92 protein-coding genes, 1 other RNA gene and 5 pseudogenes (1 of these 98 cut by a window edge) are annotated in these 114,054 nt (G+C 40.5%); 47 read left to right on the forward strand and 51 right to left on the reverse strand.

Annotation, left to right across the window (positions count from 1 at the left end; translation table 11 throughout):
• The 3 genes from V7K41_RS21220 to modA form a co-directional block, all read right to left on the reverse strand.
• A protein-coding gene (locus V7K41_RS21220) for a DUF642 domain-containing protein (protein ID WP_334851365.1) crosses the window boundary here: on the reverse strand, positions 1-407 show its 5' portion. 247 nt of this gene lie to the left of the window's left edge; 407 of the gene's 654 nt are visible here — the first part of the coding sequence; its start codon is at positions 405-407; the stop codon falls past the left edge of the window.
• A 261-nt stretch (positions 408-668) separates the two neighbouring features.
• Entirely contained in the window at positions 669-1,298 is a 630-nt protein-coding gene (locus tag V7K41_RS21225; protein ID WP_334851367.1) for a DUF642 domain-containing protein, read from the reverse strand.
• 66 nt (positions 1,299-1,364) lie between these two features.
• Complete coding sequence (gene modA / locus V7K41_RS21230) at positions 1,365-2,225, reverse strand: molybdate ABC transporter substrate-binding protein (RefSeq protein ID WP_334851368.1); 861 nt, start codon at positions 2,223-2,225, stop codon at positions 1,365-1,367.
• Positions 2,226-2,963: 738 nt separating this feature from the next.
• On the opposite strand from modA, the gene V7K41_RS21235 reads away from it, so the two are divergent.
• The 3 genes and pseudogenes from V7K41_RS21235 to V7K41_RS21245 all read left to right on the forward strand — a co-directional run bounded on the left by V7K41_RS21235 (position 2,964) and on the right by V7K41_RS21245 (position 4,600).
• A complete protein-coding gene (locus tag V7K41_RS21235) occupies positions 2,964-3,365 on the forward strand; it encodes a fasciclin domain-containing protein (protein ID WP_334851370.1) in 402 nt (133 codons plus the stop codon).
• A gap of 354 nt (positions 3,366-3,719) precedes the next feature.
• Positions 3,720-3,861, forward strand: a pseudogene (locus V7K41_RS21240) (biliverdin-producing heme oxygenase); the annotation flags it as partial.
• A 34-nt stretch (positions 3,862-3,895) separates the two neighbouring features.
• On the forward strand, positions 3,896-4,600 hold the full coding sequence (locus V7K41_RS21245) for a gamma-glutamylcyclotransferase (RefSeq protein ID WP_334851372.1): 705 nt from the start codon (positions 3,896-3,898) through the stop codon (positions 4,598-4,600).
• Between the two features lie 53 nt (positions 4,601-4,653).
• Here the strand turns inward: V7K41_RS21245 and V7K41_RS21250 are convergent, their stop codons facing one another.
• The 4 genes from V7K41_RS21250 to V7K41_RS21265 all read right to left on the reverse strand — a co-directional run bounded on the left by V7K41_RS21250 (position 4,654) and on the right by V7K41_RS21265 (position 7,245).
• Complete coding sequence (locus V7K41_RS21250; protein ID WP_334851374.1) at positions 4,654-5,037, reverse strand: DUF120 domain-containing protein; 384 nt, start codon at positions 5,035-5,037, stop codon at positions 4,654-4,656.
• 18 nt (positions 5,038-5,055) lie between these two features.
• Complete coding sequence (locus tag V7K41_RS21255) at positions 5,056-5,664, reverse strand: TetR/AcrR family transcriptional regulator (protein ID WP_334851375.1); 609 nt, start codon at positions 5,662-5,664, stop codon at positions 5,056-5,058.
• Positions 5,665-5,783: 119 nt separating this feature from the next.
• Entirely contained in the window at positions 5,784-6,281 is a 498-nt protein-coding gene (locus tag V7K41_RS21260; RefSeq protein WP_334851377.1) for a GNAT family N-acetyltransferase, read from the reverse strand.
• 250 nt (positions 6,282-6,531) lie between these two features.
• Positions 6,532-7,245 carry a DJ-1/PfpI family protein gene (locus V7K41_RS21265; protein ID WP_334851379.1) on the reverse strand — a complete coding sequence of 238 codons (714 nt, stop codon included), beginning with the start codon at positions 7,243-7,245 and terminating at the stop codon, positions 6,532-6,534.
• 322 nt (positions 7,246-7,567) lie between these two features.
• Here V7K41_RS21265 and V7K41_RS21270 point away from each other — a divergent pair, with 322 nt between their 5' ends.
• Positions 7,568-8,053: a protein tyrosine phosphatase family protein gene (locus V7K41_RS21270; protein ID WP_334851381.1), complete on the forward strand. Its 486-nt coding sequence runs from the start codon at positions 7,568-7,570 to the stop codon at positions 8,051-8,053.
• A 294-nt stretch (positions 8,054-8,347) separates the two neighbouring features.
• Here V7K41_RS21270 and V7K41_RS21275 read toward each other — a convergent pair whose 3' ends face one another.
• The gene (locus tag V7K41_RS21275; RefSeq protein ID WP_180277395.1) at positions 8,348-8,671 is read right to left on the reverse strand and encodes a hypothetical protein; all 324 of its coding nucleotides are present in this window, start codon (positions 8,669-8,671) and stop codon (positions 8,348-8,350) included.
• Positions 8,672-9,407: 736 nt separating this feature from the next.
• Between V7K41_RS21275 and V7K41_RS21280 the strand changes: the two genes are divergently transcribed.
• The 6 genes and pseudogenes from V7K41_RS21280 (at position 9,408) to V7K41_RS21305 (ending at position 14,919) form a co-directional block, all read left to right on the forward strand.
• Positions 9,408-9,932 (forward strand): pentapeptide repeat-containing protein, encoded by a 525-nt coding sequence (locus V7K41_RS21280; protein WP_334851383.1) that lies wholly within the window; start codon positions 9,408-9,410, stop codon positions 9,930-9,932.
• Positions 9,929-11,083 (forward strand): 5-(carboxyamino)imidazole ribonucleotide synthase, encoded by a 1,155-nt coding sequence (locus V7K41_RS21285; protein ID WP_334851520.1) that lies wholly within the window; start codon positions 9,929-9,931, stop codon positions 11,081-11,083. The genes V7K41_RS21280 and V7K41_RS21285 overlap by 4 nt, the downstream gene beginning before the upstream one ends.
• Positions 11,084-11,143: 60 nt before the next feature.
• Positions 11,144-11,327, forward strand: a non-coding RNA gene (gene ssrS / locus V7K41_RS21290) — 6S RNA.
• 135 nt (positions 11,328-11,462) lie between these two features.
• Positions 11,463-12,027 (forward strand): annotated as a pseudogene (locus tag V7K41_RS21295) (AAA family ATPase); the annotation flags it as partial.
• A 253-nt stretch (positions 12,028-12,280) separates the two neighbouring features.
• Positions 12,281-13,546 carry a M16 family metallopeptidase gene (locus V7K41_RS21300; RefSeq protein WP_334851385.1) on the forward strand — a complete coding sequence of 422 codons (1,266 nt, stop codon included), beginning with the start codon at positions 12,281-12,283 and terminating at the stop codon, positions 13,544-13,546.
• Positions 13,547-13,647: 101 nt separating this feature from the next.
• Positions 13,648-14,919, forward strand: a complete 1,272-nt coding sequence (locus V7K41_RS21305) for a M16 family metallopeptidase (protein WP_334851522.1) — start codon at positions 13,648-13,650, stop codon at positions 14,917-14,919.
• Here V7K41_RS21305 and V7K41_RS21310 read toward each other — a convergent pair.
• Positions 14,878-15,132, reverse strand: coding sequence for a hypothetical protein (locus V7K41_RS21310; protein ID WP_334851387.1), 255 nt, complete (start codon positions 15,130-15,132; stop codon positions 14,878-14,880). The two genes, V7K41_RS21305 and V7K41_RS21310, sit on opposite strands and share 42 nt — an antisense overlap.
• Between V7K41_RS21310 and V7K41_RS21315 the strand changes: the two genes are divergently transcribed.
• Both V7K41_RS21315 and V7K41_RS21320 read left to right on the forward strand, forming a co-directional pair.
• Positions 15,030-16,025, forward strand: a complete 996-nt coding sequence (locus tag V7K41_RS21315) for a peptidoglycan-binding domain-containing protein (RefSeq protein ID WP_442943241.1) — start codon at positions 15,030-15,032, stop codon at positions 16,023-16,025. The genes V7K41_RS21310 and V7K41_RS21315 overlap by 103 nt on opposite strands.
• Before the next feature lie 417 nt (positions 16,026-16,442).
• Positions 16,443-16,796 (forward strand): phage holin family protein, encoded by a 354-nt coding sequence (locus V7K41_RS21320; RefSeq protein WP_292869094.1) that lies wholly within the window; start codon positions 16,443-16,445, stop codon positions 16,794-16,796.
• A gap of 5 nt (positions 16,797-16,801) precedes the next feature.
• On the opposite strand, the gene V7K41_RS21325 is transcribed toward V7K41_RS21320, so the two are convergent.
• From V7K41_RS21325 to argS, 3 genes are all read right to left on the reverse strand, one after another.
• Positions 16,802-17,308, reverse strand: a complete 507-nt coding sequence (locus tag V7K41_RS21325) for a cobalamin biosynthesis protein (protein ID WP_334851391.1) — start codon at positions 17,306-17,308, stop codon at positions 16,802-16,804.
• An 8-nt stretch (positions 17,309-17,316) separates the two neighbouring features.
• Complete coding sequence (locus tag V7K41_RS21330) at positions 17,317-17,880, reverse strand: Uma2 family endonuclease (protein WP_334851393.1); 564 nt, start codon at positions 17,878-17,880, stop codon at positions 17,317-17,319.
• Between the two features lie 110 nt (positions 17,881-17,990).
• On the reverse strand, positions 17,991-19,745 hold the full coding sequence (gene argS / locus V7K41_RS21335) for an arginine--tRNA ligase (protein ID WP_334851395.1): 1,755 nt from the start codon (positions 19,743-19,745) through the stop codon (positions 17,991-17,993).
• Positions 19,746-20,471: 726 nt separating this feature from the next.
• Between argS and V7K41_RS21340 the strand changes: the two genes are divergently transcribed.
• The gene (locus V7K41_RS21340; RefSeq protein ID WP_334851397.1) at positions 20,472-21,305 is read left to right on the forward strand and encodes a DUF4114 domain-containing protein; all 834 of its coding nucleotides are present in this window, start codon (positions 20,472-20,474) and stop codon (positions 21,303-21,305) included.
• Between the two features lie 117 nt (positions 21,306-21,422).
• Here the strand turns inward: V7K41_RS21340 and V7K41_RS21345 are convergent, their stop codons facing one another.
• Together V7K41_RS21345 and V7K41_RS21350 are read right to left on the reverse strand one after the other, a co-directional pair.
• The gene (locus V7K41_RS21345; protein WP_334851399.1) at positions 21,423-22,691 is read right to left on the reverse strand and encodes a tetratricopeptide repeat protein; all 1,269 of its coding nucleotides are present in this window, start codon (positions 22,689-22,691) and stop codon (positions 21,423-21,425) included.
• Between the two features lie 548 nt (positions 22,692-23,239).
• Entirely contained in the window at positions 23,240-23,914 is a 675-nt protein-coding gene (locus tag V7K41_RS21350) for a 2OG-Fe dioxygenase family protein (protein WP_334851401.1), read from the reverse strand.
• 240 nt (positions 23,915-24,154) lie between these two features.
• Here V7K41_RS21350 and sfsA point away from each other — a divergent pair, with 240 nt between their 5' ends.
• Complete coding sequence (gene sfsA, locus V7K41_RS21355) at positions 24,155-24,880, forward strand: DNA/RNA nuclease SfsA (protein ID WP_334851403.1); 726 nt, start codon at positions 24,155-24,157, stop codon at positions 24,878-24,880.
• Between the two features lie 436 nt (positions 24,881-25,316).
• Here sfsA and V7K41_RS21360 read toward each other — a convergent pair whose 3' ends face one another.
• The 7 genes from V7K41_RS21360 to V7K41_RS21390 all read right to left on the reverse strand — a co-directional run bounded on the left by V7K41_RS21360 (position 25,317) and on the right by V7K41_RS21390 (position 34,320).
• Positions 25,317-25,796 (reverse strand): tetratricopeptide repeat protein, encoded by a 480-nt coding sequence (locus V7K41_RS21360; protein WP_334851405.1) that lies wholly within the window; start codon positions 25,794-25,796, stop codon positions 25,317-25,319.
• 234 nt (positions 25,797-26,030) lie between these two features.
• Positions 26,031-26,189 carry a hypothetical protein gene (locus tag V7K41_RS21365; protein WP_334851407.1) on the reverse strand — a complete coding sequence of 53 codons (159 nt, stop codon included), beginning with the start codon at positions 26,187-26,189 and terminating at the stop codon, positions 26,031-26,033.
• Positions 26,190-26,192: 3 nt separating this feature from the next.
• Entirely contained in the window at positions 26,193-27,671 is a 1,479-nt protein-coding gene (locus tag V7K41_RS21370; RefSeq protein ID WP_334851409.1) for an amidase, read from the reverse strand.
• 409 nt (positions 27,672-28,080) lie between these two features.
• Positions 28,081-29,061, reverse strand: coding sequence for a magnesium transporter CorA family protein (locus V7K41_RS21375; protein WP_334851411.1), 981 nt, complete (start codon positions 29,059-29,061; stop codon positions 28,081-28,083).
• 259 nt (positions 29,062-29,320) lie between these two features.
• Positions 29,321-31,381, reverse strand: coding sequence for a tetratricopeptide repeat protein (locus V7K41_RS21380; RefSeq protein WP_334851413.1), 2,061 nt, complete (start codon positions 31,379-31,381; stop codon positions 29,321-29,323).
• A gap of 365 nt (positions 31,382-31,746) precedes the next feature.
• Complete coding sequence (locus tag V7K41_RS21385) at positions 31,747-33,630, reverse strand: aspartate kinase (RefSeq protein WP_334851415.1); 1,884 nt, start codon at positions 33,628-33,630, stop codon at positions 31,747-31,749.
• A gap of 120 nt (positions 33,631-33,750) precedes the next feature.
• Positions 33,751-34,320: a Uma2 family endonuclease gene (locus V7K41_RS21390; protein WP_334851416.1), complete on the reverse strand. Its 570-nt coding sequence runs from the start codon at positions 34,318-34,320 to the stop codon at positions 33,751-33,753.
• A gap of 97 nt (positions 34,321-34,417) precedes the next feature.
• Here V7K41_RS21390 and V7K41_RS21395 point away from each other — a divergent pair, with 97 nt between their 5' ends.
• Positions 34,418-34,648: a DUF433 domain-containing protein gene (locus V7K41_RS21395; RefSeq protein WP_334851418.1), complete on the forward strand. Its 231-nt coding sequence runs from the start codon at positions 34,418-34,420 to the stop codon at positions 34,646-34,648.
• Between the two features lie 8 nt (positions 34,649-34,656).
• A complete protein-coding gene (locus V7K41_RS21400) occupies positions 34,657-35,019 on the forward strand; it encodes a DUF5615 family PIN-like protein (protein ID WP_334851420.1) in 363 nt (120 codons plus the stop codon).
• A gap of 143 nt (positions 35,020-35,162) precedes the next feature.
• On the opposite strand, the gene V7K41_RS21405 is transcribed toward V7K41_RS21400, so the two are convergent.
• The 5 genes from V7K41_RS21405 to V7K41_RS21425 all read right to left on the reverse strand — a co-directional run bounded on the left by V7K41_RS21405 (position 35,163) and on the right by V7K41_RS21425 (position 37,628).
• Positions 35,163-35,381: a hypothetical protein gene (locus tag V7K41_RS21405; RefSeq protein ID WP_334851422.1), complete on the reverse strand. Its 219-nt coding sequence runs from the start codon at positions 35,379-35,381 to the stop codon at positions 35,163-35,165.
• Positions 35,371-35,811, reverse strand: a complete 441-nt coding sequence (locus V7K41_RS21410) for a PIN domain-containing protein (RefSeq protein WP_334851424.1) — start codon at positions 35,809-35,811, stop codon at positions 35,371-35,373. The genes V7K41_RS21405 and V7K41_RS21410 overlap by 11 nt, the downstream gene beginning before the upstream one ends.
• Before the next feature lie 247 nt (positions 35,812-36,058).
• Complete coding sequence (locus V7K41_RS21415) at positions 36,059-36,388, reverse strand: hypothetical protein (protein WP_334851425.1); 330 nt, start codon at positions 36,386-36,388, stop codon at positions 36,059-36,061.
• Positions 36,333-36,488 (reverse strand): hypothetical protein, encoded by a 156-nt coding sequence (locus V7K41_RS21420; RefSeq protein ID WP_334851427.1) that lies wholly within the window; start codon positions 36,486-36,488, stop codon positions 36,333-36,335. Before V7K41_RS21420 ends, V7K41_RS21415 begins: the two co-directional genes overlap by 56 nt.
• A gap of 198 nt (positions 36,489-36,686) precedes the next feature.
• Positions 36,687-37,628, reverse strand: a complete 942-nt coding sequence (locus V7K41_RS21425) for a lysylphosphatidylglycerol synthase domain-containing protein (protein WP_334851524.1) — start codon at positions 37,626-37,628, stop codon at positions 36,687-36,689.
• A 155-nt stretch (positions 37,629-37,783) separates the two neighbouring features.
• On the opposite strand from V7K41_RS21425, the gene V7K41_RS21430 reads away from it, so the two are divergent.
• The 4 genes from V7K41_RS21430 (at position 37,784) to V7K41_RS21445 (ending at position 43,649) form a co-directional block, all read left to right on the forward strand.
• A complete protein-coding gene (locus V7K41_RS21430) occupies positions 37,784-38,767 on the forward strand; it encodes an alpha/beta hydrolase (protein ID WP_334851429.1) in 984 nt (327 codons plus the stop codon).
• 126 nt (positions 38,768-38,893) lie between these two features.
• Complete coding sequence (locus V7K41_RS21435) at positions 38,894-39,802, forward strand: alpha/beta hydrolase (RefSeq protein ID WP_334851431.1); 909 nt, start codon at positions 38,894-38,896, stop codon at positions 39,800-39,802.
• Positions 39,803-39,857: 55 nt separating this feature from the next.
• Entirely contained in the window at positions 39,858-41,528 is a 1,671-nt protein-coding gene (locus V7K41_RS21440; RefSeq protein WP_334851433.1) for a phosphatidylglycerol lysyltransferase domain-containing protein, read from the forward strand.
• A gap of 729 nt (positions 41,529-42,257) precedes the next feature.
• Positions 42,258-43,649, forward strand: a complete 1,392-nt coding sequence (locus tag V7K41_RS21445) for a hypothetical protein (protein ID WP_334851435.1) — start codon at positions 42,258-42,260, stop codon at positions 43,647-43,649.
• 345 nt (positions 43,650-43,994) lie between these two features.
• Here the strand turns inward: V7K41_RS21445 and V7K41_RS21450 are convergent, their stop codons facing one another.
• A complete protein-coding gene (locus V7K41_RS21450) occupies positions 43,995-45,626 on the reverse strand; it encodes a PAS domain-containing sensor histidine kinase (protein WP_334851437.1) in 1,632 nt (543 codons plus the stop codon).
• A gap of 381 nt (positions 45,627-46,007) precedes the next feature.
• Complete coding sequence (locus V7K41_RS21455) at positions 46,008-46,616, reverse strand: site-2 protease family protein (RefSeq protein WP_334851439.1); 609 nt, start codon at positions 46,614-46,616, stop codon at positions 46,008-46,010.
• Between the two features lie 530 nt (positions 46,617-47,146).
• Between V7K41_RS21455 and V7K41_RS21460 the strand changes: the two genes are divergently transcribed.
• Positions 47,147-47,422 carry a DUF485 domain-containing protein gene (locus tag V7K41_RS21460; protein ID WP_334851441.1) on the forward strand — a complete coding sequence of 92 codons (276 nt, stop codon included), beginning with the start codon at positions 47,147-47,149 and terminating at the stop codon, positions 47,420-47,422.
• A gap of 53 nt (positions 47,423-47,475) precedes the next feature.
• Positions 47,476-49,044, forward strand: a complete 1,569-nt coding sequence (locus V7K41_RS21465) for a sodium:solute symporter family transporter (protein ID WP_334851442.1) — start codon at positions 47,476-47,478, stop codon at positions 49,042-49,044.
• A gap of 121 nt (positions 49,045-49,165) precedes the next feature.
• Here V7K41_RS21465 and V7K41_RS21470 read toward each other — a convergent pair whose 3' ends face one another.
• Positions 49,166-50,008, reverse strand: a complete 843-nt coding sequence (locus V7K41_RS21470) for a tetratricopeptide repeat protein (protein WP_334851444.1) — start codon at positions 50,006-50,008, stop codon at positions 49,166-49,168.
• A gap of 316 nt (positions 50,009-50,324) precedes the next feature.
• Complete coding sequence (locus V7K41_RS21475) at positions 50,325-51,245, reverse strand: ribonuclease D (RefSeq protein ID WP_334851446.1); 921 nt, start codon at positions 51,243-51,245, stop codon at positions 50,325-50,327.
• A 466-nt stretch (positions 51,246-51,711) separates the two neighbouring features.
• Between V7K41_RS21475 and V7K41_RS21480 the strand changes: the two genes are divergently transcribed.
• On the forward strand, positions 51,712-52,170 hold the full coding sequence (locus V7K41_RS21480; protein WP_334851448.1) for a BON domain-containing protein: 459 nt from the start codon (positions 51,712-51,714) through the stop codon (positions 52,168-52,170).
• A 550-nt stretch (positions 52,171-52,720) separates the two neighbouring features.
• Here the strand turns inward: V7K41_RS21480 and V7K41_RS21485 are convergent.
• Positions 52,721-53,542, reverse strand: a complete 822-nt coding sequence (locus V7K41_RS21485) for a carbonic anhydrase (RefSeq protein WP_334851450.1) — start codon at positions 53,540-53,542, stop codon at positions 52,721-52,723.
• 655 nt (positions 53,543-54,197) lie between these two features.
• On the opposite strand from V7K41_RS21485, the gene smc reads away from it, so the two are divergent.
• Entirely contained in the window at positions 54,198-57,863 is a 3,666-nt protein-coding gene (gene smc / locus V7K41_RS21490) for a chromosome segregation protein SMC (protein ID WP_334851452.1), read from the forward strand.
• A gap of 199 nt (positions 57,864-58,062) precedes the next feature.
• A complete protein-coding gene (locus V7K41_RS21495; RefSeq protein ID WP_334851454.1) occupies positions 58,063-59,058 on the forward strand; it encodes a PRC-barrel domain-containing protein in 996 nt (331 codons plus the stop codon).
• Positions 59,059-59,607: 549 nt separating this feature from the next.
• On the opposite strand, the gene V7K41_RS21500 is transcribed toward V7K41_RS21495, so the two are convergent.
• Positions 59,608-61,575 (reverse strand): putative bifunctional diguanylate cyclase/phosphodiesterase, encoded by a 1,968-nt coding sequence (locus V7K41_RS21500; RefSeq protein WP_334851456.1) that lies wholly within the window; start codon positions 61,573-61,575, stop codon positions 59,608-59,610.
• A gap of 242 nt (positions 61,576-61,817) precedes the next feature.
• Between V7K41_RS21500 and V7K41_RS21505 the strand changes: the two genes are divergently transcribed.
• A complete protein-coding gene (locus tag V7K41_RS21505; protein ID WP_334851458.1) occupies positions 61,818-63,542 on the forward strand; it encodes an ABC transporter ATP-binding protein in 1,725 nt (574 codons plus the stop codon).
• Between the two features lie 201 nt (positions 63,543-63,743).
• On the opposite strand, the gene V7K41_RS21510 is transcribed toward V7K41_RS21505, so the two are convergent.
• From V7K41_RS21510 to rimJ, 3 genes are all read right to left on the reverse strand, one after another.
• Complete coding sequence (locus V7K41_RS21510) at positions 63,744-65,222, reverse strand: protein adenylyltransferase SelO (RefSeq protein WP_334851459.1); 1,479 nt, start codon at positions 65,220-65,222, stop codon at positions 63,744-63,746.
• 486 nt (positions 65,223-65,708) lie between these two features.
• Positions 65,709-66,164, reverse strand: a complete 456-nt coding sequence (locus V7K41_RS21515; protein WP_334851461.1) for a hypothetical protein — start codon at positions 66,162-66,164, stop codon at positions 65,709-65,711.
• Between the two features lie 557 nt (positions 66,165-66,721).
• On the reverse strand, positions 66,722-67,297 hold the full coding sequence (gene rimJ / locus V7K41_RS21520; RefSeq protein ID WP_334851463.1) for a ribosomal protein S5-alanine N-acetyltransferase: 576 nt from the start codon (positions 67,295-67,297) through the stop codon (positions 66,722-66,724).
• Positions 67,298-67,681: 384 nt separating this feature from the next.
• Between rimJ and bioB the strand changes: the two genes are divergently transcribed.
• Entirely contained in the window at positions 67,682-68,689 is a 1,008-nt protein-coding gene (gene bioB, locus V7K41_RS21525; RefSeq protein WP_334851525.1) for a biotin synthase BioB, read from the forward strand.
• Positions 68,690-68,759: 70 nt separating this feature from the next.
• On the opposite strand, the gene V7K41_RS21530 is transcribed toward bioB, so the two are convergent.
• Entirely contained in the window at positions 68,760-69,941 is a 1,182-nt protein-coding gene (locus V7K41_RS21530; protein WP_334851465.1) for a class I SAM-dependent methyltransferase, read from the reverse strand.
• A gap of 132 nt (positions 69,942-70,073) precedes the next feature.
• On the opposite strand from V7K41_RS21530, the gene V7K41_RS21535 reads away from it, so the two are divergent.
• The 5 genes and pseudogenes from V7K41_RS21535 to V7K41_RS21555 all read left to right on the forward strand — a co-directional run.
• Positions 70,074-71,156 carry a restriction endonuclease gene (locus V7K41_RS21535; protein WP_334851466.1) on the forward strand — a complete coding sequence of 361 codons (1,083 nt, stop codon included), beginning with the start codon at positions 70,074-70,076 and terminating at the stop codon, positions 71,154-71,156.
• 52 nt (positions 71,157-71,208) lie between these two features.
• Positions 71,209-72,789, forward strand: a complete 1,581-nt coding sequence (locus V7K41_RS21540) for an LlaJI family restriction endonuclease (protein WP_334851468.1) — start codon at positions 71,209-71,211, stop codon at positions 72,787-72,789.
• A complete protein-coding gene (locus tag V7K41_RS21545) occupies positions 72,786-73,325 on the forward strand; it encodes a hypothetical protein (RefSeq protein ID WP_334851469.1) in 540 nt (179 codons plus the stop codon). The genes V7K41_RS21540 and V7K41_RS21545 overlap by 4 nt, the downstream gene beginning before the upstream one ends.
• Entirely contained in the window at positions 73,322-73,528 is a 207-nt protein-coding gene (locus tag V7K41_RS21550) for a hypothetical protein (RefSeq protein ID WP_334851470.1), read from the forward strand. The genes V7K41_RS21545 and V7K41_RS21550 overlap by 4 nt, the downstream gene beginning before the upstream one ends.
• 57 nt (positions 73,529-73,585) lie before the next feature.
• A pseudogene (locus V7K41_RS21555) lies at positions 73,586-74,056 on the forward strand (2-phosphosulfolactate phosphatase); the annotation flags it as partial.
• Positions 74,057-74,167: 111 nt separating this feature from the next.
• On the opposite strand, the gene V7K41_RS21560 reads toward V7K41_RS21555, so the two are convergent.
• Positions 74,168-74,698 (reverse strand): hypothetical protein, encoded by a 531-nt coding sequence (locus V7K41_RS21560; protein ID WP_334851472.1) that lies wholly within the window; start codon positions 74,696-74,698, stop codon positions 74,168-74,170.
• 545 nt (positions 74,699-75,243) lie between these two features.
• On the opposite strand from V7K41_RS21560, the pseudogene V7K41_RS21565 reads away from it, so the two are divergent.
• The 4 genes and pseudogenes from V7K41_RS21565 to V7K41_RS21580 all read left to right on the forward strand — a co-directional run.
• Positions 75,244-78,543, forward strand: a pseudogene (locus V7K41_RS21565) (phycobilisome rod-core linker polypeptide); the annotation flags it as partial.
• Between the two features lie 397 nt (positions 78,544-78,940).
• Positions 78,941-79,429, forward strand: coding sequence for an allophycocyanin subunit alpha (apcA, locus tag V7K41_RS21570; RefSeq protein ID WP_322698411.1), 489 nt, complete (start codon positions 78,941-78,943; stop codon positions 79,427-79,429).
• A gap of 65 nt (positions 79,430-79,494) precedes the next feature.
• Entirely contained in the window at positions 79,495-79,983 is a 489-nt protein-coding gene (gene apcB, locus V7K41_RS21575) for an allophycocyanin subunit beta (protein WP_104908010.1), read from the forward strand.
• Between the two features lie 222 nt (positions 79,984-80,205).
• Positions 80,206-80,412 (forward strand): phycobilisome linker polypeptide, encoded by a 207-nt coding sequence (locus V7K41_RS21580; RefSeq protein ID WP_292746978.1) that lies wholly within the window; start codon positions 80,206-80,208, stop codon positions 80,410-80,412.
• 232 nt (positions 80,413-80,644) lie between these two features.
• Here V7K41_RS21580 and V7K41_RS21585 read toward each other — a convergent pair whose 3' ends face one another.
• Positions 80,645-81,094, reverse strand: coding sequence for a hypothetical protein (locus V7K41_RS21585; protein WP_334851480.1), 450 nt, complete (start codon positions 81,092-81,094; stop codon positions 80,645-80,647).
• Positions 81,095-81,239: 145 nt separating this feature from the next.
• Positions 81,240-81,593: a hypothetical protein gene (locus tag V7K41_RS21590; protein WP_334851482.1), complete on the reverse strand. Its 354-nt coding sequence runs from the start codon at positions 81,591-81,593 to the stop codon at positions 81,240-81,242.
• A 284-nt stretch (positions 81,594-81,877) separates the two neighbouring features.
• Between V7K41_RS21590 and V7K41_RS21595 the strand changes: the two are divergent.
• The 3 genes and pseudogenes from V7K41_RS21595 to V7K41_RS21605 form a co-directional block, all read left to right on the forward strand.
• Positions 81,878-82,141 (forward strand): annotated as a pseudogene (locus tag V7K41_RS21595) (class I SAM-dependent methyltransferase); the annotation flags it as partial.
• Positions 82,142-82,293: 152 nt separating this feature from the next.
• Positions 82,294-83,496 (forward strand): FtsW/RodA/SpoVE family cell cycle protein, encoded by a 1,203-nt coding sequence (locus V7K41_RS21600; protein WP_334851484.1) that lies wholly within the window; start codon positions 82,294-82,296, stop codon positions 83,494-83,496.
• A 714-nt stretch (positions 83,497-84,210) separates the two neighbouring features.
• Positions 84,211-84,612, forward strand: a complete 402-nt coding sequence (locus V7K41_RS21605; RefSeq protein WP_334851485.1) for a class I SAM-dependent methyltransferase — start codon at positions 84,211-84,213, stop codon at positions 84,610-84,612.
• Between the two features lie 11 nt (positions 84,613-84,623).
• Here the strand turns inward: V7K41_RS21605 and V7K41_RS21610 are convergent, their stop codons facing one another.
• From V7K41_RS21610 to V7K41_RS21620, 3 genes are all read right to left on the reverse strand, one after another.
• Complete coding sequence (locus tag V7K41_RS21610) at positions 84,624-86,924, reverse strand: COG1470 family protein (protein ID WP_334851486.1); 2,301 nt, start codon at positions 86,922-86,924, stop codon at positions 84,624-84,626.
• A 13-nt stretch (positions 86,925-86,937) separates the two neighbouring features.
• Complete coding sequence (locus V7K41_RS21615; RefSeq protein ID WP_334851488.1) at positions 86,938-89,172, reverse strand: hypothetical protein; 2,235 nt, start codon at positions 89,170-89,172, stop codon at positions 86,938-86,940.
• Between the two features lie 432 nt (positions 89,173-89,604).
• Positions 89,605-91,680, reverse strand: coding sequence for an outer membrane protein assembly factor (locus V7K41_RS21620; protein WP_334851490.1), 2,076 nt, complete (start codon positions 91,678-91,680; stop codon positions 89,605-89,607).
• A gap of 139 nt (positions 91,681-91,819) precedes the next feature.
• Here V7K41_RS21620 and V7K41_RS21625 point away from each other — a divergent pair, with 139 nt between their 5' ends.
• Positions 91,820-93,184 (forward strand): lipid-A-disaccharide synthase-related protein, encoded by a 1,365-nt coding sequence (locus V7K41_RS21625; RefSeq protein ID WP_334851491.1) that lies wholly within the window; start codon positions 91,820-91,822, stop codon positions 93,182-93,184.
• Between the two features lie 143 nt (positions 93,185-93,327).
• Here V7K41_RS21625 and V7K41_RS21630 read toward each other — a convergent pair whose 3' ends face one another.
• Complete coding sequence (locus V7K41_RS21630) at positions 93,328-94,050, reverse strand: response regulator transcription factor (RefSeq protein ID WP_104908003.1); 723 nt, start codon at positions 94,048-94,050, stop codon at positions 93,328-93,330.
• A gap of 1,252 nt (positions 94,051-95,302) precedes the next feature.
• Between V7K41_RS21630 and V7K41_RS21635 the strand changes: the two genes are divergently transcribed.
• Both V7K41_RS21635 and V7K41_RS21640 read left to right on the forward strand, forming a co-directional pair.
• Complete coding sequence (locus tag V7K41_RS21635) at positions 95,303-96,652, forward strand: ATP-binding response regulator (RefSeq protein ID WP_334851493.1); 1,350 nt, start codon at positions 95,303-95,305, stop codon at positions 96,650-96,652.
• 16 nt (positions 96,653-96,668) lie between these two features.
• Positions 96,669-97,793, forward strand: a complete 1,125-nt coding sequence (locus V7K41_RS21640) for a hybrid sensor histidine kinase/response regulator (RefSeq protein ID WP_334851495.1) — start codon at positions 96,669-96,671, stop codon at positions 97,791-97,793.
• Positions 97,794-98,343: 550 nt separating this feature from the next.
• On the opposite strand, the gene V7K41_RS21645 is transcribed toward V7K41_RS21640, so the two are convergent.
• Positions 98,344-100,089, reverse strand: a complete 1,746-nt coding sequence (locus V7K41_RS21645; protein ID WP_442943244.1) for a ShlB/FhaC/HecB family hemolysin secretion/activation protein — start codon at positions 100,087-100,089, stop codon at positions 98,344-98,346.
• A 473-nt stretch (positions 100,090-100,562) separates the two neighbouring features.
• A complete protein-coding gene (locus V7K41_RS21650) occupies positions 100,563-102,338 on the reverse strand; it encodes an SWIM zinc finger family protein (RefSeq protein WP_334851527.1) in 1,776 nt (591 codons plus the stop codon).
• A gap of 749 nt (positions 102,339-103,087) precedes the next feature.
• On the opposite strand from V7K41_RS21650, the gene lpdA reads away from it, so the two are divergent.
• The 4 genes from lpdA to V7K41_RS21670 all read left to right on the forward strand — a co-directional run bounded on the left by lpdA (position 103,088) and on the right by V7K41_RS21670 (position 106,778).
• Positions 103,088-104,518 (forward strand): dihydrolipoyl dehydrogenase, encoded by a 1,431-nt coding sequence (gene lpdA, locus V7K41_RS21655; protein WP_334851499.1) that lies wholly within the window; start codon positions 103,088-103,090, stop codon positions 104,516-104,518.
• Positions 104,519-104,615: 97 nt separating this feature from the next.
• On the forward strand, positions 104,616-105,506 hold the full coding sequence (trpC, locus tag V7K41_RS21660; RefSeq protein WP_334851501.1) for an indole-3-glycerol phosphate synthase TrpC: 891 nt from the start codon (positions 104,616-104,618) through the stop codon (positions 105,504-105,506).
• A gap of 240 nt (positions 105,507-105,746) precedes the next feature.
• Complete coding sequence (locus V7K41_RS21665) at positions 105,747-105,998, forward strand: DUF5340 domain-containing protein (RefSeq protein WP_104907996.1); 252 nt, start codon at positions 105,747-105,749, stop codon at positions 105,996-105,998.
• A 117-nt stretch (positions 105,999-106,115) separates the two neighbouring features.
• Positions 106,116-106,778, forward strand: a complete 663-nt coding sequence (locus tag V7K41_RS21670; RefSeq protein WP_334851502.1) for a carbonic anhydrase — start codon at positions 106,116-106,118, stop codon at positions 106,776-106,778.
• A gap of 438 nt (positions 106,779-107,216) precedes the next feature.
• On the opposite strand, the gene V7K41_RS21675 is transcribed toward V7K41_RS21670, so the two are convergent.
• The 4 genes from V7K41_RS21675 to V7K41_RS21690 form a co-directional block, all read right to left on the reverse strand.
• Entirely contained in the window at positions 107,217-107,375 is a 159-nt protein-coding gene (locus V7K41_RS21675; RefSeq protein WP_334851504.1) for a YqaE/Pmp3 family membrane protein, read from the reverse strand.
• A gap of 141 nt (positions 107,376-107,516) precedes the next feature.
• Positions 107,517-107,864, reverse strand: coding sequence for a translation initiation factor (locus V7K41_RS21680; RefSeq protein ID WP_334851505.1), 348 nt, complete (start codon positions 107,862-107,864; stop codon positions 107,517-107,519).
• 427 nt (positions 107,865-108,291) lie between these two features.
• Positions 108,292-108,786 carry an ureidoglycolate lyase gene (locus V7K41_RS21685; RefSeq protein WP_334851507.1) on the reverse strand — a complete coding sequence of 165 codons (495 nt, stop codon included), beginning with the start codon at positions 108,784-108,786 and terminating at the stop codon, positions 108,292-108,294.
• Between the two features lie 114 nt (positions 108,787-108,900).
• Positions 108,901-109,920 (reverse strand): RNA polymerase sigma factor, RpoD/SigA family, encoded by a 1,020-nt coding sequence (locus V7K41_RS21690; protein ID WP_334851509.1) that lies wholly within the window; start codon positions 109,918-109,920, stop codon positions 108,901-108,903.
• A 1,061-nt stretch (positions 109,921-110,981) separates the two neighbouring features.
• Here V7K41_RS21690 and V7K41_RS21695 point away from each other — a divergent pair.
• The gene (locus V7K41_RS21695) at positions 110,982-111,245 is read left to right on the forward strand and encodes a hypothetical protein (RefSeq protein ID WP_334851511.1); all 264 of its coding nucleotides are present in this window, start codon (positions 110,982-110,984) and stop codon (positions 111,243-111,245) included.
• A gap of 1,291 nt (positions 111,246-112,536) precedes the next feature.
• On the opposite strand, the gene V7K41_RS21700 is transcribed toward V7K41_RS21695, so the two are convergent.
• Together V7K41_RS21700 and V7K41_RS21705 are read right to left on the reverse strand one after the other, a co-directional pair.
• Positions 112,537-112,854: a hypothetical protein gene (locus V7K41_RS21700; protein ID WP_334851513.1), complete on the reverse strand. Its 318-nt coding sequence runs from the start codon at positions 112,852-112,854 to the stop codon at positions 112,537-112,539.
• Between the two features lie 527 nt (positions 112,855-113,381).
• Entirely contained in the window at positions 113,382-113,996 is a 615-nt protein-coding gene (locus V7K41_RS21705; RefSeq protein WP_334851515.1) for a CAAD domain-containing protein, read from the reverse strand.
• Between the last annotated feature and the right edge of the window lie 58 nt (positions 113,997-114,054).

The raw sequence follows: 114,054 nt of genomic DNA on the forward strand, positions 1-114,054 counted from the left end.
AATGTCTGAAATTGATTATCAAGGTCAGGGGCCTCATCTATAGATGCTAAATAGTAACTAAGTTCGTATTGCTGACCAGGTTGTGTAGAAAGTGTCTGTGATATGTAGCTGAGGTCTATAAATCCACTAAGGGATAAGCCCTGATTACCACTATTATGCTGAGGAAAATTGCTTATTCTTATCCCTGATATATCCATCGGATCGCCAGACTTAGTCCAGTCTGTAATATTCGGATTTGTAACGTTGGGATTGTTAGGATCTATGAGGGGATCGAGTTCAAAGCTTCCGTTTTTAACAAGTTCTGCCGCTTGTGCTGTTGCATTATAAATATTAGTAATCACAGCAGTGCTAATTAAGATAGTAGTAAAACTAAAAACAATCATTGAGAGTTTTTTAGTTAAATTCATGAAACTTGACTCCAAATAATTTTAAATTTCGACAATGAAAACAAATTCATAGTTACATCCATGCTGGCTGGCTTTCAGTAGTGTCAAAAAAAATGAACACTTTCTTCTGGTTTATAAGAGTTAGTTATAGATGTAGATAATTATTCATACACCAAGGCAATTTTTCTCAATAAACCCATAATGGAGTTTTTAAATCAGATGAATTTTAGTGGCATTCTTGACACTATTGAGCCAGACATTGCTTAGGCTTCTACCTGTGGTTTATTCATCCGCATCATCTATCACGGGATCATCCCCATAGTTTTTCCCTTGATGTTCAGATGTAGCTTTGACACTCACATCATCCAAATATAAAAACGCATACTTGGCTTGGTAGCCAAACTTTATTTCGGTGGATCTTCCTTTTGCTCTAAAATTTAACGTGTATTGCGTGTAGGATTGGTAAGGAGTATCTTTTTGAACATAAACCTTTTTACCACCTACAAAAACCTTAAATTTGTTCTTCAGATCGGGTGCCTCTTCTGTCGATGCAAGATAGTAAGTAAGTTTATAGCATTGGCCAGGAAATGTAGGGATAGTCTGCGAGATGTAGCTAATGGCTGAAAATCCACCAAGCGATAATCCTTGCTTACCAGTATTAGAAAAATTGTCAATTTTAGTACCTGATGTATCTATCGAATTACCAGATTTAACCCATCCTGTAACATTAGGATTTGTAGTTTCGGGATTAGTTGGATCTATAAGAGAGTCGTATTCAAATCCCCCGTTGATAATCAGTTCTTGTCTTTCAGCTTGTGCTGCTGACTTATAAGTATTAGTAATCACAGCAGTATGAAGGAAAGCAGTAGTCAAACTACAAACAATAATTGAGAGTTTTTTAGTGAACTTCACAAGACATAGCTCCAAATAGTTCAAAATTCACGACAACGAGTACTTGATTGATTTACTTTTTGGTGATTAAGGCAGGATAAACCCGTAAGTATTTTTGAAGATATTCTGAGCAGTACTACTACTTAAGTAGTTAGAAAAACTCTGTGCCGTCGTTAAAACTTTAGTTTTGGTGAGTATACCCAGTGGATAAACAATCGAATCACTCTCTGTTGTGAGGGCAGTTTGTACGACTCTTACCTTGTTAGAAATGGCCGCATCAGTTTTGTAAACAGCACCTGCACTGATAGTTTTAGTTACACCTCCAACTACAAGAGTTTTATTTTCAACAGCAGTTAAAACGGCACGCACATTGGCAGCACGGTATAATTTAGGACTCAGAGTAGTAAAAATACCTCGGCTAGTGAGAACTTGTTTGGCATAATTTCCTGCTGGCACAACTGGAGGAGTACCTGTGTAGTCACCTATGGCAATACCAGTTATGTTGGCATTGGTCAAACCATTGAAGCTAGTGAGAGCAGCACTACCAGCATTAACGGGAGGTGTCGTGGGCGCAATCAAAACTAGACGGTTTTTGACAATGTTTTTACGGCTACCTACAACCAATTTACTTGGGGTTGAATTCTGCAATACATCTATTTGGCTGGTAGCAGCAGAAATGAAAATATCTGCTGGTGCTCCTGCTTGTATTTGGCTCAGTAAAGTACCAGAAGCACCAAACGTATAAACAACGTTGACGCCTGGGTTAGCATTTTGGTACTGAGTCTTAATGGCATTCAGCGCGTTTGTTAAACTGACAGCTGCATACACGTTAAGTGTCGTTACAGAGCTTGCTGGTGATAAATTAACGAACTGCAAGCCTATTACCAGCATCATGCTGCTAGCTGCTGTAGCAATCCAAGCAATAAGTCTTCTTCTGTTTCTGTTCATGAAAGTTATAGTTTGGGGAAAATATTACCTGAAAGTCTCATTGTTGACATACCTGACTTACGCACAGGCAACAGAAATACTAATCATAGATAAATGGGAGTTAGAGAAGGTTTTGGCGTAAATCCTACGCATGATAAATTCTGGAAATAAACGACCAATCACACTAATGCTTTTAGCAATTGTGATTGGCCGTTTGTTATTTCCAAGTGGAATTACACAAACAGCGAGTGAAATGTATTTAGTGATGAAATAATATCAGTTAAATATACTTGCTACCAACTTTTCTGGTTAACAAATCCTGACAAAAAGCTAATGTAAGCATATTTAAGTTCTCTAAAAACCGTGATTTGTCTATATAGCATGAATTTTGCGATAAAATTGTCAGATCGCTCCTAAATATCTAAAGCTTTCTTTATACCAACTAAATACATACTTTTAATCATCCATTTAGCTAACTTTATTGGTATTGTAAGTGCTGCTCTGACAATCTTTGGATGCGTAGTTTACTGCCGCAGGCATCGCCTTTACCACTGTGTAAAAAAATCGTGAGCGCATCCAGCAGTGCTCATAACTCATCCGCCTGAAGATTTACATATAATTATTTATTTGTATAAAAATATATATAAATTTTTATGATACCAATAAAAGAATTGATTTAACATACTCCTAATGATAGATAGATTTTATTAAATGAATAGTTTAGATTTGTAACAAGTTACACAGAACTAGGTAAAATACATGGCCAACATAATTGACACTGCCACTAACAATGGTTCTTTCACGACACTAGTTGCAGCAATCCAAGCAGCTGGTCTGGTAGATACACTTAAAGGTGATGGGCCATTTACCGTTTTTGCACCCACCGATGAAGCATTTAATAAGCTTCCAGCAGGTACAGTAGACGCATTACTTCAAGATATTCCAAAGCTCAAGAAAATCTTGACGTATCATGTTGTCTCAGGCAAGGTACTGGCTGCTGATGTGGTTAAACTGAAGACAGCTAAAACAGTTGAAGGTTCAGATGTCAAAATTGACGCTTCTAATGGCGTCAAGATAAATGATGCAACGGTTGCAACAGCAGATGTTGCTGCTGATAACGGTGTCATCCATGTCATTGACACAGTTTTGATTCCTGCATAACCAAACGTCAGAATAGCAAACGCTATTTCTGGGGTGACGACTACCTATAGTCATTTCTTCATTACAGTCTGGTTGAATGTTTTTTAGTAAACATCAACTATCAACAAATCCATTTAGATAAAATCTAGATGGATTTGTTGTTTTATGCGTGTAGAAACGTTGCAATTGCTAGTCTCTCTTAATTAACTGGGGTTTAGACTAAAAGCGATATGAGAGAACGCAAATCAAATGGAATTAGAGATTAAAAATATTATCTTGTCAGCCTCAAAGCATCCGCGACCTTTAACAATTATGTAGTGTGTATGTTTATAATAAACATTTTGCATGGCTTAGTCTAAACTCCAGAATCTAGCCATCAAACTCCGCTTTGGAACTCAACAAGCCCAGACATCAGCGGAAAATGTGGCATTCATGAAATGTTTTTTGCAAGGAGTTGTGGATAGAGACTGCAACGCCCAAGTTCTTAAGCAACTTGTATTATGTCTACAGCGAATTACTGAAGATTTACAGAAAAAGAAATAATCTGCATTATGTCACTCAATCGTAGCGACCTCGAAGCCGGAAACATACAGACGAGACTATTAGAAGCATCACACTCTGGAATCAAGTTAACTACCCTGAGTGAAGATGAGTTACAGCGATCGCTTGATAAAACACTACAACAACAGCTACCAAATTCTGATATCTGGATATTTGCCTACGGTTCGCTGATTTGGAATCCCCTAATTACATACGTCGAGCGCCGTGCTGGGATCGTTTATGGTTGGCATCGGCGCTTCTGTACATGGATGATCCTCGGTCGCGGTACTCCAGATAATCCGGGATTACTCTTAGGACTCGATCGCGGTGGTAGCTGTCGTGGCGTTATTTATCGGATTGCTGCTGCTGATGTCCCGTCTGAATTACTGCTGATTTGGCGACGAGAGATGTTAGCTGGTGTCTACATTGCTCGTTGGGTGAAGGTATTTGACGGTACGCAGGAATTTCCAGCGATCGCTTTTGTTGCCAATCGCCAACATCCCAGGTACGCTCATCAGATACCATTCACAACTACTGTTAATAGCATTGCCACCGCATCGGGAAAATTGGGTTCCTGCGCTGATTATCTGATGAAAACAGTTGAGGGATTAATCGCAGAAGGCATTAAAGATAGACAATTACTCTTATTACGCAAACAAGTACTGGCAAAACAACAAACGCTTTTAGTTAGTGGCGATCGCTCATCCCCAATATAGAGGGTTCGGTTTCTAAGCAGCGAATCGCTTCTAAAAGGCGATCGTGGTCAGATTTATCTGACATCGTGAATCTCAACTTCAATTAAATCATTATCTTTCAGGTTATATAGCTCTCGAAGTTTAACGTCGCAAGCTATCTCAATAATTGTTTTTGGATGATCTCCACTGTCAGTATTATTTTTGTCTGTTCTTAAGATAAAAGCATCTCTTCCAAATATCTGACAGGGAACAATGCTAACAGAAACAGTTCCTCCATATTCTTCCTTTTCCAGACGCATTAAATTTTTGGGAAGATGGTAAGGTTGATCTAGCTGAATATTTAAAGTTCCAGGAAAGAATTTCATTCCCGTTTTTCTTAAGTAATATTCCTGGAGTTTCTCAATCCAGTAAGAAAAGTTTCCTAAACCACTGACAACCTTACCTTTCAAGATTTTCATCTATCTTTATTTTTGTAATTAAGAGGGAGTGGCACTGATACCACGTACAAAAATATCTACACAGGTTTCGATATAGTCCTCACAGCTATAGCTACCCTGATTGAATTTTGCACTGCGGTATAGCATTCCAGCCAATAGCATTCCTGTAAACATATCGACAACCGGAAATGGATCGAGGTCTGCCCTGACAGTGCCTCGTTTCTGACTCGATTGTAGGTAAGCTACCAGTTTTATTGCTAAGGGCTTGGCAGCTTCTTGAATCACTTGTTTCGCTGCTTCTGGATGACGTTTAGCTTCTCCAATGAAGGTACGAATTAAGTCCTCCTGTGTCTCCAGCATAGTATTGTAAAGATAGGCATACTGTTTTAAATCAATTTTTAAATCCTGTGTCCACGCTTCGGGGTGTGCAAGGGCTTCTGTCTGGAGTGCCAAGGCATTTTTCATTACTGCTCCCAGAAGTTGTTCTTTGCTAGCAAAGTGGCGAAATAAAGTCACCTCATTCACACCAGCAACACGAGCTATTTCACGGGTAGTTGCTCCTTGAACACCTAAACTGGCAAATACCTGTAAGGCGGCTTCTATCAAACGTGTACGGGTGAGAGTTGATGAACGGATGGTTTTATGCATTTATGCTGGCAAGTACTTACTTTCATCATAGATTATGTAGAAAAAGTGGCCGTAATTTGGGGAAAATATTGTTGATGCCAACAATTTGAAAATTATTTAAAAGATTTACCTTCTGAAATTTATTTTGGTGTGGTAGCTAATGTTTTACTCATTTTAGTAACTGGAACAACTATCCCACTTCTTAAATAATGAGGTGCTTTTTGGATGGCAGTAAATCCTAGTCGTAAATAAAAACCTTCAGCATAAAGGCTAGCGGTTGTAATTACCTTATCTATACCTTGCTCAGTTGCTTCATCGCAAAAATGTTGAACTAAAGCACGGCCAATCCCTTTACCTTGATATTTAGGATGGACATACAACCCGATTAGTTCATCAACAATGAAACTAGCAAAACCTATAACAACATCTCCCTCGATCGCAACCCAGAAAGATTCTGCTTTCATACTCTTCAAGATATTTGAACCATTAGGTTTGTCGCGGTAATTGCGCCAAGCTAAAAGTTCTTTTTGGGTGTAGAAAGTTGCAGGCAGAGCTTTGATAGCAGCAATATGAATTGCACTCAGCACCCACGCATCTGTTTCTTGGGCAGGTCGAAGAGATATTTCCTTAGCGCTCATAGTTCAGTGCTGGCATTCAGATTACAAGAGAAGGCAAAGGGCTGATTGCTTTTAGCGTCTCCTCTTGGGAGAAGGCACGAGGAAAGAAGTATGAATGAAAACTTTAGTTCTGGGTCATTGCCCAGTTTAAAAAGAAGAATTGTTCTGTGGGGTATGTTACGGCTTCCGTAACGCACCGAAAATCGGAAATGGTGCGTTATGTGTTTCACGCTAATACAATCTACCCTATCTTCTAATTATTTGCGCCTAGCTATTTATTAGCAGTTTGCAATTGAGTCACAACTCGCTGGACAATTTGCCGTCTGATTTCCTGAACATTGTGACTTGCATCTATAACGCCAGCAAGTACAGCCGCAGGGGCAGTTTGGGGAGAACCACTGTTAAAGGGTGGTTGGGGATTGTATTCAATCCCTAGTTGAATTGCTTGGGCGAGCGCTTCCCCAAATAACTCAGCAGCTAGAGCCAGCCCAAAATCAATCCCAGCTGTCACACCACCGCCTGTAATTCGATTGCGATCGATGACAACTCTTTGGGCAACTGTCTTCACTCCTAACATCTCAAGTAAATCCAACGATAGCCAGTGAGTAGTGGCGCAATAGCCCTGAAGTAAACCCGCCACCGCCAGCAGCAGCGAACCAGTGCAGACAGCCGTAACATAGCGGGCTTGTTTCCCTTGGGTTTTGAGAAAGCCGAGGAACTTTTCATCTTCCATTTTGGCATTGATACCTGGGCCTCCTGGCACAAATAACACATCTAAGGCTGGGGCTTGAGCAAAGGTTGTGTCAGGTAGAAAAGTGAGGCCGCAATCGCTCCGAATTGGTTCGAGTGTTTCCGCCAGCAGATATAATTGCGCCTTTGGCAATTTAGCAAAGACTTCGTAGGGGCCCGTAAAATCTAACTGCGTTACATTTGGGAACAATACTATTCCAATGGATAGAGAAGAAATTTGTTCTGTAACAGTCATTATTGATACCCTTGTTCGCAAAAATTCCGATCAATTGCTCCTGCAACTTGCCCAATAGTATAACTCTTGAGATATAACCTACAGTAATTATATCAACAAAAAGTATAAAAAAATTTAATTATCACTAATTCTATCGACAAACCGTATATTATGGATAAAGCAAAAAAATAACCAACTTAAAAAGAGAAGTTTTGAACAAATCAAGCAATATCTTGTGATATTTGGCTAATTTTATTGTGTTTATTTTGAATATCTTCTCAAAGCTTGCTCCCTTAGAGTATTTACCAAGCTGGCAGACATTAGAAAATCAAAAGGAGTGAATGTGATCAACGCCATACGAATTAACGAAAACTTGACAACAACAGGACAAATCATACCGAAACAGCTTGAGCAAGCTATTCAAGAAGGTTTTAAGTCCGTTCTCAATTTGCGATCGCCTGATGAACTAGGATTTTCCAAAGATGAGCAAAAAGTAGCGGAAGCATTGGGGCTGTATTATCAAAATGTTCCACTCAAGGTGGATCTAAAAAATTTGAATGAAGAGGTGATTACCAAAATCCTCACGATACTTGAGCAAATCCCGAAACCAGCGGTTGTACATTGTGCCGCCGGGATGCGATCGACTGGAATTGCGCTGTTGAGTATCGCTATCCAGGAAGGATTAACACCAGAGGAAACTTTAGCAAAAGCGAGGAATCTCGGCTTTGGATTCTTTGAACACGCTGGCGTTAGTCCCCGATTGAAGCAATTATTTGTGGACTACGTTAACAAACATGCAAAAATAGCTATACCTGCTAGCTGCTCTTAAATGTTAGTGACTTCTAATTGTTATGTCTTAATAGACTAGAAGGCTGCTATACAAATCATTAAAGAACAATTCAGAAGCGAAGCCTGAGACGCTCTGCGGCTTGGAGTCAGAATCAAGACGTTCTCTACGTTCGTGCAGCGCGTAGCTTGTTTCTTTGCAGGGGTAGCGAGTCGCACAGAATTCAATTGAAGAATTCTAGCTCCTGACTCCTGAATTCTTTCTTGTTAAATTAAAAACTGCTCTTGCTGAAAGCAGACAAGAGCAGTTCTGAATAACAAAGCCCAAAATAAAAATTTAGGCATCTTCAAGTTCAAATTGAGCCACCGTAACAGCATTAAAAGCGAAAGCTAAAACTAATGGCATCGGCGACTGGAACCAAAAGGTAAAAAGAACAGCTAGGATTGTGCCAATTACTGCCGACATTGACCACAATCGTTCTTCAAAAGTCAGTCCTTTTTCGGCTTTAATCAATCTGAGAACATGAACTGGAATTGGTTCCGGCATTACCCCACCCGGAGGGAAAGCCCAGAAGTTGTTACGTCGCTCAACAAATAAATCTGTCCAGCCATTTTCTTGGCACCATGCCTCAATCCATTGAAGTGAGTAATGATTCATCATCGGGTTTCGGAGTTCGGTTTGTGGAAGTTGTGTACTTGGTGAATGTAAACTCTGGGAGATTCCTGAAGAACTAACTAATCGCTATAAAATTAACGCTAATTATCGAACTTTTAAGCTTTGTTAAGCAATTGAAACGCATATAATTACGTTCAAACCTTGCTTTCATTAATTAAAAGACTAACAGTTGATCGGGGCTGTTGAATTTAAAAGACAACAAACTTTACTTGCAAAATAGAAAGTCAAGAATTGTAAATAACTCTGTGAGTATTACTGCTCAAAAAAACTTTTTATATTTTAAAAATTTAAATCTACAAATGAAGAATTGTAAATAAGTTAACAACCATAGGCCATAGTAGACATTGCTTTATTCAGCTAAATTATTCTTTTAGAGTTAGGAATTTCAAGTTTTATCTTCATCAACAGCGATCAGATTATGCTCCCCGTCTCTATTTTGCTAAAGCTTGCTTGATGTGAGAAACAATTTATACTCAGTCATTGCGATCGCTATTTAGTAATTATTGTTCTGATATCTAATTTTAGTGCGATCGCTGATTGCCACTCTCTACTTCAAGTAGCAGGGATAATTTTGCTAATTTGCTAAAGTAAGAAGCTTATACTCTTTTTGCGTTACAAAATATTAAGCAACGGAAATACACGTTCTCCAAGTCCAGTAGCAAGGCTGCGAGTCTCAATTAGTACGAGCCAGTCTTGCTAATAATTCAAATGCGGTAATTAAATGCAGAGATTATACACTAAATTGGCTCTCGATATATTTTGGCGGCAAGCATTAGCATTTCTTCTCGGAATTATTATCTGGTGTGTGGCCGATCCAGCAGTGGCAGTAGACTGGACTCATCCACTGTCATTTAGCAATGCAGAGTTATCAAGACGTGATTTTTCTGGACAGAGTTTGCAAGCTGCGGAGTTTTCTAACGCCAATATGGAATTGGCTAACTTTACAAACGCTGACTTACGGGGAGCAGTCATGAGCGCTTCGGTGATGACAAAAGCAAATCTCCACGGAGCGGATTTAACGAATGCAATGGTCGATCAGGTAAACTTGACTAAGGCAGATTTGAGCGATGCAGTTTTCAAAGAAGCTCTTTTGCTCCGTGCCATATTTAATGATGTAAATATAGACGGTGCAGATTTTACAGATGCAATTTTGGATAGAGCGCAAATCAAAGAACTGTGCACCAAAGCCAGTGGTGTGAATTCCAAAACAGGCGTGCAAACTCGTGATTCTCTAGGATGTCAATGAAGCGTGTTGGTGTAATTGGTGGCGGACAACTTGCCTGGATGATGGCGGATGCAGCACAGAAGCTAGGAGTAGAATTAGTAGTACAAACTCCTAGCGAACACGACCCGGCCGTGTCAATCGCCAAAGAAATTGTTTTTGCGCCAGTTGATGATGCAAGTGCTACGGAAATATTAGCTCAAAAATGCGATGTCATTACCTTTGAAAACGAATTTGTGAACCTGCAAGCTTTATCTGGTTTAGCACAGCAAGGCATTTGTTTCCGTCCCAGATTAGAGGCATTAGCTCCTCTTTTAGATAAATATCATCAGCGTTGCTATTTACGCGACTTGGGATTACCAGTTCCTCAATTTTTCGCCCTTGACGAGGTGGAAAATCTTCAATCAAAAATAGAATATCTAGGTTTCCCAGCAGTCCTCAAATCCCGTCGTCACGGTTATGATGGTCAAGGTACTTTCATAATTCAGGATTTTGCTACTTTAGAAAAAAAGCTAAGTGATGAAAGCACAACAAAAACTTTAAATCAATCACTTTTCTTGTTAGAAGAATTTGTCCCATTTGAAAAAGAACTAGCATTAATTGCAGCTCGTTCTGTGGAGGGAGAAATTGTTACTTATCCAGTGGTAGAAACCCAACAAGAACAACAAGTGTGTCGGCGGGTGATTGCGCCAGCCGAAATTACGCCTAATCAAGTAGCAGAAATCCAAGCGATCGCACATACTCTATTAAATAGCCTAGAAGTAGTGGGAATTTTTGGAATTGAGCTATTTCTCAGGGCTGATGGCAAAGTGCTGGTAAATGAAATTGCGCCTCGTACTCACAATTCTGGGCATTTTTCTCTTGATGCTTGTGAAACTTCTCAGTTTGAGCAGCACCTCAGAGCTGTTTGTGGTTTACCTTTAGGGAATCCAGCTTTACAGTGCGCTGGCGCTGTAATGGTGAACCTATTGGGGTATGAAAATTCTCACAGTGACTACCAAAGCCAGCGTCAACAAATAGCAGAAATTCCCCAAACGCAGGTTCACTGGTATGGGAAGACAGAATCACGTCCTGGACGAAAGTTAGGACATATCACTGTTTTGCTAGATAATCAAAATCGAGAGATGGCGATCGCGATCGCCCAGACCATAGAATCTATTTGGTATCCCAGGTAAATAAATCGGAAAATTTCGATGTTGAACACACAACATCTTTTGAAAAGCTATAATGAGTGAGTTGCACTACGACGTTGGTGACTGCCATCAAGTTTTTTGATCTATGCCTTTAATGACAAGGGAGTCAACTGTTCTCGTGGCAGTATACCGGGCATGTACCCGGAAACTTTAAACGAGGAATTTAGGTTCCCACCTGGATAAACCCAGGTCATAAACTTAGGTAAAACGGCGTCGCGGTGAACTTAAAATTATTAGCTCCCAAAGTTCAGTTAGAATTTGGGAGCTTTAATTATTTCAATCAGTTTAAAATAAGCGAACTGACAGTAAAGATTGCCATGATTTAGGGAAATAAATACTGAGGTTTCAAGAATTAAGCCGTATGGTCAGCATTCCCGGATATCACGTTAGCAAAGAACTCTACAACGGTTCTCGAACCTTGGTTTATCGCGCTAATCGAGAAACTGACCAAAAATCTGTGGTGATTAAGCTGATGAAAACCGCTTATCCCAGCTTCAGCGAATTGGTACACTTTCGCAACCAGTTCAGCATTGCCAAAAATTTGAATCTACCTGGAATCATCCAAACTTATAGTCTGGAACCCTATCAGAATGGCTATGTGTTAGTGATAGAAGACTTTGGGGGAATTTCTCTACCAACCCCCCTGAATCCCACGCCAGATGCTTCAAGTCGGCAGAGCCGCCCAACGCACTAGCTCCCTTGATAAGGAGGGATTAAGGGGGGTAGAACTAATGCTGGTGGCTGGTTTTTTTGGTATTGGTAAAACTGCTTTAGTTAACGAGGGTCATAAACCCATTGTCCGGCAAAGGGGTTACTTCATTAAAGGCAAATTTGACCAATTTAATCGGAATATTCCCTTCTTTGCTTTTGTGCAGGCATTTCGAGACTTAATGGGACAATTACTAAGTGAAAGTGATGTCCAATTGTTGAAGAAACCCATGATGGGCGGTTGAGTTGCAACTCTGTGCTTGGCGAAGGAACAGAATTTGTCATTGAGATTCCAGTGTTTTAACTAATTTGCGATTTTCCTCTCAATGCATAACGCTTCCAATTTCTCAGTAGTGCGGAGAACAGCAATAGCACAATTCTACAAAATCTGTATAACTTGATTCTAAATGAGGTATCGTTCAGAGTTAAAATTACACAATTGCGTAAAATTGTGGTTAAAACTACAAAAAATTGTTAAAACAACTAACTAATACCGTATTTCCAGCCTCGGTCTTCCGACTAGAGAGTGGTTTAACTTTTATTCATCAAGAAATTCCCACTACTCCTGTAGTTGTGGCGGATGTTTGGGTGCGTGCTGGAGCCAGCCTAGAGCCAAAACCGTGGTTTGGCATGGCACACTTTTTAGAACACATGATTTTTAAAGGTACGGCGACGCTACCCCCTGGAATGTTCGATTCCAAAGTTGAAAACCGGGGTGGTGTGAGTAATGCGGCGACAAGCTATGATTATGCTCATTATTCACTCACCACAGCTGCCCCTTATTTAAAAGAGACTCTGCCCTACTTGGGAGAACTACTACTCAATGCGGCAATTCCAGAAGATGAATTTAGCCGCGAACGGGATGTAGTGTTAGAGGAAATTCGCTCTTGTCAAGACGATTCCGACTGGATAGGATTTCAAGCTCTAATTCAAAGCATCTATCCGCATCACCCTTACGGACGTTCGGTGCTGGGTACTGAGCAAGAACTGATGCAGCAATCGCCAGAAGCAATGCGCTGTTTTCACCGCACTCACTATCAGCCGGAAAACATGACAGTGGTAATTGCCGGAGGTATAGCCCAGCAACCAGCTTGGGAAATGGTAAATCATTCATTTACTGATTTTGCCGAACCCTCAAATTGTCCGCAGTTTGAGAAAGTGACAAAGCCAGTAATAACAGGAATTCACCGTCAAGAACTGTGTTTACCACGCATAGAGCAAGCGCGATTGTTAATGGCATGGCTAGTACCCGGAGTAGAAGATATTCGTACTGGCTATGGTTTAGATTTTTTGTCAGTGTTATTAGCAGAAGGCCGGACTTCGCGTTTAGTGCATGATTTGCGAGAAGATTTGCAATTGGTACAGGGAATTTGCAGTAGTTTTTCTCTACAACGGGAATCAAGTTTATTTACAATTACTGCCTGGTTAGAACCAGAAAACCTGGAGGAAGTTGAGTCCTTGATTTGTGCTCATTTGGATGATTTGCTGACTAGAAGAATTAGCGAACAAGAACTTGCTCGTATACGCAGACTTCTATGTAACGAGTATGCCTTTTCTACTGAAACACCAAATCAACTGACGGGGCTTTATGGATATTACAATACCATTGCCCAAGCGGAATTAGCTGTGACATATCCCCAGCAGATTCAATCTTTTGATGCCAAAGAACTGCAACAATTAGCTAAACAGTTTCTCTCGCCGGAGAATTACGCGGTTACTGTACTTAAACCCTGTTAGTCATTAGTCATTAGTCATTAGCAAATGACAAAGGACAAATGACAAAGGACAAATGACAAATGACAAAGGACAAAGGACAAATGACAAATGACAAAAGACAAATGACAACCTTGCTGCAAAAATCGCCCATCCATCGCACTGTATTGAACAATGGCCTTGTCGTGCTGGTGGCAGAAAATCCGGCTGCGGACATTATTGCAGCGCGAATCTTTGTGCGTGCTGGTAGTTGTAACGAAAACCGGGAGCAAGCAGGGTTAGCACATTTGTTATCAGCAGTGATGACAAAGGGATGCGATGGACTTTCTAGCTTGGAAATTGCTGAAATTGTCGAGTCTGTAGGGGCGAGTTTGAGTGCGGATGCTGGCACTGATTATTTTTTGCTATCTTTCAAGACGGTAACATCTGATTTTGGGGAAATTTTAACATTGGCAGGGCGGATTTTGCGATCGCCTACTTTTCCCGAAACTCAAGTGGAACTAGAACGGCGTTTAGCACTCCAAGATATTCGTTCTCAAAAAGAGCAACCGTTCAATGTCGCCTTTGAACAAATGCGGCAGGTAATGTACCAAAATCATCCCTACTCTATGTCAGTGCTGGGAGATGAAACTACCATGAGCCGCTTAATTCGTGAGGATTTAGTGGAGTATCACCAAACTTATTTCCGTCCAGACAATGTAGTAATTAGTATTGCGGGTAGAGTCACACCCACAGATGCAACAGCGTTGGTGGAAGAAGTTTTTGCTGATTGGCAAGCGCCAGGCCAGGCACTGCCAATACTAAATTTACCTGAGATTAAGGTAGAACCGCAGGTAAAGCTGAAGCCAGTACAGACACAACAATCAATCGTGATGCTTGGGTATTTGGGAACATCGGTGAGTTCAGTTGACTACGCCGCCTTGAAGTTGCTGTGTACCTACTTGGGAAATGGGCTTTCTAGTCGTTTGTTTGTCGAATTGCGGGAAAAGCGCGGTTTAGCTTACGAAGTATCCGCCTTTTACTCCACAAGGCTATTTCCAGCCTCCTTTATAGTTTATATGGGTACAGCACCAGAAAATACCAGCATTGCCCTAGAAGGACTGCGTACAGAAGTAGATTTGTTATGTACCACCGAAATATCCGAAAGCGCACTCCAAGCTGCTAAAAACAAGATCCTGGGGCAATACGCCTTGGGTAAACAAACGAACGGGCAAATTGCTCAGATATATGGTTGGTATGAAATTTTGGGCTTAGGAATTGATTTTGACACCAAGTTCCAAGAATTGATTGCGGCGGTGAGTGCCAAGGATGCGATCGCTTCAGCTTGTAAATATTTAAAAGAGCCTTACTTGTCTTTAGTTGGTCAAGAAGAAGCAATTAATCAAGCGATCGCGTAACTGAGAATGTGCCGCAGCAACGCCCGTTGGAGATATCGTAAAATCCAGCAGCTGTTTTTTCGACCAAGCGGCTGTACCATTAGCATGAGAATATTCTGGGAGTGAATTCCATGCAAAGCAGCCTGACAGCAAGTATTTTGAGTTATTTAAAATTACTAGACCCAACTGTAAATCGCTGTAAAATGGAAAAACGGCAAAAGGATTGGTGGCCAAAGAGGTCTAAATCTTTATCAGCCATTAAAATACTCTTGTTCTTGGCTACGCCTCTGCTTATTACCTCAACGACTCTAGTATCAATAGCAGCCCCACAAAAAATTGCCCAAGTAAATCCTGGAAATAGTATCAACCGCCCTAGCCTCAAAGTTGGCAGTCAAGGCGAACGTGTGGCTGAACTTCAGGCAGCTCTGAAACTTTTGGGTTTTTATTCTGGTGCAGTAGATGGTATTTATAGTGAGAATACAGCTAGTGCTGTTTCCCGGTTTAAACAAGCAGCTGGCTTGAATCCAGATGGCGTTGTTGATGCCAGCACTTGGCAACGACTTTTTCCCAATCAACCAGTAGCAGCATCAACCGTCCCTTCATCCCAGCCAAGATTTAACTCAGCTACAAATTTTCCTGTTCCAACCCAAGCTAGTAACCTCACCAACGTTGCAAATCCCAATCCCAACCCTCCCAGACAAGCTGTAACCCAAGTTCCGACTAGACCTGAACCAAAACCTACTACCCCAAAAAAAGCTGTAACCCAAGTTACGGGCAACCCTGAGCCAAGACCTGCAACTCCCAGAAAAACTACAACTTCTAGCACAAAGAAAACGCCGAAGCGTACTACATCAACTACTCGAACTCAGTCAAACACAACTACTAAACGAACTCCTGGTATTCAATACACCTCAGAAGGATTGCCAATTTTGCGTATAGGATTACATGGTTCTGAAGTTGTTAAGTTGCAACAACAACTGAAAAAGCTTGGTTTCTTGAAAGGTGATGCCGATGGAGACTTTGGCGAGACAACCGAAGCAGCGGTGAAAGCTGCACAAAAGCGCTATGGTTTAGAAGCTGACGGCGTAGTTGGTGGCTCTACCTGGGAGGTTCTTTTGCGGCGTTAACCGTATCCCTAATCTTCAAGCTTGGTAATGTAGCGTCTCACCCGTCCGTAACCAGAGGTGCAGACAACATTTCGACGTGAGCGCTCAGTCGAATGCTGTCAACCGAACAAAACTAGATACTTTATTTCTTGGAAATCCCTAATGAATGAGGTTTCTCTAAGTCGAGAAACCTTTGTAGGGCTTTTGCACTCCACACTGTTTTTTATGAATTTAATGCGGTACATCCTGCAATACGATAAAGATATACCGATTAGAAGTATCTCTCTTAGCAGCACTGAATAATTACATTGATTTTAGGCTGACGAAAGATGATGGCAACTTTAGGAGTCAAGCACAACAATACCTAATCGTGTTACAGATCACAACTGGCAATAGTGAAATTAATTAAACTGACTGCTAAATCCTCTAAAAAAACTTATGCAACACTTTTTATTAACTTGGCTCGGTACTGCGGTGGCGTTATTTATTACTGCTAATATAGTTCCGGGATTCTTTATCAAGAATTTTCTGACTGCCTTAATTGCTGCCCTTGTTATTGGTCTGGTTAATGCATTTATTAGACCAATTTTGCAGATTTTGACGTTTCCAATTACCTTACTCACCTTTGGTTTATTTACATTGGTGATTAACGCCTTAGCCCTTTGGCTGGCAAGTGTCCTAACTCCTGGTTCTGGTTTTGAGATTCAGGGCTTTTTACCTGCCTTGTTAGGTTCAATTGTGCTAGCAATTGTTTCTAGCATAATTAACTATTTTTTGAGAGTTGTTGACTAGAAAAATTAGAGAACTTTTGTAATACTAATATTTAAAGCTTGGGCAACAGCAAGAGTTACCGCTCCTGATTGCCCTTGTATCTGGAAAATTTGTTTAGGAACTAAGAACTTCACCCGCAATTCTTCTATGTTTGTAAACGGAAAAACAGTCAACGATGTGAGTTGAGAGGCTGCAAGCATAGCAGCTGCCTCCGCTACGCTAGGTGTACCTACTTTATCGTCGGTAATTGTGGCAGGGTTGGGGACACAGACAGAACTAAGGATTTCCGCAGAAAAGGTTTTTAGGGGCAAATTGCGGAGGCGACAAAGTTTGATTAAGCCTACTTCCGAGGCTTTAGTGTCAATGGTAGCAATACCTGCGATCGCACTTGGAAAAAGTTGATTTTCTCGAAAGACTTTCTCAATTGCCCAATCAATCAGCTGCCATGATGTTCCCCGTTTACAACCAATTCCTACCCATAAAACCTGTTGTAATTTGTGTATTTTCTTACTCAGTTCGTCAGAGTATGACATGATTGGGTTTACTCCAACAGCCAACCAAATAAATCTCCCACCGTTAGCCTCAACTCACTTGCAAAATCTGGCACAGGGAGTAAAGCTTCTAGTTCATCCAACATGATTGGTTGTTGATTACGGATGTACACAAATACCGTTTGTTCTTCTGGATCGATCAACCAACCCATTTGTGTTTCATAATTCAAGCAATGTAAAATATTTTTTGTAACTTTTGTTTGTCTTTGGTCAGGCGATAGAATCTCAATAGTCCAATCAGGAGCTGCTTGGAATACGTTGGCAACTTCACCATTTTCATCACGGGGAATTCTTTGCCAAGTAAACACAGAAATATCTGGCACTATTGACCTTCCACCAAAAGTACACCGCAGCTCTGGAAAAGCACGAGCAATTCGCTTGGGCTTGACTGTTAAGTTGACAGTGCTAACCATTTCACCTTGAATTATACTGTGCTTTCCCTGTGGCATAGGTTTTTGAATAATTTGACCATCGATATATTCACTAGCGGGCTTTGTTTCTGGTAACATTAGAAACTCTGCCAAAGTTATGTTTTTTGATGGTGTCCGTACCATAAGCGATCGCCTCCAAATCCAGCAAATTTTCTTAACAACCCGCAAAGGACACAAAGAAAAAATCAACTTTACTTAACTCTTCCTTTGCTTACCTATGCGTTAAAAAAATATTACATCCTCTCCAATACCTGAATTCCCAACAAAGATAATCCCAGTTTCAGAGTTCTAGCAGTCAAATCACATAAAACTAAACGGGATGTGCGCTGCGGTTCCTCCGCTTGTAGTATGGAACAGCGATCGTAGAATTGGTTAAACTTCTGACTTAGTTCAAACAAATACTCACATAAACGATTGGGCAGCAAATCTTGCTCTACACTACTAATAACTTCATCCAGTTGAAGTAAATATTTTGCTAGCGCTAATTCTGTTTCATGCTGCAACAAAACGGCATTATTTCCCAACTCTTTAAAGTTAATATTACCCTTGCGGCTAATCCCATGAATCCGCGCATAAACATATAGCATATAAGGTGCAGTATTCCCTTTAAGATCCAGCATTTTGTCGTAGCTGAAGATGTAGTTACTGGTGCGATTTTGGCTTAAGTCTGCATACTTAACTGCGCTGATTCCAACTACCCTAGCAACTTCATTAATAAATTCTTCAGTTTCTTGACGTTCTTCTTTTTGTAATCTAGTTTTTAGGTCAGCATGGGCACGAGAAACAGCTTCATCTAATAAATCCCGTAACCGCACAGTATCCCCAGAACGAGTTTTGAATTTCTTCCCGTCTTCTCCTAACACTAACCCAAAGGGAACATGGACTAATTCCACATCATCGGGAATCCATCCAGCTTTGCGTGCTACCTGAAAAAATTGAACAAAGTGGTTTGCTTGTCCAGCATCTGTTACATAAATTATCCGTTTTGCTTCATCCTGCTGAATTCGGTAACGGAGAGATGCTAAATCTGTTGTGGCGTAGTTATAGCCGCCATCTGATTTCTGTACAATTAAGGGTAAAGGTTCACCCTCTCTATTTGTAAAGCCTTCCAAGAAAACACATTTTGCCCCTTGGTTTTCTACCAGTAATCCAGATTTTTCTAAATCTTCCACAACTCCTGGTAGTAAAGGATTGTAGAAAGATTCTCCGCGTTCAGTTAACTTGATATCCAGCAACTCATAAATTATTTGAAACTCGGAGCGCGATTGTTCGCACAATAATTTCCAAGCATGAAGTGTATCTTCTGCACCTGCTTGTAATCTGACGACTTCTTGGCGTGCTGTTTCTTGAAAAGCTTCATCTGTATCAAACCGCAATTTGGCTTTGCGATAAAAAGAGACTAAATCACCAATATCTAAAGCATTAGCGGTGGTAAGCGCGTCTGGGTAAACTTCCCGCAGATAGGCGATTAACATTCCAAACTGCGTACCCCAATCACCGACATGATTTAACCGCAGTACATCGTGTCCAAGAAATTCTAAAATCCGGGCGATGGAATCACCAATAATCGTTGAACGCAAGTGTCCGACGTGCATTTCTTTGGCAATATTCGGACTGGAAAAATCCACAATTTCCCGCTTTGGCGTTTTCGCGGCTGGAACTCCCAGTCTAAGATCGGCTTGAATTGCGTTTAGTTGTGCTTCTAAATATGCTGTTTTCAGTTTGAGATTGATAAATCCTGGCCCAGCGATTTCCGGCGGTTCGCAGATTTCGGATACATCTAGTTTCTCAACGATCGCACCTGCGATCGCTCTTGGTTGCTTTCCTAACCTTTTACTCAGGGATAAAGCCACATTCACCTGATAATCGCCAAATTTAGGATTGCTAGCAGGAACCAAAATTGGATCTACTCCAGCGAAGTCAGCGCCAAAAGCCGCGATTAAAGCCTGCTCTACCTGAGCTTTTAGTTTTTCTTGTGTAGCGTTCATATATAGATTTTATCTGTGAAAGGGGGAATGTAGCTCTGGAAAAGCTTGATTATTTTAACCTTAAAAGATATTCATCAAGTCTAAGCAAAGACTGTCATTTTAAGGTACAACCCCCTTAAATTGTCTCCCATCCTTGGCATAACTTCTAGATTCTGACGATACAAAGTCGATTTTGACAGACTACTAGTTAATCAAGCCAATGAAAGCGTAATACGTAGTAAGCACTTGAGTGCTTAAAACAAAGACTAAATTTATTTCCCCAAGTTTCTTTGATTTGATAGATTACTACGTTTCCCAACGTAAGTACGGAGATCAACTCTGTTTGTATAGCAGCGTATTAACTAAGCCTTGGCTCAGTTGATACGGATGACGGCGCACTATTACTTATCTACCTCATTTAAATAAAAGTTTTTATAGATTAAGCTTTTAGCTTTTTTCTAGAAAAATTGCATATCTTATTTTCATAAAAAGTTTAAACTCTTCATTAAGTTTTCATCGTATATCAGGTTAATTACTAAGTGCTAATAACAGGTTAATATCTGCTAAAAAATAATCTTTTTTCAGTAAAAATACTTGAAATGAAGAGCTATTTGAATATATTATTAAAAGTAAATCAACAGATTGACTTCGCAGAAGTGTAGCTGTTAGAAGTAAGAGACGACTGAAGAGAGACAGCTGCTCAAAAAGCATTATCTAAATTGTTTTTCCTACTTAATGGCTCATAAAATGAAACCTAATTTATTCACAGCATTGATTGCCGCTACAGCTACATTAACCGGGTTAGTTTCCAAAGTAGAAACTGCATCTGCTGCTGATTTTAATTGGAATAGCTCTTGGACTCAACCAACTGTATATAATAAATCTCAAACTGGTTTTAACGACACTCCTTTCCAACAATTTGTCCAAGCAGAAAGTGTTGCCCTTCCAAACAGCGGACAATTTAAATTAGACCCTAGTAAATTAAACCTAAAATATGACCACGATGTTTCTGTTTACTTTATTAATGAGGGTGCAGGTTATAGAAACCAGTTAGCCTTTGAAGCTACAGGAACTACTAATAAGTCTGGACTACTTTTTAATGATATTTCTTGTGAAGGAAATGGATGTATTCTTGGCGGGGGTGGTAATGCACTAAAACTAGGTGATGGGGTCAAAGTTGGTAATGTTACCGCAGGTACTCAACTAGACTTATGGTTGAGAGCCGATGGTTTAAACCGTGGCAACTCTGCCAATATCTTTGGTACTGATACTGCCTCTAACGCTGACGGATTACAGCACGCAGTTGCTTATGCTTACAACAATTACATCCTCCTGGCATTCGAGGATTTATACGGAGATTTACACGCTTCAGGGGTAGATTCTGCAACTGGTAAGTGGAACGAAGGTTCCGATCGCGACTTTAATGATGTTGTCGTCGTTCTTGATGTCGGTGAGGCTAATGTTAAAGCTTTAATTGGTGCTACCGTTCCTGAACCATCTGTTACTCTATCAATGTTTGCGGTGGGAGCAGTTAGTATGTTTGGATTGCGCCGCCGCCGTCAAAGTCGCATTTCTCACTAAACTTGGAAACGGTGCTTAATATAGGGTACGTTTAGTTCCATTGAAAAATAACAAGCGATCGCATTTTCACCCGTATAAATGTACGGGTGATTTTACGTTTGTAGTGGCATTTATATTTTATCTATTGCGATCGCGTTCTAAATCATCAATCACTTTTTGCAAATACCACTCGTCTGACATCCCAGGATGGTAATCCCGCTTTTGCTGAATCAATCGTTCGGCAATTTCCCAGTATCCCCCAACCATTCGTAAAAGTCGCTGACGTAGCAGGTGATATTTTTGCTTTTTTGACTCTGGATTAAATTTCTGGATTTTTTCTAGGCTATTTAAGACTTGTTGATAATTTTCCCAGTCTTCTTGTTCGCAAAAGATACTCGCCGCCCGTTGATAATCTTCCACGGCGTTATGTATTTCTTCTAAGCAAGTATAGGCAATGCCGCGATTGTAGTAAGCTTGAGCATCATCAGAATTAATTTGCAGCGCTTGCGTGTAATCTTGAATTGCACCAAGATAATTGCCCATTGTCCGATAGACATTACCTCTGGCAATATAAACTAAGACATCTTCGGGTTGCATCTGGAGTGCTTGGTTAAGATCGGCAATCGCCCCTTGATGATCTCCTAAGATAGAACGTGCTCTACCTCGGTTGCGATAGACAATGGCATCTTGAAAATTTAGTCGTAATGCTTGATTAAAATCTGCGATCGCTTCTCGATAATTCCCGATTTTACAACGCACAACCCCACGACAGCAGTAAGCTTGGGCATCTTGCGGATCGGCTTTTAATACCCAGTTTAAATCGGCGAGTGCCTCTTGGGTATCTCCTTTTTCAGCCTTTTCTAATAATTGCGTGAAATAATCATTGGTGGATAAAATTGGCGCATTGGTGGAACGCAATTCCTGAAGCGCAGGTAATTCTTTAGGTTGTAGCTGTTTAATTCGTTCTAGACAAAGACGACAATTCTCTTTGTCTTGTTGCTCTAGATATAACCCAGCAGCTTTTTTAAAGTTAGCGATCGCATCTTGAATATAACCCTGTTTGCGCCGCACCATTCCCCGCAGATTATAAGCAGCAGGATAATTGAGATTGAGACGAATCGCACGTTCAACATCTTCTAGCGCCCCCGGTAAATTTTTCAGCGCTACCCTAGCCAATCCCCGACAATAATATGCCTCTACACTCTCAGGATTCAGTTTCAATGCTTCGGTATAATCTGAAACAGCTTTCAGAATTGCGCCTGAGTCATAATGTGCTAAACCCCGTTGCAAATAAGCTTCGCTAAAGTAAGGTGTCAGTTGTAAAGCATGGTTAAATTCCTCAATTGCTCCCGCGTAATCTTTTCGCCTAGCCTTTTCCAATCCTCTATTGTAGAATTCGTCATTCATGACATTTGTTTGGTTGATTCAGTTAATTGAATTCCAGCAGGCTTGTTTCATAGCCTAATCTATGCACTCATCTTCATATTTTAAGTATATTTCATAGTTTTTGTGAAATAAAACCAACACACTACCCTAACTTTTGATAAATGAAATATTGTACACATCTAGATTTTGGAGTTCAGTGTAGTGAAAATATCACTAATCAAATTTATTATTACATTCAGCAGTTTTTGGCTATGTATTTTATACAGTTACGATTCCAGTTGATATAACTATAGAAAAATTATAGCTTTATGTAATTGAAATGGAAACTTTAGCCATCAATTTTAATAAACTATTATCAGATTTATTCTGTATAATTATCAATAAAAAATTGGAGAATGATTATATTCCATTCCCCATTTTTCGTAGATTGTCAAATATTTGTGGTTAACTAGAATTCAGAATTTAAGAGTCAGAATATTTCAAGAATCAGCAGGAAATTTTTGGAATCAATATACTAAGTAATACTGGATTTATTCTGACTTCTGCTTTCTGGGTGCTGAATTTTTACACTAACATTCTTCTGAAAGCAAGCTGGGAGAAGTCAGAACAAAAACATCCCAATTTCCTTGAGCCTCAGTTTGTGGTTTTATAGGATTGGCGTAGTGGAAAAACTCATGGTCGTTAATCAATAGGAGTTCTCCCGGATTTAGAACTTTGCTAAACACAGGCTTTTCTTTTTTGGCAGTATACAAATGTGTTTCTCCACCTTGAATATTATCTCTATTTACTGAAAATATGCCAATAAAATCAGTGCCATCTTGATGGATACCTTCAGGTGCTGGATTACCAAAATTCTTTGGAAAACAACTAATTCTAATTTGATGAACTCCGATTTCAGCTTCAGGATGAAGTTTACAAGAATCACTAAATGCCAAAACAAGATTTTTGAAAATATCAAGTTCTATGAGTGCATCATCTAATTCTGCAAACTCTCTTTTTATGTCACCCGCTAATCGATTATACTCTTTACTTTGAAAGAAGACGCCATGAGGTAATTTGATTAACTGATTTCCAGAAACTGTAAACCGAGATAATCTTCTAGAACGATAATTGCCTTTGATATAAGGGTCAAGAGGCATATTATTAAAAAATGGTTTGAAACCTTCTAGACCGATGGAATTTACCTTTCTGAGAGTAAATAGAAAAGCATATTCTAATTCCGTTGCTGTCCACACTTTTTGCATAGGATTTACCTCCTTGCACGTTGAGATTCTCCCGATTTTTTTTATGGGAGGCTTGTAATATTTATTGTATGCTACTTTTTGTTACTATGTTGTCAATTTAACTACAAAAAATGACAATTCATGATATACAAAGTTACTCAAATTCTGTCACAGAACGGAGTCGCTACTGAAAAGATTTGCACATAGGGTTCGGTGGTCAAAGAATCGACGTATATTTACAAAGAGCAACAAGGTTCTATAATGATAGATTGGCTTTACCGTTACCCACCTTTGTATTCGGGTATTTTACTTAAGCGTTACAAGCGGTTTTTTGCTGACGTTCAACTTACTTCTGGCGAAATAGTGACAGCACACTGTCCCAATACAGGGCCAATGACTGGAGTATCGACACCTCTAAGTGCGGTACAGCTTTCCAAAAGCGATAATCTCAACCGCAAATTGGCTTACACTCTAGAACTAATTCAGGTACATGACAATGAGCCGACTTGGGTAGGTATAAATACTTTTTTGCCCAATCGGGTGGTAAAGCTAGCTTTGGCGAAATACCTTTTCCCGGAATTGGGGAACTACAGCCAAATCAAGGGCGAGGTAGTTTATGGGCTAGATAAAAAAAGTCGAGTAGATTTTTTCTTGACGGGGAATGATGAGGAACCCCCGATTTATTTAGAAGTAAAAAATACAACCTTGTCTGAGGGGAGATTAGCCCTATTTCCTGACACGGAGACTACCAGAGGGCAAAAGCACTTGCGAGAACTGATGGCGTTGTTACCTTTAACTCGTGCGGTAATGCTTTATTTTATCAATCGCGGTGATTGTATTGAGTTCTCCCCTGGCGATCGCACAGATCCTGTATATAGTAAATTATTGCGGGATGCGATCGCTCTCGGTTTAGAAGTTTTACCTTGCCGTTTTGACATTTCTCCCGAAGGTATCCGTTATTTGGGTTTAGCAAAACTAAAAATTTGATTGCATTTAATAACTGGAGTTTAGACTAAACTCCAGTAGATTGCTACTCCCTTCGATCTGACGCGCACGATCAATATTGCAGATGTTGCGGATGCGATCGAACACGGTTTTGATGATATGTGAAACCCTGCTTTTTTGCATTAGGGACTTCCAAGAAATAAATTATCCAATTTCACCGAATCAAAACGACTTTCTCTCCCCCTGCTCCCTGCTCCCTGCCCCCTGCCCTAAAGTTTTTAGACCTTCCAAATGTGCTGCATTACAATGTCGAGTTTAATCCCGATCGTATGTATGACGATTTGGGGCATTGGATGTACTGCACAGAGGTGATGCGAGGAATTCTAGAATCCCTTGGTGTGTCCAGCAAAAACCTCTTTTGGTGTCCACCAAAAATACCGAAGGAGTGAGAAAATGGATTTTAGTTCAATCTGATTCACTATTGTGCTTCCTGGAAAGCCTGAATCGCTAGTCCCTGCTGATCTAGGGACAGGTAGTTGATAGATGTCAATAAAGCAGTCTCTAGTAAACTCTCTACATACGTACTTTGATTGATTCCTCCCCATATTGGATTAAAGGTGAACTGCCCCTTGTTGTACGCGTCAATAAAATGCCGATAGCTGGAAACAGCCCCTTGATAATTACCTGTTTCAATATATGTGCTGCTTATGGAAAGAAAAGCTTTTCCATAGTCGGGAAATTTGTGGACAATTTCTTCATATTGCTCGATCGCTTCTTGAAACCTACCGAGCCTCTTAAGCGTGGCAGCACGATTGTTGTAGTACATTGGATTGGCGTCATCAAGAGTGATAGCTTGATCGTAAAGAGACAGAGCATTTTCAAACATGCTCATCTTAGCGCTTACATTACCTTCGTTGTAAAAGAGTTCGGCTTTAACTTGATCTGTGTAGCTTTTCATAGTTCACACTTCCTAGCTTGAGATTTGTGTTTAGCTACCAGATAGTATTCCCAAAAATCTTGTACGGCATAACATTCCTAATCACCCCAGATAAACTGCAACACCCAACAGATAAGCTGTTGTGCTTTGAATTTGCACTTTGAGGTAGCAGAGGGGCTTCAGGTGCAGAGGAGAGGATTTGCAGGTTTTACCTAAAAGATGATAATGCAACTTGTAGGCGCGATAGCTTAACTTTTAGCTAGTTGTGTATTGCGATTTGCTATGCAGACGATTGCGTTGTTTGAGTGGCTGTGAAATGATCTGCCGATTACTTAGGGCTTGTTTTTGTCGCAAATCATCACAAATTGCTTGTAAATCGTAGTTGAAAGCCTTTGCATATTTAATTGCTGCCATTCCTCAATAGCCGAATGGATGGCGGAAATCACCAACCACTTTGTCAAGTTGTTGAGCGATCGCTAGCAACTCCATCTCGCGCCATCGCTTGCCAATAATTTGGATTCCAATCGGTAAGCCATTGTGAGTTTGCCCAATCGGAATCACCACCGCAGGATGACCACTGAGATTAAATGGCATAGTGTAAGATCCGTTTGCCACCGCATGAGGATAGGATTTGCCGTCTATATCAATAGCGCTCCAAGCCGGACAATGGGTAAATGCAGGAGTTGCTGTCACCGGAGTGAGCCATACATCCCACGCTTCTAAAGCTTCATCGATTTGGGCAATGAAGCGATCGCGCTCGGTGAGTGTCTCAAAATATCCTCTTAAGCTGGGATTTAAAAGTTCTGGCAGAAAGCTGCTGAAATTCCCCAATTTTCGCAATTTTTTGTCGCCTTGAGTTGCCGTGCGAAAGAGTAACTCTAAGCTGCGTAGCACATTATAGCGATCCTTGGGTTGGGCGTAATTGTTGATATATGCTTCCATCCGTCCGCAGAGGTTCCACACTGTCGATAAATCAAAATCTTTGGGAAGCCAGCGTTCAACATGAGTACCTGCTTGAGCAAGTTTTTGCACCACTGTCTGTACTGCACCTCGAATTTCCGCAGCAACGGGAACCTCTACCCATTGATCGATCCAAGCAATTTTAAGATCCTGCAAAGACTTGCCTGATGGAGTATCAAGGGGAATCGGTGGCACATCTGGGCGACGCAAATCTGCACCAGCGATCAGCGAGAAACAAAGGCGAATATCTTCGAGCGATCGCGCAAAACAGCCAATAGTCAACATTTGTCGCAAGCATAGCGGCATTCCCGGTACTTCAGGGATACTTCCGGCGGTGGAAATACGGCGATCTGTTGGCTTTAAGCCATATACACCGCAGAAAGTTGCAGGCTGGCGCACGGAACCTGCAATATCGTTACCTATATCTAATGATGAAAGTCCGGCTGCAACAGCAGCAGCACTACCTCCAGAACTGCCACCTGCTGTATAGTCAAGATTCCAGGGATTATTTACCCGTGGAAACAGAGAATTTGTACTTTGAAAATCACCAGCCAGTTCTGCCATGTTGGTTTTTCCAAGGATAACGGCTCCTGCTGTCCGCAGCCTTGCAACAACGGTGGCATCCTGTTGAGGAATGTAGTCTTTGAGAGGAATGTAACCCGCTGTGGTACGGAGTCCTACTGTTTCAAAAATGTCTTTAATCGTGATCGGAACACCGTGCAGAGCGCCCCAGTGTTCTCCTCTAGCTAGGGCTTCATCTGCAAGCTTTGCTCTGGTACGAGCATTGTCTTCGTCTAAGGTGCAAATTGCATTCAGCTTTGAGTTGTGTTTATAAATCTGCGCCAGGTAAGCATCGAACACTTCGACAGCAGAGACTTGGCGATCGCGAATCATCTGAGCAAGTTGATGAGCGGGTAGAAAAACTAAGTCACTCATATCATGTTCGGTAAAAGACTTATCATTAAGAGCGCAGGGGGCAGGGGGCAGGGAGCAGGGGGCAGGGGGCAGGGAGCAGGGGGCAGGGGGCAGGGAGCAGGGGGAAAGAGGGTTTTAAGATTTTTGCATAGATGCCCGGAATAATAACTAATCAAGCGGTCATGATATCATAGGTCGATTTCACGTCATTTGTCAGATTCTAAGCTGTTACGCCAAGAAAATTGCACATTAACTAGTGTTCGCGCAGCGTCTCCTTCAGGAGAGGGTTGTCCTTTGTCCTTAGAAACACTAATGACTAATGACTAATGACTAATGACTAATGACTAATGACTAATGACTAATGACTAATGACTAATGACTAATGACGGTCTATACGGAAAATAGTGCAATATATAGGCGCTTTAGCTTACTACAACCAACGTTGTTTTTTGGCATAGACAATACTGCCAATCACAATTAGTGCCATCATACAGATCACCACAGGGTAAGCCAAAGGTTGTTCTAATTCCGGCATATACTTGAAGTTCATACCATAGAAACCAGACATAAAAGTAATTGGTAAAAATATTGTCGATAGGATAGTCAGGCGATTAATTCGTTCGCCTGTTTTACTAGCAATATTATCACGTTGAATTTCCATTAATTCTGACATCCAGGCTCTTATAGCTTGATATTCTTGCCAGAGTTTATCAACGTGATGAACCAATTCTTGATTGAATAGTTCTTTCACTGGCGGGCCGATCCATTGGAAATCTTCATTATCCATAATAGCCATAAGTAATTTGATGCTTTGAAAATTACGGCGTCCAGAACGAGTAGATTGCCTCATTGTGGCAATTTTTTGGTAAGTTGATTCATCACCAGAATTGTCTAAAACTTCATCTTCTAAATCATCAAGTTTTCTAGAAATATAGGTAAATACAGTTTCGTAATTATTCAAAATATCTTTAAATATGAGATAAAAAAGATAGTCTATGCCTAACTTATGAATATCTAAAGTTCGCTTTTGAAGATGATTAGCTAAAATACTTAAAATTTTTAGCTCAGTGATTTCAAAAGTTATGATAAAATTATTTCCAACCACAATATTGCCACGCACAACCTCAAATTCATTATTTTTTATTTGAGAACTTAGGATTTCATAGCTATCAAATAAACAATCTTCTATGTCTTCATCAATTCCTAGAGGTGAATGGTTAAAAATCATGTTAACACGAGATGGATTGAGTCCAAAGTGCTTGATAATTCTGGCTGTTCCAGTGCGATCGCGGAAGTGAATACAGCGCAACCAAATATTATGAGACCCATCAATTCTTTTCAGTACCGTATCGACATCCCTGTTGGTGAATATTTCCAGGCTATCTGGATAAAAAGTCAGGAGAGTTAGCATATAGCAATCCTAATTGAGTCGTGAAAAAACACGGGGACTCATATTGAGCGATAATTTATTTGACTACAACGACACCTAAAATGTCAAAGTCTATAATTTATAACGCTAAGTAGTAAGCTCTTTAGTGCTTACTACCAACTCTCAAAACTAGTTTGATAAAGTACTAGTCGTAAATTTGTAAAATAAAACACATTTAAATAGCACAATCACTCTCTACGAGTTTTGACCATTGATAGTCAACACTATATTGAGTGGTAGCTCAATTTTTTTCTATTTTCCCAGATTTCGGGCGAGTAGTTGGCGCTGGCGCTGACTTATTTTGCAGAATTGCAATTTCTTGCCGTGCATCTTGATAACTATCTTGTTCCCCTTGCTGTTGGAATAGTTTTGCAGCTTTTTTGAAGTCTGCGATCGCACCCGGTTTATTTTTCTGCTTGGTGCGAATCACACCCCGATTATAATAGGCTAAGGCATTGTTAGGATTAATTGCGATCGCTCGTGAATAATCTTGATTTGCAGCTTTTTTATTTCCCAGTTCAAGATAAGCGTTACCACGGTTGTTATAAGCTACTATATTATTTGTATCTAGTTTCAGCGCTGCGGTATAATCTTCAATAGCGCCTTTATAATCTCCAAAAGAAAAGCGATGAATACCTCTGTGAATATAAGCTGTAATAAATTTAGGATCTATCTGTAAAATAGTGTTGTAATCTTCAGTAGCTTCTACATTATTTCCCAGATCGCTGTAAATATCACCACGATTTAGATAAGCTTCTATATATTTGGGATTGATGTTGATTGCATCTGTGTAATCTTTAATTGCTTCATCTTTTTGTTGATTAATAGATTGAGTTAAACCCTTTTGATAATAAGCTTTGGCATCACTAGGATTAATCTTAATTACTTTATCAAAATCTTGGATTGCTTCAAGTCTTTGTTTGAAGCGGCGGTGGAGAATCCCTCGTTGCAAGTAAGCTTCGGTATACTGAGGTTTGAGAGCGATCGCTTTGCTAAAATCTCCAAGTGCGCCTTTATTATCCTTCAATTGAGCATAAGCTAATCCCCGGCCATAGTAAGCATAAGCATCTTTGGAATTTAACTTTATTGCTTGAGTATAATCTGCGATCGCTTGTTTGTATTTGCCTAATTCCGAAAAAGCAAATCCTCGGTCAAAATAGGCATTAGCATCTTGAGGATTCAGTAAAATAGCTTGGCTAGAATCTGCTTGTGCTTGCTCGTAATCTCCTAATCGATAATAAGCATCACCTCGCCGATTATAAGCTAAAGCGTTTTGCGGATCTAATTCAATAATGTGATTGAAATCTTCAACTGCTCCTTCATAGTTTCCTAACTCATATTTATTTACTCCCTCTTGGTATAATGTCTGTTGGGCATTACTTACAAGTTTTGGCGATCTCAATTGCCACACTGCAACACTAAGGGTAATACAGCCAGCTATCCCCGCTAGAACTAGTAATAATTTTTTCTGATGCTGTTTTTGTCGATCGTCATCAACATTTATTAACTTTTTCAGGTCGTCTAAAACTTCGGTTGCATACTGGTAGCGCTTACGATAGTCAAAACGCACCATTTTATTAATAATTTTTGCTAATTTTCTGTTAACTTTTAGATTTTTATCGCGCCAAAGTATTTCACCTGTCAGCTGATTTTTCTGACTTCGCAAATTAGATATTTCCTTTGTAGGTAAACCTTTTAGTGCTGCGATCGCAACCATACCTAAAGCATATAGATCGCTGTTGTATTTGAGATTGCCGTTAATTTGTTCTATCGGCATATACTCGGAATTGTCAACAGTATTATCGATCGCTTCATTAAAAGTACCCAAATTAACCAAAACTAACTTTTTATCTGATTCCCGGCGAATAATATTTGCTGGTGTAATATTCCGATGAATTACGCCATAGCTATGTACAACGACCAAAGTTTCTAATATCTCTGACAAAAGACTAATTACTTGGTCTTCCTTGAGAAGCTTTCCCTGAATAATTTCGTCAGTTAAAGAATTACCAGGTATGAATTCTTGAACTAGATAAAATTCTTCATTTTCTTCAAAAGAAGCAATAAGCCTTTGAATTTTATCGTGTTCTTGTCCGAGTTTTTTTAAAGTTGCCGCCTTACTGGCAAACAAGCGGCGTAGGATTGTTAAAGCTTGAGGATTGCTATTAGGAAGAGATAACTGCTTTATTATAAATTCTTTACCATTAAGATTAATATCTTCAACTAGATAGGTTTTCTCTTTTTCCCCATTATTGAGAATTTTTAGTATTTGATAATGTCCATCTAGGAAATGACTATTCATCAATATAAATTATAGTCTGATAAATTGTTCGATTATAGCTTACGTGTTATTATTACTGATTTTAAAATATAAATATTTATTTATTAAGCAACTTCAAATGAGATCGAGGCGTGGGCTGCTACCGCGTGTATATTGCATCCCCCTCCCAAGCTTGGGAGAGCAGGGTGGTTTCATACAAGCAAAGAAAAATTAAAACTGGGTTTCAAAGCCTCTCCCCCCGTGGGGGAGAGGAATGGAAGTGAGGGAAAAAGCCATGCCACTTTCACGAGAAATCAAGACTTATGTATTTTTCTTTTTTCGTATGAAACCACCCTGCCCTTCTAAGCTTGGGAGAGGGATTTAGGTGAGGACTTTTGATTCAGGTTTTATACTGGAACGACAAATTTCTCGCTACCAGCTAGTTCAAAGGCTGCATGAATGGCTTGCAAAGCTTTAACACCTTGCTCTTGCGCCACAACACAACTAATTTTGATTTCTGAAGTGGCAATCATTTGAATATTGATTTCTTGTTGGGCTAAAGCTTCAAACATTTTAGCAGCAACACCTGGTTGTCCTACCATACCGGCACCGACAATACTCACCTTAGCGATCGCACTATCTAAAACAACTTCACCCCATCCTAATTCTGCCGCTACTTGAGTGAGCATTTCTCTAGCATTTTCCCCGTCTATTTGCGAAACTGTAAAAGCAATATCTCGCCTGGGAACACCATCAATTATTCGGCATCGCTGAGATTGGATAATCATATCAACGCTGATATTATGTCGCGCTAATAGTCCAAACAACTTCGCCGCCATTCCCGGACGATCTGGCAATTGACGAATCGCAAGACGCGCTTGATTTAAATCAAGGGCAACGCCTCGAACGGGAGAAGTGTTAGCAGTGGGGAGTGGGGAGAATAAAAGAATTAATTTATCTTCCCCTGCCTCCCCTGCCTCCCCTGCTTCCCCTGCTTCCCCTGCTTCCCCTGCTTCCTTTACTTCCCCTGCTTCGATTTCAAAAGCGGTGCAGAGTGCTGTGACGGCGCGATCGCATTCTGCTGCATTGACTACACAACTTACTTTCACTTCGCTGGTGGAAATCATTTGAATATTCACGCCAGCTTCAGCTAATGTCGCAAACATCTTTGCAGCTACACCGGGACGCCCAATCATTCCTGCACCTGCAATGCTGACTTTGGCAATGTTATTTTCTATCATTACCTCAGCTTCGTCAGATTTAGGGTTAGATTGACTCCTCAGTGCTGGGGCGATCGCTGTTGCTACTGCTTCTGCGCGTTTTAATATTGGTGTGGTGACAGTAAAAGCAATGTCATTACTGTTACCTTCATGAACTGACTGAATAATCAAATCTACATCTACTTTTTGTCGAGAAATTTCCCCAAATAACCTGGCTGCAACACCTGGTTTGTCGGGGACGCGCAACAAAGCGACCTTTGCTTGGTTAGTGTCAAATTCTACATGATCTACAGGACGGGCAATTTCTAAATTAATTAGCGATCGCCCTTGGGGTTTGGCTGATGTCACCCAAGTTCCTGGTTGATCTGTCCAGCTAGACCTAACTACAAGGGAAACACCATAGTTACGGGCAATTTCCACAGCACGGGGATGCAGCACTTTTGCGCCCAAGCTAGCTAATTCCAACATTTCATCGCAGCTGATGGCATCCATCAACTGGGCTTCGGCAACTAAGCGGGGGTCTGTAGTGAGAATCCCTGGAACGTCTGTATAAATTTCACAAAAATTCGCTTTTAATGCGGCTGCGATCGCCACTGCTGAGGTGTCGGAACCACCACGACCCAAAGTCGTAATTTCCATCTCTCCGACGCTGGATATACCTTGGAACCCAGCTACTACAACTACTTTACCTGCATTTATGTGGCGAGTTAGGCGAGTAGTTTCAATATGCAAAATCCGAGCGCGGCTGTGTTCAGCTTCAGTAACAATTCCTACCTGAGCGCCAGTCATGGAAATTGCGGGTTGTCCGAGTTCCTGCAAAGCCATACTGAGTAAGGCAATAGTTACTTGTTCGCCAGTAGAAAGCAGCATATCCATTTCCCGGCGGTTAGGATTTGGAGAAATTTCAGTAGCTAGTTTGACGAGTCCATCGGTGGTTTTGCCCATTGCCGAAACCACTACGACAATAGAGTTTCCAGCTTTAACAGTTTTATAAACACGCTGGGCAACAGCTTGAATACGTTCGACTGAACCGACAGATGTACCACCGTATTTCTGAACTATGAGCGCCATAACTTTTTTTAATCAATTGTGCCTGCTTTCATCAACGCTTCCGCCTGGTTAAGGAAGCCTTCAAGGCTTATCAGTTATATAGTTTACTAAATATCGCGGCGAATGCCCCATCATAATTGATTATTCAAAAACTACATCTTCGTAAAGTGCTGCCATTGTTTCCTCAAAATCCACGCTATTGAGTCGAAATGATTGATGTTCTGCTGTGTAGGATTGTAAAACCCACAACCCTTGCTCATTGCGTCGAAAACACTCAACTCGTTGACGTTTTGTATTAATTAAAACATATTCTTGCAGACTTTCCAGGGTTTGATAATCGGCGAATTTGTCGCCCCGGTCAAAGGCTTCAGTAGAATTAGATAAAACTTCGACAATTAAACAGGGAAATCTTTTATAACCTGGCGTTTCTCGATCTCGTTGATCGCAAGTAACCATCACATCGGGATAATAAAAGCGATTCAGAGATTCAATTCTGGCTTTCATGTCAGCGATGTAAACACGACAACCAGAGCCGCGCAGATGATTACGGAGGAGAACAGCAAGGTTTCCAGCAACAGTAACGTGTGGATCGAGAACTTCAAACATTGCGTAAATGTAGCCGTCTATATATTCATGCTTGATATTGCTCTGTTCCTCCACTTGGAGGTATTCTTCAACGGTGAGATAATTTTGTTGGGGCGAGGCTATCATAGTTGAAACTTTAGGATTTGAGTGATACTGATTTCTAGGGTAGCGTTTGCTGTGGATTGAAGTTGGTTTTTGAGAGAGATTTTGGAGAGATAATTTTATGTTAGGTCTAGATAGAATTACATTTTGCCCTAGCATTATGGGTGGACAAGCTTGCATTCGCGGAATGCGAATTCCGGTTTCTTTATTAGTCAATTTGGTAGCTAATGGAAAACCTGCGGAAGAGATTTTAGAAGAATATCCTGATTTAGAAGCAGAGGATATTCGTCAATCTCTACTTTATGCAGCGTGGTTGACTCAAGAACGAGTTTATCCATTCAAAATTGCTTAACCAGTAAAATGAAGTTTTTGGCAGATATGGGAATTTCACTAAGCACTGTAACTTGGTTGCGTAGTGATGGTTATGATGTCGTGCATTTGCATGATGAAGCTTTGCAAAGACTACCAGATGATGAGATTTTAATTAAAGCCCGTACAGAAGGGAGAATTTTATTAACTATAGATTTAGATTTTGCTCAAATTTTAGCCGTTAGTGGGGATAGTTTACCCAGTGTTATTTTGTTTAGGTTAGGAAATGACAACTATGACGCAATTAATGAACGTTTTACAACTGTTTTGAGTGAATGTCAGAAAGATTTAGACGTAGGAGCAATTGTTTCTGTAAGTAATGAAACTTTCCGGGTGAGGCGATTACCCATATAAGTAAGAAGTGGATTCCATATTAGGCGATCGCTTGTAGATTTACACTTTTTTTCTAGAGCGATCGCTTTGACAACACCATCATTTACAACCACATAATAGCGTAGGCGTAGCCCGTCGTAGACATCGCTTGTAGATTTACACTTCTATTGTAGAGCCTCACCATCTTGATATTCTTTGATTTTGCCATATAAACTGGCAACTGTTTCTTGAACAAACAGTTTTTCTTTAACTTGCAAATAGTCACCTTCACTGAGTTTACAAGCTGCCCAAAATTTCATTACCTTAGATGGTTCTAAATGAGTGAGTAAAACCTGCATCACTTCTTGTAAATTTTCTTCTTCGTTAATAACTTTAATTTCCATTGTCTACCTCCAAAATAAAATTAGTTGGGTTGATTACCAAGAGTGATAAATCTTGGCAGCGGTTGATTAATCTCCGATCGCAAGTAATAAAATAATTACTTTGGGAAGCCTCCGCACACGCTACATGAAGTGCATCGATAGGTTTAATTCCTTGTTGTTCTAATTTTTCTGCTCTCCCTCTAATATTTTCATCTATTAATACTCTCAAGGCAGCTATTTGTAAATATCGCTCCATAGATTGTTGATTTACAAGAAAAGGGTTACGGCTATTTTCATATTCTAGAACTGAAGAACTAACTAATTCTATTAATCTTGCTTCCACCATTTGTAAAATTAAGATGATAGCTTGTGTTTCTAGAAATATTTTTGGCTGTGTTTGGTCGTCAAACGGACGATTATAAATACTGGTATCTAGATAAACCCTGGTCATAGAGCTTTTTTACAACTTTCTCTAAACAAAAGCGATCGCCTCTAGCAGTACGCTCCACGTGTTAGCGTTCGTGGAGCGTTCCGCAGGAAAGCTTACCGTTGGCGTAGCCTCTCGTAGAGAAGGTATTGCCTGTAGATTTACACTTTTTTAGGAGCGCCAGCTTTCGGCTCAATGATATACCAAAATGAATGCGTGAATTACTCAAATGAGAATACATTCAGGCGGATTGAGAAAGTAAAAGCTTATTTTACTTGCGGAAAACACCAAAATGAGAAAGCAAAAGCTCCTTTTGAGTAAGTAAAAGCTCATTTTGCTTGCGGAAAACACCAAAATGAGGAAGCAAAAGCTGCTTTTGAGTAAGTAAAAGCTTATTTTGCTTGCGGAAAACACCAAAATGAGAAAGCAAAAGCTTATTTTGAGAAAGTAAAAGCTCCTTTTGAGAAAGTAAAAGCTGCTTTTGAGTAAGTCGAATGGCATTTTTACTTAGTTCAATATGAATTTTAGTCCAGGCGATACCTTCTCTACGAGAGGCTACGCCAACGGTAAGCTTCGCTAACGCGCTTTTCAGTTTTATCACGGTAGGCTTTGCACAAAACCTGTAAATTCGTAGCCCCATGTAGTCTATTCTTGATTTGAGGGGAGGCGATCGCAGCTGCTGTCAGTGATACTGGCTCCATAACTTTGCCAAAACACACAAGATTACACTTACTGCTTCTCAGTCTACAGTCTCTAAATAGTTCATGGAGAGCAAATATACCAGTCCTAAATGATTCGTAACTTCTTTTCTTCTTCTCTTGGCGTTCTTGGCGGCTTGGCGGTTCGATAATCTTTACAACTCAAATAGGATTGCCATACAAAAAAAATTATGGGTTGATTCATTTTCGTAAGTTTCCGGCTCTAAATCTAATTTCATAAAGTCCTAGCAAACCTGCCGCTATTAGCAAAGGTAAGAAATAATAGACTCCCCGATAAGCTAACATTGAACCCAAAACTACCGCCGCCGAAACTTTTGAGGAAAGAATCAGCAAAATTATAGTTTCAAATACTCCCAAACCCCCAGGGACATTACTAACCACACCTGCAAACATCGCTAGTAAATAAATTCCCAAAAAGTCTAGATATGACAAAGATATATTGCTAGGAAGTAAAGCATAAAGAACTGCTGCCGCAAGAATCCAGTCAAAACTAGAAATTGCTATTTGAAGCAGAGATATTTCAAAAGAAGGAAATCGAAATTCATGCCCACGAATTATTAATGGTTGTTTAAGAAAAATACTTCCTAGTAAATAAGCCGCAACTAATAGCAGAAAAATTACGCCAATGGGACGCACAGTGGCAAAAGGTAAATGTAATTGAGTGGGAATCTTCAGGGGGTTGATGAGGAATAAGAAACCTGCAACAGCAAACATCCCCAACCAAAAAGTAAAGTTGGCGAAAGCAATTACTTGAGCGATCGCTACTGCTGACACTCCCCAACTAGCATAAAATCGATAACGGATAGCACTGCCAGTCAGCAAGGCAAAACCGATGGTATTACTAAATGCAGAGCTAATAAAGTTAGTGAAAGCAATCTTATTCCAACTTAGGGAACGATTAATGTAGTTAAAACCTAAGATATCGTACCCAACCATCACTAGATAGCCCAAAGCTGTCAGCCAAATTGCCCAACTTAAGCGACTTTTGGAAATAGCAGCTAGAGAGTTGAGGATATCACGATAATTATACTGACGTAATTCGTTAGCGATCGCCCACAGGGAAAGCAGCAGCAGTAACAAGCCAAACAAAGAACTAAAATTGAGTTGCAGCTTTTTAAGCATCATGAAGAAACTCATCCTAACTCTTGACTTTTAATTTACAACCAGTCGTAAAGTTTCCATCTTGTTGACACAGTATCGACATATCATTTGCATAAGCTTTTGAAGGCAAGCATCGACTACCCAATAATGCTCTGTTTAACCAATGCCTTTCAAAGATGAACTACAAACAATCTAAAATTTTCTTGCTATTTTCAGTATTAACCCTAGTTGGCTGTAATTTCTCCCAAGGTGTCGTCGCAAAACCACCGCAACAGCAGGATTTACAAACAACGCCTTCCGTTCTTCCAACCCAGCGCAATACTAGCAACTCAGCGACTCTCCTAACCTATAAAATTGAAACCTACGATAGTCAAGCAATGGGTGCAAGTCGCACTTATGGCGTTTCTTTACCTCCTGGCTATGAGCAAAACTCAAAACAAAGGTATCCTGTAATCTTTCTTCTCCACGGAGGACATGGTAATCCCACTGATTGGTTTATTCAAAATAAGGGACAAGCTCTCAAGACTGTAGAACAACTTTATACTACAGGTAAGTTGCCACTCAGCATCATCATTACACCAGATGGCAACGACAAGCGTGGCTCTAGTCCCTACCGAGATCCCGAATATATCGATGGCCCTAATGGTAAAGTCTCTACAGCCGTAGGCGATGAGTTAGTAAAAGTCGTGCAAAGCCGTTATCGCACACTAACTAATCCAGATTTTTGGGCGATAGGTGGTTTATCTTCTGGTGGTTGGGGAGCAATCAATGTGGGATTACACAACGTAGATCGTTTCTCGATTTTATTTAGTCATAGTGGTTATTTTAATGATAAAAGTGGCCCAGCAAATAGCCCAATATCTTATATTAAAACCATTCCCCTACAAGCTCAAAAAAGATTGAAGATTTATCTAGATTCGGGTACATCAGATATTGATGAAATCCACGAAGCAGAGCGATTTAATAAAGTATTAAATCAACTGAAAATTTATAATTCATTTCGTCAGTTTCCTGGCAGTCACACTTGGCAATACTGGCGGAAACATTTAGCAAATTCATTGACATTTGTCGGCGAACAATTTCGAGCTTCAGAAAGAGCAAATATGGCTGAAAAATTAAGTATCAATCATAAAAAAATGCTCAAAAAAATTAATCCTTAGTAGAAATAATACTATTTGCCAAGCCGTTGATATTTAAACATCAATGTGAAAAACTTTACTGCTATTTTTCAGCAAATTAATTATAGTAAGTTGTAACGGAGGTGATTTTTTTTACACTGAAAAAATATGAAGATTTCTAAATTGTTAATTAGCTTGGTAGGAGCGATCGCACTCCTTACTAGCGCTGGTTATTATTATGTATTCATCTTAGGTGCGCCACAACTAGACCCACCCAAAAAAGAGGCAACTACTGGGCTAAAGTTTCAATTAGCAAGCTTTAACTCCCAAGCAATGGGTACAATTCGTAACTACGGCGTGATTTTGCCCCCTAGTTATAGCAAAAATTCGCAAAAGCGCTACCCTGTGATATTCTTACTACACGGAGGTCATGATGATGCTCGTGCTTATGCTGATAAATATGCACTTTTAGACGTATTGCATGAACTTTATCAAAGTGGAAAATTACCGCCATCGATTGTGATTACACCTGATGGTAATGATAATCGCGGTTCTAGTCCTTTATACGACCCTGATTACTTTGATGGCCCGAATGGCAAAGTGGGGACTTTGATTGGTTCAGAATTAGTACAAGTTGTCAAGTCGCGCTACCGCACTTTGGAAGAACCCCAATTTTGGGTGCTAGGAGGTCTATCTTCTGGAGGATGGGGTGCATTTAATATCGGATTACGCTATCTGAACAACTTTCAGATTTTGTTTAGCCATAGTGGTTACTTTACTGATGACAGCGGCTCACAAAATAGTCCTCAACAAATTGTGCAACAGCTACCAGTTAAAGATAGGAAGCGATTGCGTATTTATCTAGATGCGGGTGTGAACGATACTAATTTGCTAGCTTCTACCAAAGCTTTCAATGAAACCTTAAATAAATTAGACATTGCTCACGTATTTTATGCATTTCCTGGAGGTCATGGTTTGTCTGGGGCAGATATTGGCTGGAACTACTTTCACAAACATCTTAAAAATTCACTCTCCTATGTCGGAGAACAGTTTAAAAAGTTAGGAGTTAGGAGTTAAGAGTTTTAACTCCAAAACAAATAACAAATAACAAATGACCAATGACAAATGACAAATGACAAATAATTTAAAAACTCGGATTGGACTTTGGAGTGCGGTTTTCCTAACAGGTTTAGTCGGAGTAGTAAATTTATTATCAGCAGTGACACCTAACCTGTATGGGCGGACTCACTGGTTGAAAGATTTTTTACCATTTGAAATTCGTGCCAGTGGTCATATATTTGCAGCATTGACTGGGTTTGTTTTACTAACACTTGCTACTAATTTATTACGCCGTAAAAGAATAGCCTGGTTACTGACAATTGCTTTACTAGTAATTTCCATTTGCAGCCACTTGTTGAAGGGACTGGACTATGAAGAAAGTCTACTCTCTGGAGTTTTGCTAGTGCAATTAATCTTGATGCGCCATTTTTTCACGGCGCAATCAGACCGTCCTTCCATCGCACGGGGAGTTAGAGTACTGATAGGCGCTTTATTATTTACCCTGGCATACGGAACTATTGGATTTTACTTGTTAGACGGTAAATTTTCAGAGAATTTTAATTGGCGTGAAGCGATAGTTCAGACTTTGGCGATGTTCTTCACTGAGGATAATTGGGGACTGCAACCAAAGAGTCGATTTGGAGAATTTTTTGCTAATTCTATCTATATTATTGCCGCAGGTACTATTACTTATGCAATAGTAATGCTGTTGCAACCTGTGTTTTGGCAAAATCTTGCAACTACAAATGAGCGACAAAGAGCTAAAGAAATTATCGAGCAATATGGATGTTCTTCTTTAGCAGCGCTGACACTCTTAAATGATAAAAGTTATTATTTCAGTCCTTCGGGTAATAGTGTAATTGCTTATGTTCCCAAAGGACGGGGCGCGATCGCATTAGGAGATCCCATCGGCCCCATTGAAGACCGCAAAGAGACAATTATTGCTTTTTGGCAGTTTTGCCAGCGCAATGACTGGTATCCTGGCTTTTACCAAACTATGCCCGATGATGTTGAGCTTTACAAGTCATTGGGGTTTAAGGTACTCAAGATTGGAGAGGAAGCGATCGTTGACCTAAAAAGTTTTACATTACAAGGTAAAGCCGGTAAAAACTTTAGACCATCAATTAGTCGTTTAACCAAGCTAGGATACCAAATTGACTTCTACCAACCACCCATCACCAATGATTTATTGCACCTCCTCAAACCTGTAAGTGATGAATGGCTAAAAATGGTACAAGGTTCAGAAAAACAATTTTCTTTGGGTTGGTTTGACGAAGCTTACCTGCGAGAGTGTGAGATTGCTGTGGTGTATAATCCCGAAGGTCAGATTAGTGCTTTTGCCAACATTATCCGGGAGTACCAACTTAACGAAGCGACTATTGACATGATGCGACATCGCCCATCTCTTGAAAATGGCACAATGGACTTTCTATTTATTTCCCTACTCCAGCATTTTAAAGAGGGTGGTTACGACAGCTTTAATTTTGGTCTTTCTGCGCTTGCTGGAGTTGGAGACAACCCCGAATCGCGCCGCTTGGAAAAAGTATTGCACTATCTTTACGACCATTTGAATCGCTTTTACAACTTCAAGGGACTGCACGCCTACAAAGACAAGTTCCGCCCTCGTTGGGAACCGCGTTATTTCGTTTACCCCAGTTTAGCCACCTTACCAGATGTAGTTGTAGCATTAATTCGTGCAGATTCAGGCGATCGCCTCTTCGATTATTTCAAACCCGGAGCCTGAATCTGCGAAAAAATAACGTGCTGGTTCCTTGCTGTTTCCCTGAATTCGATATTTCAGCCGGTTAGGAACAGATATAGCGGTTCTCGGTTGAGGTACACTCGTAGGGGCACGGCAGTGCCCATTGGTGTCAACTTAACGCTAAACCCGCTTGGTGAAGACATTTTGCCCTCACCCCCAGCCCCTCTCCCAAGAGAGAGGGGAGCTAGACATTCAATTCCCCTTCTCCCAAGGGAGAAGGGGTTAGGGGATGAGGGCGTGAGGGATTTACAAAACGCCTGTCTGATATAGTTTTCGGCTTAAGTTGACACGTATGGGCAGTGCCGTGCCCTTACACTTCGCGATTAATCTTGTAGCGCATCTGAATGGGAACCGTTATATATCAAGCGATGCCTACAGCGGACGACGCCTACACAACTAAACATTTGTATGATACGATTGTACTATAAAATATGAATATCCGGTAAGTATGCAACGCAAAATATAGCTTTGCCTAAGTTCGTAGCCAAACTTTGCGCTCCTACCCTACGGGAAGGCGAAGGGCCTACGCATTTAAACTTCAACCCTTAATTATCCACGAATTTACGAAACTTTGTACACAGTTTCGTAAACAAATTATTGTCTATTTACTTTTCAACTTTACACGGTTGTAACAGATTATTTTGTCAGAGTAATAGATTTCAGTAACAGTGATTTGAAAAGATTCTTGACCTTTAAATGGAAGGTGGCAATATGACAAAGAATCAAATTTCTCTAGTAGAACTAATCCAATTTTTTGCACAATACCGCAATCATATTATAGTCAATATCAAGCACCTACAAGAACATTATCAAAGAACAGGTATTAAGCGTATTAGAGGTGTTAGAAACGAAAATGGAGAACTGCTCCAACCTTGGTTGAAAACAAAAGATATAGATGATACTGAGTATATTGGTATGGGCGAGTTTCAGTTTAATCGCAATACTGCTACTATTAATATGCTTGTCAAACGTAGAGTTAAACTTGCTAAAGTTGAAGACCAAACTCCTACTATTGAAGTAGCAGGTTTGTTAGTAAACGACCTCAACACCTTTAAAAATTACACGATTGTAAATGACGGCAAACTTAACGTAAATTCATTACAAGTCAAAATTAGCAGTAAAAAAGTCTTTGACTTACTCAAAGAAAAAGGCATACTGAATGCAGAAGAATTTGACTTCCGGGCTGAACATACGATTCAGTTAGATAAGTTGCCGCTTGTAGCTGCTAATAGTTATTACAGCAGTATTGATGGACTATTCAATGAACTAGCAGAAATTAAAGTACTGACTAGTATTATTTGCGCTCACTTGAAAAAGGAGTCAGATGTATTTATAGAGACGCAGTTAGATGAGTTTAAAAAGCACTATCTGTCTAAAAATATTTACATCAACTTTCCTACAACCAACGAATACACTGACATCAACCAAGCTTTAGTCGATGGTACTATTGACTCAAAATTGAGCTATAAAATCGATATTGGCAGTCAAGATATTCTGAACCTGAGTAAGTTCCCTTCTGCTAACAAGTTTCTCAATAAAATGTATCGCCTTTATGACAAAGAAACTGGAGAAATTATCATGAAGCCAACTTTTGAGATGGTATTTCATGAAAATCTCGCTGTTAGGCACAGGTTACTATCATCACGTACCAAGATTACAAAAGTTGACGAGTTGATGAAACCAATTTTTGATGATTTTCTTGGGCTTGAGCCAAATAGCATTGTTGGAGGTATTCTTAAGAAAGTTGGTGCTGATAGTTTGGCGCAGTTATTACAGGATAAACAAACTGGGAAGCAGATCGGCAAAGAAGAAATGGTTGCAGCTTTAACGGTGGCAAATAACAAGTTAGAAGAATATGCAGAAAATATCTACCAAGATAAAATATCTCCTTTAGTATTTTACATTGGTTGTACTGGAGTATTGCCAGAACAAATGGAAGCAAAAGCCATGACTGCTGACGAAGCTGCCGCAAAATACCCAAATTTGCAATTTTCTAAAAATGAGCAAAAAGGTACTTTTTTTGTAGTTGGTGATAGTATTATCAATATCTATACTAAGACTAAATATTACAGTCAAGTTCTTTCTGCCAGTACAGATAATTAGATTATATAGGACTCATATTTGATTTCTGAAATACACGTAGGGTGCGTTACGCCAAAGGCTAACACACCAGTTAACGATTTAGGTGCGTTAGGCTACGCCATAACACAACGCCAGTCCGCTCAAGTCAGGGGAAACCCGCCCACGCGGCTGGCTCCCCTACAGATACTTAGATTTTTTCATAAATCAAATCGGATTTCTACATAGTAATTATAATTTTTACTAATTACACAGTAGTGGCACAAATAGTTGTGTCACTATAAATATGTATTATGAATCTAATTGATAACTGCTGGAAAAACCTCAGATAAAATCCCAAAAAATTAAGGATTTTTAGCATTTTTGCACTTATTTATTGTCAGCCAGTAAATTTGTCTGTATAAGTTTATTTTGTCGAATAGGAATCTCAATTATAAACGTTGATCCTTCTCCTAAAGATGAAATACATTGCAGTTGACCCTGATGTTTTTCTGTGACAATTTGATAACTAATTGACATCCCTAAACCAGTTCCCTTACCTACTACTTTAGTCGTAAAGAAGGGATCGAATAGACGTTGCTGAACCTCTTGTGACATTCCCACTCCATTGTCAGCAATCTCAATAGCAACCCAATCTGAGTTAAGTAACTCAGTACGGATAGTGATTTGCGGATTGCAACTTGACTGCTGGTTATTGACATATAACTCTTCCAAAGCATCGATCGCGTTAGTGATGATATTCATAAACACCTGCTTAAGTTGACCGGCGTAACACTCTATTAGAGGGAGTTGATCGTAGTCTTTAATAATTTGGATTTGGGAACTGTCAGGCTTGGCTTTGAGGCGGTTTTGCAGAATCATTAGCGTACTATCAATACCGCTATGGACATCCACTGCTTTCATTTCTGCTTCATCCAGTCGTGAGAAGTTCCGCAACGACAGTACAATGTTGCGAATGCGATCGCTTCCCGTTTGCATGGAATTTAGCAATTTTTGTAGGTCTTGAATGACAAAATCTAACTCGATCGCTTCTATTCCTTTCTGAATCACTGGTGTTGGATGAGGATATTCTTTTTGGTAAAGTTGCAGTATTTCTAGCAATTGTTGAATGTATTCTTTAGCATGAGTGATATTGCCATTGATAAAGCTAATGGGATTATTAATTTCGTGAGATACACCCGCAACTAATTGTCCCAAAGAAGACATTTTTTCTGTTTGAATTAGTTGTGCTTGGGTCTTTTGTAATTGTTCAAGGGTTTCTTGAAGTTGTTGGTTTTTTAGAGTTAATTCCTGCTCCCTTTGTCGCAAAGCAGCCTCTGCTTTTTTAACAGCAGTAATATCTAAACCCATTTCCACAACCATCGGCTCACCATTCATATCCTTGAACGGATAATCGTAAATCTGATATACCCGGCCTGTTTTACTATCCACCCATTCCCAGAGTTGTGGAGCGTTACTGTCAAAAACGCGAAAGGTGGGACATTCAGGACAAGGTTGCTTCAATCCGGCGATCGCCTCGTAACAACGTTTCCCTGTAGGATCTCCAAATACCTCACGGAAGCGTTGGTTATAAAATCCCACCCCGTAATCTTTGGGTTGCAAATAGAGAAAGGCTGGTAACTGATTGAGTAGGTTATAAAGGCTTTCCCGTTCAGTTTGCAGCGCTTCTATTCGTCGCAGTTGTTGGCTGATGTCTTTACCTACTGCATAAATGAGTCCCTTTTGAGAAGTTGATAAACTCCAACACAACCACCTATAACTACCATCTTTATGAAGATAACGACTGTTCCAGTGCAACTGTTGCTGTGGTTCTGTTGGCAAGTGACTGATTGTGATATCCTCTGGATGCACTAATCCTAGCCACGGATACCCGATTAAGTTTTCCGCTTTCCATCCCAACACTTGTTCCCATGCTGGATTCACTTGCTGGTAAAAACCATCCTGTCCGATGATACAGAATAGGTCAGATGAAAGGTTAAAAAAGTCTTCCAGATCAAACACAGTAATCTTGTCACTCAAGTTGTGCCTTAAACGTAACTAAGCATATCCACTAACTTCAATGTTAAGATTACTGAAGTAATTCTTATCAAACAATTTGGGTTAAATTACTGAAAACAGAATGTATATAAAATAATACCTATTATTAGGGATTCCCTAAAATACGGCTAGAGCATCGATTCAGTAATCAAAAACCTAACCCCCCAGGCCCCTTCCCTTGTTGGGAAGGGGGAGCTAAACTCCCCTCTCCTATGAGGAGAGGGGTAGGGGAAGAGGTTCTTCGAGGATTACTGAATTGGTGTTCTAGAGCTTGGACTACAGAATGCAATTTATTATTTGATTTTCATTCCAATTGTCCTTTGTCTTTGCCTAAAAAGTTGCTGTTTACATTCTCAATACTGACCGTATAACTAAATCGGCAATGCCACTAAGTCCTGTCCCAAATTCTGGAATTATAAATAGAAGCATCATGGCAAAGAGTCCGAATTGACTATATTGCAGTGGCTTTAGCTGAGGAAAAATCTCACTGAAGACATGAAAGCCGTCGAGTGGTGGAATTGGGAGCAGATTAAACAGAAACAACGTCAAATTGATCCGAGCTGCTAGATCAAGAAATTCGACACTCAAGAGTCCTGAAAGACTAGGGTTAAAGAAAAGTTTGAGCAGCACAATAAATAGAATGCCTAAAGCCAGATTTGACAATGGGCCTGCTGCTGATACCAAAATATTGCCTAGCTTGCCAGAGCGAAACTTAGATGGATTGACGGGCATTTGTCCCCAAGCTATACCCATGAGACAGAGAAATATGATTGATTCTTTGCCCATGTGAACTAGAGGATTAAGCGTGAGATGACCCGTTTTTTGTGGAGTATTATCTCCCTGACTCATCGCAGCCAAGCCGTGAGCAAGTTCATGCAAAGTGATGGAGAATATGACAATTACAACGATTCTGAAAAAATGAATCGGTTCTGTGATAAGTGTTTGAATAAACATACTTTGTTAAGTTTTGCTAATGCTCTATTTATGTAATAATAAGCTCTTGATATAAATGTTATTAAAATATTTACTTAATCTGCTAGGGTGATTTTTGGTATATTTTATAAATCAAAATTTACTACTTTTATTAATCTCATTTTATTTGATAACTTAAAAAAACATTTCATAACACTTGAAAGATTTTAAAGCTTGGTAGTAACTACGTATTCATTTTATTTTTTAGTATATAAAATTTTAATTTCTATGCTAAACTCAGTACTTTTTAGTATAAAAATATACATTGAGAGTGACAGAATCACAAATTATTGAATAGATCAGCTTTATTTGTGTTTAACTGCATCTATAGTTTTATGTTTCTCTGACTCAAAATAGAGTCGCTATTGTCTTGTTATTTTGATATATCACTTTGCAAAGTTAATTTTATTACCTGATATGGCAATAGATTTACTAATAATCTTTAAGAAAATTACGCAAAAATCAGCTTCAATGAGACAATCTGACCTAATCTTCTCAACCTAAAGGAAGACATGAACGATCGCACAAAGGCTCTCCAGGCTCTCGCAGCTGAACGTTGGCGGGTATCCCTGATTCTCAGTGGAGCCATGATGTTTATTTACTTCGGCTTTATCTTATTAATCGCGTTCAATAAGCCCCTGCTGGGGTCATTAGTAATTCCTGGTCTCAGCCTGGGAATTTTACTAGGGGCGCTGGTAATTGTCTCAGCATGGGTATTAATTTTTATCTATGTGCGTTGGGCAAATAGCAGTTACGACGACCAAATCGCAAGGCTGACACGCAAGTAAATAAGCTATTAGCAATTTCTAGTTCAAAATCCAAAATACTAAACCAAAAAAGCATGAGTAGTGTGTGGTTCGATCTGCCACTAGCGGCGGATATTACCAGTCTTGGTAAGTTTAACCCGTTGGCGATCGCTTTCTTTTTTCTGTTTGTTGCCAGTTCTTTAGGCATTACCTATTGGGCGGCGAAGCTCACCAAAAATACAGCACAGTTCTATACAGCTGGCGGTAATATCAGCGGTTTCCAAAATGGGTTGGCTTTAGCAGGAGACTTCATGAGTGCGGCTAGCTTTTTAGGTATCACTGGGCTGGTAGCACTCAACGGCTTTGACGGCTTAATTTATTCTATCGGCTTCTTGGTGGGCTGGCCGATTGTTATGTTTCTAATTGCCGAACCATTACGTAACTTAGGTAAATACACCTTTGCCGATGTAGTGGCTTATCGCTTGCAGCAAAAACCTGTACGTATCGCCTCTGCAATTGGAACGCTGGTAGTAATTAGCTTTTACTTAATTGCCCAGATGGTAGGTGCTGGGGAACTAATCAAACTACTGTTTGGCTTTGATTATGAATTAGCTGTGGTCATCGTCGGTTGTGTGATGATGGCTTATGTAATTTTTGGCGGGATGATTGCCACTACTTGGGTACAAATTATCAAAGCAGTTTTGTTGCTCGGCGGAACTGTCTTACTAGCGATCTTGGTACTGGCACGATTTGGCTTTAACCCGATCGCTCTTTTCGCTGCTGCATCCCAAAAATATACAGGTGTATTAGCTCCAGGCAAACTGGTTTCTGACCCCTTTGATGCGATCTCTTTAGGAATGTCGTTGATGTTCGGCACTGCTGGATTACCCCACATCCTAATGCGTTTCTACACAGTACCCGACGCTAAAGCAGCGCGGCTCTCTGTTACTTACGCCACAGCTATTATTGGCGTTTTTTATCTCCTTACTTTTATCCTGGGCTTTGGAGCAATGGTGCTAGTAGGTCAAGATGCCATCAAGCAAATTGGTACTGGTGGTAACATGGCTGCGCCGATGTTGGCAGAATTTCTCGGTGGTGATGCTTTCTTAGGTTTTATCGCCGCTGTTTCTTTTGCAACGATTTTGGCAGTTGTCGCTGGGTTGACACTCTCAGGTGCAGCTGCATTGTCCCACGATTTGTGGGTGAATGTGGTGCGTTCAGGTCATGCTGACGAGTCAGAACAACTCAAGGTGGCTCGCGGTGCAACAATGCTTTTGGGGTTAGTGGCAATATTCCTGGGTATTTTGTTTAAAGGGCAAAACGTCGCTTATATGGTAGGTTTAGCATTTGCGATCGCTGCGAGTGCAAACTTCCCAGCGTTACTCTTATCCATGCTTTGGCGACGCTTCACTACTAATGGTGCAGTTGCGAGTATGTTAGTAGGTACTGTCTCCTCTTTAGTGCTGATTTATTTATCACCTACTATTCAAGTAACGATTCTCAAGCACGCTTCTGCACCCTTTCCTCTAAAAAATCCTGGATTAATCAGTATCCCACTGGCGTTTATTGTGGCGATTGTCGTTTCACTATTGAGTAGTGAACATCTGGCACAGGAAAAATTTGCGGAAGTTGAGGATCGCATTCACATTGGTTCTGGGATGTGATTTTGTCATTTGTCATTTGTCATTTGTCATTTGTCATTTGTCATTTGTCATTTGTCATTTGTCATTTGTCATTGGGTTCCCCCTGCCCCCTGCCCCCTGCCCCCTGCCCCCTGCCCCTCTGCTACTGTCCAAGTTCTTTGATGTTATCCATCACTTGTTGGTATAAGTCGTTGTTACCTTGACTTTGAAAAATGCTTGCTGCTTGTTGTAAGTCCTTGAGTGCCCCCTGTTTGTCTCCATTAGTGGCGCGAGCATTTCCCCGGTTATTGTAGGCAGGGGCAAAGTTAGGATTGAAGCGAATGGCTTGATTGTAATCTGCGATCGCACCCTGGGGATCTCCATTGGCAACACGGGCATTGCCTCGGTTATTATAAGCGATCGCATATTTGGGGTTAAGCAGAATCGCTTGATCGAGATCGTCTATTGCCCCTTTTTTGTCTCCATTGGTGGCGCGGGCATTTCCTCGGTTATTGTAGGCTTCGGCATAGTTGGGATTTAGGCGAATCGCTTCACTGTAATCTTTAACTGCTTCTCTGTTGTTTCCCAGTGAGGCGCGGGCATTCCCCAAGTTATTGTGGGCTTCGGCATCGTTAGGGTTGATGCGGAGTGCTTGATTGTAATCTGCGATCGCTTTTTCCTTGTCTCCTAAATCAAAGTAGGCTAATCCCCGCGCGTTGTAGGCAGCGCCATACTGAGAATTTTGACTAATTGCCTTACTGTATGAAGCGATCGCAGCTTGCAAATCGCCGTTTAAATGCTGATTCTTTCCCTGAAGATAAAATTCCCCACCAATGGAAGTTGTAGCTGAACGACGGCTAGGTTGACTAACTCCTATTTCTGTTACTAATACATTGTCATTCTTACTACAAGAAATACTGCTAGTTGCTGTCAATGTAGTAAAAATAGCTATGGTAAATAAAGTATTTACCCTTGTTCGCTTTTGCCCAAATAAACGCCGTTTCATAAATTAATATAAACTGCCATAACACCGAACGGAATTAGTACTAAAATCTAGATTTTAATTCTTTAACTCAATAAATATTCTAACTTTTGATATACATTTAAAGTTAATTGACAAATTTCCCTAATATTTTATAGATTTATAAGATGAGGCAGGAGTTAGCACTTCTCTACGAGACGCTGCGCGTAGCTTGGTTCCCCAAAGTGGTACGACTAGCTCAGTGACTGGGCAAAAGGTAGGAGGAGAAAATTATTAAATTTCAATATTTATTCTTCACAATAACTCTATAAATTCTGATATTTGTAGCCTAATGAACAATTTAATCATCCTCAGTTTCACTCTCTTGAGTTTTGGGAATTAGCCGCCAGGAGGTATTTTTGTCAATATCTACAGATAGTTGTTCTAGATTTTCCCCTAAATCTTTTTGGAGTTTCTGAGTTAGTGCGATTGGGAAATCTAAATTAATACCTTGAGTTTGTACTAGCTTTGCCAATTCTGTAAATGCAGCTTTGATTGTAGTCCGTTCATAGCTAGTCAGCTTATAATTAGAAGTTTCAGATATATTCTGAGCTTGCATGGCTTTTTTTATACGTTCTTGCAAATGCTCAAATTCTGAATTCAACAACTTCCATTCCTGCTCAACTTGCGAGTATCTAGTACTTAGTGATATTAAGTCTTCCGTTGCAGGTTCGGGGCTGGCTTGGGCTTGTAAGTCTAACAAGTTTAGGTGAATTTGAGCAAGATAAATGCAGTCTAGGTAAGCATACTCTATCTGTTCTTCAGTTAAAGGGCGTTTTCCCCAATCGCTTTTTTGTTCTTGTTTATCGATATTGTTAAAGCTACAAAGTGCTGTAGCTATTGTCTTGAGTTGGTAGTTGGGTAATGGCAAAAGATAGTAGGGAATTTTTTTGGCCATTTCCAAAGTGCAAGTAATATTTTTGGCTTTCTTGCTACCGAGAAATTTTAGATCGTAACTGGCGTTGTGAAAAACTTTTTCAATGGCAGAATTTATCATAATTTTTTCAATAAATTCAGCTATAATATTAGGCTGATCTAATACATCTAAAAGATAGACGCGATCGCCACTCATATCTTGAGGATTATCTAATACCTGAATCACCGATAACCGGGGATTACGACTTTTATAGTCAGCGACTTCTGTATCTATCCACAGTATTTTAGCGTTTCTATATTCAGCGACAATAGCACGAATTTCGCTAGCCGAAGTAAGGTAGGGCATTGGCTAATATTTCCTGATATTTAAGGCATTGTTAAGTAAGCCATAGTTTTATAAAGTAACATTTTGTTGGTAAGTTTGCTGGCACAGAATTGCAAAAAGGCTGAAGTTTGGAATTCGTTATAGATATCGCCAAATTGACTCAAATCTGATAACATCGAGTCACCACTGTGGGGTAGCATCGTCTACCATCGAAAGAGCTACTCAGCATCTACTTTAAATTCATAGAGAGCCACAGACTGTGTGCAAAGTTATCCTGGTTAGCAGCCGTCAGGAAAATTGAATTGGCATTTCTCAAAACTGGGCGCAAAATCTTAGCTTCAAGAAATCGTCCAGATTTCAATTTTCAGTAACCTGAGCTATTGCTTAAGCACTTTTGTTACTCCACTTTTAATTGTTTTTTTATTTGCTCCTCACCATGACATACACCTCAATTAATCGCTTCAAGTACTCAATTCGGAGATAAATAATGAAAAAGCTAATTTTATTAGTAGTTAGTGGCATTTTGGTAGTTGGTACTTTTGGCTGCCAAGAGGCTCCTAAAACTGGTTCGGAAACTCCTAGCACAACTAATGAAGCTGCTCAAGCACCAGCGAAACCAGCTTCGCAAACAAATCAAACTGCCAAAGTTTCAGAAACACAAACTACTCCTTCAGCAGCTACTACAGGTACTAAAGTTAAAACCGATTCTGAAAAAACGGCAGCAACAAAAGCCAAAAGTGACTTAAAAACTGAAGTTAGCGCAAAGTTGAACAAAGGTTTACCAGGCAATAAATTACAAGTTGAAAACAAACAGGGTGAAATTATCCTCAAAGGCACAGCCGCTTCTGTTGAAGAACTTAAGAAAGCTGAAACCTTGGCTAAAGAAGTCCAAGGTGTGAAAACAGTGAAAGTAGAAGCAAAAGTTGATGCTGTAAAAAAGTCATAAAAGAATAGACCTTTTGGATAAATCAAAAATAAAGAACCCCACCCTGCATTTGAGTAAAGCAAACGCTCCCCCTCCCCGCTTGCCTACAGTGTATACACAAGTCAAATTACCCCCTTTAATCCCACGCCACTTGCTACAACGGATAGCGCAGCGTTAGCGAGTACTCGAGCGTCGGGAACCTCCGCAACGCAGTGGCTCCCCTTATAAAGTGGGAAATAAGAAATCTTGTTCCCTCCCCAATGCATCGGGGAGGGTTAGGGTGGGGTAAAATCCTGGTTAATCAGCTATTTCAGACTTGTGTGTATACCGTAGCCCCGCTTGCAGGGAGGGGTTGCGGGTGGGGTGTTAGGGACTTTTGCAAAAGGTCTAATAACTGAAGCATTCAGTTAGCATCGGCATGAAAACCAAATAGAGACTTACATCGTGTAAGTCTCTGTTTTTTACTTACTTAAATAAAAGTAAGGAATATAGAGGTTATCAGTTGAATAAGGTACAAAAACCTCACCCTCCACCCTTTAAGAGAATGTTTGAAATTCTATATTTTCATCTTTCAACTTCCATTATTTGAACCTCGATAAATTCGCTCCATCTGCTCTGGAGAAAGGCGTCTCATTGGAAACCACTCAAATGCAGAAATAGACTGTTTCTCATAAGGTTGAACATCATCCTGCTGGTTTCGAGGAGAACGCACTGTTAGATTGGTATTTGGAGCCTGACCCCTGAACGACTCATCTATTTCTAATTCTGAAAGCTCAGTTTGAGGCAAAACATAAGCGTGCTTCTGGGGATCGTATGCGAAAACTTCTCCTGTTTCAATGTGATAAATCCAAGCATAAATACTGAGTTCTCCCTGATAAAGCTTAGAGTGAATCACTGGATATGTCCGTAAATTCTCAATTTGAGTAAGAACATTTTCGGCAATCATAATTTCTAGCAATTCTTCTCCGTCGTAATGACTGTAGTGGTCTATAACTAGCCTTCGAGTTGCCTCTGCATATTTAAGCCAATCATGTACAAGCGGCATTTCATCGCTGAGATTGTGTAACTTCATTAATCCTTTCATTGCACCGCAATGAGAGTGACCACAAATAATAATTTGGCGAATATCTAAAGCTTGAATAGCATATTCAATTGTCGCACCTTCACCGCCATTACTTGCCCCATACGGTGGAATGATGTTACCTGCATTGCGAATCACAAATAATTCACCAACTTGGGCTTGTGTAATTAGATTTGGATCGAGACGCGAATCAGAACAGGTAATAAATAAGACCCTGGGCTTTTGACCGTGTGAAAGTTGCTCAAATAATTGTTGATGTGTCGAAAAATAACTAGATTTAAATTCGCGCAGACCTTTAATTAATCTCTTCATTACTAAGTTCTACAAATATTTGGGGGTTAAGAATCAAATCACAGACAGGAGATTGAGGTAGTAAAGAGGACTTTCTTTCTACGTTTTTCCAATTGTAAAGATTACTATATTATAAATTCATTTGGTGCTTTTAATATCCTCTACCATTTGGTTGAGTTACTTTTTTCTTTGCTGCCCTCTGTTTCTTAACAGGTCACATTATGGTGTGAGAATGCCTTGAGCCTATTTCAAACTAGTTATATCCTAAGATAAAAATGCGACGCTTCGTTGTCACGATCGACCGAGAACGACAGATACAGAATAGATGATTAAAACTATACCAACTGGTTCTCCTTCACACTTAAACTCTCCTGAGATCGTGTCCGGTTGAATAGTTGTAATTAGGACTGACGCAAAGACACGCAAACGCAGAGATTTTTGAATTATAAGTAATTAGTCAGACATGATATTATCTGCTCTGGGAAAATTTTGATGGTGAGTTTGCGACATCAAAATTTTTGCCGTACACTGAGCGATCGCCTGCGGTAAGCCTTTTGGGTGAAGCTTGCATCATCGCAATGCGTCTACAATAATCCCCTATCCTCCCTCCTACCCTCTTGCGAATTTTTAATTAGTTGATACACTTGTTCTTCATTAGCCCAGGGAACCAGCGCCTATGGTGCACATCAAGCGCGTGGAACTTACGAACTTCAAATCCTTCGGTGGCACTACCTCTGTCCCTTTGCTACCGGGGTGTACTGTCATATCTGGGCCAAATGGTTCGGGTAAGTCTAATATCTTAGATGCACTGCTCTTTTGCCTGGGACTCTCCAGTTCTAAGGGAATGCGAGCCGAACGCTTACCGGATTTGGTAAATAACACTCAAACGGCTAAAGGACGTGCTTCGATTGAGGCTAGCGTCACGGTGACATTTGATTTGTCGGATCAAATCTTACATAAAGACGCAAAGATACAAAGGGAGGAAGCAGGGGAAGCAGGGGAAGCAGGGGAAGCAGGGGAAGAAAATCCAAAATCCAAAATCGTTCGACTGAGCGAAGCCGAAGTCCAAAATCCAAAATCGGCAGAGTGGAGTGTTACTAGAAGGTTACGAGTCACTCACCAAGGGACTTACACATCGAATTACTATATCAATGGTGTACCTTGCACGTTAACAGAGTTGCATGGGGAACTAAGTAATCTACGAGTTTATCCTGAAGGCTACAATGTGGTGCTGCAAGGGGATGTCACCAGCATTATCTCGATGAATGGGCGAGAACGGCGGGAAATTATTGATGAATTGGCTGGGGTGGCGGCGTTCGATCGCAAAATTATCCAAGCCAAATCGACTTTAGATGAGGTAAAGGAAAAGGAAGATAGCTGTCGGATTATTGAAACGGAATTAACTGCACAGCGCGATCGCCTTTCCCAAGATCGGGCGAAAGCTGAGAAATATCAAAAACTCCGCACAGAATTTCTCGCTAAACAATCCTGGGAAGCTGTTTTATCATGGCGATCGCTACAAGCACAACAAGAAAAGTTAGTTCACGAAATTCAAACAGGCGATCGCAATTTTAGTGAACTCACTACCCAACTCACAAACCTAAATTCTGAAATCGTCCAAAAAACTGCTGAACTCGAACAACTCAATGCCCACGTGAAAGCATTGGGAGAAGAGGAACTTTTGGCGGTACAATCTACCCTTGCCACCCAAGAAGCAGAACGTAAGCAACTCCAGCGTCAGCTAACGGAATTAGAAACAGCTTCCCAAGAAACTGCTAAACGTCTGACTCAAACTCAGGAAGAGATTCAAAAACACCGTTATTCCCTAGAAGAAATTGCCAAAACACAAATTGTAGAGACGCGATTCATCGCGTCTTCACAACAACAAAGAAACGAAGTGCATCAAGCCTTAGAAACCTCCCGCCAAGCAGCAGTAGAAATCGCCTCAGCTTCAGAAGCGTGGGTGCAGCAACAAACGGCATTCAACCGTAAAATTGAAGCTTTACTGCACACTCTAGAACCGCAACGCACCGAACAAGCACAACTCAGGGAACGCAATAATCAGTTACAGCAGCTTATCCAAGAGCAAACCCAGTTAATTGAACGCGACGAACCGCTATTAGCAGAAAAACAAACTCAGTGTAGTGAAGTTGAAACGGAATTTAACACCTCTAGCGAACCCATCCAAAATTTAGGCCAAAATCTCTCAGCCACAGAACAAGAACTGCAAATCCAACAGGAAACCCAAAAACGGTTACTTTCTGAACAACGAGAAAAACAACGCCAGTTGGATAAAATAGAGGCGCAAGCGCAAGCACAGCAAGAAGTCCAAGGAACCCAAGCTAGTAAAGTTATCTTACAATCAGGAATGCCTGGTGTTTGCGGCTTAGTTGTGCAGTTGGGACTGGTGGAACCCCGCCATCAGCTAGCCTTGGAAATGGCTGCTGGTGGACGCTTGGGACATATTGTGGTAGAAGATGACAGCATCGCCGCAGCGGGTATTGAACTGCTCAAACAGAAACGTGCAGGGAGGGCGACTTTTTTACCGCTGAATAAAATTCACGCTCCCAAATTTACCCAAGATGCAACGCTGCGTTTTGCTAGCGGCTTCGTTAACTATGCTGTTAACTTAGTTGATTGCGATCGCCGTTACAAAGATGTATTCAGCTATGTTTTCGGTAACACGGTAGTTTTTGCCAGCCTTGAGGCGGCGCGGAAAAATTTAGGACTGTATCGCATCGTCACCTTAGACGGGGAACTTCTGGAAACTAGCGGTGCAATGACTGGTGGTAGCAATACCCAGCGTTCGGCGTTGCGGTTTGGTACGGGTGAAGCAGCGGAATCTGATGAAGCGATCGCTTTAAAAACTCGCTTAGTGGACATTGAGCGAGTTTTAGAGCGTTGTACCGAGGCGATCGCTACTTTGTCAACCAAAACCAAAAAACTCACCCAAGAACTCACCGAAGCGCGTCAAACACGGCGAGAACAGCAGTTGCAATTGGAGCAGTTGCAGAAAGACATTAAGAGTTTAACAGCGCAATTAGAGGGGACGCGATTGCAACTTGCCCAAAACAGTGAAAAGTTAGCCACTGCTCAATTCCGTCTGGAAATTTTAGACCGGGAATTACCTGGACAAGAAAATGAATTGCAACAATTGCGACACGCATTAGCGGAGTTAGAAGCATCCCAAACCCCCAGTGAATGGCAAGAAATCCAGGCAAACATTAAAATTCAAGAGCAACAATTGCAACAACGAGAGACGGCATTAAGAGAAACTGAACAAAGATTAAAAAATTTAGAAAATCAGCAACAACGTTTGCAAGAAAAAATCCAAGAAGGTGAAACGCGAATCACAGAATATGAAACCCAACAAATCTCTTGTAGAGACGCGATTCATCGCGTCTTTACACAAATCACAGCGATAGACGAGCAAATCACCCAAATCCGCGCCAACCTCAGCCTTATGGAGCAAAATTTGGGAGAAGAGAAACAAAAACGCGACGCGACAGAACTGGAAGTGCGATCGCATCTTTTGCGTCAACAACAATTGGAATGGGAAATCCAAAAACTCCAAGAAACCCAAGAGAAGCGCCGGGAGGAACTAATTGCACTGCAAACTCAATTACGAGATGTGGGAGCAGAATTACCAAATCCCTTGCCGGAAGTTCCAGATAAGGTAGATTTAGAGGAATTGCAGAAAGAATTGCGATCGCTTACCAAACGCTTACAAGCAATGGAACCTGTAAATATGCTGGCGTTGGAAGAATACGAACGCACTCAAAACCGTCTCCAAGAACTCACGCAAAAATTAGAGACACTAGAAGGGGAACGCACCGAACTACTTTTACGGATTGAAAACTTTACCACATTGCGGCAACTTGCCTTTAAAGAAGCTTTCGATGCTGTCAACGAAAACTTTCAATCAATTTTTGCCATTCTTTCCGACGGCGATGGCTACTTACAACTCGAAAATCCCGAAGATCCCTTTAGTAGCGGATTGAATTTAGTCGCACATCCCAAGGGAAAACCCGTACAGCGCCTAGCTTCCATGTCTGGGGGAGAAAAATCACTCACAGCCTTGAGCTTTATCTTTGCCCTGCAACGTTACCGTCCATCGCCATTTTACGCCTTTGACGAAGTAGATATGTTCCTAGATGGAGCAAACGTAGAACGATTAGCTAGAATGATTAAACAACAGTCACAACAAGCGCAATTTATAGTTGTGAGTTTGCGTCGTCCGATGATAGAATCAGCCGAACGCACAATTGGCGTTACTCAAGCACGAGGAGCTTACACTCAAGTTTTGGGGATTAAGTTACAATCATCCAATACATCTGCTTGAGTTTTTGTTAATAATAGTGTATAGATAAACCACGTAATGTGTGACTTTCTCTCAAATTTAACCCCGAACCCCTTCCTACCAGGGAAAGAGAGCAAAAATCAAAGCCTCTCGTTCACTGGGATAGAAGAATGGAAGTGGGGTTACAAGAATAAGTTGCACGTCGCGTTAAACCGGATTCGAGATCAGGACTCGGTATAGAATGACCTCCGAACAGATAATTAGGCGTTCCGACATATTAAATACCCAGGTGATTACCCGCGACAACGGCAAGCGGTTAGGCATCATCAGTCAAGTCTGGGTTGATATCGATCAACGAGAGGTTGTGGCTCTTGGTTTGCGAGACAGCCTGATCTCCATTTCGGGCATACCGCGCTATATGTACCTCAACAACATCAGCCAGATTGGTGATGTCATCCTGGTTGATAATGAAGATGTCATTGAAGATATCGAAGTTGAATCTCTCAGTAATCTAATTAACTGGGAAGTAATTACAGAAACAGGTGAAGTCTTAGGCAAAGTTCGGGGCTTCAAGTTCAACGGCGAAAGCGGGAAGCTTGAATCTATAGTCATTGCTTCTTTAGGATTGCCCCAAATTCCCGATCAATTTGTGAGTACTTACGAGTTCTCAGTAGATGAAATTGTCAGCACTGGCCCCAATCGGTTGATTGTGTTTGAGGGAGCCGAAGAACGAGTAAATCAATTGACAGTCGGTTTATTAGAGCGCCTGGGTATCGGCAAAGCTCCTTGGGAGCGAGATATAGAAGAAGAATACGGCTATACTCCACCGCGCCAAGTTGCACCAGGTAATCAACTGCCTAGTGGAGTGCCATTGCAGCCACCCAGGCAAAAAGTTCGCGCCCCCGAACCCGTAGCGCAAGAAGAAGAATGGAATGAAGACTATGTAGAAGAGGAAAGGCCACAGCGTCAGGTAATGAAGGCGCGGCAGTATGAATCTATTCAATACGAAGAAGATGAGGAAGAAGATAACTGGAGCGAAGCAACGGGCAACGACAGGTATCAACAACCGCAGCCGCTAAAATATGAAGCCCAGCCCTATAGCAAACCTTATGTTGACGAATACGATGATTATGACGACGTAGAGGGCGATGCTTGGGAAGATGCGTCGAAGCCTGTGAATATTCCTAAGAAAGTCAAGGAAAGACAGCCAGAATACGAAGAAGAAGGCGGATATTAAGTAATTCGTAATTTTCGGCTTAAATTACAAATTATTTCTCAGATAAATTCAGCCTTTTCCTTGCAAGCAAGGAGGGGGCTAATTTTTTTAGGATAAGTGAGGGAGTGGAGAATGCACTGTTGGCTCAGGGATAAATATTCAATTCGATTCTAGTAAGTAAGTCGATTTACAGCAGTTTTCATGTATTTGAACCACATCTGTCGTAAGGGCACAGCATTGCTCATTGGTGTCAACTTAACGCTAAACCCGCTTGGTGAAAACATTTTGCCCTCACCCCCAGCCCCTCTCCCAAGAGAGAGGGGAGCTAGACATTCAATTCCCCTTCTCCCAAGGGAGAAGGGGTTAGGGGATGAGGGCGTGAAAGCTCATTGATTCATGCAAGAAGTCTTATTGAATTTTTCTCGCCGACTTACTTATTCATCTTCAAACGAAGCTTCCATAATGAAGATTAATTTTTCAACAATTTGTCTAATGCTTTAGCTTTGTTGTTGCTTTGAAGCGTTTTCTTAATGCATCTGCCAAAAAAAGACGGATTTCGCTGTTGGCGCATTACCATTGAGGATTTGCCATAATTAATGCCGCCGCCTGAGAGCTATCTAATGGATGGGAGAAAAAATATCCCTGCCCATATTCACAGTTCAAATTTTTCAACATTGCTAGTTGCTCTTCTGTCTCCACCCCTTCGGCAGTCACATCCACACCTAATTTGTGTGCCAATGTAATAATTGTCTGAACAATATCTAAATTTCCATCATCAATAATGTCCCCACTAACAAAGGAGCGGTCTATCTTCAACTGATTAATTGGAAAGTGGTGGAGACGACCTAATGAGGAATAGCCCGTACCGAAATCGTCAATTGCCAACTTAATTCCTAAATTTCTCAGTTGCTTTAGCCTGATGATGGCTTTATCGTTGTTTTCCATAATTACGCTTTCTGTAATCTCCAGCGTCAAACTCGGTGCGGTGAGTCCAGTGTCTTGTAGAACTTTATTGATGTGCGGCAGCAAGTTTTCTTCACTGAACCTAGTACTACAAAGATTGATACTAATGGTCAAGGGAGACTCAGGCAGATCCTCACAGCTAGAGGAGAATTGCTTTTGCCACTGCTGTATCTGACCACATGCCTCATATAAGACCCACTGCTCAATAAGGATTATTAGCCCGGTTTCTTGGGCAATTGACATGAAATACTCTGGCAAAACAATGCCGTGTTTTGGATGTAGCCAACGCACAAGGGCTTCAAAACCAGTTATCCTGCCGTGACTGAGTGACACTATCGGTTGATAATAAACCCGAAACTCTTGAAGCTCAATAGCTCGGCGTAGCTCGTTAACCAACTCCAAGTGTGCAATTGCTTGAATATGCATATCAGTGTTGAAAATCTCATAGCACGCCCTGCCTTGTGTCTTAGCTCGGTACATCGCAATATCGGCGTCACGCAATAAATCTTCTGGTTCTTTGTAACCTGTTATGCTTAAAGCAATGCCAATACTCGCTGTAGTAAAAACTTCTTGCCCGCCTAAAATCACTGGAAGTGCCAGTTTATTTTGTATTCGTTCAACAACCGCTACCACTTCTATTACATCTTTAATTCCCACCAGCAAGATGATAAACTCGTCTCCTCCCAGCCGCGCAGCTATATCTATAGAGCGCAAGCATTCTTGAAGCCTTTGAGCTACGGTAAGCAATAATTGATCTCCAAATGCGTGTCCCAGGCTGTCGTTGATCAACTTGAAGCGATCTAGGTCTAGAAACAAGACAGCAAATAGATAATCTGAATGCCGTTTAGAATAATTGACTGCATCTTTTAAACGGTTCATAAATAAAGCGCGGTTTGGGAGGCCCGTTAGTACATCGTGAAGCGCAAGGTGCAGCAGTTGTGACTCGGCTCGTTTACGCTCTCTAATTTCACTCTGCAATTGCTGATTTTTTTTTGCCAGTTCCTCTGTGTGTTTTGCCACTCGTTCTTCAGCTTGTTTAGCTTCGCTGATATTACGCAGCAACCAACGCCAGCCTACCAACTTTTCTTGTGAGTCATAGACTGGAGATGCGATGATACTAGCAGGAAAGGGCTTACTTGACCTTGGCTTTAGGTCAATTACCCACTTGCTTGACTGCTGCAAATTATTTATCTGGGAGCTAAAGAATCGGCGGTCTTGTTGAGCAATAAATACAATTAATGGTTTACCTATGAGATATTTTTGGTGCACAGAAAACATGGTTGCTGCTGCATGGTTAGCCTCTAGGATCTTCCCTGTGGCATCAGTTACCAAGTAAGCATCTGGCGCAAAATCGAATAATTCTTGGTAACGTCGGCACTCTTTCTCTGCTGCTGCTCTTGTTACCTCTAGCTCCTCAGAGGCAGCGAATAGTTCTTCTACTGCTATTTGGAGTTCATCGAAAGCTGCTATTATTAGCTCCTGGTGTGAGTTCGGTTGAGTTGCAGTGCGCTGCCATATTCCCCTTACTCGCGATCGCAATTCCTCTATCTGTTGGCTAAAGTTATTTACATCCATGTTGCTAGAACTGCAAAACTATGAAGCGTGGGTGGAAGTAATGCTCAAATCTAAATATTAGTATTAATAAATACTAAAAAACTGGCATCTATAGCAGGATATACTTTTAGTACTAATACTTATTCTCTGTGTAAAAATTATTATGGCCTAAACGCTACAACAGTTTGTAACTAATTAGTGAACTATTCAGAAACTTGCCAAAAACTGCTAGCGTCAAACAATATTGTTGTGGATCTTCGAGCTTGAAAACCCGTTCTAATTACTGGCAACTACTGCCTTATATCCGACTCCAGTGGCAAACCATCACCAAGGGACTTATTGGTATATCGGGATACGTACTAGCGACATTAGTGTTAATTAATCTTGCCGGTAAATTGGCAACTCCCTTTGCCCAAGGTAATGTAGTCGCGATCGCTCAAATAACTGGTAGCTGTGCCTTAGTCTTTCTTGTTAGAGGCTTGTTTCAGTCTATACAAGATATGTATATGGCAAAAGCTGCTTTGAGAGTTGCTTTTCATCTCCGTCAGCAAGTCTACGCACATCTGCAAAAGCTAAATCTCAGCTATTTTGAAACAGCAAAAGCAGGTGATTTATCTTACCGCCTCACAGAAGATGTTGACCGCGTTGGCGAAGTCGTAAATAAAGTATTTCACGACTTTATACCCTGTCTTTTGCAGTTGCTAGCAATTCCGATTTACATGATTTACTTGAATTGGCAACTGACACTAGCAACAGTGATAGTTGCACCGCTAATGGGTATTTTAGTTGGCTGGTTTGGTGAACGCTTGGGCAAGTATTCCTTAAAAAGTCAAAATCGCGTGTCGGGTTTATCAGCCATCCTCGCGGAAGTTTTCAACGGTATTCGTTTAGTACAGGCTTTTGCTGCCGAAAATTACGAAATTGCTCGCTTTGGCCATGAAGCAGAACGCAGTCTCAAAGCAAAATACTCAGCCGAACGCCTGAAAGCGATTCAGATTCCGATTATCGGATTTTTAGAAGCCTTAAGTGCCTTATTGTTACTGATTGTGGGAGCGTGGCAAATTTCCCAAGGTCACTTGACAGTAGCGAATTTTTTCAGTTATCTGGCGGCGGCGGCGCTATTAATCGATCCCATTGGTCACACTACTAATAATTACAACGAATTTAAACAGGGTGAAGCATCTGTTGACCGCGTTTTTGAATTGATGGCAATTCAGCCGACGACAATCGAAAAGATCAATGCGATCGCTCTACCTCCAGTCAAAGGCAAAGTAGAATACCGTCATATTTCCTTCGCCTATAAACCAGGTGAACTTGTATTAAAAGATATCAGTTTATTGGTATCGCCAGGTGAAGCGATCGCTCTTGTGGGTGCTTCTGGTGCTGGTAAAACTACATTTGTGAATCTTTTACCCCGTTTTTACGATCCCGAAGTTGGTCAAATCTTGATTGACGGGGTTGATATTCGAGATGTGAAGTTGCATAGTCTGCGGCGACAAATTGGGATTGTTCCTCAAGAAACCATCATGTTTTCGGGGACAATTGCCCAAAATATCGCTTTTGGACAAAATGTTTTTGACATAAAAGCAGTTAAAGAGGCGGCAAAAATTGCTAACGCCCATCAGTTTATTAGCCAACTGCCAGAAGGTTATAAGACTTGGGTAGGCGAACGCGGGGTAAACTTATCTGGTGGACAAAGACAAAGAATTGCGATCGCTCGTGCTGTTTTGCTCAATCCCCAAATCTTGATTCTCGATGAAGCGACATCAGCATTAGATTCCGAGTCAGAAGCACTGGTACAGGAAGCGCTGGAAAGACTGATGGAAAAACGGACGGTGTTTATTATTGCCCATCGTTTATCGACAGTTAGGAGATGCGATCGCATTTTAGTTTTTGAACAAGGACAAATTGTCGAATCAGGAACCCATGAAGAATTATTAGCTCTAGAGCGTCGCTATGCGCGGTTTTATGCCCAACAGTTTAGTTAAAGGCAGAGTAGGCAAGGGGAGCAAGGGAAGCAGGGGGAAAAGAACTATTGATTATTGCCCAATGCCCTTCAGGAGTGCTGAGTGCTGAGTGCTGAGTGGGGAATCTCACTTCTTTACTCAGCACTCGGAACTCGAAACGGGCTAAACGCCCCGCTGACGCTAACGGAACTGTTTTGCCCAATGCCCAATGCCCCTTATTAACTATCTCCTAGACTGAATTGCCTCGATCAACTCATAAAAAGGTTGCCAATTATCTTCCTGAGCAATTGCTTCCCAAACAGATTCAATCACAGGTCTTAATAATACCGTTTTGGGATTATTAACAGCTAGAGTTTGAGCGATTATATCGGTGCGTAGGCGTAGCCCGTCGTAGACATCGCTATCAAAATCGTTCAAAATTTTATGGTAGAGTATGCACCAATCATCAAACATTCCAGATGCACCCGGTACTGGCACAATATCTGAATTATTCATGACAAAACCTGGTTCATCTCGCCATTTGGATGAAAAAGTACGAGCCATCTCATAAAAGAATTGGTGATAACCAACTTGGCTCTCTTTCAAAAATTCAACTGTTAGATTCAACAGTTCCGCAGCTTGTGGATGTGGCAACTCCGAAAAACCTAACTTTTTCAACATCAAAGAACTGTATTCAGCTTGATAATACTCATCAAACATTGCTAATCTAGCTTCCATTTCACCTTTATCAATAATTGCCTTTAAAGGTTCTTGGAGCATTTGTAAATTCAAATGGCAAATACTTGGTTGATTACCGTAACAGTAGCGTCCATAATAGTCAAAATATGCAGCTATAAAGGATGGGTTGTAACTCGGAATAAATGCGTAAGGCCCATAGTCAAAACTCTCTCCAGTAATCGACATATTGTCAGTATTGAGAACTGCATGACAAAAGCCAGCAGCCATCCACTGCGCTACTAGTTCTGCAACTCGTTTTACTAATTCGGCGTAAAACAGGACATATTTATCTTGTTCGCTACTTAAGTGTTGATAATACTGCTCAATTACGTGGTCTAATAACTTCTTAGTTAAATCTGGACGTTGGAAATAATGCAGTCGCTCAAAAGTACCAAACCGAATATGAGAACTGCTCATTCTAATCATCACAGATGAACGGGTAGGCGAAGGTTCATCGCCCCGCCAGAGTGGTAAACCTGTTTCAATCATGCTCAGACAGCGCGAAGTACGTACACCCAAGTAGTGCAGCGCTTCCGCAGCCAGAACTTCCCGTACTCCACCTTTGAGCGTGAGCATACCATCGCCACCACGGGAGTAGGGCGTTCTCCCAGAACCTTTAGTGCCAAAATCGTATAATTCGCCATCATTGGCGCGTACTTGCCCGTAGAGAAAGCCTCTACCATCACCCAACTGTCCGTTATATTCACCAAATTGATAGCCGTGGTAGCGCAGAGCCAACAAGGGTTTGCGTCCCTGAAATTGACCAAAGGCTGCGATGAAATCTTCGTCTTTGACTACTTGGGGGTCTAGACCGAAACGGGGCAATAGTTCATCGTTACGCCAACGCAGGAGGTGTTGGGGAAATTCAGCTGCTGCAACCTCATCGTAGTAGTCGCCACCTAAAGATTCTAAGGCAGTTTCGTAGTTGAGGGTGAGAAAAGGATTGCTAGAATTCTTGTCGTTTGGAGTTTCAGCCAGAGTCATTACGAGCAAAGCTAATTCATTCTTCCTTTAATACTACCTCTGGCTTCAGCATCATCAGCATAGATGCAAAAAGCGATCCATATCTAAAATATGGCAACGCTGCTATCAAAATCGGGAGCGCCTCAGGAGGCAGAAGTAACCCACCTTGAAAAACGTGGAATTGAAGCAAGAACGAAGCATCCTACAGTGGGCGTCTCCTCTTCTCCCAAAAGGAGAGGCTATGCGAACGCAAAGCATCTCGTAGAGAACGGAGAAGAGCGCACTGACTCATTTGTATTTTATGACACTTTCCGACCGATGCAATTCTTCTTTTTAAATTGACTAATGACCCAAAACTAAAGTTTTCATTTATAATTCTTTCTTCCTGCCCTCTTTTAAAATAAATAAAGTTTTGGACATTAAAAAAAATAAGACTGGCTTAACCGAAGTTTGGATAAAATCCGCCAGTCTTGCAAAACTTAAACTTAATTAAATAAAACTGATTTTTTATTTTTTAATTGGTTGTGATGTTGGTGAAACAATTCCTACTGGTTTTGATGTTGTTTGCGATACCTGTGAAGCTAGAATTTTTTTCACTTGCAGGTTATAAGTTTGCAAAATTGATTGAACCTGTTTCTGTTGATCTTGATTCAGATCCAAAGATTTTAGAACTATTCTGATTCTCTGACGGGATTGCAATGCCGCCTTAAATTTAGTATCTTGGGACGGGTTTAATAAAGCCTCAATATCTTTATCTCTTTGCTGGCGAGCCATTTGGATTTGTAGGCGCTGTTGATTTGTGAATTTGATTGGCTGGTGTGATGCAGCACTAGTCTGAGTTTTTAAAACTGGTGTAGTGGCGGGATTTGGGTCTGGTGCTGCCAAGACAACTCCGTTTAAAATGGTAGCAAAAGCGAAGATAGTAGAAAAGACAGATAAGCGCTTTCTAGAATTAATGAGCATTTTAAAAAACTCCTCAACTATTTAATAAATTGGACACATCGGCTAAAGCCAACTTTAATAACTAAGCCTGGTAGCGAACAAATATTACTATTGCATTTGCTTGTGGAGTTGTTGTGTAGTTATTATGAATTTACTATGAATCTGTAGATATTTACAACTCATATATTAAATTCATTCTCAGATAGATATTATACTATTAAAAATATCTGTAATATGAGCATTTTAAAAAGCTCTAAATAAGTATTTGAATGAAGTTTAAGCCTAAGAGGTTGTTTGAAAAGTCATGATTGATGTATCAAATATTTTTTACCCCACCCTAACCCTCCCCTTATAAAGGTGAGGGAACCGGATTTTATTATTTCCCCCTTTATAAGGGAGGATTAAGGTGGGTAATAATTTGATTAAAATTACAACAGACCACTTTTCAAACAACCTCTAACTTAATTATATAGATTGCTTAAATAAGGTTCATGCTCAGTAAGTATAAATCAGTTAAATTCTCAACAGGTGTAGTCGCTAAATAAAATAAAAACCTTGATAAAAACTCTCAGTAATTTTTAAAAATCAGGTGCTTTCCAATGAGGATTTGTAAGACTTGTCAAAATATGATCTTCCCATTGCCCATTAATTAACAAATAGTCTCTAGCATATCCTTCAACGACAAAACCGAGCCTTTTGAGTACATTACCACTGCGCCGATTGTGAGGCATATAATTAGCCATGACTCGGTGAAAATTTAACTCTTGAAATAGATATTGAATTGCAGATTTTAACCCCTCTGTCATATATCCTTTACCTTGTTTATTTTCAGCAAGGCTATATCCCACATAGCAAAAATGAGCGGCTCCTCGGACAAAATTACTAAAATTAACCGTTCCAATAACTACGGCAGGATTTTTTTTGGTAAAAATAAATAGTTTTAACGATTGCCCATTGATAAATTCTAGAAAACTATTCTCTATCTGATATTGCCAATATTCTTCAGTGAAAAAACCATCAGCCCAAAGAGGGTAAAATGGAGTGAGATAAGTTTTGTTATCAATAAAGTATTTGATAATTTGGGGTATATCTTCATGGATCGCTGCTCGTAATAATAGGCGATCGCTTGCAATTATTGGCAGTTCTGATATCATAAATTACTTAATCAAGGGGATCTCTTCCCAGAACATTCTCTAAATTTTATAAATTCTCTCATAACCTGCGGTTTAGCAGCAGTTAAATTAACTGTCTCATCATTACGACTTACGCAAGTGTCATAGCTTTTTCATAAAGTTTGTTAAGAGTCAAGGGTCAATAATCCCCAATCCATGAGTATTTTTGCTTTTAATCTGCCATTCAACCAAAATCTTGATAAGCTGATGTCTAATATCTAGAGCGGAAGGATTGAGAGTTAATGGGTGATAAAGCACAGTGCGCGGCATAACTTCGATAAAATCGCTTTGCCCAAACGCTGTACCGCAGCAGATTCAAGTAAAAGATAGCTCTTGATTAACCCAGTCTACAAGAAGGATAGTGATGTGGTGGGAATACGCTACGATTGGCAGGAATTAGAGATTAGGGCGATATACAACACGCCTTTACTAGAGCTTATTTATCAAGCTGCTAGCGTGCATCGCCAATATCATGACCCAACAAAAATACAAGTTTGCAAGCTTATATCGATTAAAACGGGAGGTTGTCCAGAGGATTGTAGCTACTGCGCCCAATCTTCCCGTTATAAAACAGAGGTAAAAGCGCAAGCACTTCTAGAAAAAGAAACGGTAGTTAACATCGCCCAAAAAGCTAAAGAAACTGGTGTTAGTCGCATTTGTATGGGTGCTGCTTGGCGTGAAGTGCGGGATAACTCACAATTTGAGGAAGTCCTAGAAATGGTCAAGGATGTGACTGCAATGGGTTTAGAAGTGTGCTGCACTCTGGGTATGTTGACAGCAAATCAGGCCAAGAAATTGTCAGAAGCGGGACTTTATGCCTACAACCATAACTTAGATACCTCGCAGGAATATTACAGCACAATTATTACCACGAGAACATATAGCGATCGCTTGAACACAATTGAGAATGTCCGTCAAACAAATGTCACTGTATGTTCCGGCGGTATCCTGGGCTTGGGCGAAACTGTTGATGACCGGGTTGGGATGTTACAAACTCTGGCAAACTTACATCCGCATCCAGAGTCTGTGCCAATTAATATTCTTTCACAAGTACCGGGAACACCCTTAGAAAATCAGCCTGATGTCCCCATTTGGGATATTGTGCGGATGATTGCCACAGCCAGGATTTTAATGCCAACTTCCGATGTGCGTCTTAGTGCTGGTAGGGCTAGACTTACCCAAGTTGAACAAGCTTTCTGCTTTATGGCAGGAGCTAATTCTATCTTTTCTAGCGACGACAACAAGATGTTGACGGTGACAACTCCTTGTCCAGATTATGATACTGACCGAGAAATGCTGAATTTACTTGGTTTGGGAATGCGTCCGCCTTCTCAAAGACAGGAGAAGGTAGCAAGTTCGGCTGTTGTCGGATAAATATTTGATTGTGGGATAGCTGAAAGGCTCATCCCACAATAAATAATTAGATATTTTTTACTTGAATTCCCTAAGCAGGTGTCAATAAAATCAACTGCTGTTGGAAGAGTGTTCTTACCCTATTCAATCCCAGTTCTACGTTTGCCAAAATCTCTGCAACTGTGGAATTCGCATCACACTTTTGCATAAATTCAAACTCTGCTACTGTTAAATTCACAATCTGGTAATCGTAATTAAAGAAACATTGACTAGGAAATCCCTCAATGCAAGGATTCAGTTCGGGAATCGCCGCTAGTAGAGCATTATCCTCTGACCAGTCGGCTTTGATTAGGGGAGGACGACCGAGGAAAAACTCGTAATGAGTTACTTCTGGGTCTAATAATTCTATCAGGCGATAAAGCTGGCGATCGCTCAATTCTTTTGCCCGTTCTACTAACTCTGGTGCTTTACCCAAAAGTCTCTCCAAATCCCAGAAACTCGGATTCGAGAAACCAATAAATTCCAATCCCGAAGCATCAATTAATTCAAATAGCGTCTCAATGTTGTAGTCAATTTCTTGAGGATGAACGTACATATCAGCGAAATATTCATCCTTGTTGTTTTCTAGCGACCAACGTTGTTTATCGGATTTGACAATTCGGTTATTTTCTGGTAGGGAAGCGAATATTTGTCGCCCGACTTGGACACCATCGCGGTAGTCGCCTTTTTTATCACCTTGAATAAGTGCGATCGCTTTTTGCATGAGTTGAATTTCCCAGCGTCCCAACTCCCCGTACACAAAAATGTGCATCAAGCCGCCTGGGGCTAACTTTTTCGCCAAAGCTTGTATACCGCGAATGGGATCAGGGGTATGATGCAAAACGCCAACACAGTTAATTAAATCAAACTCACCCGGTAACTGTTCCACATCAAACAAACTGAGGTGATGAAATTCAACACGGTTAGCCCCTGAACGCTGACAACGTTCTTTTGCTACAGCTAAAGCACCAGTACTGAGGTCAATTCCGACAACAGAAGCTTGAGGATTGAGGTGAACCAAGTACTCTGTACCCACACCAGTACCGCAACCTGCATCTAAAATCCGAATATCTTGCCTTTGGGGTTTTTGCCCTGTGCAGAAGTTATGAGCGGCTAGCCAATTCCAGCGCCAGTTGTAGCCTGGAGGTGGTTCATCCAACAGGGCTTCCGGCGGAAAGGGGTAAGTATTGTAAAGTTTGGCAACAGCAGCACTGACAGTTTGGGAATCTGACATGATAACTAAATCTTGGGGCAATTATGAGTTTATCGAATATTTGTTGCTCGAAGCTAAGAAGTTTTACCCGCCGTTTTCACTAAGTTGGGTTAAACTGGTTGGTTGTATAAATTTTACATTTGACGTTAAAAAATGGTTGCTTATCAAATGTCACCACTGATGAACAAACCCATTCATAAAATTCTCTTCGGGAGTCCGGGAACTGGTAAAAGCCACAGAATTGTTTCCGAAATTATCCCTAATTACTTAAGTATAGATGAATGTACTAATCCTGAAAATATTATCAAAACAGTTTTTCACCCAGAATATACCTATGGGGACTTTATGGGTAAATTAATACCGATTACGATGAGATCGGGGAAAGTAGAGTACAACTACTATGAAGGACATTTTTTAAAAGCACTATCTCAAGCTTATAAGAATATTAAGGAAGCCTACGATAAAGAAGCTAAACAACTAAACCAACCGAAAAATGTTGCTCTTGTGATTGATGAAATAAATAGAGGTAACTCCTCAGCTATATTTGGTACTGTTTTTCAGCTTTTAGATAGGGATGAAGATGGTTGGTCTAGTTACGGAATTAATCTAACTATTATTGAATTTTTAAAGCTATTAGAGTTGATAGGAACTAAATTCAGTTATGATGACAGAGGAAACATAAACGAGTACAAATTACAACCTTATGAAGGAGTTACAAAGCTAGAAACATTACAAAAGAAAATTGAATTTTTAAGATTTGATTTGGTAAATAGAATTATTAAAATTCCTCCTAATTTTTCTATCCTTGCTACCATGAACACTTCTGATAATTCCATTTACTTCATGGACAGTGCATTTAAACGTCGCTGGGATTGGGAATTTGTGAATTGGGATGAGAGTAAACCTAATACAGCAACCTATGGAAAAGGAGGAATATTAGACGAAAATGAATGGAAAAAGCTTATTAAAAACCTTAACAACTTTATCAAAAGCCATCATGCCTCAATTCGAGGAATTGAAGATAAGCAAATCGGTTATTATTTTATCAAACAGCCTGTAACTGCTGAACAAATACAGAACAAACTAATGTTTTTTTTGTGGGACAGTGTTTTTAATCGTGATAAAAAGCCACTGGTGGAACTGCTGAAGGTAACAAAAGATAATCTAGTGACTTTTGGAGATTTTACTAAACTACATAATACTTTTATCAAAAATATAATGAACCTTACTGATTGACTGTATTAGTAAAATTTAAATTTGAAAAAGTAGCCTCTATGTTGAACGAGCCATGTTTGACTTTTCCAGCCTTAATATAGTCAAAAATACCAACGATTTTTTCATTGGTATTCGTAAGTCTAAATTGGAAGATAATTTTGAGTTTTGTCTGCCAAATGGCTTTGATAATTTCCCAGAGGGTGACTTCGACGCAGTACGAAATTTATTTTTCAAAATGTATCGCACCTTTCGCAAATTTGAGCACGATAATTTAGACAACAAAAGATTCAACATCAATAAACCTGATTTTCAACAGGAGCAGGATCAGACGACTCTTTCATCTGGTGGAGTCAATATGCAAACAGAGGAAGGAGACATTTGTGTACTTTACAGTAAAATTAAAATGATTGAGCGAGTTATGGAAGCCTATGATGAACTTGCAATCCACTCAATTCAAAAGAAAGTTAGACGTAGCGAAGACATCGAATATTCTCAGATTCACAAGTATCTAGATCGCGCTATTTATCTAAAAGACAATTTAAATAACGATGTAATCTATCTTGAGGCGATGAATCTGCCACGTTCGACAGTACGGTATGAAAGTACTGACCTTGTAAATCTGTATTGCTATATTCTAGATGAGATTATAGAGCAGTTAAATAGCGATGTGCCAGATAACATTAAAGCACGCACTCAAGATATACACTTTCTTGCCCAGCGCTTTAAGGAAGATTATCTAACTAGCAACCAATCTATTTTTGCCAAGGATACCTTTGAAGAGACTATTAGTATTCTTAAAGAAGCGCTAGATAAGATAGATAAAAATACTTTATACAAGGATGCTGACTATTGGGGACTTTACGAAGCTATTGAAACATTCCTCTACGGCGAGCTAAATCCTGAGCAAGGCAATGGTGAATTCTGGGGAGTATATGGGTTTTCCCTAATTTGGGAAGATATGTGCAACACCTATTTTTTTAAAGAACACCGCGACGAAATTTGCTATGCAGATACAGATATATCTTTGAAAGGATATCAGAACTTAGAAAGGGAAGGAGAAGAAAAAAATCGAGTTGGAAACTGCAAAGCCAATGGCAGAAGTGTATATTGGAATCAATGGGTTTACTGCACAAGTTTAACAAATTATAACAAGCTAGCAAAAATTCAAGATAAACTTGAATGGGAGGAGCTACTTTGCATTGAATTTGATTTAAATCATAGACAATTTCTTTACTCGCATTCTAGATATAATCAGTCTGAGAAACGAGTTAGAAATAAAGTCCTACGTCGATTCATACGTCCTGATTTAATTTTAGAAACCCAAACTGAAAAAGTAAACAATAACTTTCAAGAGAGTAAATCTATAAAAATAATCGATTATAAAGATTTGCCATTAAGATTTTATAATAAAAAACTCTCTCAAAAATCGGCTAAAAAATACAGGGATGACATAATAAAGCAACTGACCTATGAATACATTTTACAGCAAAAATGTGAGGTTTCTGCAAATGAGTTTTTTATTCCTTATTACTACGACATAGAACCATCCAATCCATTAGGTGAATTAGAGCCAGGGCTAAACCTTCAGGGTATAAAAATATTTAGAGCAAATTTTTCGTTAATACAAAACCTTTATTTAGAAGATAATTTATGAATTATAAGTTAAATATTATTGGAACTCGTTCAGCAAATTCAGCCTTTGAGAGTATTTATGTTCCTTTTGTGTCCTTTGCTAACGAAGAACAAAAAAAAGTTATAGAAAATTATATATCTCTGCAAGTAGATAAGTTTTTTGAAAAACTTTATCCTGCTGGTGTCATCCGAACTCAATTATCGTATTCAAAACTTATTACAGAAGAAGACTTTAAAGATTTTAAAAAAGTGAAAATAGCCTATTTTTATGATAACTTATTTTATGACTTAGAACGAGATTCTAATTGCAAATTAAAATTAAAAATTAAATGGAGTATCACTTTTGACGACAAATGTACTCCAATTCAGCTAGTAAATCTTCCTCCATCTTATCGTGGATATAAACATAAACTTAACGATTTTTCTGAGAAAGATACGCAAGGCCGTCCGCATCGAAAATACGGTACTATAGAAATTAATGGAAAACCAGTATTTTACTATATTTATTTTACACTTCAGGAAATATTAGATGTCGCTAAACAAAAATCCATACAATGATTTACAACCAATCAGAGTTTAATTTACGCTGTGAATGGGGGTTACAAGGAGTTACTCAACTAGCTCCCATCAGTGATGTAGTTGTGATAGTTGACGTTCTCTCTTTTTCTACCTGCGTAGAAATTGCCACTAACAACGGCGCTATAATTTTTCCCTACCCAATGAAAGATCAATCTGTTATAGATTATGCCAAATCAGTATAAGCACAGTTAGCAAGTCATAGACAACGTTGGACTACAACTGGATATTCTCTCTCGCCAAAATCAGTGGCTCAGATTCCTGCTGGAACTAGACTAGTTTTACCTTCACCTAATGGTTCTTTTCTGACTTTACATACTGGGAATACACCAACTTTGGCTGGTTGCTTGCGAAATTGCCAAGCTGTAGCGGAGTTTGCTCAAAAGTATGGTGATAAAATCGCTGTAATTCCTGCTGGTGAGAGGTGGAAAGAAGATGGTAGCCTACGACCTGCTTTTGAAGATTTAATTGGTGCTGGGGCAATTCTTAGTTATTTACATGGCAGTTTATCACCAGAAGCCGAAGTTGCTCTGGCAACATTTCAAGCTTTCCAGCAAGATTTACTGGGGTACTTGAAAAAATGCAGTTCGGGTAAAGAGTTGATTGAAAAAGGTTTTGAGTCAGATGTTGAACTGTCTGCCGCTTACAACATAAGTGATTGCGTGCCTTTGTTTACTGATAATGCGTATGTAAATTACAGGCTAGAGGCTTAAGAAACTTCCAAATAAAAAATATTCCAAAACTGACACAAAAATCCTCTCTATTTCTCCTCTCTCTGTGTTCTCTGCGTCTCTGTGGTTAGTTTATTTCTTGGAAATCCCTAATTAAACGTCGCATTGATTGGTTTGGCAATATTTGGCATTATCTATAAACTCTTGCAACTTATTCAAGGGAATGATCTGCAATGCTGACCCACCTTGTACCTCAGCAGCGATGTAAGCAAACTTTTGCCCACGATAAAACTGGTCGCGTCCAACTTTGGTGACATACCGAGACTTTTGGAAGTCATTGGCAATATTAGAATTATAAATATTTTGTAACAATTTTACTGCATTGGCATTTTTTGTGGTGAATTTGATGCTTGAGTCACCACTAACGGTTATGCCTTCTTTAATCACTGTCCCATTTTGAGAAGTGACATCAGCATAAAAGTATAAATTTCCCTTTGTACCCTCGTAGCCGTGGGCTTCGCTGTTGTATCTCAGAGTTGGTAGTTGAGGTCTGGTCTTTGCCCACTTAACAACGGTGTTGATGTTTTGCTCTGGAAGCGCATTTACAGGAGTGACGGCTAAAATAACTGCGATCGCAGATAGGGTAGCATTGAATAAATAGTTAAATTTACAACTTTTGTGCATAGTATTTTCTCTGTATGTAAATACTGACTATTTGCAGATTAAACTAGCACAACTTAAGAATTACTTCCCGTGCGGTGTCAATTGCGAATATGAGTTATTTAGTCGCAAAAACAACTTAACATCGACTAATAACCACTGCACAGTGACTAAGTACAACATTTATTAATTTGTAGTAAATTATCCGCGTACCTCTGCGCCCCTACCTTGTGGGAAGGTGAAGTGCCTATGCGTTTAAATAAATAAAATAAATTAGTAGACAGTTCCCGACCTACTACTTAGTTACAAAACTTAGACTTAATCTCAGGCAAACTGGGGTATGCACTTTTAAGGCTGGAGACATTTAAGATACAGGTTGTACATACTTCTTAATAAATCCGCCTTGAGAACGCAAAACGTTCTAATCTAAAAGCTAACTGGGTTAATTTACTGGCAGTTTTGCAGGCAATACTCTCAAGCTCATATAGCATAAACACAGCGATGTGTCAAGCCTCAAAACAATCCAGATTTAACATATAAACGCTTATGATGGGAGTTTTACAAATCAGATGAGTGTTAAGGCGAGTGGTGGAACCTCGGTTGCGCGTCCGCAACTATATCAAACCCTAACTGTATCCACAATTACCCAAGCGGAGCAGCAAGACCGCTTCTTGGGAAATGGTGAACTAGATGAACTGGCAAGCTATTTTGCGTCTGGTGCAAAGCGTCTAGAAATTTCCCAGAGGCTCACAGAAAATGCCGAGATTATCGTATCTCGAGCTGCCAACCGGATTTTTGTTGGTGGTTCGCCAATGGCTTTTTTAGAAAAGCCCAGAGAAGTAGAAATAGTACCTGTTAGTGCTGTTGCCGGTGCTAATGTTCAACAAGGGATGCAACTGGGAACTGTAACCTACGTTGAAAGTCGTGGTGGGTTCCTAGAAAATTTACGCTCAATATTTAACTCATCCCCCAGTGGTCCGACACCTCCAGGTTTCAGACCAATTAACATTGCTCGTTATGGCCCGAGCAACATGGCCAAGAGCTTACGGGATTTATCCTGGTTCTTGCGCTACGCTACTTATGCGATCGTTGCTGGCGACCCCAACATCATAGCGGTGAATACAAGAGGTTTGCGGGAAATCATTGAAAATGCCTGCTCTGGTGAAGCAACGCTAGTAGCTTTACAAGAAATCAAAGCTGGGGCACTTTCATTTTTCCGCAATGATGCTGAGGGTACAGAAATTGTGTCTCAGTACATGGATGTTTTGTTAACAGAATTCAAAGCAGCCACACCCTCAAATAAACTGCGCCAACGCCCTTCTAGTGACCAGCAAGGGTTAGAATTGCCGCAAATTTACTTTAACGCGGCAGAACGGCGTCCCAAGTTTGTGATGAAGACTGGGTTATCAAGTAGCGAAAAAAATGAGGTAATCAAGGCTACATATCGGCAAATCTTTGAGCGCGACATTAGCCGTGCTTATAGCTTGTCCATATCTGACCTAGAATCCAAAGTGAAGAATGGCGACATCTCTATGAAAGAGTTTGTCCGTCGTTTAGCTAAATCTCCCCTTTACCAAAAACAGTTTTATCAGCCTTTTATTAACAGCCGAGTCATCGAACTAGCTTTCCGTCACATTCTAGGACGGGGTCCAAGTAGCCGAGAAGAAGTACAAAAATACTTCTCAATTATTTCTAATGGTGGTCTACCAGCCTTAGTAGATGCCTTAGTAGATTCTGCTGAATACGGCGACTATTTTGGTGAAGAAACAGTACCCTACCTGCGGGGTCTGGGTCAAGAAGCACAAGAATGTCGCAACTGGGGGCCGCAGCAAGACCTGTTTAACTACAGTGCGCCTTTCCGCAAGATACCTCAGTTCATCACCACATTTGCGGCTTACGAGCAACCGCTACCAGATCAACATCCTTACGGTTCTGGTAACGACCCCTTGGAAATTCAGTTTGGGGCGATTTTCCCGAAAGAAACTCGCAACCCCAGTACCAGTCCGGCTCCTTTTAGTAAGGATACCAAACGTATCCTGATTCACCAAGGAGCAGGGATTAATAACCAAAATAGTAATCCCAGAGCGCGGGGTGAAGCTCCTGGTACCCTTGGTCCCAAGGTGTTCAAATTAGACCAACTGCCTGGTACTAGAGGTAAAAAGGCTGCCAAAAATTCTAGCATCAAATACTCCGAAAGCTCTACGCAAGCAGTGATTAGAGCTGCTTACCTGCAAGTTTTCGGTCGCGATGTCTACGAAGGTCAGCGCCCGAAGGTATTAGAAATCAAGCTGGAAAATGGCGACATCTCGGTGCGGGAATTTATCCGTGCTTTGGCTAAGTCGGATGTATTCCGCAACCTGTACTGGTCATCGCTGTATGTTTGTAAAGCGATCGAGTATATTCACCGTCGCTTGTTGGGTCGGCCAACTTATGGTCGTCAAGAAATCAACAAGTACTTTGATATCGCTGCTAAACAGGGCTTTTACGCGGTAGTTGATGCCATTATTAACAGCGTAGAATATAGCGAAGCCTTTGGTGAAGATACAATTCCTTACGAACGGTATCTGACTCCTGGTGGTGTAGCAGGGCGACAATTGCGCGTTGGTAGCATTCGTGATGATATTGCGGCAAAAATCCAGAAGGAAGTAACACCGAGCTTTGTGACACTGGGTACAGTGACAGAAAAGCGGTCAGAACCAGATATTCAGTTCCGCATTAACCAAGGTGTCAGCAAGCAACGGGAACAGACCAAAATCTTCAAATTGGTGGCGAATACTACTGACAAGGTTGCAGTAAAAACTTTGATCAGCGCTGCGTATCGTCAGATATTTGAGCGGGATATTGCACCCTACATCGCCAAAAACGAATTTACCAAATGGGAGAGCAAGCTGGGGAATGGCGAAATTAGTGTTAAGGAATTTATTGAAGGTTTGGGTTACTCTAACCTCTACCTGAAAGAGTTCTACACACCTTACCCCAATACCAAAGTGATTGAGTTGGGAACCAAACACTTCTTGGGACGTGCGCCACTAGACCAAGCAGAAATCCGCAAGTATAACCAGATTTTGGCTACTCAAGGTATTCGTGCCTTTATTGGTGCTTTGGTAGATAGTGTGGAATATAACCAGGTGTTTGGTGAAGATACAGTGCCTTACCGTCGCTTCCCGACCCTCCCAGCGGCAAACTTCCCGAATACAGAGAAGCTGTACAACCAGCTGACCAAGCAAAACGATGACGTAGTTGTACCAAGCTTTAAGCCAGTACAAGCTCGTGTCGGAGTTAGTAACGATACACCGCTTTTGGTACAAGCGATCGCAGATATAGCAACGCAAACAAATGGTCAGCCATCTTTTGCGGAACTGGGTCGTTCCTACAACGATGCTAGCGGACAATCTGTGGAACAGGGTGTGCGTAAACATGCACGTATTTACCGTCTAACAGAAAACACCAACCAAAGCGAAAAACAACAGGCAATCAATGCCATTTATCGTCAAGTATTGGATGTATTTAGCGGTGAAGTGCCTGAGAATTTCCGTCGCACTGACCTAGATAGCAAACTCCAAAATGGTGAAATTTCCGTGCGGGAGTTTGTGCGTGAACTAGCTAGTTCCCAAATCTATCGCCAGCGATTCTTATCACCTTATCCTCATACCAAGGTTATTGAGTTCCTCTTCCGTCATCTGTTGGGGCGTACACCCGCAACTCAGGAAGAAATTGGCCAATACAACAACTTGCTAACCAATAGTGGTTTGTCAGCTACTGTAGAAGCAATAGTCGAAAGTCCAGAATATAATCGCTACTTCGGTGAAGATGTTGTACCTTACAACCGCTTCCCATCTTTGCCAGTAGGTAACTACCTCGGCAGTGTAGCGGTTGATTAAGGAGTAGGGAGTAGGGAATAGGGAATAAAGTACAGATTATTTACTGTTCCCTATCCCCTGTAACCTTTCCCCTGTCCCCTTCTTAACCTTTCGTAATACCGCTCTCAGATTGCAGTTAAAACAGTAAATTCTGAAAAGCAATATTACAAAGTATTAAGAGCAGTCATAAATGCTCAACAGAATGCCGGAAAATGTTTTGCGGAAGGTAACTGAGTTTGAAAGCTTGTGTACTTATGTTGACTCAAGCAAACTCGTAATTTATTAGCCGTAGCAGTTGTAAAACTGTTGTGTCTAAAAGAACGAGAAAACAAACTCAGTAAACCAAACTCAAAGTCGCACCAGTTTAATCAAATCCTGGTTTCATTAGTATTGGAGGAATCCATTAATGAGTATCGTCACGAAAGCTATCGTGAATGCTGATGCAGAAGCTCGCTACCTCAGCCCTGGTGAGTTAGATCGGATCAAGTCCTTTGTTACAAGTGGTGAGCGCCGGGTGCGGATTGCTCAAGTTTTGTCGGAAAATCGCGAACGGCTCGTTAAGCAAGCTGGCGATCAACTGTTCCAAAAGCGTCCTGACGTTGTGTCTCCTGGTGGTAACGCTTACGGTCAAGAATTGACTGCTACTTGCCTGCGTGACCTAGATTATTACCTCCGCCTCGTTACCTACGGTATCGTTGCTGGTGATGTCACCCCCATCGAAGAAATTGGTGTTATTGGTGCCCGTGAACTATACAAGTCCTTGGGAACTCCTATCGATGGTGTTGCTGAAGGTATCCGCGGGCTGAAGAATGGCTCTGCCTCACTGCTCTCTGGTGATGAAGCTAGTGAAGCTGCTGGCTACTTCGACTACCTAGTTGGTGCCCTTCTAGGATAGGGTAAAGCTGTTTACCTACTTAAACAGAAGTATTGCAATACGGTTGGAAATAAGGAATTAACAACATGGCTCAAGACGCAATTACCGCTGTCATTAACTCCGCAGACGTTCAAGGTAAATATCTAGACTCTTCTGCTTTAGAGAAGCTAAAAGGCTACTTCTCCACTGGCGAACTGCGGGTACGTGCTGCTAGCACCATCAGCGCTAACGCTGCTGCGATCGTCAAAGAAGCTGTAGCAAAATCTTTGCTGTACTCTGACATCACCCGTCCCGGCGGCAACATGTACACTACCCGCCGCTACGCTGCTTGCATCCGTGATTTGGACTATTACCTCCGCTATGCCACCTACGCTATGTTGGCTGGCGATCCTTCCATCCTAGATGAGCGTGTGCTAAATGGCTTGAAAGAAACCTATAACTCTTTAGGTGTTCCTGTCGGTGCTACCGTACAAGCTATCCAAGCAATCAAGGAAGTAACTGCCAGTTTGGTAGGTTCTGATGCTGGTAAGGAAATGGGTGTTTACTTAGACTATATCTCCTCTGGCTTAAGCTAAGAACTAGTTTGCGCTTAAAAATTTAGGTGCGGCTTTATTAAGGTCTGGAAATCAGCCATGAGTGCTAGAACGTTATATTGCTTATCTTGGTAAATTATCAATGATGAGTGTTGGTGGTCTAGTATTGATGTTTGATTTCCAGCCTTTGAATGATTAAAAGATTTGCACTCAATATTTTGAGATAAAAAAGTTTTCACAAGGTATACAGGAGATTTTCAAAATATGTCCCGTTTGTTTAAAATTACTGCTCTAGTTCCCAGCCAAACCCGAATTCGGACCCAACGCGAACTGCAAAACACTTACTTCACTAAGCTAGTTCCTTATGAAAACTGGTTCCGCGAACAGCAACGCATTCAAAAAGCAGGTGGCACAATCATCAAGGTGGAACTGGCAACTGGTAAGCAAGGCGCTAATACTGGCTTGTTGTAATTCTGTAAATAGAATATTATTTTAGGGAATTGGTAAGAGGTCAGTAAAGACCTCTTTTTTGTTGCTTGTATTTCTAAAAGTTAAGAGTTGAACATTTTTACAAGGCGATACCCACGAGTGTATAGGGGCACTGGAGCGTCAGTATTCTTTCTATTCTTATAGGACTTACGCAAAAACCCTTTCAAACTCTCATTTCTCCGTGACCTCTGCGTCCTCTGTGGTTCGTTTTCCGTTACCTGTGCGTAAGTCCTATCTTAGTCTGTTCAACAGTTTCATCAAACACAATTAGCGTTTCTTTCCCAACTTTCAGCCAGTCTTCATAGGGCACACTCATATCTTCTTCAATACCACCAATATTAGGTGTGACCATTGCCCGGTAAGCTTCATTGAATTTTCTGCGGAACCGGAAATCTACTGAAATTCTCAGACCTTCAGTTTTTCTTCTTACTGTTTGATGCAATCCACGGGCATCATTAAAGTACATTGTGCCATGTTGTAGTTGTGCTTCTGTGTAGGAGACAACCATCGGAATATCCCGACCTTCATTGAAGTCTGACATCACCTGCATAACCTGTAATTCCATATCACGGGGCATTTCACCTGCTTCGATGGTGATATTATCGATATCGCCAAATAGTGGCAGAACCACTACAGTCGCAAGCAGCAACGCCTGCCCAGACATCACTGTGGCATTTTGAGCTAGCGAAGGGCAAACCCAACTTCTTGGCGTCAGTCTTGCCGTAGACCATGCGGAGATTGACTGATAAATCTACTGCATCAATCAGGTCATTTGCTCCTAGTTGGTAGAAAGCCTCTGCTACGCTCTTTTAAAAGAGGTTAAATGCCAAAATGTGTTCTCGCTTGGGCATCAAAAGACCAGTGCTGGTGTAGTTAGGCAGAGTACTTCTTGCTTCGAGTAGTCGTTCAAGCATCTCAGCTTCCGAAAGAATGATCGGACTATTCAGACACGCTGAGATATAACCCGCAGCAGCAATTCGGATTTGCTGGAATAACTCAGGCTTTAATGTGTGTTCAAACAGTAGCCGGTACTGTCGCCTTGTAGCAATTTTATCAGCAAGCTCATCAAAGAGGCGATCGCCAAGCTCAGAAAATGCGATCGCACGTTCATATTGTAAGCGATCGCGCACTGGTGATTCTGCTAATAATTCTTCTAACATCATTTCTTCCAACGTTATTCTACATCTGGCCGCTCGTCTATAAATTCTTGTAGTTCTGCGATCGCCATTTCTAGATGCTGCTTTATCATTGTTCGTTATTAGACAGGCACACCCTTACGTATTATCTCGTAATTTTTTTCAGAAATCAAATATGATTCCTATATAATCGCACAGCATCAGAATGGATTAGAGGAGAACCTACTTCTTTATCAGACTTTACAGCACGCCCTTTTGTACTAGAGCTTTGAACCTGTTGCTGGTTTGCAAGTACTTGATTAGGTTGCAAAGAAGGTTATTGCAGTCAAGAATTAAGCCGACGTGGGGCTGCATGGGTATACGGAATAGACCTTTCCCAAGGCATGATTGCAGCAGCAAAATTGCAAGAAATAGAAGATGCGTTGGGTATTAGCTATCAAGTAGGATGTGCGCCTAATCTCAAGCAGTTTGATAACGGCGAAATTGACTTAGTTGTTGCAATTTTCGAGCGATCGCTCTTAACTATAGCATCTCTATGTTTTAAGTATAAAATATTACTTTTTTCTGACGAGTAGAGATTGCAATTTGTCAGAAATATTAAACTAGTGGTGTATTGAAGTTAACAACTCTAAGATTTATGGTTGTAAAGCCTACTTATAAGTTATAAGTTATGATTTATGAGTTTTATTTCTAACTCCTAATTTCTAACTTTTTACCTGTACCGATCGTGAATCTACGCCGCCTGATTCCAATTTTTGATAGTTCAGCCTCCAACTGGGCATTAGAAGCGCGGTTGTTGCGCTGGTTAACGTTGATTTGGCTGTTCGTCGGCTTGATCATGCTATTTTCAGCATCATATCCTGTCGCTGATGTCCGTCAGAATGATGGTTTGTACTACTTTAAACGTCAATTGCTTTGGGTCTTAGTTTCCTTAATCGGATTCAATATTATTGTTAATTTGCCGTTGCAGAAAATTTTGGGATTATCCCATTGGTTTTTGTTGCTGTTTTTGGGGTTAATTTTTGTCACACTGATCCCAGGATTAGGAAAAAAGGCTTTTGATGCAGCGCGTTGGATTGCGATCGGGCCAATTCCGATTCAACCTTCAGAATTAATTAAACCCTTTTTGGTGTTGCAAAGTGCGCGGCTTTTTGGTCAGTGGGAACGAATTAGTTGGCGGATTCGCTTGGCTTGGTTGGGTGTTTTTGGTCTGGTACTTTTAGGAATTCTTGCCCAGCCTAACTTGAGTACAACGGCGCTTTGCGGCATGACTATCTGGCTAATTGCTTTAGCAGCTGGCTTACCTTACAAGTACCTGGGAGGGACAGCAATTGGTGGAGTGATGTTGGCAGTACTCAGTATTAGCATCAAAGAGTATCAGCGTAAACGGGTGATGTCATTCCTCAATCCTTGGGCTGATGCTACAGGAGATGGCTACCAGTTGGTGCAAAGTTTACTCGCTGTGGGTTCTGGTAAAACTTGGGGAGCAGGATATGGGCTTTCTCAACAAAAGCTGTTTTATTTACCAATTCAAGATACCGATTTTATTTTTGCGGTGTTCGCCGAAGAGTTTGGCTTTGTTGGCAGTATGGTGTTGTTGGTACTTTTGGCTACATTCGCCACTCTCGGATTAATTGTGGCGCTGAAGGCTAAAAATATAGTACATAGATTAGTAGCGATCGGTGTGACGATTTTGATGGTAGGACAATCATTGCTCCACATCGGTGTTGCAACAGGTTCTCTACCAACTACTGGCTTACCTTTGCCCATGTTTAGTTATGGTGGTAATTCTATGATTGCCAGCTTAATAGCTGCTGGCTTGCTGATTCGGGTAGCACGCGAGAGTAGTGAAGCTGAGGTAGTTCCATTGCGAAAACCTCTGCTTGAAAATGGGCGCAGACGCCGAGCTTTTCATAAAACTAGGAATTGAGCTATCAAGAGACAGAACGGTTTCCTTATACCATTTTCCAAAAGCACTTAATCGGAAAACTGCTTGGCGACCAAGGATATTATAGATAGGACTTTTTAAAGAGTCTTGAGCAGGATCAAGTCTTAACCTGAGCATATTCATCCATAAGCTTATGTAACAATTTAAATGCTGGGTATTGACAAAAAAGACTATTAGGGTGGTAATATTCTTCTAGATAAATTGTGCATAAATATTTTTCCTTTCGAATAAAGTAAAAGTGGTAATAGAAAAAATTTTTACCCTAGTTTATCTTTATTCAAATAATTTTATTTTATTGTGCACATCTAGTTCTCATGATTAACAACCTCCTTAAGGAACTATATCTAAAAGACGTTTGCCAGTTACCTAAACTGCTGAATAACCAGTGAATAAAATCATTTTTATTGTAATAAAAAATGTATAACCTCATACGTAAAGTATATGACACTGATCTTCCTGACTCGTGGGCAACTAGACTTAGAAAGAAACGTTTCTCTTTGTTCACATCTATATTAGAATCAATGCCCTGTCCTATAAAAATACTCGATGTTGGAGGAACAGTGAGTTTTTGGGAGAATTTAGGTTTTTTAAATGAAGGAAATAAAAACGTAGAAATTACTCTACTAATATGTAATATTTACCGAAACAAGCTCAACACACCCAAAGATAAAGCAAGTTGTTGGGAATGCTACAAACATGGAAAACTTTCAATCCAATGAGTTTGATATAGTTTTTTCAAATTCAGTGATTGAACATGTAGGAGATTATGATCGGCAGTGCCAAATGGCCAATGAAGTAATGCGAGTGGGAAAAGGATATTTTGTTCAAACACCTAATCTTTTTTTTCCGATTGAACCTCACTTTGTTTTTCCGTTATTTCAATTTATGCCCATAAATCTTCGGGTATGGCTACTAACCAATTTTGCTCTTGGATGGTATGACAAGGTGACTGATAAACAGCTGGCTACAAGAATAGCTACTTCAATTAAGCTGCTGAATAAAAGAAAATTCCTGAATCTGTTCCCTGGAGCGAAACTTTACGAAGAAAAGTTTTTTGGTTTAACTAAGTCTTTCATAGTCTATGGAGAAGATATTTAAGAGGCTATATATTAGAGTAAGGGAGTCTTAAATGTGGGATTGCTAGGTGGCAGAGTCGGTGAAATTGGGTTAATGCCAGGTATAGGAGTAGGCTGTACTTTTTTGAGCACTGTGATTGCAAATCCTCTTTGCTGGGGTTGTTGCTTACTAGATATATCATTGACTAGCAGTCCGATTTGAGGAGGGAAGGCTTGATTGACTGGAAGCTTCATTGAACCAACTGCTGGAACGTCATTACCGTATGGTAGAAGTTTAACCTGAATATTTTCTCCCTCTACTCTCCAACTCAGAATAGCAGATGTCCCTTCATTGAGAACCAAATTTGGTTGCTCACTACCGTTGATTTTGAAAAAGACAATTTTAAATGGTTTGGGTAATATTTGAATTTTCGATACAGCTTTTTTAGAACTAATTTTGTCGCTTCCGTTGTTAGAAACAGCTTGGATTTCAAATGCAAAATTTCCCACTTTATTTGCTACTAACGGAATATTTTTACATTGCAGTTGTTGATTTTGTTGTGTACATAGTTTTTTAAGTTTAGGGTCTGTAATATTGGCTTGATTAAATTTGTAGGTAACTGGTTCGCTATAAGATGTACCATCATCTGCACTGCCAGAAATTTGTACTTGTGCCAGCAGTAATGGACGTGCAATTGACCAACTTAAAAGAATATTTTGGCCTTTTGTATACTGTGGTTTATCTGCTTGAAAATTAATAATTTCGGCAATTTGTTTCTCAACTATTTCTACTTGAATGGGCTGGGGTGGGGTTTGATTTGTTCGAGAAAATAACTGTATTCCATTTTTATAAAAGGCTTGTAACTCAAAAGTATAATTCCCTGTTGTTTTCACTCCAGTTTTAACATTGCTACAAATTAGCTCTTGTTTTTCTTGCATCTGACAAGGAGGTATTTGATTAGCGCTTCCTTTGCCCAGCGTGTCAGGAATGCCATTGCTAAAGTCATAAGTAATAGGCTGAATTGGTTGTGAACCTTTTGCCGTTAATACCAACTTTTGTAACTGTTTATAGTGGTGAATATCCCAGTTCAAAGCTACCTCATCACCTTCAGTTATTTGAGAGTCATTTGCATGAAAATTTTCTAATCTCAAAGGATCGGGATTTAAAATTCGCCAAATGATAAATCCTATCCCTCCCAATAACCCTAAAACTGCCAAAATTAACAGAAGAAATTGCCACCAAGGACGGGGTTTCCATACCAAAGTTCCTTGAGGCAGTGTGTTCGGTAGGGGTAAATTTTCTTGGTCTTTGATGTTGAGTTGAAAGTTGACCGCTAGCCCTGTACCAAACCACGGTCGTCGCCACCAAGGTTTGGGTTTGACCGTCAAATTGGCGACAGCACTTCTATTAGGTAATAATCTTACTTCAGTAGGAGCAAATTTGTAAGTATATAGCTCTTCTTCGTCTCGACTTTTTAAGTTTAATATCAGTTCGCGGACAATATTGCCCCGATTAGCTAGTGATAACTCGTACTTGCCAAGACTACGGCTAACTTGTCCCAAGATGGTATTAAGTTCTATATCTAAGCGATAATTTGTCGGAATTTGGATATACACCAAATCCAGCAGTACTAAGTCTGGAGAGTTTTCTGAATATAAGCGGATTGTCGGAGAATAGCTTCCCGCAAGAGTATCCCCAGGTGGGTGAAATTTCAACAATATTTGACCTTGAGTACCAGGATTGAGTTCTAGTGCAGTCACGTCAGACACTAATCCTGGTCCCTCAAATCCAGTTGCAGGATAATTAATTGTGAACCAGTCATCGTCTAAATCTGGACAACTCAAGCGGAATCTGTCTACGAGATAAGAGCGATTGTCAACTATTACCTCCACTTGCAGAGGCTCACTAGGATTGAAAATTAACGGTTTGTTGGGGTTGGTGTTAGGTCTAATGGAAAATGTCGGGTCGTTCACCCGAATTGCGGTCTGTTCTTTTAGCAGAACCTTAATTTGGTTTGCGAAAGTTATGGGAGTATCTTGTGGATAATGTAGAGGAGAATCTACGACTAGTGTATAGTCATAGGTTCCTGGGAGAGCATTTGCGGCGATTTGAAACTCAAATCTTACTTCGTCGCTATTTTGCCCTGGAGCTAATGCTAAACTTTCTCTAGGAGAACTAGACCAGCCGGTTAAATTTTGAAATACTTCGTCAAAAACAAAATATAAGTCAATAACCGCACTTTGATTTCCCTGATTGATTACAACAATATAGAGTTCAATGGTATCTCCTGGCATTCCAAATTGAATTCCAGGTGGGTTGATAATAACTTGCAGTGGATTGAATTTAGCTTGCATATCATCGACTTCCTTATTTGATGCGGTGTAGTTTGACCTGAAAATCTTCACCACCACTCACAATCATGGTTCCTTGATTGGTTTTCAAGTCGATACTATTGATTTTTTTAGAGCTTTGGTAAATTGTTTTACCTTCTGCTGCTCTTGTTTTGTCAAGCTTATGTTCGGGAGTTAAGTACCAAACTACGACTCGTCCATCATCGCCACCACTTACTAAGAGGCTACCATCGTCACTAAATGCTAGAGTGCGCACAGATGTTTTTGATGCTGGCCAACGGTCTAGTTGTAAACAATTAAGTTCATTTACTTTTTCTAGCGGATTCGGATTTTTGATAGTTTGACACTGATTTAAATCCCAAATCGTAATAAATCCCGCAGAATCAGAAGTTGCAAGGATTTTTCCTGTTGAGTCAGGAACAAAAGCTAATCCCCAAATAAAGTCTTCAGGCCCAACTAATGGGTCTAGTTTTTCTAGATTTTGCACTGATAAACTTGGCGATTGTTTATCAGATTGAGTTTGATTCCACTGCCACAATATAAAACGCTTAAAGTTTCCAGCAATTACTAGAGTTTTTGCATCTGGGCTGAGATTTAATGCCCGGACTTGGAAACCTGAGAGTTTCAATCTACTTTGTACGTCAATAACTTGCGGTTCTGGCAGAAAATCGCTGTTAGGCGCTGGTCTTGACCATAGTCTCACTTTACCACTGCCATACCCACTGAATAAGTTAAGTGAGTTTGAGGTGAAAGCTAGGTCAAAAACGCGATCGCCTTTTGCTTTAGGATCTTTAAGGTCTTGAAGTTGGCTAATCTTACCACCTGATGGGACATCTCTAAGTTCAATTACACCATTATCTAAACCAACAGCAACACGATTATTTTGTAATGGCATGAAGCGCAAGACTTCTACAGCGTCATCGGTAATGGCCATCAAGCCTTTGGGCTGTTGTGCTTGGTCGCAAGCAAGGGGCTGCCCAGAATATTTTACTGTATCATCTGGGTCTAAACTATCAGCACCAATTCTCCAAAGTCTTAAGGTGCAATCATCTGAACCACTGATCACAGATAAACCAATGCCACTAAAACGCACTGAGTTGACAGAACGGGTATGCATTACACCTCTGGGTTGCAGGATTAATGCTAGGAGTGCAGCTAATAGTGCGATCGCAGCCAATTGTAGCCATAAAGGTATAATTGGCAAAGTCTCCACTTCTAATGTCTGCGTGGCTGGGTCTGTACTCCCTAAACGTTGGTCGGATAATTCTGATTTAGCCTCCAGCAACAAAGTTTTCCCAATTCCCACCCAAGGACGTTTTGTTTTAACTTCGAGGATAACTTTACTTGTCTCTCCTAGATGGAGATTAGCGGTTTCAGGAAGCTTTTTAAAACTACATTTTCGCCAGTCTCTACCCTGTACCTGCACATTAATTTGTTGGTTGAGATTGCTAGCATTTTTAAATAGTAATTCAAAGGAAGCTATCTCAGATTTCCAGTCAGGCAACCATGCAAATTTGCTGGGAATTTTCAGGTGTTTTTCTGTGGTGGTAAAGTCTATAAAACCTACAGGTAAAACTTCAACGTTGCCTCCAGCATTAGTTGGATAACCATTATTGCTAACAGCTTCAATAGTAAAAGGGTAATTTTGACTGGGCGCTTGGACTACAGAAGGAGGTTGGCATTGGAATGTAGCTTCTGCTAAACCACCTGGTTCTAAGGGTAATCGGCGTTCTGCACTGCCAGCCAGCCAAGACGGATCGACGCCTGTAAAACGTAGCATTACCTCAGTTGGTTGTTGCCCCAAGTTCCGCACCCGTACTGGTATATCGACAGAATTGCGGGGATAAACTTGGAACTCTCGTACAGGCAGTTCTACACTTAAATGTGTTGGTCTATTGTCTCGCTCGATTTTCAGGCGTAGCACAAGTCTGCACTGTTGTGCTAATTGCGGTGAAAAAATATTTACCATCAGGTTGACAGTACCAACAAATCCTGGAATCGGTGTATTGAATACGAAGACTTGAAAGATGGTACTACTGCCCGGTGGCTTGGCTGCCGCTACCTCTGGTTCAAGTCTATACCAGCGATATCCTGTGTTGCGAATTTCTCCGGCTGCGGTAATTTCTATCTGAAAATTGACGAAGCGATCGCTGTCATTATTGACAGTTACCTCAAATGATACAGGAGTATCACCTGGACGAAAGGTTAGGTTCTGGGTAGAAAGGCTGGCATTTATAACACTTTTTTCCATACCATTACTTATAATATTTTTTGATATTTTGTATGACTAGCACTATTAAAAAATTAATGTCTACAAAAACGCGACAATAATTTTTTGCTTTGATTATTGAAATGTACATATTATTAAATATTGTGTAATAAATTTGTCACATTTATAAAATTCCTTTTCAGAAGCGATCGCTAATCTAAGAGGCTGTTTGAAAAGTCGTATTGTTGGTATAAAAAGTTCTAGATCCCCCTAAATCCCCCTTATAAAGGGGGACTTTGATTCCGGTTCCCACCTTTTTAAGGGGGGTTAGGGGGGATCTAAAAGTGCCTAAAATTACAGTGAAATACTTTTCAAACAACCTCTAAAGGCGTAGCAGTGCTACGCCCCTAAATAGTTCTCGATAACGCATATTTAATTTCTGGATATAACCTCTCAGTAATGCTTTAACTCAAATTAAAATCGCTGACCTATACCTAGATGCACTTTGCTTTCTCCCTGGTCGTTAATGCCATAGTCAGCCCGAATTAAGCCTAGTGGTGAATTTAATCGCACTCCTGCCCCATAACCAAAACCATAACCTGGTTTCTGCCGTACACCTGCCGGATCTCCTAATACAGTATCACCAGAGCCTAAATCTGAGGCGAAGTCGGCAAACAATACACCGCCTACGATTGGTAAGACGGGAAAACGGTATTCTGCGGAGGCTAAGACATAACTACGACCACTGCCAACATCTCCAGAATCGTAACCGCGCACAGAATTGGAACCACCTAAGTTAAAGCTTTCGTAAGGCGGTAAATTCCCAATGACGGTACCAGCTTGCACATTCACTGCAAATACTTGTGGCTGTTTGCTGTTAAATAACTGCACTGGTAAATATTGGCTGTAATTGGCTTTGAGGCGATTTAGAGAAATATTCCCTTGACCAATGGGCACAGATTGTTCTGTACTCAGACTCAAAACGGAACCTTGAGTTGGATTCAGGGGATTATCTCGTTGGTCTTTGGTGGCGGTGAAGGATACGGTAGTTAAGTCATCAATACCAGTTCCGCTGGCAGAGAGGGGATTGCCTTGAGCGTCAGTTGGGGTAATATTACCTTGGCGATCGCGAATACTAGTTCGAGTATAGTTTAATCCTAATGAAGTATTCCAGTCGTCAATTGGTCGCTGCAAGCTGACACCACCGCCAATTTGACCTTCTCGCACTTTGTCGCCGTTAGCTAGCGTAATCTTGTCATCAAAGGTTTCCGAAAGCTCCTGACTACGAAAACCATTTACAGTGTAACCCAAGCGATCGGGGTTAGTTGTGCGATAAGGACTGGTAAATTTGGTATTAAACTGCAAGTCTCGGCTACTTACCCCAACATTCACACCTAAAGTATCATTAATACCGCCGACATTTTGATCTTGATAGCTGATTGTACCTACTAAACCTCGATCGGCATTGTAACTACCACCCAAGTTAACACCACGCGCCCCAGTTTCTTTGAGTTGGTAGACTAAATTAAGTTTTGTCGCATCCCCTTCTAAAGCGACATTCACACTCTCAAATAAACCAGTACGATATAGCTGTTGGATGTCTTGTTTAACGACATTTTCTTGGAAGATTTGACCGGGTTTCAACTTGAGTTGTTGTTGAAGGAAGTCTGCTTTGGTGCGTCCTCCAACGGGATTACCTTTGCTGTCAACGGTTTTGCCTTCATCGTTGATAAAACGAAACTTGATATCATTCACCAAACCTTCAGCAACATTCACAGTGAGAATGCCTTGAGAATTGGGTTTAATTGATAGCACTCGTGCTAAGTTATAACCATTGTCGGCGTACCACTTATTAATTTGTGCTACTGCTTGTTGCAGTCCACTGGGACTAATAATGGTTCCAATCTGAGATTGCAAACGTTGTTGAGCGACTTGATAGGTAAGCACTTTAGCACCAGATAATTGCAGCGATCGCACAATTACTGGTTGGACTTGGTATACTACATTCAATCCAGCCTGTGTGCTAAAGCTATTCACACTGACACTACTAAATAAACCTGTATTTAAAATTGCTGTTACATCTTTTTGTAGCTGGCTTTGACTGGTTTCTCCACCCACTTGGGTTTTAATTACCTGGCGAATGATTTGCTGTAATTCTTGATTGGCTCCCACCACCTGAACATTTGTAGCTGTGACGACTAAATCGCTTTCAGTAGCAGGAGTTTTGGGGGATAAGGGGGAAAAAGAGGGAGTGGGAGAGAGTGTTACTGATGAATTACCCTTATCTGCTGATTTTAAGACTACTGGGGAATTTTTGTTTGCACCTGTTTGTACGGCGATGGGATTTTGGGAAAATTGTTGTGCAACTATAGTTTCTGGGGAAGCAACTGTCTCTACTCGTGCGGGAGTGTCTTCAATTATCGGCACCACCAAGTTACCAGCTTTTGCAGTTGGAGTAACGGTTTTAGCAGGTGCAGCCGTTGCTTGCTGACTGACATTGGCAGCAGCTAAAGTAGCTAAAGTAAAAATTGCAGTAGCAGAAACTCGCATAATATTTAACCTAATTAACTGGGAGTTAGTTGTAGAGACGCTAGCGAATAGGGATAATACTAACTTCCAGCTTCTTCGTCGATTTCCCTATTTATACCTCTTACCCAAACAGACAGTTAATTTTGATATTTTGTTTCTTATGAGTAATGTATCTCGGTCATCTCTAGCTTCTAACTCCCAATCTGCAACTTCTCCTTTGCGGTTACTTGTATTAAGTAATGGTCATGGGGAAGATATGATTGCAGTTCGGATTTTGCAAGAACTCCAACGACAACCAAACCCACCAGAGATATTTGCTTTACCTCTGGTGGGTGAAGGACGTGCTTATGAACAGTTGGATATCCCCTTTATCGGTTCAGTCCTGACTATGCCTTCTGGCGGCTTTATTTATATGGATGGACGCCAATTAGCGCGGGATGTACGCGGTGGTTTATTGAAACTTACCCTCAACCAAATTAAAGCTATCCGCCGTTGGGTAAGTTCTCAAAAAAAATTAGGTCATAAAAGAGCAATTTTAGCAGTGGGAGATATTGTGCCGCTGTTGTTTGCAACATTCAGTGGCGCTAATTATGCTTTTGTCGGTACGGCAAAATCTGAATATTATGTGCGAGATGAAGTTGGATTATTACCACGGAAATCTAAAGACGCAGGTTGGGAAAACTTTTCTGGTTCAGTTTACCATCCTTGGGAACGTTGGTTAATGAGTCGTCGCCGTTGTAAAGCAGTATTCCCTAGAGATGAGCTGACGGCGGAAATATTAAAACAATGGCCAATTCCAGCTTTTTCTTTCGGTAATCCCATGATGGATGGTCTAGAATCGACGTTTTCACGCCAACAATTTTATAGTCAGAATACCCAACAGCAAGAGACAGTTCGACCTTTTGTAGTGACTCTTCTTCCTGGTTCTCGTGAGCCAGAAGCATACACCAACTGGCAAACAATTATGATTGCCGTATCTGCATTAATGACAAGTTTTCAACAGCGAGATTCAATCTTCTATACTTCTAAGAGAGTAGTGTTTTTAGGTGCGATCGCTCCTGGTTTAGACTCAAATATATTATCCCAAAGCGTGCAATCCCAAGGCTGGCGCGCTGAATCAGCATCTCCTATCAAACTTCGCGACCCAAATGTCTTGACATTTAAACAGAGAAATGCTTATCTACTGTTGACACAAAAAGCCTATAATGATTGCTTGCATTTAGGAGATTTAGCGATCGCAATGGCAGGTACAGCCACAGAACAATTTATCGGTTTAGGCAAACCTGCGATCGCGATTCCCGGTAATGGGCCACAATATAATCCTGGCTTTGCTGAATCTCAAAGTCGTCTACTGGGATCGTCTTTGATTTTAATCGATCAACCGGCAGAAGTAGCAAAGGTTGTACAATCTCTATTTAAAAATCCTGATAATTTGCAAATTATTGCTGAAAATGGTGAGCGACGCATGGGCAAACCGGGAGCAGCACTACGTATTGCTAATTGCTTGCAAGAAAGATTAGGATAATGTGGTATTGGGCAAAACAGTGTTGAGTGCTGAGTGCTGTTAGCTTTCTTTGAGGCGTTGAGTCAGTGCTAAGTTAGGAGTTAGGAGTTAGAAGTAAGGAGTTATTCTCCTTATCTCCCCATCTCTCCCTTGTCCCTAATTCCTCAGGCCACCAATCCCGAACGTAAGGCCCTTACAGCAGCTTGGGTACGGTCATCAGCACATAGTTTATTTAGAATATTACGAACATGGGTTTTTACAGTACCAACTGTAATGTAGAGTTTCTCGGCAATTTGACCATTACTACACCCAGCTACAATCAACTCTAGAATTTCCAGCTCCCGTTGAGTCAGAGGGTATGTTTCCAAAACTTGCTCGTATTCTGTCGCCAGCGCCTCAATTTTTACAGTTTTCGGCTTGTCAGAACCTTGGCTTTCTCCAGGAATACCTTGGCGCATCTTTCGCAATACGACGTTGGCAATTGCCGGATCAATCCAAGAGTTACCGCCGTGAGTTGCTTGAATTGCCTCAGTTAATTTACTAATGCTGGTTTCTTTCATATAATAGGAATCAGCACCAGCTGCGAAGGCTGCAAGTACAGCATCCTCTGTATGATCCATTGTCAAGATGAGAATCTTCGTAGTAGATTGCCCATTTTCAGCCTGGGAGCGTTTGAATTTCCGAGTGAGTTCGATGCCATCCATGTCAGGCAAGCCGATATCTACTACCGCTACATCTGGCTTTGCCGTTTCTAAAAGTTTTAATCCTTGGGTAGCATTTGCCGCTTCGCCAATTACTTTCAATGCACTATGAGACTGTAATGCTGCTCTTAGCCCCATTCGGGTTAAGTCATGATCTTCAATTAAAATAATACTAATTTCATTCATCGTTACACTCACTCTTGCTTGCGCTGTTTGGCATCTTTACAAAGTATTAGCTTTTGTAACTATTATCTCTTATTTTACCAAACTAAAGATAGATGATATTTCAACCTGTCTGCATCCACCGATAGAAATAATAAGTACCCGAAATTTTTATATTTAGATAGAGGACAAATCTAGCTGGAGATATATAGATACTTACACAAAAAGTATGAAATATTGAAACGAATGCCAAATTGCTTCTCCTTGTTGACAATTCAACTTTGAGTTGCCATGTTCCATTCATTAATTAGTATTATTTTGGATCGAACTTTAAAAAAGCTTACGAAAATGAAAAAATTACACCGAGTAAAAGTTACTTTTCGAGAAAGTGAAAGATGATTTCAAGCGATTTTAACCAAACCTTTGGATTCATCTGATTGATAGAGCCAATAGAAATCTTCATCGAAAAGAATCAGGCAGCGTTAAAATTTGCTGGAATCACCAACAGTAAAGTAATTCGTAGTTATTGGTGACGAACTTGTTCATCTGACTTTTTAGAGGATAAAATATCAACCGTTCTGTGCAAATCTCTCCCCTTTAAGCTTTAAATTTTTGCCTAACTTTTGTCATAAGCCTTTCTTCGACATTAAGGGCTGGTAATTTTGCAAACATATATAAGCCCTATATACCTGTGAAAATACTAATATCGGTCTGGCGATCGCTAAGAATAATTGTCGAAATTTCCGCAGATAGGATTACTTAGGTAGAGATAGTACTTTTTTATTTATCTGGTCTAACTAACCTGATAGGTAAAACTATTCAAGCTTATGGTACACGATAATGCTATGCAACTCTCACCAATGACTGACGACGGTGGCTTGCTCACTCATTTACAATTGTTTTAAGCTTAGTAAAGTATTTTATTTTACTTTATATAAACTGTGTGTGCTTGTTAATTACTAATTTTTTGAGGCATATTGGTCATTTGCTTGAAGTTTAGTTCCCAGAGTCTGGGAAATTAACCAGATTGAAGATACAACAGACTGAATTCAACCCAATAAAAAGCCCGAAAGAGTGATTAATATACTACTAATGGAAGATGACGAAATTGATGTAATGAATGTCAATCATGTATAAAAGTAGATATTATCCAAAATGTCTTAGTCAATCAAATTACAGATTTTAGATTTCCGAAAATATTATATTCTTTAATTGGATAATCTGAAAAGTGAAATGTTACAGATAAACCTATATTTAGCGACGAAAATAAAAACCGATGGAAGAGACGCTGAAAATTTTGGTTGTAGACAATGATAAAATAGACCGGATAGCAATCCGTTCTGCACTGACTACAGCAGATGTTCAAATAGAACTGTCTGAGGTAGCTGATGGGAATGATGCATTCTCTGTCTTAAAAACTACTGCCTACGATTGTGTTTTCCTCGATTATCGCTTACCAGAGCAGGATGCACTAACTTTGATTCAACAGCTACGTTCTTCGGAAATTAAAGTTCCTTTAGTAATCCTAACTGGTCAAAGAGATGAAAAAATTACTCTCCAATTATTGAAAGCTGGTGCTACAGACTATCTTTCTAAGTCTACAATATCCTCAGAAACTTTGTTGCAAGTTTTGCGGAGTGCAATTCGGGTTTATCGGGCGGAAATGCAGGTAGATTTGGCAAACCAGCAGCTTAGAGAAAGTCACGAACAACTCATTTGTAAGAACCAAGAATTAGAGAGACAACAGCAACAGATTCAAATGCAAAACTTCAAGCTATTGGAGGCATCACGTCTAAAATCACTTTTTTTAGCAACTATTTCCCACGAACTTAGAACGCCGATGAATGCGATTATTGGTTTTTCGCAAATACTGCTGCGTCCTAAGTTCGCTCAATTAACCCACCAGCAAGCAGATATGGTTGAGCGCATTTTGAATAATGGGAAGCATTTGCTGATGTTACTCAATGAAGTTCTCGACTTTTCCAAGCTGGAGGAAGGAGGATTAGACTTAAAGGCGGAAAATTTCGATGTATCAAAGGTAATTAATGTCGTTGTAGATGAAATGCGTTCCCTGGCTGAAGCGAAAAATCTTTCATTGTTAGTACAAACCAATTTGCAAAATCCTTTGATATTTAACGATCCAGTTCGTGTCAAACAGATTTTAATTAACCTGCTTTCTAACGCCATTAAATTTACAGAATCTGGTGAAATTTGGGTTGAGGTTAAGGAACTACCTGGAAATCGAGTAGTAATTATCGTTCAAGATACAGGTATTGGCATAGCACCCAGAGATTTTAAACATATTTTTGAAGCATTTCGGCAAGTAGATCAAACTATAACTCGCAAATATTCAGGTACAGGTCTGGGTTTGGCAATTATAGATTCCCTAGTGCGAATGATGGGCGGTAAAATCTTTCTTGAGAGCAAATTGGGAGTTGGTTCAATGTTTAAAATTGAATTGCCGCGTCAAATTACTTTACCAACTGTAGCAGCCAATCCTCCAGTTTCACAGTTAGATAACGACGATTTTTTTTGTCCTGCTAAAAATCCTCATCAGTCATCTTCTCAAGCCAGGAAAGCACCAATAGAATATCCTAAATTTAAAAATTACTTCCAAAAAAACTGATAAAAGTTTATAAATTATGTCTGTAGTTGAAAATAATAAAATTTATCGTATCCTCGCAGTTGACGACACTCGAGATAATCTTATTTTGGTTCAAGCAATTTTAGAAAGTGAGGGGTATGAAATTGATTTAGCTTCAGATGGAATAAAGGCTTTGCGGCAAATTGAGCAATCTCCACCCGATTTGATTCTGTTAGATGTAATGATGCCGGGGATAGATGGTTATGAAGTCACACGTCGGATTCGGAATAACCCTGCAATCTCTTATATTCCAATTCTGTTGATTACTGCCTTTCACCAATCCAGCGTTGTCGAAGGTTTGGATGCTGGTGCTGACGATTTTATTCGTAAACCATTTGATACTGATGAACTACTGGCAAGAGTGCGATCGCTATTGCGTCTCAAGCACAGTTTAGACGAACAACAAAAAATGGCGCGCCAACGGGAAGACTTTGTTTCCCGTCTGACTCATGATTTGCGAACTCCCCTAGTAGCCGCCGATCGGATGTTGAATTTGTTTGAAATGGAAACATTCTGCAAAATTTCACCAGAAATGAAACAGGCGATCGCAGTGATGATTCGCAGTAACCAAAATTTGATGGAAATGGTCAACACCCTATTAGAAGTGTATCGCTTCGAGGCAGGTAAAAAAACGTTGAATTGGGAGGAATGCGATTTATGTGAGATATCTCAAGAAGTAGTGAGCGAACTAAGTCCTCTAACTAATGAAAAAGGCTTGACTTTGGAAATTGATACCCGTAAATTAGATCCACTGAGTCAAAAACCTGCTATTATCATGGGCGATCGCTCAGAATTACGGCGAGTGTTAAACAACCTGATTGCAAATGCCATCAAATTTACAGATACAGGAGGTATAACAATCCGCATTTATGAAACATTATCTAATCCAGGAGATCCAGATTCAGTAATAATTGAGGTACAAGATACAGGATATGGGATTGCGCCAGAAGATCGGGCAACAATTTTCGAGCGATTTCGCCAAGGCAGAAATAAACGCTCAGGTAGTGGCTTAGGACTACATCTATCCCATCGCATTATAGAAGGGCACGCAGGAACTATCAAGGTCGCTTCTGAACTAGGAAAAGGTAGTTTATTTACCATACAACTACCTAAAAACACTTAAGTTATTTTCCTTCACCACAGATTATTTTGAGGAGCTCTCCCAAGAAATTAGATTTAATTTTTGATGTGTGTTTTATGCCCCCAACAAAAATTAAATTAGCTTAAATTATATAGATTAATTACAGCATCATTTGAAAGTTAATCCAATCAAAATATTGCCGGATAATATCGTGTCCGACTAAAAACTTATCATTTAGCTTGCAGAGGACAGGGGGAAAGAGGCTTTTGCGGTTTTTCCACAGATGCGGTAATCATAAGTAATTAACCTGACTTGAAATAACTTGCCTCTTCTAATATTTGTATACTCCCAACGGTAGATATATTGATAGACTAGAATAACTAAATTCTATTTTTGTATCATTCTATAGATAGTAGAAATAACTATTTTACAAAGTTATTATTCAAACTATTAATGCCTGAAAAACGTGTATGCACCCTGGAATCATAACCCAGGGTCTTTTTTATAAAAATTTAGAGACTTATAGTTTTTTGATCGTTGACTACTGTCCATGTCCACCCTCAATTCTTAATAGGGTGGACATGGACAGCCGTTAAAAAGGATTATAGAGTAAACTAAAATACAGACCGTTTTCTTGTAATGTTCTCTCATTTGAGTCAACAGATATTAAAGGAATGCCCCAGTCCAAACGAACGATTAAGCGATCGCCCTGTGCCCAACGCAACCCCAGACCAACAGAGGCTAAAGTATTAGGGTCGGGATTATTTCTACCAGAACTGTTCCAGCCAACACCAAAATCCACAAACGGGACAACTTGTAATGTGCTATTTATCTGGGGTAAGCGCAGAATTGGGACTTGAACTTCCCCAGAAACAAAAGTACCATTATCCGTCAGCAGATAATCTTGACGGTAGCCGCGAATGCTATCTTGGCCACCTAAGCCAAATTGCTCTATAGGCAAAAGTGCTCTAGATGCAAGTTGCGTATTCAAACGAAGTAATAGTAAGGTTTCAGGAGCTAAAAGGCGTGCCCACTGCGCTTGCCCTTGCCAAGCAAAAAAACGGCTATCAGGAGCATCTTGATTAACCGTGGCATTCAACACATCTATCCCCAAACTGAATTGAGAGCGTAGGGCGATGACTTCCCGACTGTTACGACTCGTCCATTCTTGAAAAAATCGCAACGCAGATACCCTAGTGCGTCCCTCTTCATCAGCTCCGGGCGAAAGTTCAGAGGCTGGAACCCCTTCTCTCTGTAAAAAGGAGGAGATATCACTTTCGCGTCGGGAAGCTGTTAACCCCAAAGCGAATTCTTGTGTCGGAGTTTGGATTATTGGTTGGCGAAATGTCAGTTCGTAGTAGCGAGAAGCCGAATCGATATCTAAAAAGTCGAAAGGAGGCTCAATCACATGACTCGACGTAATGCCATAGTTAAAGCTAACAGTTCCATTGCGAGGATTGAGAGGCAATGTGTAACTAGCATCAAAGGAGTTGCTACCATCAGTATTGGTGTAGCCTAAACTCAGACCATCTCCCAATCCAAGTAAGTTGGCTTCATTCAATCTTAACCCGCGTCGGAAACTGCCAACACTGGGCGATCGCCCATTATCAAGAACTATTTGACCACTAAAGGTTTTTGCCTCACTGATTTTAACTTCCAAAAGACTCGTACCCGTTTGCGATCCTGCTGAGAGTTCAGCAGTCACGTTTTTAATCAAAGGATTAAGTTGCAAAAGTTGCAGTGCCTCTAGTAGACGCTGGCGATTCAGAGGTGGTGATGTGGCGATCGCTAGTCGGCTGCGGATATAATTTCGATTCAACCGCCGAGTCCCAGTTACCTGGATATCTTCTAATTTACCTTCCACCACCTGAATTTTCACAACACCCGATTGGATTGTTTGGGGTGGAATCAAGGCTCCAGAAGTAATATAACCATTTTTAACGTATAGCTCAGTGATTTTAGAACGTGCTTGAAACAATTCAGTCTGTGAGATTGGTCGTTTGGTAAATTCAGCAGTAGCTTGGGCTAACTCTTTGGCACTGAAGACTGTACTACCAATAACTTCAAACCGCTCAACAACAATAGTTTCAGGAAAGTTGCCAGAGGGTGGTTCTTCAAGTGTGGGAGTTGGGGCAGAGGGTGGAAATAGTTCTGCTGGTGGGGGGAGTGGCTGTGGCACTTCCGGTGAGGGAAGTGGTGAAGGTGTGGTGGGTGGTTGGATATCCTGTGGTGGTGGAATTTGTTGTGCTAGGATGAAATTACTAGTTGGTAATTTTGTAGTATCAACAGCCTGAGCTTTGAGTGGACTTAAAGATGTACTGCCCAGTAATAGAAGCATACTCAGCGGGAAACAGGGCATTATCAGATTTTGGGGATATTTATCAATCATCGCATTGGACTATTTTTTGTCAAAAACTATGGGATTATACGGGGACTGCTTTAGATGTGAATCTTACTTCATCTTTTGTCGCTAAAATTGATATCTTGAGCAAATCTCAATTTAAAAGCTAAATCATCTCGCTATTGCAGACTTAAAAGTATCAATCGGATACAGCAGTTTTCTTTTGTATGAAGTACAAAGCTATGGATTTTGAGGCAGGAGGTAGGAACTCTTTATATTTGATGCGTGAGTCCTGCATTTTATACCTCAGTTACTTGCTAACTCCTGTATCTTGTGAAAGCAATTATGCGTTGCCCAAAATCCTTGCTAGGTAAAATTCATGTAGTCGAAGGTTTCCCGTTAGCGTAGCGTCTTTGTTAAGAGAAAGGTATTGTGCCTACGTCATTTTCAGTCCTCCTATATCTCATTCTTCACTCCATACCACTTTCCTTAAACATTCCCATCAATTTACGTTTCCGAGCGTGGATTTGCATCAAGTTTTCCCGATAGCTCAACCAGTCAGCTTTCTTCCCAGATTCTAGATAGGCATTACGCGCCTTTTTCAACCATTCAACCGCGTAATAGTAGTATTCGGCTTTACCTGCATCCATAATCTTTTCGGCACGGCGACGAGCATTGGCAATCACCCAACCAGGATTATGAGGGATAGCAGCATCCATAACTCGGTGAATTAACTCTGAACGATCGGAACTTAGTTCACTAGCGATCGCAATTGCATCATCAATTAGCCCTTCATGCAAGAATATATCCACCTTGGCTGATTCTGTTCCCCAACCATTATAAGTACGAACAATTCTCAGCAGGTCTGTTTTGACACTTTCCCAGTTTTCCCCAGCCAATTCTGCCATCCTTTGGTAGTCTACAAAGGAGGGCTTTACTTGAAAAGCCGCCTTGATTGCTAATAAAGCAGCTTCACTATTACCCAACTCAATAGCTAAATCACTTGTCCAAATTCCCAATTCGTACTGACAATTACCTGCTAAATTTAATCCACTCTCGGCTATATCTAGTGCTTGCTGTAATGCCCCCTGAACACTGAGTGTTTTCGCTAGGGCAAAGGCTTCTTCCATTGAGTTCATCTGGGTTTGAGCAGCATCAATTGCTTCTTCCACCCTGCCTAAACGCCCCAACATTGTCAGATATTGCTGGGTTTGCCCTTCCGCTTCTGCCAAATACAGGTATTCTTGATAACGTTCTTGACGTTCGAGAATTTTCAGGCGAATTAATGCCAAATCATCAGCATAATCTGGTACGTCTTCTTCCCAAGCTCCCCTTTCAGTAATGTTACCTTGGAGAACTTGTACCAGCGGCGGATAATCCCAACCTTGGCGTAAAGCCTCCATAACTAGACCAAAATCAGCATTCCACTCATCCTGCCAAGCTTCTAAATTTATTTGAATATCAACTTTTTCTTCTGGAGTAAGTTCGGCAATTAGAATTGCCTCACACCAAGCATTATTTAATTCGCTGACAATTTCATCGTTTTCAGCACCGTATTCGGCAACATCATCCCAATTTTCGACACAGGTAGAGGTAATCGCTGACAAAATAGCGATCGCATTTTCACCTTCTCCCCGTTCGCTAAAATTTACCGCAGTTTGCACTACACTTAGCAAATCTTCACCAATCGGGTCTTCTTCGTATCCTTCCTCAAAGTAGCGCACAGTATCCTTGAGAATCTGCCGTACTTGCCGCCGAAACGGAGCGGGATCGAGAGTATTGCGGCGCACGAATTTTATGGTTGTTTGGTTGTCAGCAGGATTCGTCATCCAACTTACATGACGGTCAATCGCCTCAATTAGGGGGGGGTATTCTGCTACCAACTCTTGCAGCAGCCTTTGAGTTTCGATACGATCCAGGCGATTTAGTAGTTCTTCAAGGGTGGGGCGCTGCTCAATTTTTTCTGAGTTACGCGCACAAACGAGCATCATCGCTACAATGTGTTTGCACCACCCTTCATAGTCGTAGGCACAGGTGCATTTTACTGAGGTTAACCCACTGCTATCGAAATTCAGGTTGACATGATAAGCTCTAGCTTCGGTGCCTACAACATCTGCCTGAAGCAGATGACCACGTTGGATAACGGTATTAACAGCACCAGCGTTATAATATGCCTCGCCCCGCTGGAAAGATTTGGCGTTGGCATGACGGCGGATAGTAAATTCACTAATTTGGGGAATAGACATCGAGCGATCGCCTGCGTAAATCTTCTGGATCAATCTTAAATCCAGCTTAGTGTTACGCTAACGCGCTGTAAAGAAAAAGGTGTGGCTTCCTCTGAAGATGAGGGGTAATGGGAGTCTAGATGAGACTGCAATTTCTATTTATTACAGCAGTTTTCATGTATTTGAAGCACATCTGTCGTAAGGGCACAGCAATGCTCATACGTGTCAACTTAACGCTAAACCCGCTTGGTGAAAACATTTTGCCCTCACCCCCAGCCCCTCTCCCAAGAGAGAGGGGAGCTAGACATTCAATTCCCCTTCTCCCTTGGGAGAAGGGGTTAGGGGATGAAGGCGTGAGGGATTTACAAAACGCCTGTCTAATATAGTTTTCGGCTGAAGTTGACACCAATGAGCATTGCTGTGCCCCTACCGCGTGGTCTATTTACCTGAAAATAGCTGTAACTAGCTCAGAACTGAAATCAGCTTCATTACCCTGCAAATACTCACTTAATTTCTTGTCGCTTTTCTAGGAAAACCAACCCATATAATGAAAATATCCATATTTTCGCCAGAAGTGAGTGAATCATAATTTGAGTTAGCAATATCCGAACCTGAAATCAGTGAACAGTCAACAGTAAATAGTCAGGATAATGTAAGGTGAGGGATTTAGAGTTCAGCGATAAAACTGATAACTGATAACTGTTAAAAGGGTTGCGCTGATTGTCGAGTCAAGTTGAGAATAAATAGGCGAAGCACACGGGGAAACTAACGTGAGTCAAGGATATGATTACGATTTAGTAATTATCGGCGCTGGTGTAGGCGGACATGGCGCAGCCTTACACGCCGTAAGTTGTGGTTTGAAAACAGCAATTATTGAAGCTGCTGATATGGGAGGAACCTGTGTTAATCGGGGCTGTATTCCTTCTAAAGCGCTACTGGCAGCATCTGGACGTGTGCGGGAGTTACGCAATGCCCACCACCTCAAGTCACTGGGAATTCAAATTGGTAGCGTGGAATTCGATCGCCAAGCGATCGCTAATCATGCTAATAATCTCGTCTCGAAAATTCAAGGCGACTTAACCAACAGCCTCAAACGTCTAGGAGTCGATATCATCAGGGGTTGGGGAAAAATCGCTGGGACGCAAAAAGTCTCTATTACCGGAGACGGTGGTGAAAAAACCATCACAGCCAAAGACATCATCCTTTCGCCAGGTTCAATTCCTTTTGTGCCTCCAGGAATTGAAATAGACGGCAAAACTGTCTTTACCAGCGACCAAGGTGTGAAGTTGGAATCACTACCAGAGTGGGTAGCAATTATTGGCAGTGGTTACATCGGCTTGGAATTTTCTGATATTTACTCAGCTTTGGGTTGTGAAATCACCTTAATTGAAGCCCTCGATCAGTTAATGCCAGGATTTGACCGCGACATTGCCAAACTTGCTGAACGGGTGCTAATTACTCCCCGCGATATTGAAACAAAAGTGGGGATATACGCCAAAAAAGTTATTCCCGGTTCACCCGTGGTGATTGAGTTAGCAGATTTTAAAACCAAGGAAGATATAGATGTCATCGAAGTAGATGCTTGCTTGGTGGCTACAGGACGCATCCCGGCGACCAAAAATCTTGGTTTAGAGTCTGTGGGTGTGGAACTCGATCGGCGCAATTTTATCCCAGTTGACGATCGCATGGCAGTGCTATCAACAGGTGAAATAGTGCCGCATTTGTGGGCAATTGGCGACGCTAATGGGAAGATAATGTTGGCACATGCGGCTTCTGCTCAAGGCATCATCGCGGTAGAAAATATAGTTGGGAGGGAAAGAATAGCAGACTATCGCAGCATCCCCGCAGCGGCATTTACCCATCCAGAAGTCAGTTATGTAGGCTTAACAGAAACAGCAGCTAAGGAGTTAGGACAAGCCGAAGGGTTTGAAATCGCCACCAGTAGGAGTTACTTCAAAGGAAATTCCAAAGCGTTGGCAGAAAATGAAGCCGACGGTATTGCCAAGGTGATATATCGCAAAGACACCGGAGAAGTCTTAGGAGTCCACATTTTCGGACTGCACGCCTCAGACTTGATTCATGAAGCGTCAGCTGCGATCGCAAGCCGTCAATCTGTCCAAAGTCTCGCACATCTAGTTCACGCCCACCCGACACTCTCGGAAGTCTTGGACGAAGCTTATAAACGCGCGATCGCAATTTAGTCATTTGTCCTTTGTCATTTGTCCTTTGTTAATAAACAAGGACAAATGACCACTGACTAATGACCACTGACTAATGACCACTGACTAATGACTAATTATGCAAATCCGTCGTCGTTCACCTAACCCAGCTATTAATGTATCGATATTGCGTTATCAGGCTGCCGTACCTGATGCTGCACCAAACAACATTTTGGAAGAAATTGTCTGGCAGAAAGAAGTAGAATATGACCAAATGCGGGAAAAGGTTCCTTTGCAGCAATTGCTTAAGCAGGTACTCACTGCATCGCCAACCCGTGATTTTGTTGCCGCCTTGCGCCAAGGTAAGACAAAACCAGCATTGATTGCCGAAGTCAAAAAAGCTTCTCCCAGTAAAGGCGTTTTACGAGAAGATTTTGACCCAGTAGCGATCGCCCTTTCTTATCAGCAAGGTGGTGCTAGTTGTCTTTCTGTACTCACAGATACCAAGTTCTTTCAAGGCAGCTTTGATAACTTAGCCAATATTCGCGCTGCCGTAGATTTGCCCCTACTATGTAAAGAATTTGTGATTTATGCTTACCAGATATACTTGGCGCGAGTTCAGGGTGCAGACGCTATTTTGTTGATTGCAGCTATCCTGAGCGATCAAGATTTGAAATATTTCCTCAAAATTGCTAACAACCTGAAAATGGCAGCCTTGATTGAAGTCCATAGCTTGGCAGAACTTGACCGCGTGTTAGCCTTAGATGGAGTCTCCTTGGTAGGAATCAATAATCGCAATTTGGAAGATTTCTCTGTCGATCTGCAAACTACTTGCCAACTTTTGGCTGCAAGGGGTAGTCAATTGCAAGAGAAAAACATCCTAGTTGTCAGCGAATCAGGACTACACAACCCAGAGGATTTGAGTTTGGTGCTAACAGCAGGTGCATCCGCTGTACTCATTGGAGAATCTTTGGTAAAACAACCAGATCCTGGCGCTGCGATCGCCCGTATATTACCGAGGAATTTTTGAAAGAAACACCCCACCTGCCCTAAAATGTGCAGGGCTGCACAAAAGAGTTGAACAATTGGGCACACTATGCGTACACACGCAGCACTTTGCCATCAAATATCATCAATATCTTTGCCAAATCTTCATTGCTAATCAAATCAAAGCCATAAGTAACTAGTTATTTGTTATGTAACAATTTATTAACAAAAAACAAACTGTGACTAATACAAAATCCCAAATATGAAATCAAAATTTAACTTCATGGAGCAAATTCCTCTACCTTCGCCTATTCACTACGAACTTATACTTCAACTCTTAGAAAGACAAACTATGTTAGCAGTAAATGATAACCCAGATTTACGGCATCAGGTGAATCAGCTAATTATTACTCTCCGTAAAGCTGCTGTACAGCAAAAGCGACTAGAAGAAATTTGCGAGTTTTCCTCTGTAACTATCGATCACCGTTGGTCAATCAACCATCATAACGGTAGCAAAGTTGTTGCCCCCGATTGAAAAAAATTGTCATCTTTATAAAATTTTAGTTCTGAAAAAGTTCATCTTGATTTAGGCAAAACTGTAGATCGGTTAAAATAAAATATTGATGAGATTCTCTCTCGAATTTGACAAAAGATGAAATACAACAGCATTGATGAACTCCTCAGAAATAATCAGGCTTGGGTTGCCGAAAAGCTAGCTCTAGATCCAACTTACTTTCAAGAATTATCTAGTGGACAAACACCACCTTTTCTATACATTGGGTGTTCTGATAGTCGTCTAGCATTAACAAAGTTTACCCGTACAGAACCAGGAGAGTTATTTGTACATCGTAATATTGCCAATCAAGTCTCTCTAACGGATATAAACTTTTTAGCCATTTTAGAATACGCAATTTTACACCTGAAGGTGGAACACATTATCGTTTGTGGTCACTACGATTGCGGAGGAATTAAGACAGCTTTAGAAGGGAGAACTATTGGAATTCTTGATAACTGGGTAAATCCGATTCGGGAACTATATTTAGAGAAACAAGAAGAAATTGATGCCTTGCCAACAAGGGAAGAACGTCTGAATCGCTTGGCAGAAATCAATGTTGTAGCGCAAGTGAAAAATATTTACCAAACTTCCATTATGCGTCAGGTACTTTATGAGCGAAAAGCGCCTATGGTTCATGGCTGGATACTAGATATACGCACTGGCTTAATCAAAGATTTAAACGTTCCAACTGTGCAATGGCAATTGCACTTCTGCCCCTTGCTTCTAGAGTTTAGACTCTATGCCATGTTAAAAACTTAGAGTTAATTCGGTATTTTCCGCCACACATAAGCTGATACCAATTCTGTATAAAGATGCGCCAAATTATATAAGGAACGAACCGCATAGACGCAAAGCGGCTGACCGCAGGGTAAGGCGCATTCGCGCAGCGTCTCGTCAGAAAAGGAAAGGACACAAAGTAAGAAAGAAAATTTGGCGCAGCCTCACAAAGAAATAGTATTATATTAGAGACTTTATAAATATTGTTTTTACAACTTTTATTGATATATCAGGTTTGATTGGGCAGTGTCTATGTATATTTCAAAAATAAAGTAGTATTGTTAGAGATTTTTGTTTAATTAAACTTACGAATACAAAATAGTTAATTTCATGAACTTTTTTATAGAAGCAATTCATGAATTGCCTCTATAAGAATCACTAACACAGATATTGGTACGCTTAACCTACTTATACAAAAAATTATTTCTTAGCAATTATCCATATTGCATGAATAATCCCAGGAATGTAACCAAACAGTGTCAAAAGTATATTAATCCAAAAGTCTATACCAAAACCTACTTGTAAAAAAACTCCCAAAGGCGGCAGAAAAATGGCACACAGAATCCGAATTAAATCCATTTAAACCTCCTATTTATCTCAGAAAAGACAGCTTGTCGGTAAACTAATTTACCATTGTTCAAGCATATTTGTACCTCTCAAAGATAACATTCCCTCTCTTAATCTAGATCGCGGTTTAGATACGGTAAACCGCACTCAAGATTAGCCACCGCTAATTTTGGCTTTGTAACCTAGCTTGGTCAAAATCTCGACAATTTTCTGTTTGTGTTCGCCCTGAATTTCAATTTCGTTGTCTTTAAGTGTCCCACCTGTCCCACACTGGGTTTTCAATTGCTTCACTAAATCTGCTAATGTTTCCGATTTGGCTTGAAAACCGCTAACGACTGTAACAGTTTTGCCTTTGCGTCCTTTGCGGGAAGCTTGTACTTTAAGATTTTGTTGTTGTGGGGGCAGTTCTGGAATTGGTCTTTCTGTGGCGGCGGAGTTGTCGTTGCCGAATTCGCGGTAGACAAAGCTTTTGTCAGAAGATTGAGAATTGGAAGAAGACATAAAATGAATGTTTAAGAAAATTTCAAAGGCAGTGGAAACTTTTACGCAACTATTCTGCTGGGATATCAATTCTAGGCTAACATTAGACAATCCATACATAATAACCAAACTGGCGTAATACTTGAACTAATTTTTCCTTCTGTGGAAAATAGATTTAAATGGTTGAACTGATTCAGGAAATTGCTTGTCTATATCTATAATTAAACATAGTGCTTTGAATAACCTGAGATTGATTATTCAACCCTATATTTGTTACTGTTTAATTCGACCTTGGCTAACAGTATTTAACATTCCTGGTATAGAAACGTTGCTTTTTTAAATTAATCGACTTCATGAATGATTTTCGGGCTTATCCGGTCAATTTTCCTCTTGCTAGTTGAATAATTTCCTAATTTTTCTCTTCCTAAAGTAACAAAAGAGGGATTACCTAAACCATCTCAAACTCTAATTGATGACTCTTGAGAAAATCATGGGTGAAATGATCCACCATATTTGTATCAGCTAGTTCCAAATTATAAAAATCTACAGCTTCATGGTCAAAATGGGGGCCAGCGTGCCAAGTACCCTCATGTAGCTTGATAAAACAATTCCCCGGAATGCGGAAAGCAGCAATCTCTTCTAATGCTGGTTCATTCACATTATTATGAGGAGGACAAACTGCAATTAACCAATCCTTCCCTTCCAAAGAACCCAGACATTGAGTGCATTGCACATGGCGAGTAATTTTGCTGAACTTTCGCCCTATCTTCTCCAACCGCATAACATAAAATCGTGGAATTCCGTTTTGCAGGTTTAACTGGGCATCTTCCCCATCGTAAGTTTTGCCATCAAGACTTGCAAAAATTACCTGTCCATAACGCCTAAAGTTTTCAGAAGTCACCCATTGTACCTGCAATTGTTGCACTGTCTTTGGTGTACTCATATCAAATCCTTAAGAGACATTACTTAGGTTTATTTTCCCCCAGAATAACTGAATTTTATACAGCCATTATAGCGATCTCCTGAGTTTCAATGCCCTAAATTATGAAAAATAACCTCAACTAGCTAGATAACTACGTACTTGTTCCTTTTGGCGTCGGAGGAGACTGAGAGCTTTTTGTTCTATCTGACGCACGCGTTCTCGACTAATACCCATGCGATCGCCAATCTGTGCTAAAGAAAGTTCATACCCATCCGTTAGACCAAAGCGCAGGGTTAATATTTCTCGCTGCTGGGGAGACAGCTTTGCCAATAAGTCTTGTAAGTCTTGGTGGAGAGATTCTTCAACGGCATAATCTTCAGGAGAAGGACCATCATCCTCCAATATGTCTTGCAATTCTGTATCTTGTTGTTCACCAACTCGTGCCTCTAGAGAGAAGGGTTGACGGGCTAAGTACAAACACTCTCGAACTTGGCTAGGTGTTAAAGATAAGGCAGTAGCAATTTCAGCAGTAGTAGGAACGCGACCCAACTGTTGAGATAATTCTCGCTGCACGCGTTTAATTTTGTTCAGTTTCTCAAAGACGTGGATAGGTAAACGAATTGTACGTCCTTGTTGAGCGATCGCCCGTGTAATTCCTTGACGAATCCACCAGTAAGCATAAGTAGAAAACTTGTAACCAAGAGCGGGATCAAATTTATCCACTCCTCGTTCTAAACCTAAAGTACCTTCTTGAATTAAATCCATAAATTCTAGGTTCCGGTGTTGGTATTTCTTTGCCACAGCTACCACTAACCGGAGATTAGCCTGAATCATTTTTTGCTTGGACTGGTGTCCTAAATTTAGCTGTTGCTCTAGCACCTTTACACTTAACTCCACTCGCTCTGCCCATTCTTGCAGTGTGGGTTCGTGGTTTAATTTCACAGCCAATTCTTCCTTAGCTACCAATAAATTCATCATCTGCTGCACTTGTTGGGCAAAAATAACCTCTTGTTCGCGAGTCAACAAATCTACACGCCCGATCTCTTGCAGATAACTACGCACAATATCATCTGTAGATCGAGGCTTTTTATCTGCAGCTAAACTTTTTTTCTTCGTTTTTTGAACTTCGGTATGTGGAGATGTTAAGTTGCTCATGGTTATTTGCTCCTCTGTAACCTCATCAATTTATTGGTATCAAGTCTAGATATTCAGACGCACAGCCATTTTACACTGCTAATCAATAGATATCTTGCAAAAGTGCTTAACACCCCATTCCTTAATCTCCTTCCCGCTTGCGAGGAGGGGATACAAAGCGTAGCTTTGGCGGTGTGGGGTTCTTAATTTGTAATTTATGCAAGAGGTCTAATCAATTTGCAACACTGATGAATTCTGGTCTATGATACATTACAAGTTAATTGTTGGAGATAATAAACCCAAAATCAACCCACCCTTTAATAATAACATCATCGCCACTCGCAAATCAATTATCTAAAGTATTATTCGCATATCCTTTGAAGTAATTACATTCCTTTATCATTGATTTTTGCATACTCTAAAATAGAATTAACAATTAAATTGAGTTTAGTTATCCAATGCCATTAGTGAAGAAAGTAAAAAACACCGAGCAACGATTTCATCATTATCTAAGAGTGAAATTATTAATATCGACTCTTAAAATATCACAAAAAGTTCATTTGTTGAAGTATTTTTAGTCTGCTTATCAGGAAATATAATCTCATTAAATAAAAACTTATTAAATATAAAATATCCATTTTTTATCTCATGTTTTTGTAAGGCAATCCAATCATATCAAGTCAGGTGTATAGCAAACGATCGTTAAACATGAAAAAAAGAACTTCTCCTGCTCTCCTTTTTTAATAACAGTTTTCTTTAAGAATCTGGTCAAATACTTAGTAATTGGGTGTCTGGTAAAATTAATTATGCAGTATCCAGAACACTTGCACAGACGTACGTAGCACTACTACATCTCTACATTCATTCTTACTCATACAGCAGTTTGCAACAAGCGTGAGGTACAAAACCGAGGACTCAAAAATTAAATTATTCTTCTCCCTCCAGCATAACTGCCTCCTGCCTCCTGCCTCAAAACTAGTGACTTTGTACTTCATCCAAACGAAAACTGCTGTATCTCTTTCCTAAGATTTAGGATGACCAAAAAAACGCAGATATCTGTGACAATTGCACTTGTGTCATAATTGGACGCAGACATCTGCACTGGATGCGGTATTATCAACTTGATTACTCCTAGAGACATTTTATGGACTAAAAGTACTAACAGTGGTAACACTAACATCAAGGATAATACTTGGCAAGACAGCAACACCCGCGATCGCCCTAATATCCTCTTATATCATGTCCGGGTAAAGACTTATCATTTAGACCGCAGTTCTTGCTGGGAGCAGGGGGCAGGGGGAAAGAGGCTTTTGGGATTTTTGCACAGATGCGGTAATCATAAGTGATTAACCGGACTTGATATTAAAGCGAAAAGATTTTTGTGTAAGGGTGCTTAGTTGATTGTTATGGACCATAGCTTGAAGAACAACATTCCCACTTTTTAGATAAGTCGGAAATAGTCTAAGACTACTAATTAAGCAACATCTCACAGCTTTCTTGCTTACTAGTTTCAACTTAAAGTTGACACAACAGCATAGTTGTGAATTTATACAGATGATTGGCTTATTGCAAAGATTTTTGGAAAAATCGTACTATATTAAAGTTTTAATCTAACTCTTCAACGATCACCTTAGTAGATATTGGTTAAGAAAAGCATTCACCTCATTGGCGCATAACCCGACATTAATTATCTTTCCTGCAATTCTTAAGAATGTCTAATCCTTTACCATTATTGCGGGGGTCTGGCTCGAGTATAGATACATATATTTCATGTATCCGACGATCTTCAGCGATCGCTAAAGCACATGCAGGTGTGCGTACATGGAAAGAACAAGGTTCAAGAGTTACATACATTTTCAAGAAGTTGAAAGCTTGGCCTTGAATCTGTTTAAATGCGTCAGCTTCAGCATGGTGTTTTCCTAGTGTCCGCGTGTATCCTTAAGCTACTATCTCTGGGCTATCTACGATCGCACGCACAACCTACTGGTGGGTTCGGTAAACATTCTAGCATAAATATTTCATCCATGTTTGAGCGTAAATTATCTAGATAAATCACACTACCAAGAATTAGCTATCTATTGTTAAAAAAGTTCCTATATCAAAACTTAGTAATATAAGGAGAAAATTACTTTCTCATTTTTGGCAAGCTAAAACACATATTTATTGCATAGTTCCTTGTGAGATTTGTTGAGTGTTAACACTCAACAGCTAACAGAACCATATATATGCTTGTCAATTAATGTGGAGCAGCTTAACTAATACTTAAACAGTCCTTGATCTGAGCATTTAAAATTTATGAATTATTCATCAGTATCTATGGCATATTTTTTATTCGTGGTTATATTTTAGATTGAAGCTATCATACCAACTTGGTTGGAGAAAATCAATTCAACTACGTAATTAAATGCTGACTTTATCAAAACTTTAACTAAAGAATTTTTTATCTTGATGAGATTACGCACATCATAAATCATGCACACAATCGGAAAAGGAAAGAGCAAAAAATCAATCCGAAATCTCTACAAAATTTGCACTTAGGCGCGGCTGCAAGGCGTAAAGGCAAGATCAGATATACCATCTAATCCTTCCACAAACTAACGAATGGTCTTGAAAGCCTCTAAAGGGGCTTTCTGCTGACTACAGTTCTTGTATATCTACTTGTGGGTGATAGTAGTCTTGAACGTATTTACTAGTTACTTCTAGCAGTGTGTCGTGACCTTCAGGACTCACCTGTGGGAACGCTGACCGTACATTGCTGATATAAGAGGTAAAATCACTTTCACTGGGATTGAAGAACTCTTGCCCGATGACGAGTGCGGCATAAGTTTCAGACATCTTAGTGCTGAATCCGTGCTCGGTAAGTCCATCGCCGATGTAGCGAAATAGCCAGTTAGCGTCAGCGTCCTGCTCAATCAATTTAGAAGCGTTTACTATGAAGTCTTGGTATTCAGTCATTGGGGTTACTCCTTTGGTTGTGTTGGCTTTGCAAAAGAATACAAATTTGCTGCTACCTTATCGACTAGTGAAAAAATCCGATTAGCCTAAATAGCATTTTGGGTGTAGTGACAATACAGTTTGGTTAAAGGGGAAAGGTATTGGTTTTAAATACATCCTTTCCCCCTTACCCCAAAACCATTTCCCAGACCACAAGGAAAGTTCATAGTGCTTATCCGAACTGTATTGGGTGTAGTGATCTCGGTTTTGCGATAATTCTGGAGGCGATCGCTAGACTCAGCCAAGCCCGATGCTCAATGCCACCACGTCATCGATTATAGCGATCGCAACAGAGTAAAGCTGTTGACCCTGGTCAAGTAATGAACTGGGAAAGCCAAGGCGGTGTTTTGCTCCCATCAGTAACAGTTACACCAAAGTCAACTTTCATAAGTAAGTTTGTTGCAAAAGCTTTTAGGTAGCATGAATGCGTTCGTTTGCTTTGTGCTTTCTTTCACTATGAAAGAAAGCAAATGTACAAGCATAGCAGCTTATGAATCTTGTCCCTCAACAATTTCTTTTTGGATAAAACTAATTTGTGCAGCTAATTCTTGCCGAGTAGAAGCTTTGAGAAGATATCGGAAACAAAACCAAGTTATATAACCAATTCCAGTCAACTCAAAAACTAGATTTAACTGCGGAATTTCATTTAGTACATTTAATACAGCTATAATCAGCTTAACTGCCACAGTCGCTGCAAGAATTGTGGCAAAACAAATAATTGGCAGCTGGTATTCAGTAGAAAATGTACCGAAATATTTAGGCAATTGCTCTAAAAATGCAGAAAATTTACTGCCAAATTGCTGCCATTGAGGTAATGGTTGAGTATCAAAATTTGAACTTTCAAGTGCTGTGATAGGTTCGGTTGATGTAATATCAAAAGATTTCAATTGTTGTACTTCGCTCTCCAGAGCTAATGGTTTATCAGCAGGTAGTAGCAATGGCTGAGTATCAAAATTTGAACTTTCAAGTGCTGTGATAGGTTCGGTTGATGTAATATCAGCAGATTTCGATTGTTGTACTTCGCTTTCTATAAGTTTCCTATTTTCTTCAGGGATAACAGTTTGCATTTGCTCACCACGGATATCAAATTGAGCCAATTTCATCAGAGGGGAATAGATGGCATTGTACATATCCCGCGCCATATTCACCGCACCTTCAAAG

The organism is Nostoc sp. (genome assembly GCF_036917415.1).
Lineage (GTDB): Bacteria > Cyanobacteriota > Cyanobacteriia > Cyanobacteriales > Nostocaceae > Nostoc.

Excerpts from the sequence above, each read along its gene's own strand:
- apcB (WP_104908010.1), top strand. The coding sequence starts at position 79,495 with ATGGCTCAAGACGCAATTACCGCTGTCATTAACTCCGCAGACGTTCAA.
- trpC (WP_334851501.1), top strand. The coding sequence starts at position 104,616 with ATGCAAATCCGTCGTCGTTCACCTAACCCAGCTATTAATGTATCGATA.
- V7K41_RS21360 (WP_334851405.1), bottom strand. The coding sequence starts at position 25,796 with ATGAAAAGCTACACAGATCAAGTTAAAGCCGAACTCTTTTACAACGAA.
- V7K41_RS21550 (WP_334851470.1), top strand. The coding sequence starts at position 73,322 with ATGATTTACAACCAATCAGAGTTTAATTTACGCTGTGAATGGGGGTTA.
- V7K41_RS21380 (WP_334851413.1), bottom strand. The coding sequence starts at position 31,381 with ATGAATAGTCATTTCCTAGATGGACATTATCAAATACTAAAAATTCTC.
- V7K41_RS21265 (WP_334851379.1), bottom strand. The coding sequence starts at position 7,245 with ATGACTGTTACAGAACAAATTTCTTCTCTATCCATTGGAATAGTATTG.
- V7K41_RS21255 (WP_334851375.1), bottom strand. The coding sequence starts at position 5,664 with ATGCATAAAACCATCCGTTCATCAACTCTCACCCGTACACGTTTGATA.
- V7K41_RS21510 (WP_334851459.1), bottom strand. The coding sequence starts at position 65,222 with ATGACTCTGGCTGAAACTCCAAACGACAAGAATTCTAGCAATCCTTTT.
- V7K41_RS21535 (WP_334851466.1), top strand. The coding sequence starts at position 70,074 with ATGGTTGCTTATCAAATGTCACCACTGATGAACAAACCCATTCATAAA.
- V7K41_RS21615 (WP_334851488.1), bottom strand. The coding sequence starts at position 89,172 with ATGGAAAAAAGTGTTATAAATGCCAGCCTTTCTACCCAGAACCTAACC.
- V7K41_RS21375 (WP_334851411.1), bottom strand. The coding sequence starts at position 29,061 with ATGCTAACTCTCCTGACTTTTTATCCAGATAGCCTGGAAATATTCACC.
- V7K41_RS21430 (WP_334851429.1), top strand. The coding sequence starts at position 37,784 with ATGAACTACAAACAATCTAAAATTTTCTTGCTATTTTCAGTATTAACC.
- V7K41_RS21580 (WP_292746978.1), top strand. The coding sequence starts at position 80,206 with ATGTCCCGTTTGTTTAAAATTACTGCTCTAGTTCCCAGCCAAACCCGA.
- V7K41_RS21280 (WP_334851383.1), top strand. The coding sequence starts at position 9,408 with ATGCAGAGATTATACACTAAATTGGCTCTCGATATATTTTGGCGGCAA.
- V7K41_RS21650 (WP_334851527.1), bottom strand. The coding sequence starts at position 102,338 with ATGTCTATTCCCCAAATTAGTGAATTTACTATCCGCCGTCATGCCAAC.
- V7K41_RS21250 (WP_334851374.1), bottom strand. The coding sequence starts at position 5,037 with ATGAAAATCTTGAAAGGTAAGGTTGTCAGTGGTTTAGGAAACTTTTCT.
- V7K41_RS21440 (WP_334851433.1), top strand. The coding sequence starts at position 39,858 with ATGACAAATAATTTAAAAACTCGGATTGGACTTTGGAGTGCGGTTTTC.
- V7K41_RS21500 (WP_334851456.1), bottom strand. The coding sequence starts at position 61,575 with ATGGATGTAAATAACTTTAGCCAACAGATAGAGGAATTGCGATCGCGA.
- V7K41_RS21395 (WP_334851418.1), top strand. The coding sequence starts at position 34,418 with ATGTTAGGTCTAGATAGAATTACATTTTGCCCTAGCATTATGGGTGGA.
- V7K41_RS21545 (WP_334851469.1), top strand. The coding sequence starts at position 72,786 with ATGAATTATAAGTTAAATATTATTGGAACTCGTTCAGCAAATTCAGCC.
- V7K41_RS21305 (WP_334851522.1), top strand. The coding sequence starts at position 13,648 with ATGACAACCTTGCTGCAAAAATCGCCCATCCATCGCACTGTATTGAAC.
- V7K41_RS21590 (WP_334851482.1), bottom strand. The coding sequence starts at position 81,593 with ATGATGTTAGAAGAATTATTAGCAGAATCACCAGTGCGCGATCGCTTA.
- V7K41_RS21370 (WP_334851409.1), bottom strand. The coding sequence starts at position 27,671 with ATGAGTGACTTAGTTTTTCTACCCGCTCATCAACTTGCTCAGATGATT.
- V7K41_RS21560 (WP_334851472.1), bottom strand. The coding sequence starts at position 74,698 with ATGCACAAAAGTTGTAAATTTAACTATTTATTCAATGCTACCCTATCT.
- V7K41_RS21640 (WP_334851495.1), top strand. The coding sequence starts at position 96,669 with ATGTCTGTAGTTGAAAATAATAAAATTTATCGTATCCTCGCAGTTGAC.
- V7K41_RS21400 (WP_334851420.1), top strand. The coding sequence starts at position 34,657 with ATGAAGTTTTTGGCAGATATGGGAATTTCACTAAGCACTGTAACTTGG.
- V7K41_RS21645 (WP_442943244.1), bottom strand. The coding sequence starts at position 100,089 with ATGCTTCTATTACTGGGCAGTACATCTTTAAGTCCACTCAAAGCTCAG.
- V7K41_RS21245 (WP_334851372.1), top strand. The coding sequence starts at position 3,896 with ATGTCACTCAATCGTAGCGACCTCGAAGCCGGAAACATACAGACGAGA.
- V7K41_RS21285 (WP_334851520.1), top strand. The coding sequence starts at position 9,929 with ATGAAGCGTGTTGGTGTAATTGGTGGCGGACAACTTGCCTGGATGATG.
- V7K41_RS21515 (WP_334851461.1), bottom strand. The coding sequence starts at position 66,164 with ATGCTCATTAATTCTAGAAAGCGCTTATCTGTCTTTTCTACTATCTTC.
- V7K41_RS21610 (WP_334851486.1), bottom strand. The coding sequence starts at position 86,924 with ATGCAAGCTAAATTCAATCCACTGCAAGTTATTATCAACCCACCTGGA.
- V7K41_RS21670 (WP_334851502.1), top strand. The coding sequence starts at position 106,116 with ATGAAATACAACAGCATTGATGAACTCCTCAGAAATAATCAGGCTTGG.
- V7K41_RS21685 (WP_334851507.1), bottom strand. The coding sequence starts at position 108,786 with ATGAGTACACCAAAGACAGTGCAACAATTGCAGGTACAATGGGTGACT.
- V7K41_RS21340 (WP_334851397.1), top strand. The coding sequence starts at position 20,472 with ATGAAACCTAATTTATTCACAGCATTGATTGCCGCTACAGCTACATTA.
- V7K41_RS21680 (WP_334851505.1), bottom strand. The coding sequence starts at position 107,864 with ATGTCTTCTTCCAATTCTCAATCTTCTGACAAAAGCTTTGTCTACCGC.
- V7K41_RS21420 (WP_334851427.1), bottom strand. The coding sequence starts at position 36,488 with ATGGAGCCAGTATCACTGACAGCAGCTGCGATCGCCTCCCCTCAAATC.
- V7K41_RS21470 (WP_334851444.1), bottom strand. The coding sequence starts at position 50,008 with ATGAAACGGCGTTTATTTGGGCAAAAGCGAACAAGGGTAAATACTTTA.
- V7K41_RS21410 (WP_334851424.1), bottom strand. The coding sequence starts at position 35,811 with ATGACCAGGGTTTATCTAGATACCAGTATTTATAATCGTCCGTTTGAC.
- smc (WP_334851452.1), top strand. The coding sequence starts at position 54,198 with ATGGTGCACATCAAGCGCGTGGAACTTACGAACTTCAAATCCTTCGGT.
- rimJ (WP_334851463.1), bottom strand. The coding sequence starts at position 67,297 with ATGATATCAGAACTGCCAATAATTGCAAGCGATCGCCTATTATTACGA.
- V7K41_RS21460 (WP_334851441.1), top strand. The coding sequence starts at position 47,147 with ATGAACGATCGCACAAAGGCTCTCCAGGCTCTCGCAGCTGAACGTTGG.
- V7K41_RS21605 (WP_334851485.1), top strand. The coding sequence starts at position 84,211 with ATGGAAAACTTTCAATCCAATGAGTTTGATATAGTTTTTTCAAATTCA.
- V7K41_RS21455 (WP_334851439.1), bottom strand. The coding sequence starts at position 46,616 with ATGTTTATTCAAACACTTATCACAGAACCGATTCATTTTTTCAGAATC.
- V7K41_RS21585 (WP_334851480.1), bottom strand. The coding sequence starts at position 81,094 with ATGTCTGGGCAGGCGTTGCTGCTTGCGACTGTAGTGGTTCTGCCACTA.
- V7K41_RS21625 (WP_334851491.1), top strand. The coding sequence starts at position 91,820 with ATGAGTAATGTATCTCGGTCATCTCTAGCTTCTAACTCCCAATCTGCA.
- V7K41_RS21495 (WP_334851454.1), top strand. The coding sequence starts at position 58,063 with ATGACCTCCGAACAGATAATTAGGCGTTCCGACATATTAAATACCCAG.
- V7K41_RS21320 (WP_292869094.1), top strand. The coding sequence starts at position 16,443 with ATGCAACACTTTTTATTAACTTGGCTCGGTACTGCGGTGGCGTTATTT.
- V7K41_RS21630 (WP_104908003.1), bottom strand. The coding sequence starts at position 94,050 with ATGAATGAAATTAGTATTATTTTAATTGAAGATCATGACTTAACCCGA.
- modA (WP_334851368.1), bottom strand. The coding sequence starts at position 2,225 with ATGAACAGAAACAGAAGAAGACTTATTGCTTGGATTGCTACAGCAGCT.
- V7K41_RS21315 (WP_442943241.1), top strand. The coding sequence starts at position 15,030 with ATGCAAAGCAGCCTGACAGCAAGTATTTTGAGTTATTTAAAATTACTA.
- V7K41_RS21445 (WP_334851435.1), top strand. The coding sequence starts at position 42,258 with ATGACAAAGAATCAAATTTCTCTAGTAGAACTAATCCAATTTTTTGCA.
- V7K41_RS21635 (WP_334851493.1), top strand. The coding sequence starts at position 95,303 with ATGGAAGAGACGCTGAAAATTTTGGTTGTAGACAATGATAAAATAGAC.
- V7K41_RS21435 (WP_334851431.1), top strand. The coding sequence starts at position 38,894 with ATGAAGATTTCTAAATTGTTAATTAGCTTGGTAGGAGCGATCGCACTC.
- V7K41_RS21385 (WP_334851415.1), bottom strand. The coding sequence starts at position 33,630 with ATGGCGCTCATAGTTCAGAAATACGGTGGTACATCTGTCGGTTCAGTC.
- V7K41_RS21675 (WP_334851504.1), bottom strand. The coding sequence starts at position 107,375 with ATGGATTTAATTCGGATTCTGTGTGCCATTTTTCTGCCGCCTTTGGGA.
- V7K41_RS21480 (WP_334851448.1), top strand. The coding sequence starts at position 51,712 with ATGAAAAAGCTAATTTTATTAGTAGTTAGTGGCATTTTGGTAGTTGGT.
- sfsA (WP_334851403.1), top strand. The coding sequence starts at position 24,155 with ATGATAGATTGGCTTTACCGTTACCCACCTTTGTATTCGGGTATTTTA.
- V7K41_RS21275 (WP_180277395.1), bottom strand. The coding sequence starts at position 8,671 with ATGATGAATCATTACTCACTTCAATGGATTGAGGCATGGTGCCAAGAA.
- V7K41_RS21235 (WP_334851370.1), top strand. The coding sequence starts at position 2,964 with ATGGCCAACATAATTGACACTGCCACTAACAATGGTTCTTTCACGACA.
- V7K41_RS21325 (WP_334851391.1), bottom strand. The coding sequence starts at position 17,308 with ATGTCATACTCTGACGAACTGAGTAAGAAAATACACAAATTACAACAG.
- apcA (WP_322698411.1), top strand. The coding sequence starts at position 78,941 with ATGAGTATCGTCACGAAAGCTATCGTGAATGCTGATGCAGAAGCTCGC.
- V7K41_RS21540 (WP_334851468.1), top strand. The coding sequence starts at position 71,209 with ATGTTTGACTTTTCCAGCCTTAATATAGTCAAAAATACCAACGATTTT.
- V7K41_RS21485 (WP_334851450.1), bottom strand. The coding sequence starts at position 53,542 with ATGAAGAGATTAATTAAAGGTCTGCGCGAATTTAAATCTAGTTATTTT.
- V7K41_RS21350 (WP_334851401.1), bottom strand. The coding sequence starts at position 23,914 with ATGCAAAAAGTGTGGACAGCAACGGAATTAGAATATGCTTTTCTATTT.
- V7K41_RS21530 (WP_334851465.1), bottom strand. The coding sequence starts at position 69,941 with ATGTCAGATTCCCAAACTGTCAGTGCTGCTGTTGCCAAACTTTACAAT.
- V7K41_RS21365 (WP_334851407.1), bottom strand. The coding sequence starts at position 26,189 with ATGGCAGCAATTAAATATGCAAAGGCTTTCAACTACGATTTACAAGCA.
- V7K41_RS21260 (WP_334851377.1), bottom strand. The coding sequence starts at position 6,281 with ATGAGCGCTAAGGAAATATCTCTTCGACCTGCCCAAGAAACAGATGCG.
- V7K41_RS21700 (WP_334851513.1), bottom strand. The coding sequence starts at position 112,854 with ATGACTGAATACCAAGACTTCATAGTAAACGCTTCTAAATTGATTGAG.
- V7K41_RS21665 (WP_104907996.1), top strand. The coding sequence starts at position 105,747 with ATGGAGCAAATTCCTCTACCTTCGCCTATTCACTACGAACTTATACTT.
- V7K41_RS21475 (WP_334851446.1), bottom strand. The coding sequence starts at position 51,245 with ATGCCCTACCTTACTTCGGCTAGCGAAATTCGTGCTATTGTCGCTGAA.
- V7K41_RS21390 (WP_334851416.1), bottom strand. The coding sequence starts at position 34,320 with ATGATAGCCTCGCCCCAACAAAATTATCTCACCGTTGAAGAATACCTC.
- V7K41_RS21465 (WP_334851442.1), top strand. The coding sequence starts at position 47,476 with ATGAGTAGTGTGTGGTTCGATCTGCCACTAGCGGCGGATATTACCAGT.
- V7K41_RS21330 (WP_334851393.1), bottom strand. The coding sequence starts at position 17,880 with ATGGTACGGACACCATCAAAAAACATAACTTTGGCAGAGTTTCTAATG.
- V7K41_RS21620 (WP_334851490.1), bottom strand. The coding sequence starts at position 91,680 with ATGCGAGTTTCTGCTACTGCAATTTTTACTTTAGCTACTTTAGCTGCT.
- V7K41_RS21705 (WP_334851515.1), bottom strand. The coding sequence starts at position 113,996 with ATGAAATTGGCTCAATTTGATATCCGTGGTGAGCAAATGCAAACTGTT.
- V7K41_RS21425 (WP_334851524.1), bottom strand. The coding sequence starts at position 37,628 with ATGCTTAAAAAGCTGCAACTCAATTTTAGTTCTTTGTTTGGCTTGTTA.
- V7K41_RS21345 (WP_334851399.1), bottom strand. The coding sequence starts at position 22,691 with ATGAATGACGAATTCTACAATAGAGGATTGGAAAAGGCTAGGCGAAAA.
- argS (WP_334851395.1), bottom strand. The coding sequence starts at position 19,745 with ATGAACGCTACACAAGAAAAACTAAAAGCTCAGGTAGAGCAGGCTTTA.
- V7K41_RS21690 (WP_334851509.1), bottom strand. The coding sequence starts at position 109,920 with ATGAGCAACTTAACATCTCCACATACCGAAGTTCAAAAAACGAAGAAA.
- V7K41_RS21405 (WP_334851422.1), bottom strand. The coding sequence starts at position 35,381 with ATGGAAATTAAAGTTATTAACGAAGAAGAAAATTTACAAGAAGTGATG.